The organism is Lysobacter sp. SCRH-1R (assembly GCF_057747855.1).
In genome coordinates this window covers 2,213,025-2,325,982 of the sequence record NZ_CM173227.1, presented here as the reverse complement: position 1 = coordinate 2,325,982, position 112,958 = coordinate 2,213,025, and the positions used below count along the sequence as shown (strand labels likewise).

At 68.3% G+C, this 112,958-nt stretch carries 107 protein-coding genes and 1 other RNA gene (2 of these 108 cut by a window edge); 72 read left to right on the top strand and 36 right to left on the bottom strand.

All coding sequences use genetic code 11. The annotated features are described in order from the left end of the window. A protein-coding gene (locus AC3ANK_RS10470) for a BON domain-containing protein (protein ID WP_484171102.1) crosses the window boundary here: on the top strand, positions 1-517 show its 3' end. It extends 788 nt beyond the left edge of the window; only the last 517 of its 1,305 coding nucleotides appear in the window; its start codon lies beyond the left edge, outside the window; the stop codon is at positions 515-517. 141 nt (positions 518-658) lie between these two features. Here the strand turns inward: AC3ANK_RS10470 and AC3ANK_RS10465 are convergent, their stop codons facing one another. Beyond that, positions 659-874, bottom strand: coding sequence for a hypothetical protein (locus tag AC3ANK_RS10465; protein ID WP_206860747.1), 216 nt, complete (start codon positions 872-874; stop codon positions 659-661). After that, entirely contained in the window at positions 871-2,193 is a 1,323-nt protein-coding gene (locus tag AC3ANK_RS10460) for a sigma 54-interacting transcriptional regulator (protein ID WP_206860746.1), read from the bottom strand. The genes AC3ANK_RS10465 and AC3ANK_RS10460 overlap by 4 nt, the downstream gene beginning before the upstream one ends. Positions 2,194-2,492: 299 nt before the next feature. On the opposite strand from AC3ANK_RS10460, the gene AC3ANK_RS10455 reads away from it, so the two are divergent. Further along, entirely contained in the window at positions 2,493-2,852 is a 360-nt protein-coding gene (locus AC3ANK_RS10455; RefSeq protein WP_206860745.1) for a hypothetical protein, read from the top strand. An 87-nt stretch (positions 2,853-2,939) separates the two neighbouring features. On the opposite strand, the gene AC3ANK_RS10450 is transcribed toward AC3ANK_RS10455, so the two are convergent. Both AC3ANK_RS10450 and AC3ANK_RS10445 read right to left on the bottom strand, forming a co-directional pair. Next, complete coding sequence (locus AC3ANK_RS10450; protein WP_484171101.1) at positions 2,940-3,593, bottom strand: DUF4142 domain-containing protein; 654 nt, start codon at positions 3,591-3,593, stop codon at positions 2,940-2,942. Positions 3,594-3,603: 10 nt separating this feature from the next. Then, positions 3,604-4,017, bottom strand: a complete 414-nt coding sequence (locus AC3ANK_RS10445; protein ID WP_206860743.1) for a CBS domain-containing protein — start codon at positions 4,015-4,017, stop codon at positions 3,604-3,606. 160 nt (positions 4,018-4,177) lie between these two features. Between AC3ANK_RS10445 and AC3ANK_RS10440 the strand changes: the two genes are divergently transcribed. Together AC3ANK_RS10440 and AC3ANK_RS10435 are read left to right on the top strand one after the other, a co-directional pair. After that, entirely contained in the window at positions 4,178-4,642 is a 465-nt protein-coding gene (locus tag AC3ANK_RS10440; RefSeq protein WP_484171100.1) for a helix-turn-helix transcriptional regulator, read from the top strand. A gap of 46 nt (positions 4,643-4,688) precedes the next feature. Further along, complete coding sequence (locus tag AC3ANK_RS10435; RefSeq protein ID WP_206860742.1) at positions 4,689-5,099, top strand: VOC family protein; 411 nt, start codon at positions 4,689-4,691, stop codon at positions 5,097-5,099. A gap of 36 nt (positions 5,100-5,135) precedes the next feature. Here the strand turns inward: AC3ANK_RS10435 and AC3ANK_RS10430 are convergent, their stop codons facing one another. Together AC3ANK_RS10430 and AC3ANK_RS10425 are read right to left on the bottom strand one after the other, a co-directional pair. Continuing rightward, positions 5,136-6,875, bottom strand: a complete 1,740-nt coding sequence (locus tag AC3ANK_RS10430; protein ID WP_484171099.1) for an ABC1 kinase family protein — start codon at positions 6,873-6,875, stop codon at positions 5,136-5,138. 190 nt (positions 6,876-7,065) lie between these two features. Then, the gene (locus AC3ANK_RS10425) at positions 7,066-7,545 is read right to left on the bottom strand and encodes an MgtC/SapB family protein (RefSeq protein ID WP_484171098.1); all 480 of its coding nucleotides are present in this window, start codon (positions 7,543-7,545) and stop codon (positions 7,066-7,068) included. 125 nt (positions 7,546-7,670) lie between these two features. Between AC3ANK_RS10425 and AC3ANK_RS10420 the strand changes: the two genes are divergently transcribed. Both AC3ANK_RS10420 and AC3ANK_RS10415 read left to right on the top strand, forming a co-directional pair. Next, positions 7,671-7,943 carry a GlsB/YeaQ/YmgE family stress response membrane protein gene (locus AC3ANK_RS10420; RefSeq protein ID WP_206860739.1) on the top strand — a complete coding sequence of 91 codons (273 nt, stop codon included), beginning with the start codon at positions 7,671-7,673 and terminating at the stop codon, positions 7,941-7,943. Between the two features lie 3 nt (positions 7,944-7,946). Further along, positions 7,947-8,288: a cupin domain-containing protein gene (locus AC3ANK_RS10415; protein WP_206860738.1), complete on the top strand. Its 342-nt coding sequence runs from the start codon at positions 7,947-7,949 to the stop codon at positions 8,286-8,288. A gap of 10 nt (positions 8,289-8,298) precedes the next feature. On the opposite strand, the gene AC3ANK_RS10410 is transcribed toward AC3ANK_RS10415, so the two are convergent. Further along, positions 8,299-8,922, bottom strand: coding sequence for a GIY-YIG nuclease family protein (locus AC3ANK_RS10410; RefSeq protein WP_484171097.1), 624 nt, complete (start codon positions 8,920-8,922; stop codon positions 8,299-8,301). Positions 8,923-9,010: 88 nt separating this feature from the next. Here AC3ANK_RS10410 and AC3ANK_RS10405 point away from each other — a divergent pair, with 88 nt between their 5' ends. Beyond that, complete coding sequence (locus tag AC3ANK_RS10405) at positions 9,011-10,129, top strand: DNA topoisomerase IB (protein ID WP_484171096.1); 1,119 nt, start codon at positions 9,011-9,013, stop codon at positions 10,127-10,129. A gap of 13 nt (positions 10,130-10,142) precedes the next feature. Here AC3ANK_RS10405 and AC3ANK_RS10400 read toward each other — a convergent pair whose 3' ends face one another. The 3 genes from AC3ANK_RS10400 to AC3ANK_RS10390 all read right to left on the bottom strand — a co-directional run bounded on the left by AC3ANK_RS10400 (position 10,143) and on the right by AC3ANK_RS10390 (position 11,441). Further along, positions 10,143-10,418 carry a hypothetical protein gene (locus AC3ANK_RS10400; protein WP_206860735.1) on the bottom strand — a complete coding sequence of 92 codons (276 nt, stop codon included), beginning with the start codon at positions 10,416-10,418 and terminating at the stop codon, positions 10,143-10,145. A 152-nt stretch (positions 10,419-10,570) separates the two neighbouring features. Further along, positions 10,571-10,924: a transfer-messenger RNA gene (gene ssrA, locus AC3ANK_RS10395) on the bottom strand. A 148-nt stretch (positions 10,925-11,072) separates the two neighbouring features. Next, positions 11,073-11,441 (bottom strand): hypothetical protein, encoded by a 369-nt coding sequence (locus AC3ANK_RS10390; protein WP_206860734.1) that lies wholly within the window; start codon positions 11,439-11,441, stop codon positions 11,073-11,075. Between the two features lie 480 nt (positions 11,442-11,921). Between AC3ANK_RS10390 and AC3ANK_RS10385 the strand changes: the two genes are divergently transcribed. After that, positions 11,922-14,114, top strand: a complete 2,193-nt coding sequence (locus tag AC3ANK_RS10385; RefSeq protein ID WP_484171095.1) for a CHASE domain-containing protein — start codon at positions 11,922-11,924, stop codon at positions 14,112-14,114. Between the two features lie 166 nt (positions 14,115-14,280). Here AC3ANK_RS10385 and smpB read toward each other — a convergent pair whose 3' ends face one another. Then, entirely contained in the window at positions 14,281-14,793 is a 513-nt protein-coding gene (smpB, locus tag AC3ANK_RS10380) for an SsrA-binding protein SmpB (protein ID WP_206860732.1), read from the bottom strand. Positions 14,794-14,856: 63 nt separating this feature from the next. Between smpB and AC3ANK_RS10375 the strand changes: the two genes are divergently transcribed. Together AC3ANK_RS10375 and AC3ANK_RS10370 are read left to right on the top strand one after the other, a co-directional pair. After that, positions 14,857-15,306, top strand: coding sequence for a type II toxin-antitoxin system RatA family toxin (locus AC3ANK_RS10375; protein ID WP_206860731.1), 450 nt, complete (start codon positions 14,857-14,859; stop codon positions 15,304-15,306). After that, positions 15,303-15,575 carry an RnfH family protein gene (locus AC3ANK_RS10370; protein WP_206860730.1) on the top strand — a complete coding sequence of 91 codons (273 nt, stop codon included), beginning with the start codon at positions 15,303-15,305 and terminating at the stop codon, positions 15,573-15,575. Before AC3ANK_RS10375 ends, AC3ANK_RS10370 begins: the two co-directional genes overlap by 4 nt. Positions 15,576-15,627: 52 nt before the next feature. On the opposite strand, the gene AC3ANK_RS10365 is transcribed toward AC3ANK_RS10370, so the two are convergent. After that, positions 15,628-16,032, bottom strand: coding sequence for an outer membrane protein assembly factor BamE (locus AC3ANK_RS10365; RefSeq protein ID WP_206860729.1), 405 nt, complete (start codon positions 16,030-16,032; stop codon positions 15,628-15,630). A gap of 148 nt (positions 16,033-16,180) precedes the next feature. On the opposite strand from AC3ANK_RS10365, the gene fur reads away from it, so the two are divergent. Further along, the gene (gene fur / locus AC3ANK_RS10360) at positions 16,181-16,582 is read left to right on the top strand and encodes a ferric iron uptake transcriptional regulator (protein ID WP_206860728.1); all 402 of its coding nucleotides are present in this window, start codon (positions 16,181-16,183) and stop codon (positions 16,580-16,582) included. A 117-nt stretch (positions 16,583-16,699) separates the two neighbouring features. Here fur and recN read toward each other — a convergent pair whose 3' ends face one another. Next, positions 16,700-18,367 carry a DNA repair protein RecN gene (recN, locus tag AC3ANK_RS10355; protein WP_206860727.1) on the bottom strand — a complete coding sequence of 556 codons (1,668 nt, stop codon included), beginning with the start codon at positions 18,365-18,367 and terminating at the stop codon, positions 16,700-16,702. 172 nt (positions 18,368-18,539) lie between these two features. Between recN and hrcA the strand changes: the two genes are divergently transcribed. The 5 genes from hrcA to AC3ANK_RS10330 all read left to right on the top strand — a co-directional run bounded on the left by hrcA (position 18,540) and on the right by AC3ANK_RS10330 (position 25,622). Then, positions 18,540-19,592 (top strand): heat-inducible transcriptional repressor HrcA, encoded by a 1,053-nt coding sequence (hrcA, locus tag AC3ANK_RS10350; protein ID WP_206860726.1) that lies wholly within the window; start codon positions 18,540-18,542, stop codon positions 19,590-19,592. Positions 19,593-19,787: 195 nt separating this feature from the next. Then, entirely contained in the window at positions 19,788-20,324 is a 537-nt protein-coding gene (gene grpE / locus AC3ANK_RS10345) for a nucleotide exchange factor GrpE (protein WP_206860725.1), read from the top strand. A gap of 122 nt (positions 20,325-20,446) precedes the next feature. Continuing rightward, the gene (dnaK, locus tag AC3ANK_RS10340; protein ID WP_484171094.1) at positions 20,447-22,369 is read left to right on the top strand and encodes a molecular chaperone DnaK; all 1,923 of its coding nucleotides are present in this window, start codon (positions 20,447-20,449) and stop codon (positions 22,367-22,369) included. Between the two features lie 138 nt (positions 22,370-22,507). After that, complete coding sequence (dnaJ, locus tag AC3ANK_RS10335; RefSeq protein WP_484171093.1) at positions 22,508-23,632, top strand: molecular chaperone DnaJ; 1,125 nt, start codon at positions 22,508-22,510, stop codon at positions 23,630-23,632. Between the two features lie 112 nt (positions 23,633-23,744). Then, positions 23,745-25,622, top strand: a complete 1,878-nt coding sequence (locus AC3ANK_RS10330) for a DUF3857 domain-containing transglutaminase family protein (RefSeq protein WP_484171092.1) — start codon at positions 23,745-23,747, stop codon at positions 25,620-25,622. 279 nt (positions 25,623-25,901) lie between these two features. On the opposite strand, the gene AC3ANK_RS10325 is transcribed toward AC3ANK_RS10330, so the two are convergent. After that, positions 25,902-26,291, bottom strand: coding sequence for a hypothetical protein (locus AC3ANK_RS10325; protein ID WP_484171091.1), 390 nt, complete (start codon positions 26,289-26,291; stop codon positions 25,902-25,904). 223 nt (positions 26,292-26,514) lie between these two features. On the opposite strand from AC3ANK_RS10325, the gene AC3ANK_RS10320 reads away from it, so the two are divergent. From AC3ANK_RS10320 to recJ, 7 genes are all read left to right on the top strand, one after another. Further along, a complete protein-coding gene (locus AC3ANK_RS10320; RefSeq protein ID WP_242525165.1) occupies positions 26,515-27,183 on the top strand; it encodes a 4-hydroxy-tetrahydrodipicolinate reductase in 669 nt (222 codons plus the stop codon). Positions 27,184-27,379: 196 nt separating this feature from the next. Continuing rightward, the gene (carA, locus tag AC3ANK_RS10315) at positions 27,380-28,504 is read left to right on the top strand and encodes a glutamine-hydrolyzing carbamoyl-phosphate synthase small subunit (protein ID WP_206860719.1); all 1,125 of its coding nucleotides are present in this window, start codon (positions 27,380-27,382) and stop codon (positions 28,502-28,504) included. Further along, positions 28,501-28,944, top strand: a complete 444-nt coding sequence (locus tag AC3ANK_RS10310; protein ID WP_206860718.1) for a DUF6973 domain-containing protein — start codon at positions 28,501-28,503, stop codon at positions 28,942-28,944. The genes carA and AC3ANK_RS10310 overlap by 4 nt, the downstream gene beginning before the upstream one ends. A gap of 8 nt (positions 28,945-28,952) precedes the next feature. Beyond that, positions 28,953-32,201 (top strand): carbamoyl-phosphate synthase large subunit, encoded by a 3,249-nt coding sequence (carB, locus tag AC3ANK_RS10305; protein WP_484171090.1) that lies wholly within the window; start codon positions 28,953-28,955, stop codon positions 32,199-32,201. Positions 32,202-32,412: 211 nt separating this feature from the next. After that, a complete protein-coding gene (gene greA / locus AC3ANK_RS10300; protein WP_206860716.1) occupies positions 32,413-32,889 on the top strand; it encodes a transcription elongation factor GreA in 477 nt (158 codons plus the stop codon). 13 nt (positions 32,890-32,902) lie between these two features. Beyond that, entirely contained in the window at positions 32,903-33,847 is a 945-nt protein-coding gene (locus tag AC3ANK_RS10295; protein ID WP_484171089.1) for a phosphoglycerate mutase, read from the top strand. Then, positions 33,844-35,571, top strand: coding sequence for a single-stranded-DNA-specific exonuclease RecJ (gene recJ, locus AC3ANK_RS10290; RefSeq protein ID WP_484171088.1), 1,728 nt, complete (start codon positions 33,844-33,846; stop codon positions 35,569-35,571). Before AC3ANK_RS10295 ends, recJ begins: the two co-directional genes overlap by 4 nt. On the opposite strand, the gene AC3ANK_RS10285 is transcribed toward recJ, so the two are convergent. Beyond that, on the bottom strand, positions 35,572-39,603 hold the full coding sequence (locus tag AC3ANK_RS10285; protein WP_484171087.1) for an ATP-binding protein: 4,032 nt from the start codon (positions 39,601-39,603) through the stop codon (positions 35,572-35,574). Between AC3ANK_RS10285 and AC3ANK_RS10280 the strand changes: the two genes are divergently transcribed. From AC3ANK_RS10280 to AC3ANK_RS10250, 7 genes are all read left to right on the top strand, one after another. Beyond that, complete coding sequence (locus AC3ANK_RS10280) at positions 39,571-40,197, top strand: response regulator (RefSeq protein WP_484171086.1); 627 nt, start codon at positions 39,571-39,573, stop codon at positions 40,195-40,197. The genes AC3ANK_RS10285 and AC3ANK_RS10280 overlap by 33 nt on opposite strands. A gap of 110 nt (positions 40,198-40,307) precedes the next feature. Next, positions 40,308-40,928: a response regulator gene (locus tag AC3ANK_RS10275; protein ID WP_484171085.1), complete on the top strand. Its 621-nt coding sequence runs from the start codon at positions 40,308-40,310 to the stop codon at positions 40,926-40,928. A 321-nt stretch (positions 40,929-41,249) separates the two neighbouring features. Further along, positions 41,250-41,888, top strand: a complete 639-nt coding sequence (locus tag AC3ANK_RS10270) for a YkvA family protein (RefSeq protein WP_206860711.1) — start codon at positions 41,250-41,252, stop codon at positions 41,886-41,888. A 135-nt stretch (positions 41,889-42,023) separates the two neighbouring features. Next, positions 42,024-43,152 (top strand): peptide chain release factor 2 gene (gene prfB, locus AC3ANK_RS10265; RefSeq protein WP_484171084.1). Its coding sequence is split into 2 segments (ribosomal slippage): positions 42,024-42,098 and positions 42,100-43,152, totalling 1,128 coding nucleotides; the frame shifts between segments, so codons are not numbered across the junction. 112 nt (positions 43,153-43,264) lie between these two features. Further along, positions 43,265-44,785: a lysine--tRNA ligase gene (gene lysS / locus AC3ANK_RS10260; RefSeq protein WP_206860709.1), complete on the top strand. Its 1,521-nt coding sequence runs from the start codon at positions 43,265-43,267 to the stop codon at positions 44,783-44,785. Between the two features lie 274 nt (positions 44,786-45,059). Further along, on the top strand, positions 45,060-46,118 hold the full coding sequence (gene rpfG, locus AC3ANK_RS10255; protein ID WP_206860708.1) for a cyclic di-GMP phosphodiesterase response regulator RpfG: 1,059 nt from the start codon (positions 45,060-45,062) through the stop codon (positions 46,116-46,118). A gap of 6 nt (positions 46,119-46,124) precedes the next feature. Next, entirely contained in the window at positions 46,125-48,314 is a 2,190-nt protein-coding gene (locus AC3ANK_RS10250; RefSeq protein WP_484171083.1) for an ATP-binding protein, read from the top strand. A 74-nt stretch (positions 48,315-48,388) separates the two neighbouring features. Here AC3ANK_RS10250 and AC3ANK_RS10245 read toward each other — a convergent pair whose 3' ends face one another. Together AC3ANK_RS10245 and AC3ANK_RS10240 are read right to left on the bottom strand one after the other, a co-directional pair. Continuing rightward, positions 48,389-49,264 (bottom strand): crotonase/enoyl-CoA hydratase family protein, encoded by an 876-nt coding sequence (locus tag AC3ANK_RS10245; RefSeq protein ID WP_206860706.1) that lies wholly within the window; start codon positions 49,262-49,264, stop codon positions 48,389-48,391. A 164-nt stretch (positions 49,265-49,428) separates the two neighbouring features. Next, positions 49,429-51,108 (bottom strand): long-chain fatty acid--CoA ligase, encoded by a 1,680-nt coding sequence (locus AC3ANK_RS10240; protein WP_206860705.1) that lies wholly within the window; start codon positions 51,106-51,108, stop codon positions 49,429-49,431. 205 nt (positions 51,109-51,313) lie between these two features. Here AC3ANK_RS10240 and AC3ANK_RS10235 point away from each other — a divergent pair, with 205 nt between their 5' ends. Then, complete coding sequence (locus AC3ANK_RS10235) at positions 51,314-51,754, top strand: Cif family virulence factor (protein WP_206860704.1); 441 nt, start codon at positions 51,314-51,316, stop codon at positions 51,752-51,754. Between the two features lie 136 nt (positions 51,755-51,890). On the opposite strand, the gene acnA is transcribed toward AC3ANK_RS10235, so the two are convergent. Next, a complete protein-coding gene (gene acnA / locus AC3ANK_RS10230) occupies positions 51,891-54,656 on the bottom strand; it encodes an aconitate hydratase AcnA (RefSeq protein WP_484171082.1) in 2,766 nt (921 codons plus the stop codon). A gap of 235 nt (positions 54,657-54,891) precedes the next feature. Here acnA and AC3ANK_RS10225 point away from each other — a divergent pair, with 235 nt between their 5' ends. Genes AC3ANK_RS10225 through acnB form a run of 3 tightly spaced genes read left to right on the top strand, consistent with a single transcriptional unit; the run spans position 54,892 to position 58,242 of the window. Continuing rightward, positions 54,892-55,137 carry an AbrB/MazE/SpoVT family DNA-binding domain-containing protein gene (locus AC3ANK_RS10225; RefSeq protein WP_158730873.1) on the top strand — a complete coding sequence of 82 codons (246 nt, stop codon included), beginning with the start codon at positions 54,892-54,894 and terminating at the stop codon, positions 55,135-55,137. A 4-nt stretch (positions 55,138-55,141) separates the two neighbouring features. After that, positions 55,142-55,606, top strand: coding sequence for a type II toxin-antitoxin system VapC family toxin (locus AC3ANK_RS10220; protein WP_484171081.1), 465 nt, complete (start codon positions 55,142-55,144; stop codon positions 55,604-55,606). A gap of 38 nt (positions 55,607-55,644) precedes the next feature. Then, positions 55,645-58,242, top strand: coding sequence for a bifunctional aconitate hydratase 2/2-methylisocitrate dehydratase (gene acnB / locus AC3ANK_RS10215; RefSeq protein ID WP_484171080.1), 2,598 nt, complete (start codon positions 55,645-55,647; stop codon positions 58,240-58,242). Positions 58,243-58,873: 631 nt separating this feature from the next. Here the strand turns inward: acnB and hflD are convergent. From hflD to AC3ANK_RS10195, 4 genes are read right to left on the bottom strand one after another with little or no spacing between them, the layout of a single operon-like run. Next, a complete protein-coding gene (hflD, locus tag AC3ANK_RS10210; RefSeq protein ID WP_206861593.1) occupies positions 58,874-59,476 on the bottom strand; it encodes a high frequency lysogenization protein HflD in 603 nt (200 codons plus the stop codon). Positions 59,477-59,490: 14 nt separating this feature from the next. Next, complete coding sequence (mnmA, locus tag AC3ANK_RS10205) at positions 59,491-60,612, bottom strand: tRNA 2-thiouridine(34) synthase MnmA (RefSeq protein ID WP_484171079.1); 1,122 nt, start codon at positions 60,610-60,612, stop codon at positions 59,491-59,493. Continuing rightward, positions 60,609-61,088, bottom strand: coding sequence for an NUDIX hydrolase (locus tag AC3ANK_RS10200; RefSeq protein ID WP_206860699.1), 480 nt, complete (start codon positions 61,086-61,088; stop codon positions 60,609-60,611). The genes mnmA and AC3ANK_RS10200 overlap by 4 nt, the downstream gene beginning before the upstream one ends. Next, positions 61,088-61,588 carry a hypothetical protein gene (locus tag AC3ANK_RS10195; RefSeq protein WP_425492522.1) on the bottom strand — a complete coding sequence of 167 codons (501 nt, stop codon included), beginning with the start codon at positions 61,586-61,588 and terminating at the stop codon, positions 61,088-61,090. The genes AC3ANK_RS10200 and AC3ANK_RS10195 overlap by 1 nt, the downstream gene beginning before the upstream one ends. Before the next feature lie 101 nt (positions 61,589-61,689). Between AC3ANK_RS10195 and clpS the strand changes: the two genes are divergently transcribed. Together clpS and clpA are read left to right on the top strand one after the other, a co-directional pair. Continuing rightward, positions 61,690-62,010 (top strand): ATP-dependent Clp protease adapter ClpS, encoded by a 321-nt coding sequence (clpS, locus tag AC3ANK_RS10190; RefSeq protein ID WP_115841517.1) that lies wholly within the window; start codon positions 61,690-61,692, stop codon positions 62,008-62,010. A 140-nt stretch (positions 62,011-62,150) separates the two neighbouring features. Beyond that, complete coding sequence (clpA, locus tag AC3ANK_RS10185) at positions 62,151-64,433, top strand: ATP-dependent Clp protease ATP-binding subunit ClpA (RefSeq protein WP_206860698.1); 2,283 nt, start codon at positions 62,151-62,153, stop codon at positions 64,431-64,433. Between the two features lie 70 nt (positions 64,434-64,503). Here the strand turns inward: clpA and infA are convergent, their stop codons facing one another. The 4 genes from infA to trxB all read right to left on the bottom strand — a co-directional run bounded on the left by infA (position 64,504) and on the right by trxB (position 67,810). Continuing rightward, the gene (gene infA, locus AC3ANK_RS10180; RefSeq protein WP_031372296.1) at positions 64,504-64,722 is read right to left on the bottom strand and encodes a translation initiation factor IF-1; all 219 of its coding nucleotides are present in this window, start codon (positions 64,720-64,722) and stop codon (positions 64,504-64,506) included. A 99-nt stretch (positions 64,723-64,821) separates the two neighbouring features. Continuing rightward, a complete protein-coding gene (aat, locus tag AC3ANK_RS10175; RefSeq protein ID WP_484171078.1) occupies positions 64,822-65,634 on the bottom strand; it encodes a leucyl/phenylalanyl-tRNA--protein transferase in 813 nt (270 codons plus the stop codon). Further along, entirely contained in the window at positions 65,631-66,797 is a 1,167-nt protein-coding gene (locus tag AC3ANK_RS10170; protein ID WP_484171077.1) for a GNAT family N-acetyltransferase, read from the bottom strand. Before AC3ANK_RS10170 ends, aat begins: the two co-directional genes overlap by 4 nt. A gap of 59 nt (positions 66,798-66,856) precedes the next feature. Then, a complete protein-coding gene (trxB, locus tag AC3ANK_RS10165) occupies positions 66,857-67,810 on the bottom strand; it encodes a thioredoxin-disulfide reductase (RefSeq protein ID WP_484171076.1) in 954 nt (317 codons plus the stop codon). A gap of 285 nt (positions 67,811-68,095) precedes the next feature. Here trxB and AC3ANK_RS10160 point away from each other — a divergent pair, with 285 nt between their 5' ends. From AC3ANK_RS10160 to AC3ANK_RS10110, 11 genes are all read left to right on the top strand, one after another. Continuing rightward, positions 68,096-69,166: an alanine dehydrogenase gene (locus tag AC3ANK_RS10160; RefSeq protein ID WP_206860694.1), complete on the top strand. Its 1,071-nt coding sequence runs from the start codon at positions 68,096-68,098 to the stop codon at positions 69,164-69,166. Positions 69,167-69,491: 325 nt separating this feature from the next. Continuing rightward, positions 69,492-71,852 (top strand): DNA translocase FtsK, encoded by a 2,361-nt coding sequence (locus AC3ANK_RS10155; RefSeq protein ID WP_484172867.1) that lies wholly within the window; start codon positions 69,492-69,494, stop codon positions 71,850-71,852. Positions 71,853-71,945: 93 nt separating this feature from the next. Then, a complete protein-coding gene (gene lolA / locus AC3ANK_RS10150; RefSeq protein WP_206860693.1) occupies positions 71,946-72,572 on the top strand; it encodes an outer membrane lipoprotein periplasmic chaperone LolA in 627 nt (208 codons plus the stop codon). A 99-nt stretch (positions 72,573-72,671) separates the two neighbouring features. Beyond that, positions 72,672-73,367 carry a hypothetical protein gene (locus AC3ANK_RS10145; RefSeq protein WP_484171075.1) on the top strand — a complete coding sequence of 232 codons (696 nt, stop codon included), beginning with the start codon at positions 72,672-72,674 and terminating at the stop codon, positions 73,365-73,367. Positions 73,368-73,739: 372 nt separating this feature from the next. Continuing rightward, a complete protein-coding gene (locus tag AC3ANK_RS10140) occupies positions 73,740-75,059 on the top strand; it encodes a replication-associated recombination protein A (protein ID WP_484172866.1) in 1,320 nt (439 codons plus the stop codon). Between the two features lie 434 nt (positions 75,060-75,493). After that, positions 75,494-76,801, top strand: coding sequence for a hypothetical protein (locus AC3ANK_RS10135; RefSeq protein ID WP_484171074.1), 1,308 nt, complete (start codon positions 75,494-75,496; stop codon positions 76,799-76,801). Between the two features lie 133 nt (positions 76,802-76,934). After that, positions 76,935-77,339, top strand: a complete 405-nt coding sequence (locus tag AC3ANK_RS10130; RefSeq protein ID WP_484171073.1) for a hypothetical protein — start codon at positions 76,935-76,937, stop codon at positions 77,337-77,339. Then, positions 77,336-78,037 (top strand): C39 family peptidase, encoded by a 702-nt coding sequence (locus tag AC3ANK_RS10125; RefSeq protein WP_206860689.1) that lies wholly within the window; start codon positions 77,336-77,338, stop codon positions 78,035-78,037. Before AC3ANK_RS10130 ends, AC3ANK_RS10125 begins: the two co-directional genes overlap by 4 nt. A gap of 14 nt (positions 78,038-78,051) precedes the next feature. Then, positions 78,052-78,576 carry a hypothetical protein gene (locus AC3ANK_RS10120; RefSeq protein ID WP_206860688.1) on the top strand — a complete coding sequence of 175 codons (525 nt, stop codon included), beginning with the start codon at positions 78,052-78,054 and terminating at the stop codon, positions 78,574-78,576. A gap of 80 nt (positions 78,577-78,656) precedes the next feature. Next, the gene (locus AC3ANK_RS10115) at positions 78,657-80,111 is read left to right on the top strand and encodes a transporter (protein WP_484171072.1); all 1,455 of its coding nucleotides are present in this window, start codon (positions 78,657-78,659) and stop codon (positions 80,109-80,111) included. A gap of 312 nt (positions 80,112-80,423) precedes the next feature. Beyond that, the gene (locus AC3ANK_RS10110) at positions 80,424-80,972 is read left to right on the top strand and encodes a DUF4136 domain-containing protein (RefSeq protein ID WP_206860687.1); all 549 of its coding nucleotides are present in this window, start codon (positions 80,424-80,426) and stop codon (positions 80,970-80,972) included. A gap of 69 nt (positions 80,973-81,041) precedes the next feature. Here AC3ANK_RS10110 and AC3ANK_RS10105 read toward each other — a convergent pair whose 3' ends face one another. Beyond that, entirely contained in the window at positions 81,042-81,854 is an 813-nt protein-coding gene (locus AC3ANK_RS10105) for a TIGR04325 family methyltransferase (protein WP_206860686.1), read from the bottom strand. Between the two features lie 91 nt (positions 81,855-81,945). Further along, positions 81,946-83,007, bottom strand: a complete 1,062-nt coding sequence (locus AC3ANK_RS10100; RefSeq protein ID WP_484171071.1) for a tetratricopeptide repeat protein — start codon at positions 83,005-83,007, stop codon at positions 81,946-81,948. Positions 83,008-83,161: 154 nt separating this feature from the next. On the opposite strand from AC3ANK_RS10100, the gene AC3ANK_RS10095 reads away from it, so the two are divergent. Continuing rightward, on the top strand, positions 83,162-83,428 hold the full coding sequence (locus AC3ANK_RS10095; RefSeq protein ID WP_206860684.1) for a DksA/TraR family C4-type zinc finger protein: 267 nt from the start codon (positions 83,162-83,164) through the stop codon (positions 83,426-83,428). Between the two features lie 83 nt (positions 83,429-83,511). Here the strand turns inward: AC3ANK_RS10095 and AC3ANK_RS10090 are convergent, their stop codons facing one another. From AC3ANK_RS10090 to AC3ANK_RS10080, 3 genes are all read right to left on the bottom strand, one after another. Beyond that, positions 83,512-85,182 (bottom strand): FAD-dependent oxidoreductase, encoded by a 1,671-nt coding sequence (locus AC3ANK_RS10090; RefSeq protein ID WP_484171070.1) that lies wholly within the window; start codon positions 85,180-85,182, stop codon positions 83,512-83,514. A 429-nt stretch (positions 85,183-85,611) separates the two neighbouring features. Next, a complete protein-coding gene (locus tag AC3ANK_RS10085; RefSeq protein WP_484171069.1) occupies positions 85,612-87,504 on the bottom strand; it encodes a M56 family metallopeptidase in 1,893 nt (630 codons plus the stop codon). Next, positions 87,497-87,913 carry a BlaI/MecI/CopY family transcriptional regulator gene (locus AC3ANK_RS10080; RefSeq protein ID WP_484171068.1) on the bottom strand — a complete coding sequence of 139 codons (417 nt, stop codon included), beginning with the start codon at positions 87,911-87,913 and terminating at the stop codon, positions 87,497-87,499. Before AC3ANK_RS10080 ends, AC3ANK_RS10085 begins: the two co-directional genes overlap by 8 nt. 148 nt (positions 87,914-88,061) lie before the next feature. Here AC3ANK_RS10080 and AC3ANK_RS10075 point away from each other — a divergent pair, with 148 nt between their 5' ends. From AC3ANK_RS10075 to AC3ANK_RS10010, 14 genes are all read left to right on the top strand, one after another. Next, positions 88,062-88,547, top strand: a complete 486-nt coding sequence (locus tag AC3ANK_RS10075) for a hypothetical protein (protein WP_206860680.1) — start codon at positions 88,062-88,064, stop codon at positions 88,545-88,547. A gap of 13 nt (positions 88,548-88,560) precedes the next feature. After that, on the top strand, positions 88,561-89,340 hold the full coding sequence (locus AC3ANK_RS10070) for a DNA alkylation repair protein (protein ID WP_484171067.1): 780 nt from the start codon (positions 88,561-88,563) through the stop codon (positions 89,338-89,340). Between the two features lie 75 nt (positions 89,341-89,415). After that, entirely contained in the window at positions 89,416-89,871 is a 456-nt protein-coding gene (gene azu / locus AC3ANK_RS10065; protein ID WP_206860678.1) for an azurin, read from the top strand. 143 nt (positions 89,872-90,014) lie between these two features. Then, positions 90,015-91,415, top strand: a complete 1,401-nt coding sequence (locus tag AC3ANK_RS10060) for a hypothetical protein (RefSeq protein WP_484171066.1) — start codon at positions 90,015-90,017, stop codon at positions 91,413-91,415. A 301-nt stretch (positions 91,416-91,716) separates the two neighbouring features. Then, positions 91,717-92,115, top strand: a complete 399-nt coding sequence (locus AC3ANK_RS10055; RefSeq protein WP_320415159.1) for a hypothetical protein — start codon at positions 91,717-91,719, stop codon at positions 92,113-92,115. A 12-nt stretch (positions 92,116-92,127) separates the two neighbouring features. Next, positions 92,128-92,754 (top strand): YidH family protein, encoded by a 627-nt coding sequence (locus AC3ANK_RS10050; protein WP_242525101.1) that lies wholly within the window; start codon positions 92,128-92,130, stop codon positions 92,752-92,754. A gap of 242 nt (positions 92,755-92,996) precedes the next feature. Further along, positions 92,997-94,502, top strand: coding sequence for an arylsulfatase (locus tag AC3ANK_RS10045; RefSeq protein ID WP_484171065.1), 1,506 nt, complete (start codon positions 92,997-92,999; stop codon positions 94,500-94,502). Between the two features lie 18 nt (positions 94,503-94,520). Next, positions 94,521-95,459, top strand: coding sequence for an HAD family hydrolase (locus AC3ANK_RS10040; protein ID WP_484171064.1), 939 nt, complete (start codon positions 94,521-94,523; stop codon positions 95,457-95,459). Then, entirely contained in the window at positions 95,456-96,382 is a 927-nt protein-coding gene (locus AC3ANK_RS10035) for a formylglycine-generating enzyme family protein (protein WP_206860673.1), read from the top strand. The genes AC3ANK_RS10040 and AC3ANK_RS10035 overlap by 4 nt, the downstream gene beginning before the upstream one ends. Positions 96,383-96,420: 38 nt before the next feature. Then, a complete protein-coding gene (locus AC3ANK_RS10030) occupies positions 96,421-96,792 on the top strand; it encodes a DUF1622 domain-containing protein (protein ID WP_484171063.1) in 372 nt (123 codons plus the stop codon). A 67-nt stretch (positions 96,793-96,859) separates the two neighbouring features. Beyond that, positions 96,860-97,201, top strand: coding sequence for a zinc ribbon domain-containing protein YjdM (locus AC3ANK_RS10025; protein ID WP_484171062.1), 342 nt, complete (start codon positions 96,860-96,862; stop codon positions 97,199-97,201). Between the two features lie 71 nt (positions 97,202-97,272). Next, positions 97,273-97,842, top strand: coding sequence for an NADPH-dependent FMN reductase (locus tag AC3ANK_RS10020; protein ID WP_206860670.1), 570 nt, complete (start codon positions 97,273-97,275; stop codon positions 97,840-97,842). A gap of 93 nt (positions 97,843-97,935) precedes the next feature. Next, complete coding sequence (locus tag AC3ANK_RS10015) at positions 97,936-98,547, top strand: HD domain-containing protein (RefSeq protein ID WP_484171061.1); 612 nt, start codon at positions 97,936-97,938, stop codon at positions 98,545-98,547. 80 nt (positions 98,548-98,627) lie between these two features. Continuing rightward, a complete protein-coding gene (locus AC3ANK_RS10010; RefSeq protein ID WP_206860668.1) occupies positions 98,628-99,104 on the top strand; it encodes a YbhB/YbcL family Raf kinase inhibitor-like protein in 477 nt (158 codons plus the stop codon). A 69-nt stretch (positions 99,105-99,173) separates the two neighbouring features. On the opposite strand, the gene AC3ANK_RS10005 is transcribed toward AC3ANK_RS10010, so the two are convergent. Beyond that, positions 99,174-99,932 carry an SDR family oxidoreductase gene (locus tag AC3ANK_RS10005; RefSeq protein WP_484171060.1) on the bottom strand — a complete coding sequence of 253 codons (759 nt, stop codon included), beginning with the start codon at positions 99,930-99,932 and terminating at the stop codon, positions 99,174-99,176. 138 nt (positions 99,933-100,070) lie between these two features. Then, on the bottom strand, positions 100,071-101,069 hold the full coding sequence (locus AC3ANK_RS10000; RefSeq protein WP_242525100.1) for an aldo/keto reductase: 999 nt from the start codon (positions 101,067-101,069) through the stop codon (positions 100,071-100,073). Positions 101,070-101,243: 174 nt separating this feature from the next. On the opposite strand from AC3ANK_RS10000, the gene AC3ANK_RS09995 reads away from it, so the two are divergent. The 3 genes from AC3ANK_RS09995 (at position 101,244) to AC3ANK_RS09985 (ending at position 102,933) form a co-directional block, all read left to right on the top strand. After that, positions 101,244-102,173, top strand: a complete 930-nt coding sequence (locus AC3ANK_RS09995; RefSeq protein WP_242525099.1) for an AraC family transcriptional regulator — start codon at positions 101,244-101,246, stop codon at positions 102,171-102,173. An 80-nt stretch (positions 102,174-102,253) separates the two neighbouring features. After that, positions 102,254-102,628 carry a DUF4019 domain-containing protein gene (locus AC3ANK_RS09990; protein WP_206860666.1) on the top strand — a complete coding sequence of 125 codons (375 nt, stop codon included), beginning with the start codon at positions 102,254-102,256 and terminating at the stop codon, positions 102,626-102,628. 95 nt (positions 102,629-102,723) lie between these two features. After that, a complete protein-coding gene (locus AC3ANK_RS09985; protein WP_206860665.1) occupies positions 102,724-102,933 on the top strand; it encodes a hypothetical protein in 210 nt (69 codons plus the stop codon). Here the strand turns inward: AC3ANK_RS09985 and AC3ANK_RS09980 are convergent. Both AC3ANK_RS09980 and AC3ANK_RS09975 read right to left on the bottom strand, forming a co-directional pair. Further along, positions 102,930-104,324, bottom strand: coding sequence for an MFS transporter (locus AC3ANK_RS09980; RefSeq protein WP_206861585.1), 1,395 nt, complete (start codon positions 104,322-104,324; stop codon positions 102,930-102,932). The genes AC3ANK_RS09985 and AC3ANK_RS09980 overlap by 4 nt on opposite strands. Before the next feature lie 35 nt (positions 104,325-104,359). Beyond that, positions 104,360-105,355 carry an NADP-dependent oxidoreductase gene (locus AC3ANK_RS09975; protein WP_484171059.1) on the bottom strand — a complete coding sequence of 332 codons (996 nt, stop codon included), beginning with the start codon at positions 105,353-105,355 and terminating at the stop codon, positions 104,360-104,362. A 62-nt stretch (positions 105,356-105,417) separates the two neighbouring features. Between AC3ANK_RS09975 and soxR the strand changes: the two genes are divergently transcribed. From soxR to AC3ANK_RS09945, 6 genes are all read left to right on the top strand, one after another. Continuing rightward, the gene (gene soxR, locus AC3ANK_RS09970; protein WP_484171058.1) at positions 105,418-105,873 is read left to right on the top strand and encodes a redox-sensitive transcriptional activator SoxR; all 456 of its coding nucleotides are present in this window, start codon (positions 105,418-105,420) and stop codon (positions 105,871-105,873) included. A gap of 147 nt (positions 105,874-106,020) precedes the next feature. Next, positions 106,021-107,214, top strand: a complete 1,194-nt coding sequence (locus AC3ANK_RS09965) for a glycosyltransferase (protein WP_206860662.1) — start codon at positions 106,021-106,023, stop codon at positions 107,212-107,214. Between the two features lie 64 nt (positions 107,215-107,278). Continuing rightward, positions 107,279-107,788 carry a DUF1993 domain-containing protein gene (locus AC3ANK_RS09960; protein WP_484171057.1) on the top strand — a complete coding sequence of 170 codons (510 nt, stop codon included), beginning with the start codon at positions 107,279-107,281 and terminating at the stop codon, positions 107,786-107,788. Further along, complete coding sequence (locus tag AC3ANK_RS09955) at positions 107,788-108,441, top strand: DUF998 domain-containing protein (RefSeq protein WP_484171056.1); 654 nt, start codon at positions 107,788-107,790, stop codon at positions 108,439-108,441. The genes AC3ANK_RS09960 and AC3ANK_RS09955 overlap by 1 nt, the downstream gene beginning before the upstream one ends. 53 nt (positions 108,442-108,494) lie before the next feature. After that, the gene (locus tag AC3ANK_RS09950; protein WP_484171055.1) at positions 108,495-109,235 is read left to right on the top strand and encodes a sulfurtransferase; all 741 of its coding nucleotides are present in this window, start codon (positions 108,495-108,497) and stop codon (positions 109,233-109,235) included. Between the two features lie 52 nt (positions 109,236-109,287). Beyond that, entirely contained in the window at positions 109,288-109,956 is a 669-nt protein-coding gene (locus AC3ANK_RS09945; protein WP_484171054.1) for a hypothetical protein, read from the top strand. A 171-nt stretch (positions 109,957-110,127) separates the two neighbouring features. On the opposite strand, the gene AC3ANK_RS09940 is transcribed toward AC3ANK_RS09945, so the two are convergent. Beyond that, positions 110,128-111,378, bottom strand: coding sequence for a TIGR03862 family flavoprotein (locus AC3ANK_RS09940; RefSeq protein WP_484171053.1), 1,251 nt, complete (start codon positions 111,376-111,378; stop codon positions 110,128-110,130). 280 nt (positions 111,379-111,658) lie between these two features. Between AC3ANK_RS09940 and AC3ANK_RS09935 the strand changes: the two genes are divergently transcribed. Continuing rightward, positions 111,659-112,958, top strand: partial view of a serine hydrolase gene (locus AC3ANK_RS09935; RefSeq protein ID WP_484171052.1) — the 5' portion only. It continues 302 nt past the right edge of the window; only the first 1,300 of its 1,602 coding nucleotides appear in the window; the start codon lies at positions 111,659-111,661; the stop codon falls past the right edge of the window.

Below are 112,958 nucleotides of genomic sequence, written 5' to 3'. Positions count from 1 at the left end.
TGGCTACGTGACCGGTTACGCCTCCGACACCGAAGGCGCGCAGTCCTTCGGCGCCGGCAGCCGTCATCGGGCGATGACCGGCATGTCGCAGCGCGGCCAGCAGGGGCGCAACTATCGCGGCATGGGCCCGCGTTCCTACACGCGTTCGGACGAACGCCTGCTGGAGGACATCAACGAGCGCCTGACCGAGGACGATTACCTCGACGCGACCGAGATCACCGTGCGCTGCGTCAATGGTGTGATCACGCTGGAAGGCACGGTCGCCGAGCGCTGGATGAAGCACCGCGCCGAAGACCTGGCCGATGCGAGCAGCGGCGTGAAGCAGGTCGAGAACCGCATCCAGGTGCAGTCGCAGCGTTCGGGCAGCGAACAGCAGCGCATGGGCGAATCGTCGACGACGCAGGGCCGCACCTCGGCTTCGTCGAAGCAGGGCGCCAGCAGCACCAGCGCGAGCGGCACGACCGGATCGTCCACCCGCGGCGGCGGCGACAACCAGGGTGCGTCGTCCCAGCACTGAGACGTGACGGTCACGCTGGGAATGCACGGAAAGGCCCGCGAATCGCGGGCCTTTCCATTGTGGAAGTCATTGGAGGAGTGAGAAGCGGGATGTCGGAAAGTGAACGGCGAGCGCCACCGGCCACTCCTCACTTCTCTCTCCTCACTCCTGCTTCTCCGGCTCCGTCACCAGGTCGCGGCAGCGCCGGCAGCCCGCCTCGGCGCGCTTGAGGTGTTCGCGCACGCGTTCCGGGTCCGCGCCGTGGTCCAGCATCGCCAGCGCCGTGGAGACGGCCATGGTGATCACGTTGAGTTCGTTGCGAAGGCCGTGCCGCCAGCGGCGTTCGGCCGCTTCGTCGAGCGGCGTGGTCGCGTTCACGCGTCCGCATCCCGCGCGCGCAGGCGCGCAAGCTGGTTGTGGATGGTGCGCACGCTCACGCCGAGCGCGCGCGCCGTGCGCGTGCGATCGTTGTCGAAGTAGGCGAGGGTGCGGCTGAGCATTTCGTGTTCGATCTCGGCGTACGTCATGCCGACGGTGAACGTCACCGAGCCCGGGTCCGCGTCGCTCGCGCGCATGCGTCGCGAATTCGGCCGCATCCGCACGATGCCGTCGTCGCTGCCAAGGAATGCGCGCTGCACCGCGCTGCGCAGCTCGCGCACGTTGCCCGGCCACGCATGGCGACGCAGGGTGCGGTCGGTGCCGTCGGCGAAACGTTTGTTGGTCGCATGGCGCACGTTGAGCAGGTCGAGGAAATGCTGCGCCAGCATCGGCACGTCCTCGCCCCGTTCGCGCAGGTTCGGCAGCGCGATGGTGAAATCGGCCAGCCGGTAATACAGGTCCTCGCGCAGCGTGCCGGCGTCGAGCGCGGCATGCGGATCGCGGTTGGTGGCCGCGACGATGCGCACGTCCACCGGGATGTTCTCGCTGCCGCCCACGCGTGTGACGGTGCCGGTTTCCAGCACGCGCAGCAGGTACACCTGCAACGCCATCGGCATCTCGGTGATCTCGTCCAGGAACAGCGTGCCGCCGTGCGCCTGTTCGAAGTAGCCGGCGTGGCGCGCATTGGCGCCGGTGAAGCTGCCGCGTTCGTGGCCGAACAGATGGCTGGCGAGCAGTTCCGGCGAGATCGCGCCCGCGTTCACCGCCACGAACGCGCCATGCCGGCCGCTGCGCGTGTGCACGGCGCGCGCGACGAGTTCCTTGCCGGTGCCGCTTTCGCCGGTGATCAGCACCGAAGCCTCGGAGGGCGCGACGCGTTCGATGTCCTCCATCACCTGCCGCATCGCCTCGCAGGCGCCGACCATCCCGAACCGCATCTGCGCGCTGCGCGAACGCGCGTACGCGGCGGCGGCCTGGGAGAGCAGGGCGTCGAACTGCTCCGGGCACAGCGGCTTCAGCAGGTAATCGTAGACGGGGCGCGACACGGCCTGGATCGCCGATTCCACCGACGGCTGGCCGGTGACGATCACCGCGTGGTCGTGTTCCGGGAGCGCCGGGTCGTCGAGCAGATCCATGCCGTTTCCGTCGGGCAGTTCCAGGTCGAGCAGCAGCAGATCGAGCGGCGGCAGGTGGCTGAACTGCCGCGACTGCTCGATGGAATGCGCCACGTAGGGCTGGAATCCGCGCAGGCGCGCGAAGTCGGCCGCGGACGCAGTGAAGTCGCGATCGTCATCGACGATCAACAAGGATGCCGGCACTGGAGATCTCCCTCTTGAGGCCGTCAGCCTATGCGCGTCGAAGTTAAGGCGCCTTGAAGAACGTTCAACGGCGAAGGAAACATCTTCACGCGAAGTGCGACGCCTTCACGCCGTGAAGGCGCGCAGCGGCGCACCTCGGTGTGCGTAGTGTCATGTTCGCGAAGATTTTTCACGCGTCCTTCGCGCGATGTCCCGTGGGACAGCAACATGGCATGCAAGTTGCTCATGCTTGTGATGTCGCACCGGTGAGGCCGGTTCCGACGCACCGCGCTGACCACAGACATTGCAGGGAGAGAGAGATGATGAACGCCAAGCTGTATTACGGGGAACATTCGACCGTGGTGGAAGCGGTGGATATCGACGAGGAGATCTCGTACTGGATGCGGCACTACCGCAATTACGTCCCGCGCTTCCGCAGCGAGGATTACCTGCCGGCGCTGAAACTCGGGCTGGACGCGTACCTGCGCGGCCACGGCCAGGACTTCGACGACATGGCCGACAACCTGCAGCTGTGCTACGTGCGGGTGCGCGGCAATTCGCGGCTGGACTGGAACGAGGCGCTGCCCGTTGCGATGGCCGCGTGGACGCGGCTGTCCGAGCGGCACGCGCCGCGTTCGTACGAACAGGAGCCGCGCTTCGGGTTCGCGACGATCCGCTGAAGGAGACGACGATACCGTCGTGTCGAATCATGCCGCACACGGAGGTGCGGCTGGAGTAATGCCCGCCCTTGCGGAATGACGAAGGCCTCAGCGCGGCGCCTTGCCCTCGAGCAACGCCCGCCCGCGCTCCAGGTGCATCGCCATGTGGTCGCGCGTGTTGTTGAGGAAATTGCGGACCGATTCGTCCTGCGCGGCGGGGATCAGCCGCGTGTCGAGCAGCGCCAACGCATCGACATGGCCCGCGACCATCGCTTCCAGCCAGGCGCGTTCGTACGCCGCGCCGGACTTCTCCGACAACGCATCGAGTTCCGCCTTGCCGCGGCCCACCAGTGCGTGCACTTCCGTCGTAATTTCCATGCCGATCGGCGGTTCGCCCGAAGCGATCGCGCGCAACGCCGCCAGGTTCTCGCTGTGCTCGCGGTGCAGCAGGTCGGCGTACTCGCGCACCGGCGCGTGCAACTTCTTTTCGCGCGCCTGTTCGGCGGCGGCGATCTCGTGCTCGTCCAGCGCGGCGACGAGCGCCAGCGACACGCCCTGCGATGGCGGCGGAGCGGGAGCGGGCGGTGGCCGGTCGGCGCTGGTGTGCGTGTCCGACGCCGTCGTGCCCGCGCCCGTCGCGTCGGTCGATGGCTGCTGCGACGCGGGCGGGGTCGTGTCCGCCGGCGTTGCCTGGTCGCGATGGCAGCCGGCGAACGCCACGGCCGCCATCGCGACGATCAGGAGCGGCGCGAAGGAGCGCATCGCGCGAACGTCAGTGAGGCGTCGCGACGCCCTTGACCAGCTCCTCGGTGGCGCCGTTGTCCGCGCCGTGCGCGAAGTCCGCCAGCGATACGAAGCCGACCAGCCGCTTGTCGCGGTTGATCACCGGGAGGCGGCGCACCTGCAGGTCGGCCATGTTGCGCGCGACGTCGTCGACGTCCTGGTCGTCGAAGCAGTAGCGGATGTCCTGCGTCATCACGTCGCGCACCGGCGTGTCGGCGTTGAGGCCGCGGGCGACGGCGCGGACGGCGATGTCGCGGTCGGTCACCATGCCGACCAGGCGATCGCCGTCGCCGACCGGCAGGCTGCCCACGTCCATGCGCTGCATCGTCTCGGCGGCTTCGCGGATGCTGCGGTTCGGCGCGGTCAGGAAGACGTCGGTGTTCATGATCTGCGCGACTTTCATGGGCGTGCTCCATTGCGGGGGTCGAAACCGGAACCTTCGCACCGGCGCGATTCGTCGCGCGTGAAGCCGCCGCACATTCGACGTGAATCCGCGACGGGCGGCCTCCCGCGAGCGGCTGCGCGCTTGAGCGTTCCCGCCGTCGCATGACAGGATCGCGCCGGTGAACGTTCCCGACGCCGACGACCTCCACCTTCGCGACCTCGCGCGCTTGCGCCGGGTGCGCGACCGCATGGACCGCGAGTACGCCAGGCCGCTCGACGTGGAAGCGCTCGCCCGTGGCGTGCACATGTCGGCCGGGCACCTGAGTCGGCAATTCAAGCTGGCCTTCGGCGAATCGCCCTACAGCTACCTGATGACGCGCCGCATCGAGCGCGCGATGGCGCTGCTGCGTCGCGGCGACATGAGCGTCACCCAGGTGTGTTTCGAAGTGGGCTGTTCCTCGCTGGGCACCTTCAGCACGCGCTTCGCCGAACTGGTCGGCATGCCGCCCAGCGCCTACCGTCGCCAACGGGGCGGGGCGGCCGACGGCATGCCTGCCTGCGTCGCCAGGCAGGTCACGCGACCGGTCCGGTCCGCACTGGTCAGGAATGAAGAAGCGCCCGCCGATGCGCCGGCCCTAGACTGAACGGGTGGACATTCCACCGCCTTCATCCAGTCAGGAGACCGACCCCATGGACCTCACCATCCACTCCACCTTCCTGCCGCACAACGATCCCGACGCGGCGCTGGGCTTCTATCGCGACACGCTCGGCTTCGAAGTGCGCAACGACGTCGATTACGGCGGGCTGCGCTGGATCACCGTCGGGCCGAAGGGCCAGCCGGAAACGAACATCGTGCTGACGCCGCCGGCGATCACGCCCGGCATCACCGAGCAGGAGCGGCGCACGCTCGTGGAGATGATGGCCAAGGGCACCTACGCGATGATCATCCTCGCCAGCCGCGACCTCGACGCCACCTTCGAGAAGGTGCAGGCGAGCGGGGCGGAGGTGATCCAGGAACCGACCGACCAGCCCTACGGCGTGCGCGATTGCGCGTTCCGCGATCCGGCCGGCAACCACGTGCGCATCAACCAGGTGCGCTGAGGGCGCAGGACACCCCGGTGTCGGGAACCCCGCCAATCACGTGCGCGGCCCGCGTTCCTCGCGCGGTCGCGCCTTGCGGTCGCGGAACAGCGCGCTGATCACCAGCGCCAGCCCCAGCGCCGTCGCGACCAGGAACAGCACCAGCGCCAGCCATTCGTAGCGGTTCGTCGTGCCCGGGCCGCTGCCGCGCAGCAGCATCGCCGAGGCGAGGATCAGCGCGGCGACCACCACGCCCGCGGCGATTCGGTTGGCGATCTTCTGCAGGTTCTCCATCAAACGCGATTCCTGCAGGCCGGTGATGCGCACCTGCAGGCGGTTCTCCGCGAGCAGCGACAGCGCCGCGGACAGCTTGCGCGGCGCGTCCTGCACCAGGCCCTGCAGTTCGACCGCTTCCACCGCGAGCGCGGGCATCGACAGCGAGCGCCTGATCTGCGCGGTGATCATCGTCGGCATGTGGCTCTCGATGACCTTCTGCACGTTCAATTGCGGCGCCAGCAGCCGGCACACGCCTTCCAGGTGCAGCAGCGTGCGGCCGAGCAGGCTGAGTTCGGGCGGCGTGCGCAAGCCGCACATCGCGCCGATGCGGGTGAGGTCGAGCATCAGCCGGCCTTCGGAATGGTCCTTCAATCCGGCATGCGCGGCGTAGCGCGCGATGAGCTGGCCGGATTCGCGCAGGTAGCGCTCCTCGTCGAAGGTTTCCAGCCGCGTGCCGAGCGCGATGACCTCGTCCGCCGCATCGTCGCCGCGGCCTTCCACCGCCGAGAACATCAGCTTCAGCAGACGCGTGCGCTGGCGCGGCGGCACGTGCACGACCATGCCAAGATCGATCACCGCGAGGCGGCCGTCGTCGGTGAGCAGCAGGTTGCCCGGATGCGGGTCGGCATGGATCTCGCCATGCACGAACATCTGGTCGAGGTAACCGCGCAGCAGCGATTCGCACAGTCCTTCCAGCGCGTCCGGCCGCACGCGCGAGAGGCCGTGGGCATCGAGCGGATCGCCGTTGACCAGGTCCATCACCAGCACGCGGGTGCGCGTGAGCGGCCACACCGGACGCGGGATCAGCAGGTCGGGGTATGCGGCCAGATGTTCGGAGAAGCGCTCCAGGTTCGCCGCTTCCAGCGTGTAGTCGAGCTCGCCCACCAGCGCCTTGCGGAACTCGTGCACCCAGTCGGAGAACCGCACGCGCTGGCCGAGCCCGGTGGTGTGGTCGACACCGGTGGCGATCGAATCGAGCACCGCGAGGTCCTGCCGCACTTCCTCCGCGACGCCGGGCCGCTGCACCTTCACCGCGACGGGACGACCGTCGAGCAACCGCGCGCGATGCACCTGCGCCAGCGAGGCCGAGCCCAGCGGCGAGGGATCGAACCACGCGAAAGTCTCGTCGATGGGGCGTTCGAGTGAGGTTTCCACCTGCGTGCGGATCGCATCGAATTCGACCGGCGTGACCTGGCTCTGCATGCGCGTGAGCGCGGCGAGGTACGCCGGCGGCACCAGGTCGGTGCGCGTGGACAGCGCTTGGCCGAGCTTGATGAAGGTGGGGCCCAGCGCTTCGAGGTCCTTCACGAACTGCTCTGGCCGCTGGTCGGCGACGTCGACCTCGCCGGCGACCGCGGTGGAGGAACGCAGGTCCAGCCCGGTGAACACGCCGGTGCCGCGATAGCGCATCAGGAACCGCAGGATGCGGCCGGTGCGCGCCAGGCCGTTGGCCTGCGTGCTGGTGGCATCGCGCGGCTTGGGAATCGCGGAGAGCGAGGGCGCGGGCAGGGCGTCTGGCATTCGATCGGGCTCCGTCGTGCGGGGGAATGCGGGTGTCGTTGCAACCCGCGTCCGCATGCCGCGGGTGGTGCGCTGCGTGCGCATGGAGCGTGCGTCGCGTCGCCGCGAACGGGCTCCAGCATAGGAGGACGGTGCTAAGGCTTCGTGAGCCCCGGCCGCCGCGCGCTTCACGCGCGGCGGCCGGCGTCAGTCACCCGCTCTTCGCGCCGGGATCGCCGTCGGACGGGATCCGCCGCTCCACCCACGCGATCAGCGTCAGCACGATCAGCGCCAGCACCGTCGCCAGCGTCGCGAGCAGGTGATAGCGGAAGCCGCACATCACGCCGATCACCGCGACCATCAGGATCGACGCCGCCGTGGTGATGCCCACCACCACCTGCGAACCGCGCCGCGCGAAGATCGTGCCAGCGCCGATGAACGACACGCCGGCGATGACGGCTTCGACCAGGCGCAGCGGATCCATCGTCAGGTGCTGCACGCTGTCGAGGCGGTGGTCGGTGATCACCAGCTGCCCCAACCCCACCAGCAGCGCCGCCGCGCCGCCAACCAGCATGTGCGTGCGGAACCCGGCCGGGCGGTTCTTCAACTCCCGCTCGAAGCCGACCGCGCCGCCCAGCAGCATCGCCAGCGCCGCGTCGCGCAGGACGAGCAGTTGCAGGGTCCAGTCCATCCACCCACGGTGGAAGCCGGGGCGTGTAGGCGCCGTCACGGACGGCCGGTGCGCTCCACACGCGCCGCTCACGACACCATTCCTACCATCCGCGGCACATCAGGACGGGAGCGGAGGACAGCACCATGGGCATCATCATCTGGTTGATCGTGGGTGGCATCGTCGGCTGGCTGGCCAGCCTCATCATGCGTCGCGATGCGCAGCAGGGCATCATCCTCAACATCGTCGTCGGCATCATCGGCGCCTTCATCGGCGGCTGGCTCGGCAGCATGCTGGGCATCGGCGGCGGCGACATCAACGACGGGAACTTCAGCATCGCCGGCCTCTTGCTGTCGCTGCTGGGCGCGGTGGTGCTGCTTGCCATCGTGAACCTGTTCACGCGCGGTCGCGCCCGCTGACGCATGAAGCACAAGCGGTTCCGCTTCGGAACCGGATTCCGCGTGGCCTTCGACGTGCGCAAGGTGCAGGCGGCCGAAATGGTCATCGCACCGGGCGATAGCGAAGGCGGTCCGGACAACCGGCATCGCGGCGCGGACCAGTGGCTGTACGTGGTATCGGGCACGGGGCTGGCGATCGTCGAAGGACGTCGCCAGCCCCTGAAAGCGGGCAGCCTGCTGGTGATCGAGCGCGGCGAGCGCCACGAGATCCGCAACACCGGGCGCACACGCCTGGCGACCGTCAATTTCTACTATCCGCCGGCATACGACCGGGACGAGGAGCCGTTGTCCGCAGGTCGCAAGTGAGGCGGGCCGATCAACGGGATCGTCGCGCGTACCACTGCGCGAGCGCGTCCGGCAGGTAATCGCCGACGTCGATATCGAGCGCGCGGTGCGCATCGAGCACGTCCAGCACCTGCTGGCGCAGCGCGTGCAGCATCTGCATGCGATCCAGATGCCCGGGTTCGCCTTCCACGCGATCGAGCACGGCCATCCCCCAGCCGAACAGCGCCGGCGCACGGGCCTGCATCTGCGCCTGGACCCAGCCGCGCAGCGGCGCGTGCACGGTGTGGCCGGTTTGGGCCAGGCCTTCGACCGCCTGGGCCAGCAGCGGATACGCGCCCCGGTACCACTCCGTCACCCCCGCCGCCTGCACGCGCACCGTGAGCGGCGCCGGCGCGCTGTGTTCATTGAGGCGATGGCCGAGTTCGAGTTCGAGTCGTCGTGCATCGCGCACCGTCTCGGTTTCCACCAGCAGGGCGCGGTCGAGGTCGAAGAACTCGAAGAAGCGCGGATGCAGCGCCTGCATGCGCTCCAGCGGCTGCCGCGAAAACCCCAGCTTGAGCAGGTCCTCGTACGCGCAGGGCAGCACGTAGAGGTGGCAGGCGCCTTCGCTGGCGCCGCGGGTGCGTTCGGGCTCGCTGGTGCGCAGGAAAGCCATGCGCCGATGATCGCCCATCGCGCGTGTACGCGCTCCGTCGCGTTCCGTCGCGACGCGATTTTGATGCGGCACTTCCGATGCTGGACGCATGGCACGTGCGCGCAAGATCCCGACGCCCCGGAACGGCAACGGCAACGGTGTTCCGAAGGACGAGGCGTGCATCGCCTCGGCGAGCGACGGCGGGCTGGTCTACGTGAGCGACGGCGAGCCGGGGCTGCGTCGCATGCGCTCGGGGCGCGGGTTCCGCTACATCGACCCCGAAGGCCGCACCGTGCGCGATGCGGACACGCTGGCGCGGATCCGCTCGCTGGCGATTCCGCCGGCCTATCGCGACGTGTGGATCTGCCGCCGCGCGAACGGCCACCTGCAGGCATGCGGTCGCGACGCGCGTGGACGCAAGCAGTACCGCTACCACCCGCGCTGGAAGGAAGTGCGCGACGCCCGCAAGTTCGATCGCATCGTCGCTTTCGCGGCCGCGCTGCCGCATCTGCGTCGCGCGTTGCGGCGCGACCTGGCGCGCGAAGGACTGGGGCGCGAGAAGGTGCTGGCGATCGTCGTCTCGGTACTGGCCGACACGCTGGTGCGCATCGGCAACTCCGAATACGCGCGCGGCAACCGCTCCTATGGCCTGACCACGCTGCGCAACCGCCACGTCGAATTCCTCCGCGGCGGTCGCGCGCACCTGCGTTTTCGCGGCAAGGGCGGACTGGAGCACGACATCGTCCTCGACGACGCGCGACTGACGAAGCTGATGCGCCGCTGCCAGCAATTGCCGGGGCAGATGCTGTTCCAGTACCTCGACGGCGACGGAACGCAGCAGCCGGTCGATTCGGGCATGGTCAACGATTACCTGCGCGACGCGATGGGCGCGGAGTTCACCGCCAAGGATTTCCGCACCTGGGGCGGGACGCTGGTGGCGATCCGCCTGCTCGCCGAACGCGAGGTGCCGCGCCGCGAGGACGGCGAGGTCAAGATCACCGCCATTCCCGCCGTGCGCAACGAAGTGATCAAGGAAGTCGCGCACCTGCTGGGCAACACCCCGGCGGTGTGCCGCAAGTCCTACATCGACCCGACCGTGTTCGAATGCTGGGAAGACGGGCGCCTGCAGCGTGCGGTGGCTGGTGCGCGTGGCGATCGCCAGTGGGAACAGGCGGCGCTGCGCCTGCTGCGGCGCAGTCGCAAGAGCGGGAAAGGCGGGAAGGGCTAGCAGCGGCAGGCGTTCACGCCGGCATGGTTTCCTGCGCGGACTCGGGCATCGCGATGGAACTGAGGTCGTAGCCGGTCAGGCGTGCGATCAGCTCGATGCCTTTCTGCGTCGGCTCCCAGCGCTCGTTCTCGAACACCGCCAGTCCCTGCATGGCCAGCCGCTGCATCGTCGGCGTTTCCATCAGCGCACGTTCCCAGCGGAACAACTGCGTCCGGTTCCGCAGCGCGAGCAGCGCGAAACGTTCGGTCTGGGTCAGCTCGGTGCCGGTGAGTCGACAGGCCTGGCGCATGGGCATACCGGAGGCGAAGTGGAACCCAGAATCCGCAACCGGCGTTTGCGGGCCTATCAGACGAGTCCGAAAGATGCGTGGTTGCCGCCGAAAGGATGGGAGCCCGCCAGCCGGAAACAAAAAGGCCCGCCGAAGCGGGCCTTTCAAGGTAATGGTGGAGGTGGGGGGAATTGAACCCCCGTCCGAAGGCACTCCATCCCCGGCACTACATGCTTAGCGCTCCGTTGGATCTCGCCCCCGGACAGCACGGCGCGCAAAGCGCATCCGAAGGCCAGCCTGTTTTGGGTTGACCGGGGGCTGACAGGCAACGGCCCCCGGCGATTCCGTGATAGTGACCCTACGCTGCGAGCACGGACACAAGCAGTTTCGGGGCTTAGGCCTTAAGCGGCCAGAGCGTAGTTGTCGTCGTTGGCAACTATGAGTTCGCAGCTGGATTTACGAGGAAAGCTACCCCCTCGGCATGCGCCAAGCGATTTCGCAACCCCCGTCGAAGCCAGTGCACCCCCGGGGACAGCTCGCGCTGACCCGACCAGTATAGGGGCGACGGTCGCGACCACAAGGGCCGCGCTGACGCGCGTTTGCGCACGTTCAAGCGGGGAGGCGCGTTCCGGCGTTTCCCGACGTTCCGGACGCCCGCTGCGACGGTGCCGCCGCTCAGGTGTCCTCGAGCAGCTGGATCAGCGCCCGCTGCTTCTTGCGCGGCAGCTTGCGGACCAGGCCGACCAGGCGCAGTTCTTCGGGGTTGTCGTACTTGCTGGGCTGCTCGCGCACGAGGTTCTTGCCCTCCATCGTGCCGCGGCCGGTGGAGATCCATTCGTAGCTGAGCCCCAGCTGCACCGCCATCGCGCGCAGGCGTTCGTTGGCGGGGATCGACAGCCCCAGCGACCATTTGCGGGCCGATTCGCGACTGACTTCGTAGTACTCGGCGACCGCGGCGGTGCGGCCCCGACCCTGCGCGATGCCGGCGTAATCCCAGACCTCGTGCAGGCGTTTGGCGAATTCCTTGTGCGGTGCTTTAGGCATTTCCCTACGCTCGAAACAGGAGAGTTCCGACACGCACATCAGGAGTGTGCGTCGTCGCAACTTATTGTTGCGCGGCCTGCAAGAAAAGCGCGCATTTATGGGTTGTTGAATGTGCCAACTGGCGGTGGTATCCAATGCCGCATGACTAACGAAATGGACGTCGCGGCCAATCCGGTCGAGCGATACGTAGAATGTTTCCCATCCTGTGGCGCGGCTGCGCAGGCAGCCGGCATCAGCACCGAAATGCTTCGGCGCATGCGCAAGCGCGGTTACGTCACCACGCGAAAACGTGCGTTGATCATGGCGCGCGCATGCAGTTTCCGTGTCGATGCTATCGAGCTGCTGGCGCTCTCGGGTGTGCGGCGTTCGCCACGGGGCCCGCGGACCTGACCGTGCATGTGATCGCCCACACGGTTTGCTCCGTGCCGTCAGGCTGAACGCGACAAAGTCTCGCCCCTGTATGCTTGGGGGATGAGCCCCGTGGCCGTTCGCGAAGACCGCACGCCCGACCTGTCCGAGCTGGCGCCACGCCGCGGCTACCTGCTGGCGTTGATCGTGCTGGTGGGCTCGCTGCTGCTGGTGTTCACGGCGTGGCATGCGGCGCGCGAACGCGAGTTGCGCGCGGCCGAAGCCGAGTTCATCAGCAAGACCGCCGAAGTCACCGAACTGCTGCGCCAGGGCATGACGAAGTACGAGCTGGTCGCGCGCGGCGGCGTGTCGATGTTCGCGTCGGTGACGCGACCGCGACCGTCGCCGATGCAGTGGCAGGCTTACGTCGACGGCATGGACCTGCAGCGGCGCTTCCCGGGCATGGTCGGACTGGGGTTCGGCGAGTTCGTGCCGGCCACGCGCCTGACCGACCTGCAGCTGGAATGGCGCGAGGCCGGCCACGGGCTGCTGCAGATCTGGCCGCGCGGGCAACGGCGCGACTACGGGCCGATCCTCTACCTGGAACCGAAGACGCCGGCGAACGTCGGCGCGATCGGCTTCGACATGTATTCCGAGCCGGTGCGCCACGCCGCGATGACCAAGGCGATGGAAACCGGGAACGCCACGCTGTCCGGGCCGGTGCACCTGATCCAGGACGGCTCGCTGCGCAGCACCGGGCTGCTGCTGTACCTGCCGGTCTATCGCGGCGGGGCGCGGCCGGCGACGCTCGCCAACCGGCGCGCCGAAATGCAGGGCTGGGTGTACGTGCCGGTGCGGATGGAAGGCTTCGTGCGCAACGCGCTGGGCCCGCTGCGCAACGACAACCAGTTCCGCGTGTACGACGTGTCGGCCGGCGAGCGCCTGCTGTACGCGACCTACGCGCCGAGCGACCGGCCGCCGCCGGCGTTCCGCCACAGCAGCACGTTCGAACTGTACGGCCGTCACTGGCGGGTGGATTTCGAATCGCCGCCGCTGGCGCAGGCTGCGCCGCGCCTGCTGGGGCTGCGCAACCTGCTCGCGCTGGGGCTGTTCTCGTCGCTGCTGCTGTACGCGGTGGCGTGGATGCTGGCGCGTACCGAGGCGCAGGCGTACCGCATCGCGGTACGCATGACCGAGGACTTCCGCCGCAGCGAGGCGCGTTTCCGCAGCGCGATGCGCTATTCCGCGATCGGCAAGGCGCTGCTGGACAGCGAGGGTCACATCGTCGAGGCCAATCCCGCGCTGGGGAACATCGTCGGACTGACGCCCGAGGCGCTGGTCGGCCGGCGTTTCGACGCGCTGTTCGAAAGCGACGAGCCGGAAATGATCGCCTACGGCCACGGCACCACGGACGCGCAGGGCGTGCATCGCGCGACGCGCCGCCTGCATCGCGAAGGCGGCGAGCCGCGACAGGCGCAGCTGACCTACGCGCCGGTGCCGGGAAACGTCGGTCAGGACATCGCCGGACTGGTGCAGGTGGAGGACGTCACCGAGCGCCTGCGGGCCGAGGCGCGCGTGCATGCGCTCAACCGGACGCTGGAGGCGAGGGTGGCCCTGCGCACCCGCGAATTGAGCCAGGCCAACCAGGAGTTGGAGGCCTTCGCATACTCTGTCTCACACGATCTGCGCGCGCCGTTGCGGGCGATCGACGGCTTCAGCCGCATCCTGATCGAGCGCCATTGCGCCGGCATGGACGAGAACGGTCGTGCGTACCTGGCGCGCGTGCGCCGCGCGGCGGCGCGCATGGGCGAGCTGATCGACGCGCTGCTCAAGATGTCGCGCGTGAGCCGCGGCGAGCTGCGCCTGGAACGCGTGGACCTGAGCCGGCTCGCCGGCGAGGTGATCGAGGAGTTGCGCGTGGGCGACCACCGGCGGCAGGTCGAGGTGGACATCCAGCCCGACCTGTTCGTGATCGGCGATGCGCCGCTGCTGCGCAACCTGCTCGGCAACCTGCTGGGCAATGCGTGGAAATTCACCCGCGACCGGCTCGACGCGCGCATCGAATTCGGCGCGGTGCCGACGGAGCAGGGGCTGGAGTACTTCGTTCGCGACAACGGCGCGGGTTTCTCGCAGACCTATGTCGACAAGCTGTTCCGCCCGTTCCAGCGCCTGCACCACAACGAGGATTTCGCCGGCCACGGCATCGGCCTGGCGTCGGTCAAGCGCATCGTCGAACGCCACGGCGGCAGCATCCGCGCGGAAGGCGAAGTGGGGAAGGGCGCGACGTTCTGGTTCACGCTGCCGCGCGAGAAGCTGGGCGAGTGATGGGCAGGCTTGTTGTAGGGCACAGACGACTCACGACATAGCGAAGCCGTACCACCCCCAAGTTGGGGGCGATTCGCGCCTCAGGCGCGAATGGGGGATGGAAGTGCGACGTGGGGCGCAAGATTCACATCGTGAATCTTGGGGATTTCCGGGCACCGCCCGGGAATCACGCGTCCTTGTTGTGACGCCGCATCACCCGCTGCTTCTCGCGTTGCCAGTCGCGCTCCTTGCTCGCTTCGCGCTTGTCGTGCGCCTGCTTGCCCTTGGCGAGCGCGACTTCGGCCTTGACCTTGTTGCCCTTCCAGTACAGCGCGGTCGGCACGATGGTGTAGCCGTCGCGCTGCACGCGGCCGATGAGGGTGTCGATCTCCGCGCGATGCAGCAACAGTTTGCGCGAGCGACGGTCGTCGGCGACCACGTGGGTCGAGGCCGAGATCAACGGCGTGATCTGCGAGCCGATCAGGAAGATCTCGTTGCGCAGGACCACCGCGTAGGCGTCGCCGATGTTGGCGCGGCCGGCACGGATCGCCTTCAGCTCCCAGCCCTGCAGGGACAGGCCGGCCTCGAACTTCTCTTCGAGGTGGTACTCGTGGCGGGCGCGCTTGTTCAGCGCGATGGTCCCGCCGCCGGCGCCCTTTCCCTTATCCTTGCCGGTCTTCTTGTTGGAATTCTTGGACATCGCGCCATTGTCCCCGAAAGCGGGGCCCGCGCGCGACACCAGCGCTTCGGGAACCGCCGCCGCATGCAGACCATCCGCCGTTCCGCCCTCGTCGAACACTCCGCCGCGCGCATGTACGCGCTGGTGAACGACGTGGCCGCCTATTCGCGCCGCTTCAGCTGGTGCGAGGCCTCCACGGTGCTGGAGGAGGGCAGCCAGGAGGACGGCACCGGGCGCATGGTGGCGCGGCTGGACATCGGTTTCGGCGCGCTGCGCACCTGGTTCGTCACGCAGAACACCACCCGCGCGCCGCACCACATCGACCTGAAGCTGGTCGACGGGCCATTCCAGAGCCTGGGCGGGCGCTGGGAATTCCACGCGCTGGACGAGTCGGCCTGCAAGGTGACGCTCACGCTGGAGTTCGAGCCGAAGGTGAAGCTGCTGGGCCCAGCGATGGCGGTGGGCTTCCAGAGCCTGGCCGACCGCATGGTCGACGACTTCGTGCGGGTGGCCGATCGCGGAGACGAGGCGTGAGGATCGAGGTCGTCCGCGCCTGGCCGCGGCGCTTCGACTCGGTCTGGCTGGAACTGCCCGCGGGCGCGACCGTGGCCGATGCGCTGTCGGCGGCGGGATGGCGGGACGAGCCCGAAACCGTCGGCTACGCCGTGTTCGGCGTGCGCGCCACGCGGGAGACCGAACTGCGCGAGGGCGATCGCCTGGAACTGCTGCGCCCGCTGGTGGCCGACCCGAAGGACGCCCGCCGGCGACGCGCCGAATCGACCAAAACAAAACCCCGGCCGTGAGCCGGGGTTTTCGTTCGTGCTTCCGTTCGCGGAACGGGGCGTTCGCGTAGGATCAGCGACCCTTCTTGCCCTTTTCCTTCGGCAGGTTGCGGCCGAACTGCTTGACCGTCTGGCGGGCCAGCTGTTCGTCCTGTTCGGGGAAGTAGTCGCCTTCCCACTTCACCAGGCTGTCGTTCTCGAACCACAGCGTGAGGTTCTTCTTCTCGGTGGTGCCGCGACGGTTGGTGCGCTGCGTGGCGGTGTAGTCCCAACGGTCGTGGTGGAACGGATCCTCCACCGACGGCGTGCCGAGCAGCAGCGTGACCTGCTGCTTGCTCATGCCGGTCTGCAACTGGTCGATGTTGGCCTTTTCCAGCAGGTTGCCCTGGTAGATCGGCTGCTTGTAGAGGATGCCGCAGCCGCTGGTGACCAAGGCAATGGAGAGGACCAGCAGGAGCTTGTGCGTGTGCTTCGGCATCGGTGTCTGCGACAGGCGGATAACGCCGCGATGATACACTGAAGGGCGTATCCACCAAGCGCGGAGTCGGGCGGACCAGCTTACCGGTCGGCCGTGTTCATCCGCCGTTCCGGCGCCCCCGGTCGCGCCGCTTCGTTGAGGGACCACCATGGAATCGCAAGACCTCCGCAAGGCCGGACTCAAGGTCACCCATCCGCGACTGCGGATCCTGGAACTGCTGGAGCAGGCCAAGCCCCGGCACATGACCGCCGAGGACATCTACCGCCACCTGCTCGAACACGGCGAGGACATCGGCCTTGCGACCGTGTACCGCGTGCTGACGCAGTTCGAGGCGGCGGGGCTGGTGCTCAAGCACAACTTCGAGGCCGGGCAGTCGGTGTACGAACTCGATCGCGGCCACCATCACGACCATATGGTCGACATCGACTCCGGCAAGATCATCGAGTTCGAGAGCCCGGAGATCGAAGAACTGCAGCGCAAGGTCGCGGCCAGGCACGGTTACGAGATCGAGGAGCACTCGCTGGTGCTCTATGTGCGGAAGAAGCGGTAAGAGCAGGGATTCGGCATCGGGGATTCGCAAGAGCGGCTCCCGCGAGCTTCCCGCGCCAAACAGAAAGCCCGCCGGATGGCGGGCTTTCTGTTTTTCCGAATCCCGGGTCCCGGCTCCTCACCCCACGTCGGCCAGCAACCGCTTCGCCGCCGCGCGCGCCTCGCGCGTGAGTTCCACGCCGCCGAGCATGCGCGCGAGCTCTTCCTCGCGTTCCTTCGCCTTCAGCAACTGCACCGCGCTCTGGGTGACGCCTTCGCTCTTGGCCTTGCTGACGCGGTAGTGCGCGTGGCCCTGCGCCGCGACCTGCGGCAGATGGGTCACGCAGAGGACCTGCCGGCTGGCGCCCAGGGCGCGCAGCTTCTGTCCGACGATCTCCGCCACGGCGCCACCGATGCCGGTGTCGACTTCGTCGAACACCATCGTTGCCACGGCATCCAGCCCCAGCGCAGCGACTTCGATCGCCAGCGAGATGCGCGAGAGTTCGCCGCCCGACGCCACCTTGCGCAGCGGACGCGCCGGCTGTCCGGGGTTGGCGGCGACCATGAATTCCACGCGCTCGGCGCCCTGCGGGTCGGGGCGTCCGGTGTCGAGCGGTTCCAGTTCGACATCGAACCGGCCGCCGCCCATGCCGAGTTCGCCGATCAGCGCGCTCGTGCTCGACGACAGATGCGCCGCCGCCTCGCGACGACGCGCGCTCAACACCTGCGCGACCTCGCGCCATGCGTGGCCGGCGGCGTCGATCTCGCCATCCAGCTTCGCCAGGCGCACGCCGGCGCCGCGCAGGGTGTCGAGTTCGGCGGCGATCGCGTCGCGCTGCGCGGCGAGCTGCTCGGGCGCGACGCGATGCTTGCGCGCCAGTTCGTGCAGGCGGCCCAGGCGGTGTTCGAGCGAGTCGAACGCGGCGGGATCGAGGTCCAGGTCGCTGCGCACGCGGTCGAGCAGGGCGAGCGCTTCGTCGATCTGGATCGTGGCGGCGTCGAGCATCGCATCGACTTCGCCCAGCCGCGGCTCGTGTTCGGCCACGCGGGCGAGGTCCGAACGCACGTGCTGCAGCGTGCGCGAAAGCGAGGGGCCGTCGTCGCCGCCGAGCTGCGCGAACGCGCCGTCGCAGGCGGCGATCAGCCCGGCGGCGTGCGCATGGCGGCGATGGTCGGCCTGCAGGCGGTCGATGGCGTCCGGCGAGAGGTCTTCGCGATCGAGTTCGGCGTGCTGGTGTTCCAGCCAGTCGATGCGGTCGGAGACGTCGCCCTGCGCGAGCAGCGTGTCGCGCTCGGCGAGCAGCGCGCTCCAGCGGGCGGCGGCGACTTCCACCGCGCGGCGTTCGGCCTCGGTGCGGCCGAAGGCGTCGAGCAGGGCGAGCTGGCTCGGGCGCGAGAGCAGGGCCTGGTGTTCGTGCTGGCCGTGGATTTCCACCAGCAGCGCCGCCAGTTCGCCGAGCTGGCCCAGCGTCACCGGCCGGCCGTTCACCCACGCGCGCGAACCGCCGTCGGCGCGGATCACGCGGCGGATCTGGCAGCTGTCGTCCTCGTCGAGTTCGTTCTCGCGCAGCCAGGCGGCGGCTTGCGGAACGTCGTCGAGGGCGAACTCGGCGACCAGCTCGGCGCGATCGGCGCCGTGGCGCACCACGCCGCTGTCGGCGCGCAGGCCGGAGATCAGGCCCAGCGCGTCGACCAGCAGCGACTTGCCCGCGCCGGTTTCGCCGGAGATGACGGTCAGGCCGGGACCGAAGGCCAGTTCGGCTTCGGTGACGACGGCGAATTGCTTGAGGGACAGGTGGACGAGCATCGGAGCGCGATTGTGCCCTGTGTGGGTTGCGGCTTGATAGCGGTGGGGCGTCTCACGGGTGGAGATCGCGACCGGGTTCCGTTCGTGCGCTGGTGGCCGCCTGTGGCTCGGGATGGCGGGCTCCGTAGCGTCCCGACTTGCGCCCCGTACCCAGCCGTCATATATCGCCGACATGAGCCGCAAACCCGCCGATCCCAGCCTCGACCCGCGCGCACGCCAGTTGCTGCGCACCCTGATCGGCCGCTACATCCGCAGCGGCGAGCCGATCGGGTCGCAGACGCTGGCCCGCCACGCGGGGCTGGACGTGAGTCCGGCGACGATCCGCAACATCCTGGCCGACCTGGAGGACGCAGGCCTGCTCAGCGCGCCGCATGCCTCCGCCGGAAGGGTGCCGACGCCGCAGGGTTACCGGCTGTTCGTCGATTCGTTGCTGCAGGTGCGCCCGCTGCCGGAGACCGACGTCGCGCGGCTGCGCGGCGAGCTGCCCGCCGGCTCCGGTACGCAGGCGCTGCTGGGCAGCGCGTCGGAGCTGCTGTCGGCGATGACCCATTTCGTCGGCGTGGTCAGCGTGCCGCGGCGCGAGCAGTTCGCGTTCCGGCGCATCGACTTCGTGCCGCTGGACGGCTCGCGCGTGCTGGCGATCCTGGTGTTCGCCGACAACGAGGTGCAGAACCGCATCGTCGCCACGCGGCGTCCGTTCGATAGCGGCGAACTGGAGCGTGTGGCGAACTATCTCAACGCGCATTTCGCCGGGCGCACCGTGGCCGACATCCGCGCCACGCTGGTTCGCGAGCTGCGCAGCGCGCAGGACGAGATGCAGCTGCTGCTGGCGCAATCGGTCGAGCTGGCCGAACAGGCGCTCGCGCCCGGCGGCGACGACATGGTGCTGGCGGGCCAGACCCGCCTGATGGGCGTGCAGGAACTGGCCGACCTGGACCGCCTGCGCGAGCTGTTCGAAGCCTTCTCGCGCAAGCGGGAGATCCTCCAGCTGCTCGAACGCACCGTGCAGGCGCCGGGCGTGCGCATCTTCATCGGCGAGGAAACCGGGCTGGCCCCGCTGGAGGGCATGTCGCTGGTGACCGCGCCCTACGTGGCGTCCGGCTCCGGCACGGTGCTGGGCGTGCTGGGCGTGATCGGGCCCACCCGCATGGCCTACGACCGGGTGATCCCCGTCGTGCAGGCCGCCGCCGATGCGCTCGGGGCGGCGCTGCATCCGGATCAGTAAACGCGCTGGAAACAGGCCGGTTCCCGGGCCGGGGCCGGCGGCTGGCCGGCGCCCGCCGCCGCATTCGTCTTCCATGTGCTGTCTTGAAACCCGTTGGGACGGCCCCATTGCTGGCCTGACGCGCCTTCGAGCGCGGTTGCAAGACCTTGAATTCCAGCAAGTTTGAGCGCCCCTGGCGCAGGGATGGAGCACCGCATGACCGCTAGCACACCTTCCGGCGAACCCAACCAGACCACCGGAGTGGCCCCCGACACCGAGACGCCCGACGCCGTCGCCACGCTGGCCGCGCAGCTCGAGGCCGTCCAGGCCGAGCTGACCCAGCTGCGCGAGGACTCGCTGCGCGAGCGCGCCGAACTCGAAAACCAGCGCAAGCGCATGACGCGCGACATCGACATGGCGCGCAGGTTCGCCAACGAGCGCCTGCTGTCCGAACTGCTGCCGGTGATCGACAGCCTGGAAGCCGGCCTGGCCGTGCAGGGCGACACCGCCGCCCATCTGCGCGAGGGCATGGAACTCACGCTGCGCCAGTTGTTGAAGGTGGCGTCCGACAACGGCCTGATCGCCGTCGATCCGGTGGGCCAGCCGTTCGACCCCGAGCGCCACCAGGCGATGAGCATGGTCGACGCCGCCGGCCACGCGCCCGGCGACGTGGTCCAGGTGTACCAGAAGGGCTGGGTGCTGAACGAACGCCTCCTGCGCCCGGCGCTGGTGGTCGTGGCCAAGCACGACTGACGCCTTGAAGCGGGGGCGCGAGCCCCCCAGATAACGCACATCGGCGGGACGCTCCGCCATACACCTTCAAGCATGGCGGCCCGCGCCGCCGCACAGTCAAAGCATCGAGAGGGAGCAACACCATGGGCAAGATCATCGGTATCGACCTGGGCACGACCAATTCGTGCGTGGCGATCATGGAAGGCGGCAAGCCGCGCGTCATCGAGAACGCGGAAGGCGATCGCACCACCCCGTCCATCGTCGCCTTCACCAAGGACGGCGAAGTCCTCGTCGGCGCCAGCGCCAAGCGCCAGGCCGTCACCAATCCGAAGAACACCTTCTTCGCCGTCAAGCGCCTCATCGGCCGCAAGTTCACCGACGCCGAAGTCCAGAAGGACATCGGCCTGGTCCCGTACAAGATCACCCAGCACGAGAACGGCGACGCGTGGGTCGAGACCTCCGAGGGCAAGAAGATGGCCCCGCAGCAGATCTCGGCCGAAGTGCTGGCCAAGATGAAGAAGACCGCCGAGGCCTACCTGGGCGAGACCGTCACCGAAGCCGTCATCACGGTGCCGGCCTACTTCAACGACAGCCAGCGCCAGGCGACCAAGGACGCCGGCAAGATCGCGGGCCTGGACGTCAAGCGCATCATCAACGAGCCGACCGCGGCCGCGCTGGCCTACGGCATGGACAAGAAGGGCGGCGACCGCAAGGTCGCGGTCTACGACCTCGGCGGCGGCACGTTCGACGTGTCGATCATCGAGATCGCGTCCGTCGACGGCGAAATGCAGGTGGAAGTGCTGTCCACCAACGGCGACACGTTCCTGGGCGGCGAAGACTTCGACAAGCGCGTCATCGATTACCTCGTCGAGGAATTCCAGAAGGACCAGGGCATCGACCTGCGCAAGGATCCGCTGGCCCTGCAGCGCCTGAAGGACGCCGCCGAGCGCGCCAAGATCGAACTGTCCAGCGCGCAGCAGACCGAAGTGAACCTGCCGTACGTGACGGCTGACGCCTCGGGTCCGAAGCACCTGAACATCAAGCTGACCCGCGCCAAGCTCGAGGCGCTGGTCGACGACCTGGTCAAGCGCACGATCGAACCGTGCCGCATCGCGCTGAATGACGCCGGCCTGCGCGCCAGCGAGATCAGCGAGGTGATCCTGGTCGGCGGCCAGACCCGCATGCCGAAGGTGCAGTCGGCCGTGGCCGAGTTCTTCGGCAAGGAGCCGCGCAAGGACGTCAACCCGGACGAAGCCGTGGCACTGGGCGCCGCGATCCAGGGCGGCGTGCTGGCCGGCGACGTCAAGGACGTCCTGCTGCTCGACGTGACCCCGCTGTCGCTGGGCATCGAGACCCTGGGCGGCGTGTTCACCAAGATCATCGAGAAGAACACCACCATCCCGACCAAGGCCTCGCAGGTGTTCTCCACCGCCGAGGACAACCAGTCGGCCGTGACCGTGCACGTGCTGCAGGGTGAGCGCGAGCAGGCCCGCTACAACAAGTCGTTGGCCCGCTTCGACCTGACCGGTATCGAGCCGGCGCCGCGCGGCATGCCGCAGGTGGAGGTGTCCTTCGACATCGACGCCAACGGCATCCTGCACGTGTCGGCCAAGGACAAGAAGACCAACAAGGAACAGAAGGTCGAGATCAAGGCCGGTTCGGGCCTGTCCGAGGAAGAGATCGCGAAGATGGTCTCCGACGCCGAAGCCCACCGCGAGGAAGACCAGAAGTTCCACGAGCTGGTGCAGGCCCGCAACCACGCCGACGCGCTGATCCACACCGCGCGCAGCGCCATCAAGGACAACGGCGACAAGGTGGCCGGCGACGTCATCGGTCGTACCGAAGGCGCGATCGCCGAACTCGAAACCGCGATGCGCGGCGACGACAAGGGCCAGATCGAGGCCAAGTCCAAGGCGCTGGAAGAGGCCGCGCAGTCGCTGTTCGCGGCGGCGTCGGCCGCTGGCCAGCCGGGCGGTCCGGACGCCGGTGCAGGCCCGTCGGGCGGCGCGAAGTCCGACGACGTGGTCGACGCCGAGTTCACCGAAGTCAAGGACGACAAGAAGTAAGACGGGAATAGGGAACCGGGAATTGGGAATCGTGAGGCGTCATCGCTTTCACTCTCCCAATTCCCGTTCTTGTGTCCGTAGGCTGCAGGGCCATCGCTTCGAACCATTCTCCATTCCCAATTCCCGATTTCCGGCTCCATGAGCAAACGCGACTACTACGAAGTGCTGGGCGTGGCCCGCGATGCCAGCGAAGAAGACCTGAAGAAGGCCTATCGCCGCTGCGCGATGAAGTTCCATCCGGACCGCAATCCCGGCGACGCCGCCGCGGAAGCTTCGTTCAAGGAGTGCAAGGAAGCCTACGAAGTCCTGTCCGACGGCAACCGCCGTCGCGCCTACGACCAGCACGGCCATGCCGCCTTCGAGCACGGCATGGGCGCCGGTGGCGCCGGTGCGGGCTACGCCGACATGGGCGACATCTTCGGCGACATCTTCGGGAACATCTTTGGCGCCGGAGCCGCGCGCGGACCGCGTCGCGGCGCCGACATCGGCTACGTGATGGAGCTGTCGCTCGAAGAGGCCGTGTTCGGCGCCGAGAAGACGATCGAAATCCCGACCCTCGACGAATGCGAGACCTGCGACGGCTCGGGTTCGGCCGACGGCAAGACCGAAACCTGCCAGACCTGCCATGGCCGCGGCCAGGTGCGTTTCCAGCGCGGCATCTTCTCGATGCAGCAGGCCTGCCCGCATTGCGGCGGTCGCGGCAAGACGATCCCGAACCCCTGCGCCGACTGCAACGGCCAAGGTCGTGTCGAACGCACCAAGACGCTGCAGGTGAAGATTCCCGCCGGCGTCGACAACGGCGATCGCATCCGCCTGGCGGGCGAGGGCGAAGCCGGTCCGGCCGGTTCGCCGCCGGGCGATCTGTACGTGGACGTGCGCGTGCGCGAGCACGAGATCTTCCAGCGCGACGGCGACGACCTGCATTGCGAAGTGCCGGTGCGCATCGCGCAGGCTGCGCTCGGCGACACCATCCGCGTGCCGACGCTGGACGGCGACGTCGAACTGCGAATTCCCGCCGAAAGCCAGACCGGCAAGCTGTTCCGCCTGCGCGACCGCGGTGTGAAGTCCGTCCGCAGCCGCAAGCCCGGCGACCTGTACTGCCGCATCGTCGTGGAAACCCCGGTGAACCTCACGCCGGAGCAGCGCGAACTGCTGGAGAAGTTCGAAGCCACCTTCGTCGGCGAAGGCGCCCGCCGCCATTCGCCGCGCGCCTCGACCTTCCTGGACGGCGTGAAGGGCTTCTGGGACCGGATGACGTCCTGAGCAACGCTACGGCAGGTCCGGCACGCGGGTGGGAAGTTCGCCCCGCTGCCGGGCGCCGGAGCCTGCGCTAGCATTCCCCGGACGGCGACGGATTCGCCGGATAAGGGGAACCATGTTGAAACATGCAAGTGCGCTGGCCCTCGCGGCTGCGTGGCAGTTCGCGTGCGCGCCGGCCTCCGCGGCGCAGGCGATCCAGCCTGAAGGCGAGCGTTCGGCGCAGATCGAGCGCCTCGACGTCGCCTACGTCATCCAGCCGGACGGCTCGTACACCGAGACGCGCGAGCAGACCATCAAGGTGCTCAAGTCCGATGCGCTGGAATACGTCAAGGATTCCTCCATCGGCTACAGCACCAGCATCCAGAAGGTCGAGGTGCTGGAGGCCTACACGCTCAAGCCCGACGGCCGCCGCGTGCCGGTGCCCAAATCCAACTACCAGGTGCAGACCAACGGCGGACACGGCGAAGGCGCGCCGGTGTTCTCCGATCGCACGTCGATGACGGTGGTGTTCCCCGAGCTGGCCGTCGGCGACACCACGGTGTTCAAGTACCGCCTGACCGGCTCGCAGCCGATGTTCGACGGCCAGTTCTCGGAAGTCGAAACGTTCCCGCGCGAAACCTACTACGGCCAGGTCGATCTGCGCTTCGACGCGCCGGCGCAGCTGCCCGTGAAGTCCGAGGCATGGCGGATGGAGCGCGTCCGCGATGAAGTGGTGGGCGATCGCCGCCTGAGCCACTGGCGCTTCCAGAACCGCCAGCCGCTGTTGCCCGACCAGTCGGCTTCCGCGTTCCGCTTCGAGGACCAGCCGGGCCTGGTGTATTCGACCTTCGCCGGCTATGGCGACATCGCGCTCGCCTACGGCGCGCGGGCGAAGCCGAAGGCGGCGGTCACGCCGCGCATCCGCAAGCTGGCGGACGAGATCGCCGGCACCCGCAAGGAGCCGCGCGACATCGCGAAGGCGATGTACGAATGGGTCTCGACCCAGATCACCTATGCGGGCAACTGCATCGGGCTGGGCGCGGTGGTGCCGCACGATCTGGACTTCGTCCTCGACAACAGGATGGGCGACTGCAAGGACCATGCGACCCTGCTGCAGGCGCTGCTGACGGCGAAGGGCATTCCGGCGACGCAGGCGCTGATCAACTCCAGCAGTCTGTACGACCTGCCGCGCACGCCGGCGGTGGCGATGGTCAACCACGTCATCACCTACCTCCCCGAGTGGGACCTGTACCTGGATGCGACCGCCAAGGGCATTCCCTTCGGCATGCTGCCGTACCCGGACATGGGCAAGCCGGTCTTCCGCGTGGAGGGCTATCGCGAGGGAACCACCACGCCGGCGATGGTTCCGGGCAGCGGGCGCCAGACCGTGAAGACGCGACTCAAGGTCGGCGCGGACGGCTCGATCGAAGGACAGGCCGACGTCGAACTGCAGGGCATGTACGCGGTGACCACGCGCGCGGCGTTCCGCGGCTCCACCACGGACCAGGCCACGCAGGGCGTGAAGCGCTACTTCCAGCAGATGGGGCAGGACGGGACCGGCAGCGTGCGCATGGACGATCCGGAACCGCTGGAAGACCGTTACGCCTACCAGGTGAACTTCAGTGTCGGCCAGCTGATGCCGGTGCCGGGTGCGATCGCGCTGACGCCGATCTTCCCGACCGAAGCGCCGGTGATGCGTTTCGCCGCACAGGCGAACCTGGAAGTCGACGAGGCCAGACCGAGCGCCTGCGCCAGCGGCTTCTCGCAGGAAGAGTACGAGATCGAGTTCGCCAAGCCCGTGCAGCTGATCGCGGTGCCGCCGGACGTCGATCTCAAGGGCAGTGCGTTCAGCTACCGGGCCACCTACAAGCGCGACGGCAACACGCTGCGCGTCACGCGCGTGCTCGACGACCGCACGCCCGGCCCGCTGTGCGAGCCCGGCTACAACCGCGACTACCGGGACTTCATGCAGAAGGTGCTGACGAACCTGCGCGCGCAGGTGGTCTACCAGTAACCGGCGGAAGAGGCTCGGTCAAAAAAAGCCGCGGGCGTTCCGCGGCTTTTTTTTTCGCTCATCAGCGCTGTCGGCAGGGGGCCTTACTCCGCCGAAGACCTGCGGGCGCGGAACATCAGCCACAGCAGCACGCCCGCCACGATCCGCCCGGCGCGGATCAGCGTTCCGGTGGACTGACCCCAGTGGTCCACCAGGCGAGCAGCTTGAATCGACGTTGAAGCGGGTCAGCACGAACGAGCCGGCGCCGAGCACGGCCGGCCACAGGTCGATGGAAGACGTTCATTGCGATGCCCCGGCGTCGGGCCGGCGGACGCCGAAGATGCGGTCCTCCTCGTACAGGTCCCGGAGTTCGGAGCGCGCGAGGCGGAGGGTGTTCTGCGTGTCCCACTTCACGTCCGCCAGGTCGCCGCGCAGGTCGTTGTTCGCGCCCGACGGTGCCGGCCAGGCGCTGCTGTCGGTGACGACGGAGATGCTGCCGTCGGTCACGGCGACCACCTTCATCAGGCCGTACGCGCGGTTCCCGCCATCGAACTCGGCGAAGTGCGACAGCTCGCTGGCGTAGAGGTCGCCCACTTTGGGCGCGGCGAGCAGTTCGGCGTCCTTCCTGCCCGAACAGCCCGCGGCGACGAGCAGTAGCAGCAATGCGATGCTTCGAAACAACGTCTTCATGCGTGCGTGGTCCCCGGACCGGCATGGCGCCGCCGATTGCGGCGCTGCGATGCTAGGAAGCACGTTGGCGTCGAAACATAGGAAGGTTCCGAATCGCCGTCGCGCTGCGAAACGGTCGTGGCGGCACGAAACGCTTGTCGCCGCGAAGTGGCCGCTTCAGACTGCGCGCATGAGCGACCACACCGCGCAGACCCGCATCCTCGTCCACGGTGCCTCCGGCCGCATGGGGCAGGCGCTGCTTCGCCTGGCCACGGAGCGCGACGACGTCGTCGTCGTCGCGGCCGTGCAGCGTTCACAACCGGCGCAGCGGGTGGTGGAGGGCGTGGCGCATTTCGCCGCGTCCGAACTGCATGGCGCGCCCGCGTTCGACGTCGCCATCGATTTCAGCCTGCCGGAGGGCTTCGATCCCATCCTCGCGCTGTGCGAGGAGCGCGGCGCCGCACTGGTGTCGGGCACGACGGGACTGGAAGCGCCGCAGCGCGCCGCGCTGGACGCCGCGGCGCAGCGCATCCCGCTGCTGTGGGCGGCGAATTTCAGCCTGGGCGTGGCGATCCTGGGCGAACTGGTCGAACGTGCCGCGCAGGCGCTGCCGGGCTGGGATTGCGACATCGTCGAGTCGCACCACGTGCACAAGAAGGACGCGCCCTCCGGCACCGCGCTGGCGCTGGGCGCGAACGCGGAGCAGGGTGGGGCGACGCCGCGCTATGCCTCGCTGCGCGCCGGCGACATCGTCGGCGAGCACCTGGTGCAGTTCACCGCGCCGGGCGAGCGGATCGAGCTGGTCCACCGCGCCACCAATCGCGACATCTTCGCCCGCGGCGCGCTCCACGCCGCCGCGAAGCTGGCCGGCCGCGCGCCCGGCCGTTATCGCCTGCGCGATCTGCTCGCCTGAACGAGGCGGGCCGGATCGCACGATCCGGGCACATGACGCTGGCGTTACGAGCCCCGGCCCGCTAGAATTCCGGCTCGCCTGAACCCCTTCCGTCGGACCGGTCCCGCACCGCGTCCGCGCTTTGCTGCAACCCGGTTTTTCTACGGCGTACGCGCACGGAACGGCTCAGCACCCCCCGGCAGCCAAGGCGATCCCCGTGACCCAACCCGCAATCCTCGCGCTCGAAGACGGCACCCTCTTCGAGGGCGTTTCCGTAGGCGCGCCCGGCCTTTCGGTCGGCGAAGTCGTATTCAACACGGCCATCACCGGCTACCAGGAAATCGTCACCGACCCGTCCTACGCCCGCCAGCTGGTGACCCTGACGTACCCGCACATCGGCAACACCGGCTGCACCGACCAGGACGACGAGGCCGCTCGCTGCTTCGCCTCGGGCCTGATCGTGCGCAACGTGCCGCGCCGTCCCAGCAACTGGCGCAGCCAGGTCTCGCTGCCGGAATGGCTCGCCGCCCGCGGCATCGTCGCCATTTCCGACATCGACACCCGCAAGCTCACGCGCATCCTGCGCGAGAAGGGCGCGCAGAACGGCGCGCTGATGGCCGGCGAGATCGATGTCGACAAGGCCTTCGAGGCCGCGCGCAAGTTCCCGGGCCTGAAGGGCATGGATCTGGCGAAGGAAGTCAGCGTCCGCGAGCCCTACGAGTGGAGCGAGGGACAGCTCGACCTGGACCGCAACGAATTCGTGCGCGCGGAGCCGAAGTTCCACGTCGTCGCCTACGACTACGGCGTGAAGTTCAACATCCTGCGCATGCTCGCCGAACGCGGCTGCAAGCTCACCGTCGTTCCGGCGCAGACGCCGGCCTCGGAGGTCTTCAAGCTCAAGCCCGATGGGGTGTTCCTGTCCAACGGCCCGGGCGATCCGGCGCCGTGCGATTACGCGATCGCGGCGATCAAGGAGTTCATCAAGGCGAAGATCCCGACCTTCGGCATCTGCCTGGGCCACCAGCTGCTGGCGCTCGCCGCTGGCGCGCGGACGGTGAAGATGGGCCACGGCCACCACGGCGCGAACCATCCGGTGCAGGACCTCGACACCGGCCGGGTGATGATCACTTCGCAGAACCACGGTTTCGCCGTCGATGAAGCGACGCTGCCGGCGAACGTGCGGGTGATCCATCGCTCGCTGTTCGACGGAACCAACCAGGGCATCGAGCTGACGGACGCGCCGGCGTTCTCCTTCCAGGGACATCCGGAAGCGAGTCCCGGCCCGCGCGACGTGGCGCCGCTGTTCGATCGCTTCGTCGCGATGATGCAGCAGGCCAAGTGAGCCCGGCCGCCACCAAGCCCGCCCGCAAGCGCCACTGGCGCAGGTTGTTCGTTGTTGCGGTCGTGCTGGGCGCCTACCCGGCGTTCGTGATGGTGGCCACGTACTCGCAGTTCTTCGCCGCCGGATTGCCCGGCGGTCGCAACGGCCCGGCCGATGCGTACCGCCACTCGCTCGCCAGCGCCATCGTCGCCTACACGCTGTCCCCGCGCTGCGTGGACATCGTGACGAAAGTGATGGAGCGCGACGGGCAGGGCAACGCGGCGCGTGCGATGGATGCGCACAACAACCGGCTCGGCGCGCGCATCGGCGCGGCCGCCGACAGCTGGACCGCCATGCAGCAGGCCGTGCTTGCTGCCGTGAACGAAGGCGCGATCGACGCCCGATCGCCCGACCAGATCACCTGGCTCGCGCCCGACGCGTGGCAGGAACGACTTTACTGAGGACCCCCATGCCCAAGCGCACCGACATCAAAACCGTCCTGATCATCGGCGCCGGCCCGATCGTGATCGGCCAGGCCTGCGAGTTCGACTACTCCGGCGCGCAGGCGTGCAAGGCGCTGCGCGACGAGGGCTACCGCGTGGTGCTGGTCAACAGCAACCCGGCCACGATCATGACCGACCCGAACATGGCCGACGCCGTGTACATCGAGCCGATCAACTGGCAGACGGTCGAGAAGATCATCGCGAAGGAAAAGCCCGACGCGCTGTTGCCGACGATGGGCGGCCAGACCGCGCTCAACTGCGCGCTGGACCTTGCCGACAACGGCGTGCTGGAGAAGTACAACGTCGAGCTGATCGGCGCCTCGCGCGAAGCCATCCGCATGGCCGAGGACCGCGAGCTGTTCCGCGTCGCGATGGCCGAGATCGGACTGGAATGCCCGAAAGCCGAAGTCGCCCGCAACTTCGAGCAGGCGATCGAGATCCAGGCGAAGGTCGGCTACCCGACCATCATCCGCCCCTCGTTCACCCTCGGCGGCACCGGCGGCGGCATCGCCTACAACAAGGAAGAGTTCGAGGAGATCGCCAAGCGCGGCCTGGAACTCTCGCCCGTGCATGAAATCCTCGTCGAGGAATCGGTGCTGGGCTGGAAGGAATTCGAGATGGAAGTGGTCCGCGACAAGGCGGACAACTGCATCATCGTCTGCTCGATCGAGAACTTCGACGCAATGGGCGTGCACACCGGCGACTCGATCACCGTCGCGCCGGCGCAGACGCTCACCGACAAGGAATACCAGCGCCTGCGCGATGCCTCCATCGCCGTGCTGCGCAAGATCGGCGTGGACACCGGCGGCTCGAACGTGCAGTTCGGCATCAACGCCAAGAACGGCCGTGTCGTCGTCATCGAAATGAACCCGCGCGTGTCGCGCTCCTCGGCGCTGGCGTCGAAGGCGACGGGCTTCCCCATCGCGAAGGTCGCCGCGAAGCTCGCGGTGGGCTACACGCTGGACGAGCTGAAGAACGAGATCACCGGCGGCCTCACGCCGGCGTCGTTCGAGCCGAGCATCGACTACGTCGTCACCAAGATCCCGCGCTTCGCGTTCGAGAAGTTCCCGCAGGCCGACGCGCGCCTGACCACGCAGATGAAGTCCGTCGGCGAGGTCATGGCGATGGGCCGTACCTTCCAGGAATCGCTGCAGAAGGCGCTGCGCGGTCTGGAAACCGGCAAGGTCGGCCTCGACCCCACGGGCCTTGATCTGGGCAGCGAAGAGGATCTGACGAAGCTGCGTCGCGAACTCAAGGAGCCGGGTCCGGAGCGCATGTTCCACATCGGCGACGCGTTCCGCGCCGGCATGAGCGTGGAAGACGTGCACGCGCTGTCGTTCGTCGACCCGTGGTTCCTCGACCAGATCGAGGAACTCATCGCCGCCGAACAGGATGTCGCCGCGGCCGGCCTGTCGTCGCTCGACAAGACGCGCATGCGCGAACTCAAGCGCATGGGCTTCTCGGATGCGCGCATCGCGCAGCTGACCGGCACCGACGAGACCGCCGTGCGCACGCTGCGCCGCGCGTTCGGCGTGCGTCCGGTGTACAAGCGCGTGGACTCGTGCGCGGCGGAGTTCGCCACGACCACCGCGTACATGTACTCGACCTATGAAGACGAGTGCGAAGCCGAGCCGACCAACCACAATAAGATCATCGTGCTCGGCGGCGGTCCGAACCGCATCGGCCAGGGCATCGAGTTCGACTACTGCTGCGTGCACGCGGCGCTGGCGCTGCGCGAGGACGGGTTCGAGACCATCATGGTCAACTGCAACCCGGAAACCGTTTCGACCGACTACGACACCTCCGATCGCCTGTACTTCGAGCCGCTGACGCTGGAAGACGTGCTGGAAATCTGCGACCTGGAGAAGCCCAAAGGCGTGATCGTGCAGTACGGCGGCCAGACGCCGCTGAAGCTGGCGCGCGCGCTGGAAGCCAACGGCGTGCCGATCATCGGCACCTCGCCGGACAGCATCGACCTGGCGGAAGACCGCGAGCGCTTCCAGAAGCTGGTGCAGGACCTGGGCCTGGCGCAGCCGCTGAACCGCACGGCCCGCAATCCGGAGGAAGCCATCGTGCTCGCCTCGCAGATCGGCTACCCGCTGGTCGTGCGCCCGAGCTACGTGCTCGGCGGCCGCGCGATGGAAATCGTCCACGCCGACGCCGACCTGCATCGCTACATGCGCGATGCGGTGAAGGTGTCCAACGACTCGCCGGTGCTGCTGGACCGCTTCCTCGACAACGCGGTGGAAGTCGACGTCGACGTCATCGCCGACAAGGACGGCAACGTGCTGGTGGGCGGCGTGATGGAGCACATCGAGGAAGCCGGCGTGCACTCGGGCGACTCCTCGTGCTCGCTGCCGCCGTATTCGCTGAGCGCGGCCGTGCAGGACAAGCTGCGCGGGCAGGTCGTCGCGCTCGCCAAGTCGCTGAAGGTCGTGGGCCTGATGAACACGCAGTTCGCGATCACCTTCGACGACGAGGGCCGCGAAACCATCTACCTGATCGAAGTGAACCCGCGTGCCTCGCGCACCGTGCCGTTCGTGTCGAAGGCCACCGGCATGGCGCTGGCGAAGATCGCCGCGCGCTGCATGGTCGGCAAGACGCTGGCCGAGCAGGGCGCCGTGAAGGAAATCGTGCCGGAGTACTACTCGGTCAAGGAAGCGATCTTCCCGTTCGCCAAGTTCCAGGGCGTCGATCCGATCCTCGGGCCGGAAATGCGCTCGACGGGCGAAGTGATGGGCGTCGACCGCAACTTCGGCGCCGCGATGGCGCGCGCGCAGGAAGCCGGCGGCATCAAGGCGCTGCCGGAAGGCGGGAAGGTGTTCGTGTCGGTGCGCGATCCGGACAAGAAGCGAGTGCTGCCGGTCGCGCAGGACCTGGTCAAGCGCGGCTACACGCTGGTCGCCACCGAAGGCACGCACCAGTTCCTCACCGGACAGGGCCTGGCCTGCGAGCGCATCAACAAGGTCACCGAAGGCCGTCCGCACATCGTCGACCTCATCAAGAATGGCGAGATCGCCTACATCGTGAACACGACCGAGGGCCGCCAGGCGATCAACGACTCGTTCTCGATCCGCCGCGAGGCGCTGCAGCATCGCGTGACGTACTCGACCACGGTGTCGGGCGCGCGCGCGCTGGTGAACTCGCTCGACTACCGCGGCACCGGCCCGGTGTGGTCGCTGCAGGAGCTGCACGCGGAAGTGCAGGGCGCGTAAGTCGCATCCACGCACTGGCAGCCCGGGTAAGCGCAGCACACCCGGGTTGGCCGCCGCGGTGACGCAATCCCGGGTGCGGCCTTCGGCCTTCTCCGGGCTACACGAGCGCATCCTGCGGCGCCGGGTGGGTTCACCCCGGCGCCCATCTGAGACAGAATCCGCCTAACGGAACCGCCGGGCTCCCGCGCCCGGCGCACAGGAAGAACAAGCAATGCGAGCACCCCTTACCCTTCAGGGCGCGCAGCGTCTGCGCGCCGAGCTGGAAGAATTGAAGTCGGTCAAGCGCCCGGCGGTGATCAATGCGATCGCCGAAGCGCGCGCGCACGGCGACCTCAAGGAAAACGCCGAGTACCACGCCGCCCGCGAACAACAGGGCTTCATCGAAGGCCGTATCAAGCAGCTCGAGGCCGAGCTGTCGCACGCGCAGGTCATCGACGTGTCCTCGCTCAACGCCGGCTCGCGCGTGGTCTTCGGCGCGACGGTCGATCTGGCCGACACCGAGACCGACGAGGAAAAGCGTTACCAGATCGTCGGCGACCTCGAAGCGGACATCAAACAGGGCCTGATCGCGATTTCCTCGCCGGTGGCGCGCGCGCTGATCGGCAAGCACGAAGGCGACACGATCACCATCGACGCCCCGGGCGGCACCCGCGAGTACGAGATCGTCGGCGTCAGCTACGCCGGCTGATTCGCGCCCGTCGATGATCACGCTGCTGCTGCCGCCGCGCGAACGCTTCGGTGGCCAGCGCCTGTCCGCATCGACGGGGCGCGCGCTCGCGCGCGGCGATCGCGGCGACCGCAATGGCGACGCGCTGTCGAACATCCTCGACGTGCTCCCACGCGGCTGGCCCGTGGCGGCGGCCGCGCGCCAGCGCGACGCGGGCGATGCCGTGGGATCCGCGTGGCTCCGCGCGGATCCCGCCTACGTGCGGCCCGACATCAACGGCGCGCGCCTGCTGTCGTACGGGCAGGCGCTGGGCCTGACCGCGCGGGACGCCGCCGCGCTCCTCAAACCGCTCAAGCCGCTGTTCGGCGACGCCGGCTGCCCGATCGACGCGCCGGTGCCGTCGCGCTGGTACCTGCGGTTGCCGGCCGGCGCGAAGCTGCCGGCCTTCACCGCGCCCGAGCAGGCGCTCGGCGCCGATCTGTTCGACGAACTGCCGCAAGGCCCCGAAGGCCGCCGCTGGCGCGCGCTCCTCAGCGAGGCGCAGATCGTGCTGCACAATCATCCGCTCAATGCGCAGCGCGCCGCGACCGGACTGGCGCCGGTGAATTCGCTGTGGTTCTGGGGCGCCGGTGCGCTGCCCGATCGCGTGCAGTCGTACTACGCGCGCATCGCCAGCGACGACGAAACCCTCACCGCGCTGGCCGTGCTGGCCGGCGTGAACGTCGCGCCGAAACCCGACGCCTGGAATGGCCGCGTCGAAGCGGGGAGCGACCTGTTCGACCTGCGCGACGCGCGCGACCTCGCGTTGCTCGAACGCGACTGGTTCGCGCCGCTGCTTGAAGCAGTCGCCGACGGCGCGCTGAAACAGCTGCGGTTCGAGTTCGACGACGGCGCGCGTTACGACCTCGCGCGGTCGCAGCGCTGGCGTTTCTGGCGCCGTCCGCTGCCGTCGTTCGTCAACGCCATGGCCGCCGGATGAAGCCCGTCGCGCGATTGCGTCGGCGCGAGTGCGTCGATCCGGGCCAATGGCCCGATTCGATGCCCGCGCTGCTGCGCCGCCTGTATGCCGCGCGCGGCGCGACCTCGCTGGAGCTCGCGCAGCCGCGACTCGCACACCTGCACCCGCCGGAACTGCTGGGCGGCCTGGACGCGGCGACGACGCTGCTCGCGCGCGCCATCGATGACGACCGCCACATCGTCGTCGTCGGCGATTTCGACTGCGACGGCGCCACCGCCTGTGCGGTCGGCGTGCGCGGGCTGCGCATGCTCGGTGCGCGACGCGTGTCGCATGCGGTGCCCAACCGCATCGTGCATGGTTACGGTCTCTCCCCGGCGCTGGTGGAGGAACTCGCTGCGCTGCAACCGGACCTGCTGGTCACGGTCGACCACGGCATCGCCTGCCACGCCGGCATCGCCGCGGCGAAGGCGCGCGGCTGGCAGGTGCTGGTCACCGATCACCATCTGCCCGGCGAACATCTGCCCCCGGCCGATGCCATCGTCGATCCGAACCTGCGCGGCGACGCATTCCCGAGCAAGTGTCTGGCCGGCGTCGGCGTGATGTTCTACGTGCTGCTCGCGCTGCGCAGGCACCTGCGCGAGCGCGGTGCGTTCGCCGGCAGGGAACCCGACCTGCAGGTGTTGCTGGACCTCGTCGCCGTCGGCACCGTCGCCGACGTGGTGCCACTGGATGCGAACAACCGCGCGCTCGTCGCCGCCGGCCTGCGGCGGATCCGCGCGGGGCAGGGCTGTGCCGGATTGCGTGCGCTGATCGAAGTCTCGCAGCGCGATGCCGCGCGGCTCACCGCGACCGACATCGGCTACGCCGTCGGCCCGCGCCTCAATGCGGCGGGACGGCTGGAAGACATGGCGCTCGGCATCGAATGCCTGCTCACCGACGACCTCGCACGCGCGCGAGACATCGCCGCCACGCTCAACGAGATCAACAGCGAGCGCCGGGCCGTGCAGCAGCAGATGACCGACGACGCCGAGCGCGCGCTCGCACGCGTGGCGATGAACGATGCGGCGGTGCCGGCGGCGATCTGCCTGTTCGATGCGGAATGGCATCCGGGCGTCGTGGGCCTGGTCGCGTCGAAGATGAAGGAACGGCTGCACCGGCCGGTCATCGCGTTCGCACCGGCCGAGCCGGGCAGCGATGCCCTGCGTGGCTCGGCGCGTTCGATCCCCGGCTTCCACATCCGCGACGCGCTCGCCGACGTGCACGCACGCCATCCGCAGCTGATCGAACGCTTCGGCGGCCACGCGATGGCGGCGGGGTTGTCGCTGCGTGCGAACCAGTTCGCCGCGTTCGCGCAGGCGTTCGGCGACTGTGCCGCCGCGCTGCTGACGCCCGAACTGCTGCAGGCGGAGCTGCTCAGCGACGGAGAACTGCACGCCGACGAGTTCTGCCGCGCCAGCGCCGAAGCGTTGCGCGATGGCGGTCCGTGGGGGCAGGGCTTCGCCGAGCCGCAATTCGATGGCGAGTTCGACGTGCTCGGCTGGCGCGTCGTTGGCGAGCGGCATCTGAAACTCGAACTCGGCCTGGCCGGACGCCGGCTCAACGCGATCGAGTTCGGCGGCTGGGGCGGACTGGCGCCACCGCCGCGCGTGCGCATCGCGTTCCGCCTGGAAGCCGACGATTACCGCGGCAGCGAGGCCGTGCAACTGGTCGTCGTGCACCGCGAAGCGGTGGCTGAAGTCGCGTGATCACGGCGACGTCGACGATTCGTCGGCGTCGGCCTTGTGCGTGGTCACGAACTGCCCGAGTTCGAACAGCGTGCCGTCGACGCGCCGGAGCAGCCGCGCGATTTCATCCGGGGATACCAGCGTCCCCGCTTCCGCGGTGCGCGTGGCGACGCGCAGGTCGGCCGCGAGGTTGCGATAGCCGAACGTTCCCAGCGCGCCGGTGATGCGATGCAGCGCGCGGCCCATGCGCACCGCGTCGCCGTCTTCCTCGGAACGCCGCAGGTCGGCGAGGTCGTCGGGCAGGTTCGCAAGCAGGTCCTCGGCGACCAGCCGGACGGTTTCCCGCGAGCCGAAGCTCCGCGTCAGCATCGCCAGGTCGAGCGGTTCCAGCGCGGGTTCGGTGGACTGCGACGGGCTGGCCCTATCCAGCACGTCGTCGTGCGGCGAATCGGTTGCCGCGGGCGATGCGGTGTCGGGTGGCCGGGTGGTCATGGTGTCGTCGGGGGGTAGCCAGAGCTCCAGCTGTTTCATCATTTCGTCCAGGCCGATCGGCTTGCGCAGATGGCCGTCCATGCCGGCTTCGCGGCAGCGCGCCTCGTCTTCCGACATCACGCCCGCGCTCAGGGCGAGGATCGGCAGGCGCTTTCGTCCTTCGGCCGCTTCGCCGGTGCGGATCGCACGCGCGAGCTCGAAGCCGTTCATGCCCGGCATCTGCAGGTCGGTGATGAGCAGGTCGAAACGGTCTTCGGCCAGCGCCGCGAGCGCCTGCTCGCCGCTGGACACCACGCGGCAGCGATAGCCCAGTTCGTCGAGCTGGCGCTGCACGAGCAGCTGGTTGGTCGAATGATCCTCGGCAACGAGGATGTGCCCGGCGTGCGAGGCCTTAGGCGCCGTGGGGGCGGTCGTGCGCGGAACCGCATCGTCCAGCGCCAGCACGCAGGCGCGACGCACGTGCGTGGGTAGCAGCGGCTCGGTCACGATCGCGGTGCGCGGCACATCGGGGCCGTCGGCCAGCAGCGGCACGAAGCGCGTGGATGCGCCGGCGGACGGCGGTTCGTCGGAAAGCAGCAGATCCGCGCGCGTGGCATCGGATACGACCTCGGTGCCGAACGATCGCAGGATGGCCTCCAGCGAATCCGCGACATCGTGATCGCGACTGCGCACGACCACGCTGCGCCCCGCCAGCGCCGGATCGACGGTGCTGCCCGGCGCGATCGGCGTGGCGAGCACCAGCCACACTCGCGTGCCCGTCCCGGGCGTGCTTTCCATGTCCAGCGTGGCCCGCATCAGTTCGGCCAGCCGCCGGCAGATCGCCAGGCCCAGGCCGCTGCCGCCGTAGGTTCGCGACGTGCTCGTCTGCGCCTGGGTGAAGGCATGGAAGAGCTTGGCCTGTTCGGCGGGCGCGATCCCGATGCCCGAGTCGGTCACGGCCATGCACCAGGTCTGCGTCTGGTCGGTCGCTTCGAGTACCTGCAACGAAACGGCCACGTACCCGCTGCCGGTGAACTTGATCGCATTGCTGAGCAGGTTGAGCAGGATCTGGCGAAGCCGCGTCGGATCGGCGACCACCAGTGCCGCCAGCGCCGGATCGATGTGGCAGGCGCAGCGCAGGTTCTTGCGCCGGCACAGGTCCAGCACCAGCTCGATCGAATTGGACAGCAGCACACGCAGGTCGGTTTCGACCGGCTCCAGTTCCAGGCGACCGGCTTCGATGCGCGACAGGTCGAGCACGTCGTCCAGGATCGTGCGCAATGCCATCGCGTAGTCCTGCACCAGGCCGATGAGATGGCGCTGGTCGTCGTTGATGTCGCTGCGCGAGAGGATCTCGATGATGCCGGCGATGCCGGCCATCGGCGTGCGGATCTCGTGGCTCATCGCGGCGAGGAAGTTCGCGCGCGCGGTGGCGGCGGTTTCAGCCGATGTCCTTGCAGCCTCCAGCGCTTCGGATTGACGATGCGACGCGGTCACGTCGACCCAGTATCCGCTCCAGTGCACCAGACCATCGTCGCGGCGATGCGCGACCGCGCTCACGCGGATCCAGCGTTCCGGCGCGGGCGAGATCGTGCGGAAATCCATCTCGATGGGGGTCAGCTCCGCGGTCGATGTCTCGAGCGCAAGGCGCAATCGCTCGCGATCATGCTCGTCTATGCAGCCCTCGACTCCCGGCTGCGGCCTGGAAACGAGTTCGTCGTGGTCCAGTCCGAACAATGCGCGCGTGTTGCCTGCGACGAAGGGCAGGGCGTAGTTGCCTTGCGGATCGCGCGTGATCCTGAAGATCACGCCGGGCAGGTTGCGCGTGAGATCGCGCATCAGGCTGTCGCTCTTCTCGCGACGGCGGATTTCCGTGCGCGTGCGCAGGTAGGCGAAGGCGAGCACCGCCACCAGCAAGGCGGCAAGGCCGCCACCGATCGCGACCGTGCGCCATTTCACGCCACTGGAAACCTGCACTTCCAGCCAGCCCGAGCGGATGCGTTGCCGTTCTTCAGGGGTCAGTGCACCGAGCATGCGGTTGATCAGGGGCACCAGCGGCTGGTACTCGCCACGCACGCCGAACACCAGGTCTTCGTCGAATCCGGCGGGCGCCGCGAGGCGGAGCGTCGGGTACTCGCCGCGCCGGAGCGGGCGGTCCGCCGACATCATGTCACCCACGTACGCATCCGCGTCGCCCCGTTCCACCGCCCGCAATCCCTCGGAGATGCTGGTCACCGGCATGATCACGGCGCCGGGTATCTCGGCCTTGACCCTGGCGGCACGAGCGGGCCCCACGAGGGTGATGCGCTTGCCGTCCAGGTCATCCAGTCCGCTGATCGCGTGCGAGCTGGCGCGCATGACGATCACGACGCTGACCCGCGTGAACGCCGAGGTGCGCACCCAATCGGAACCGACCGGCGCGCTTGCCGGTATCGGGACGAGATCGACCTGGCCACGAGCCATCATGCCGCGCAGGTCTTCGATGTAACCCGAGGATACCCGTCCCAGCTTGAGTCCCAGCCGCGCTTGCATCATCTGCAGGTATTCGGCGGCGATTCCGCTGATGCGCCCGTCGGCGTCGGTGAAACTGACCGGCTCCCAATCGTGTGCGTACCCGATGCGCGGCGGCGGAATGCGTTCGAGCCAGAGTTCCTCGTCGCGCGTGAGCGGCACGCCTCCCGCGCGCGGGATCGGCGAGGACGAAGCGCCGAGCCACCGGCGCTCGTAAGCCGCACGTTGCTGCGGCGTGATGCGGGCGAGCGCCTTGTCGATCGCGCTCGCCAGCGGTTTGCGGTCGTCCGGAACGGCGAAGTGCAAGGTATCCGACGGCAGGTCGACCGGTGCGAGCACCGCCAGGGCCGGCCACGTGCCGGTCGCCAGTGCGGTTCGCACGACGTACGGATTGCCGATGAAGACGTCGGCATCGCCCTTCGTTATCGCGTCGAATGCCTCCCCGATGGCGGTTGTCGCGATGATCCGCGCATCGGGAAATTGCGCTCGCACCGCGCGTTCCACCGCTGCGCCGCGATTGACCACGATGCGCGCCGACGCGAAGCGGTCGGGTGCGAGCAGATCGTTGCGGCTGGCCAGGCCCACCGCCACTGGAACGGCCTCGATGTACGAAGTCGTGAACACCAGGCAGGGCGTGCGCTCCGGCACCAGCGAGACGTTCATCAGCACGTCGACTTCGCGACGGCAACCGCCCTTGAAGGCTTCGTCCCACGAGGGATACGGGCGCACCGCGATGCGCACGCCGAGCTGGCGCGCGACATCGTCGAGGTAGGCGGGGCCGAGACCGCTGAGCGTTGCGTTCTCGTAACGTTCGAACGGCGGCCAGCCGCCGGCATACGTGGCGACGGTGATCGTCGGATGCGCGCGCAGCCATTCGCGCTCCTCGCCGGTGAGTTCGATCGTCGCCGCGTGCGCGAGCGCCGCCACGAAAAACAGCAGCAGGCATGCGAAACGACGGAACCTCATGCACGGTGCATGCACGAAGGTACGGGGATATCCTATCCGCCGAAAGCAACCTCTTCTGGCGGGCGATCCTGTATGAACCTGCGCGTGTTTCTGGCCGACGATCATCCGGTCGTCCTTCGCGGTGCGAGGGCGATCCTGGAAGCCAGTGGAATCGCCGTGGTGGGAGAAGCCCGCTCCAGCGACGAACTGCTGGCCGCCCTCGAAAACACGCCGTGCGACGTCGTGGTCACCGATTTCGCCATGCCCAACAGCGCCTCGCCCGATGGCGCGGAGATGATTCGGCAGCTGCGCGAACGCCATCCGCTGCTGCCGATCGTCGTGATGACGATGATCGGGAACGTGGGCATCCTGGACTCGCTGCTGCGCGCGGCGGTGCTGGGCGTGGTGGAGAAGACCGAGGACATGGAAATCCTCCCGATGGCCGTGAAGTCGGCGGCCAACCGTCGCGTGTTCATCTCGCCCGGCCTGCGACGGCAGCTGGACGCCATTGGCAAGCGGCGCGGACGCGGCACGTTAAGCGCGCGTGAAGCCGAGATCATCCGCCTGCTGGCGTCGGGATTGACGGTAACAGAGATCGCCCAGCAGTTGGACCGCAGCCTGAAGACCATCAGTCGGCAGAAGATCGATGCCATGCGCAAGCTCGGGCTGGAGAACGAGGCCGAGCTGTATGCGTACGCGCGGGAGAACGGCCTGGCCTGAAAGCCTGGCCTGAAGCGGCCGGCCCCCGAGGCGAAGATCCGGATCAGTCCGATGGTCCGGCCGGCCGCCCGGGCGCACACTGCCGCGACCATCGCAGGAGCAGCCGGACCATGCAGACACGTGTCGTAATCGCGGACGATCACCTGCCGGTGCTCGCGTCCGTCAGTGCGACGGTCGCGGGCACGGGAGCCACGGTGGTCGCCCGCGCGCGTTCGCCCGACGAGTTGTTCGCCGCACTCCACGAGCTTCCCTGCGATCTGCTGGTGTGCGATTACGCGATGCCGGTCGACGCGCAGGTCGATGGCATCGAGATGATTCATCGCGTCCGGACGCAGTGGCCGGGATTGCCCGTGATCATGCTGACCACGATGTCGAACGGCGTGCTGCTGCGCGCACTGCTCGCCGAGGGCGTGCGCGGCCTGATCGACAAGGCGGCGCCGTCGCTGGAACTGCACGCCGCGCTCCAGGCGGTCTCGCAGGGCGAGGTCGTCGTGAGTCCCGGCTTCACCGAAGCGATGGACCAGTACGCCGGCCACATGGACGACCCGGTGCTCGGTCGCGAGATCGCGCAGATGGTCGAACGCGGCCGATCGCCCGAAGACATCGCCGCGCTGCTGCGCATTCCGCTCTCGTTCGTCGAGCGGCACGCGAAGGCAACCGGAGACGGAACGTTCCGGCATCCGGATGTCGGCTTCGCGCCGCGCACCGGATCGCGCGCGCCGCGTTCCTGATCCGTCGAGCCCAACTCATCCCATGACACCGCGCCGCCGCGCACGGAACGCGCGAAAGTCGACGGAAGCAGTGCGAATGGCACGAAGGCTTTCATGGGGAACGCGGATGGGCGGCGCATGTGTGCGGGCGAGTGCTTAGGCTATCGGGCCGGGCGGCAGCTTCCGACCAGACGAATCTGAGGGAAGTCGCGGTCGGCGGTTTCGTTCAGCGCCGGCCGCCGGGAGCAGGCGGACGGGCCTCTGGTTGTCCCGGCTTGACGCCGCCAGAACATCTCCGCACCTAGGCTGAACGGCCCTTCCCCTGCTCCGGGAGTCCGTGCCATGCCGTTGACGATCAACATCGACCTTTCGGACGAGGACCTGCAGCATTTCGCCGGCGTGGTCGAAGCCGCGCGCAAGGAAGCCTCGGACAAGAGCAACGCCCAGGTCGTGGAAGCCGCCACCCAGCTGGCGCTCAAGGCCGGGCAGAGCAATCCGCCGCAATTCGTGAAGGACCGCCTGCTGACGCTGGACTCGCTGATCGCGATGTTGCGCGACGAAGCCTGGGCGATGTCGGACGCGGATTCGGCGAACGTGCGTTCCGCGCTGGCGTACTTCGTGTCGGCCGGAGACGCGATCCCCGACAACGTGCCGGTGCTGGGCTTCATCGACGACGCGATCATGATCGAATTGTGCGCGCGCGAGCTGCGGCACGAACTCGAGGCCTACGACGACTTCTGCGAATTCCGCCAGCGCGAGGCCGAGCGGCGCAAGCTCGACCCGGCCGGAGTGGGGCGGGCGGACTGGCTGGAATCCCGCCGCGAGGAACTGCAGGACCGGATGCACCGCCGGCGCAACCGCGATTTCCGTGGCGGCTTCGGCAGCGGGTTCGGTACGGGCTTTGGCGGAAGCAGCAGCTACGGGCCGGTGCGGCGGTATTCCGATACCGGCTGGCGACCGGGACCGTTCCGGTTCCGCTGAGCGCCGGATTCCGGCGGACGTAGGGCAGGTGGGTGCTCACCGATCGGGCGCACGGCTCCGCGCGGCCCACGGACCGCGTTTGTCGGAGCCGTGTTTGTTAGAATCGGCGGTTCACCATCGCGATTCGAATCGGACATGATCGAGCTCAATCCCGTCCGCCAGCGCATCGCCGACCTGACCGGTCGGCTGGATGCGCTCAGGGGGTATCTTTGACTACGACCGCAAGGTCGAACGTCTGGAAGAAGTAAACCGCGAACTGGAAAGCCCGGACGTCTGGAACGATGCCGACCGCGCCCAGTCGCTTGGCCGTGAGCGTTCCTCGCTCGACAAGGTGGTCGGCGGCATCCGCGACCTCACCGATGGCCTCAATGGCGCGGGCGAACTGCTCGAACTGGCCGAGATGGAGAACGACGAAGGCACCGCGCAGGCCGTGGTCGACGACGTCGAACGCTATGCGAAGGACGTCGAGAAGCTCGAGTTCCAGCGCATGTTCTCCGGCAAGATGGATGCGGCCAACGCGTTCGTCGACATCCAGGCCGGCGCCGGCGGCACCGAGGCGCAGGACTGGGCTGAAATCCTGCTGCGCATGTACCTGCGCTGGGCCGAATCGCGCGGCTGGAAGGCCGAGCTGATGGAGGTCAGCGGCGGCGACGTGGCCGGCATCAAGTCGGCGACCTTCCGCGTGGAAGGCGATTTCGCCTACGGCTGGCTCAAGACCGAAACCGGCGTGCACCGCCTGGTGCGCAAGTCGCCGTTCGATTCGGACAACCGCCGGCACACCAGTTTCACCTCGGTGTTCGTGTCGCCCGAAGTCGACGACAAGATCGACATCGAGATCAATCCTGCGGACCTGAAGACCGATGTCTACCGGTCCTCCGGCGCCGGCGGCCAGCACGTGAACAAGACCGAGTCCGCCGTGCGCATCACGCACGTGCCGAGCGGGATCGTGGTCGCGTGCCAGACCGAACGCAGCCAGCACGCCAACCGCGACCGTGCGATGAAGATGCTCGCGGCCAAGCTGTACGAGTTGGAAATCCAGAAGCGCAACGCCGAGCGCGACGCGGTGGAGGCCACCAAGTCCGATATCGGCTGGGGCAGCCAGATCCGCAACTACGTGCTCGACCAGAGCCGCATCAAGGACCTGCGCACCGGCATCGAACGCAGCGACACGCAGAAGGTGCTCGACGGCGACCTGGACGAATTCGTCGAGGCCAGCCTGAAATCCGGCCTGGAAGCCGGTTCGAAACGCGCCGACGCCCTTTGATGCAGGGCGGGTGGGGAGGAGCGGGAAGTGAGAGGATGAGCCTCTCCGGCACGCCTTCCCCGGCTCGCCCGGCCCAATTCCCACTTCTCGAAACCCACGACTGCTCCAGCCCATGACCGACCAGACCCCGACCGCCCAGACGCCCGCCGACGAGAACTTCCTGATCGCCGAGCGTCGCGCCAAACTCGCGGCGCTGCGCGGTGAGGGCATCGCGTTCCCGAACGACTTCCGCCGTGCCGATTACGCCGGCGACCTGCAGGCGCAGTTCGCCGATGCAGAGGTGTGGAACGCCGAAGCGCTGGAAGCCAAGGGCCAGCGCGTCGCGATCGCCGGCCGCATCCTGCTCAAGCGGGTGATGGGCAAGGCCAGCTTCGTGCAGATCCAGGACGAGTCCGGGCGCATCCAGCTGTTCCTCCAGTCGAACGTGCTCGGCGACACCTACGAGGCCTTCAAGGGGTGGGACGTCGGCGACATCGTGGGCGCCGAGGGCGTGCTCACGCGTACCAGGACCGGCGAGCTGTCGGTGAAGACCGATGCGCTGCGCCTGCTGACCAAGTCGCTGCGCCCGCTGCCGGACAAGTTCCACGGACTGGCCGACGTCGAGCAGCGCTACCGCCAGCGTTACGTCGACCTGATCGTGACGCCCGAGGCACGCGAGGTCTTCGTCAAGCGCAGCAAGATCATCCGCGCGATGCGCGCATGGCTGGACGGTCGCCGCTTCCTCGAAGTGGAAACGCCGATGATGCATTACATCCCCGGCGGCGCCGCGGCCAAGCCCTTCGTCACGCATCACAACGCCCTGGATCTCGAGCTGTTCCTGCGCGTGGCACCGGAGCTGTACCTCAAGCGCCTGGTGGTCGGCGGCCTGGAACGCGTCTACGAGATCAACCGCAACTTCCGCAACGAAGGCGTGTCGACGCGCCACAACCCGGAATTCACCATGCTCGAGCTGTACGAGGCCTACGCCACGTACAACGAGATCATGGATCTGACCGAAGGCCTGATCCGCGACGTCGCGGTGCAGGTGCTCGGCACCACGCAGATGCACTGGGACGGCGCCGACATCGACCTGGGCCCGGCGTTCCGCCGCTGGCGCCTGGACGAGGCGGTGCGTCACTACAACCCGGAAATCTCCGTCGCCGACTGCACCGACCGAGCCGCGCTCGTGCGCCATTGCGAACGGCTGAAGGTGCCGGTGAAGGCCGGTTACGGCTGGGGCAAGCTGCTGCTGGAGATCTTCGAGAAGACCGCCGAGCACCAGCTGGTGCAGCCGACCTTCATCACCCATTACCCGGTCGAGGTCTCGCCGCTGGCGCGCGAGAGCGACAACGAAAAGGGCATCACCGACCGCTTCGAGCTGTTCGTCAACGGCAAGGAGCTGGCGAACGGGTTCTCCGAGCTGAACGACCCCGAGGACCAGGCCGAGCGCTTCCGCGCGCAGGTCGCGGCGAAGGAGGGCGGCGACGACGAGGCGATGCACTTCGACGCCGACTACATCCGCGCCCTGGAAGTCGGCCTGCCGCCGACCGGCGGCCTGGGCATCGGCATCGACCGCCTGGTGATGCTGATGACCGGTTCGGCCTCGATCCGCGACGTGCTGCTGTTCCCGTACATGCGGCCCGAGGCCAGCTGACGCCGTTGCCGACCGGATAGCGGCGCGTCGATGTCGTCATCCCGGCGAAGGCCGGGATCCAAGCCCACAACGTGTCGGGCAGCGCGGCCGGCGATGTCGGCCGCGCCCGGAGCGCAGGCCCTGCGTCCCGCAGTGAAGCCCAGCTAAAGCCTACGCCAGGGTCAGCCGATTCCCATATCAAGCCGGGTCGGTTCCCGGCTGCGGGCGCCGCCGGCCCGGGGTATGCTCCCCTCATCGGCCACCACAGGGGGTGGCGGCTCTACGGAACCCCGATGTGAACGTCGTCATCGTCGATGACCAAACCTCCGCGCGCACGATGCTGCGCCACATCATCGAGGACATTTCGTCCGAGCTGCATGTGTCCGATTTCGGCGACCCCGAAGCCGCGCTGGGCTGGTGCGAATCCAACCAGCCCGACCTGCTGCTGCTCGACTACCGGATGCCGGCGCTGGACGGGCTGGAATTCGCCCGCCGCTTCCGCCGTCTCCCGCTGCACCGCGACATCCCGATCATCCTGGTGACCGTGGTCGGCGACGAGCCGATCCGGCAGGCCGCGCTGGAAGCGGGCGTCATCGACTTTCTCGTCAAGCCGGTGCGCCCGCGCGAACTGCGGGCCCGTTGCCGCAACCTGTTGCAACTCCGCCAGCAGTCCGAGAACGTGAAGCAGCGGGCGCTGTCCCTGGAACAGCGCCTGCTGTCGAGCATGCACGAGGTCGAGGAGCGCGAGCGCGAAACCCTCTCGCGTCTCGCCCGCGCCATCGAATACCGCGACGCCGGCACCAGCGCGTACCTGGAACGCATGGCGCACGTCGCCGGGCTGATCGCCGAGCAGCTGGGCATGTTCGAGGACGAAGTCCGCGTCATCGAAATGGCCGCGCCGCTGCACGACATCGGCAAGATCGCCATTCCCGACGCCGTCCTGATGAAGGCCGGCCCCCTGTCGGAAGACGAGACCGCGGTGATGCGCCGGCATCCGCGCATCGGCTATGAACTGCTCAGCGGCAGCCAGAACCGTTTCATCCAGGCCGGCGCGCTCATCGCGCTGCGCCATCACGAACGCTACGACGGCAGTGGTTATCCGGATGGCCTGCGCGGGGAGGAAATCCCGTTGGAAGCCAGGATCGTCGCGGTTGCCGACGTATTCGACGCGCTGATCTCGCCCCGCCCGTACAAGAAGGCATGGGACGTGGACGCGGCGCTGGGTTATCTCTACGCGCAGCGCGGTCGCCTGTTCGACCCCCGCTGCGTCGACGCGCTGATCCGCAGCCGCGAGCGGCTGGAGGACATCTGCAACCGGTTCTCGACGGTGTCCGCGCGCCCCGGCCTGGAGTGAGCCGCGATGTTGAGCGTCCTGCACCGCATGGTGCGCAACGTGCAGAGGGAACTTTCGCGGCGGCCCGACAGCGAACACGGGCAGGCCTTCGTACGCCTTGCGGTGCTCTCCGTCGTGCTGGCCTACATGCTCGTCCGCGGCGCCACCGGCGCGCTCCCGTCGAAGGAGTACGTCAACGTTCTGAAGATGGTCGAGACGGGTTTCGCGGTCGGTGTGTTCCTGATCGCGTGGATCCTCTGGCGCCCCGGTAAATCGCACCTGCGGCGCATCATCGGGATGATCTCCGATTACGGCCTGATGGCCGCGGCGATGATCCACATCGGCGAGCCGCTCGCATGGGTCTACGTGATCCTGATGTGGGTCACCATCGGCAACGGCCTGCGTTTCGGCAACGGCTACCTGTACGGCGCGGTGGCGATGGCGTTCGCCAGTTTCGGTTCGGTGGTGACGTTCAACGAATACTGGCTGTCGAACCGCGTGCTCGGCATCGGCCTGCTGCTCGGGCTCGTTGCCATCCCGCTGTATCTCTCCGGCCTGCTGCGGGCGCTGACCACGGCCACCGACGAGGCGCGGCGCGCCAACGAAGCCAAGAGTCGTTTCCTGGCCAACATGAGCCACGAGTTCCGCACGCCGCTCAACGGTTTGGCGGGCATGTCCGAACTGCTGGCGACCACGAAGCTCGACAACGAGCAGCGCGAGTGCCTGAGCACGATCCAGGCGTCCACGCGCAGCCTGTTGTCGCTGGTCGAGGACGTGCTGGACATCTCGGCGATCGAGGCCGGCAAGCTCAAGCTCGACCGCGTCGATTTCACCCCGCGCGAGCTGATGGACAGCATCAGCCTGATCCTGCAGCCGCAGTCGCGCGCCAAGCAGCTGAAGTACGAGGTCGCCATCGCCCGCGACGTGCCCGAGGTCCTTCGCGGGGACGTGGGCCACGTGCGGCAGATCCTGATCAATCTCGCCGGTAACGCGGTGAAGTTCACCGACCAGGGCTCGGTCCGCGTGGACGTGGCCGTGCTCGATCCCACCGCCGAGCGCGTGCGCCTGCGTTTCACGGTGACCGACACCGGCATCGGCGTTCCCGCGGCGATGCGCCAGCGCCTGTTCAAGCCGTTCGAGCAGGCTGACGTCAGCCTCGCGCGCCGCTACGGCGGCACCGGCCTGGGCACGACGATCGCCAAGGGGCTCGCCGAAGGCATGGGCGGAAGCATCGGCTACGAACCCATGGAGGGCGGCGGAAGCCGGTTCTGGGTCGAGTTGCCGTTCGAGCGCGCGGAGATCGAGTCGCAGCCCGATGACACGTTCGCGCCGGAGCAGGGCCCTGCCGGAACGGCGCCCAACGTCATCGCGTTCTCCGATCCGTTCCTGCGCCATCGCGCCCGCGTGCGCAGCCTGTCGATCATCGTCGCCGACGACCACATCGCCAACCGCATGGTGCTGCAGCGGCTGCTGCAGAAGGCGGGGCACCGCGTGGTGTGCGTCGAAGGCGGCGAGGAAGTGCTCAACGCGCTGGCGACGTCGGACTACGACGCGGTGATCACCGACCTGCACATGCCCGACGTCAGCGGTCTGGACCTGTTGCGGCAACTGCGCGTCATGGAAGCCGGCAGTGGGCGACGTACGCCCGTGCTGATCCTGAGCGCCGACGTCACCACCGGATCGATCCAGGCCTGCGAGCAGGCCGGCGCGCGCGCTTTCCTGTCCAAGCCGGTTTCGACCACGCGGCTGCTCGACACGCTGGCCGACATCGCGGCGAACCAGCGCGTCGCCACGACCGTGGTCGCGCCGCCGCGCGGGGAAGCCACCGCACTCGCCAGCGACAGCCATTTCGATCCGTCCGTGCTGGACGAGCTGGGCGCGCTCGGCATGGGCGCGGGGTTCGAGCGTGAGTTCATCGCGCAGTGCCTGGTGGACGCGGACAAGTGCCTGCAACAGCTCGAAGCCTGCGCGCAGCGCGCCGACTGGGAACGCACGCGCGACCAGGCGCACGCGCTCAAGGGTGTCGCCAGCAACCTGGGCCTGATCAAGCTGGCCGCGATCAGCGGCGAGTTGATGCGCCTTCCGGACTGGCAGCTGGCGCGGGACTGGTCATCGCACCTGTCGCGCCTGCGCGAACGGCTGGCGCAGGGCAGGGCGGCGCTCGAAGCCCGCGAACGGCAGCGTGCCGCGCGCGGTGAAAGCGAGCGCTCCCCCTGATCCCGGGCCGCAGGTCCGGCCCGTTCGTCCCCGTGGTGCCGTAGTCGTGCTGAGGTTCGTGCCCCGGACCGCCGTCACGCGGCGGCTTCGGTTCCGGAACGACGCTCCTGCGCCCGTACGATGCGTTCCATCGTCCGCAGCGCCTTCTCGCCCAGCGCCAGCGCGGTGTCGACCCAGACTTCGGTGATCCCCATCAGTTCGTCGTAACCGACCGGCTGGCCGATGCCGCGCACGGCGTTCATCGCCAGATGCGCGTGCGGGGCGCGTTGCTGGCGGCGGATCACGTCGTTGACCGCGGCCTCGCCTTCGCCCTTGGGCACCAGGAGGTCGACCACGCCCATGCGATGCCATTCCTCGCTCGGCGCGATCGTGCCTTCCAGGATCAGCCGTTCGGCGAGTTGCGGCGAAACGCGCTTGCACAGGAACGAGTACGCGCCCATGCCCGGGAAGAGGCCGAACAGCACCTCCGGCAGGCCCATCTCGACGCCTTGCTCCGCGACGATGGTATGGCACGACAGTGCGAGCTCCAGGCCGCCGCCCAGCGCATCGCCCTGCACCAGCGCGACGGTGCGCACGTCGCCGCCCAGGCCGGTGTGGAAGTGATGCACGCCGTCCACGCAGCGGCGCGCGTAGGCGAGCAGGTGTTCGCGATCGTTCGCGCGGATCAGTTGCGAGAACAGCGCGAGATCGCCGCCGAGATTGAACGCGTGCGGCGCGGAAGAGGCGAGTACGACGTGGCGAAGACGTCCGCTCTGGCGCTGGTTGTCGCGCAGCGTGATCGAATTGAGGAAGCTCCACATGTCGTCCATGAGTTCCGTGCGGAAGCACGGACGCGCGCCCTGTGCATGGTCGTTGTGCATGTACATCCAGTGGGTGTCGCCCGCGGGGTCGGATTCGACGCGCAGGGTCGGGTAGGCGCGCGTGCGGTGCAGTTTCTCGATCATGCTCATGTTGCGGTCCTCGGCACTGGCCGCCCGCAGGCAGGGAGTGGGCAGCGAGCGGCAGGGGGTGTTGCCCACCCGCGCGATGCTACACCGCGACCTCTGGACAAAAGAGAAAGCCCCTCCGCGCGGGAGGGGCTTTCATGAAGCGTCCGACAAACGGGCAGGCGAGGTCAGTGGGGAGCAGGGGCGTCCCGCAGTTCGCGACGCAGGATCTTGCCCACGTTGGTCTTTGGAAGCTCGGTGCGGAACTCGACGTACCGGGGATGCTTGTAGCCGGTGAGGTTCTCGCGCGCGTGGGCCTTGACCTGCTCGGCGGTCAGCGATGGATCCTTGCGCACGATGACCACCTTGACCGCCTCGCCGGACTTCTCGTCCGGCACGCCGACGGCGGCGACTTCGAGCACGCCCGGCATCATTGCGATCACGTCCTCGACCTCGTTCGGGTACACGTTGAAGCCCGACACCAGGATCATGTCCTTCTTGCGGTCGACGATGTAGAAGAAGCCCTTCTCGTCCATGCGCGCCATGTCGCCGGTGTGCAGCCAGCCGTCGTCGTCGATGGCCGCGGCGGTTTCCTCGGGGCGTTTCCAGTAGCCTTTCATGACCTGCGGGCCGCGGATGCACAGCTCGCCCACCTGGCCCTGCGGCAGCGCGTTGCCGTTCTCGTCCTTGACGCAGGCATCGGTGGAGGAGATCGGCAGGCCGATGGAGCCGTTGTAGTCGGCCAGGTCCATCGGATTGATGCACGCCGCCGGGGCCGATTCGGTCAGACCGTAGGCTTCCACCAGGGTCACGCCGGTGACCTGTTTCCAGCGCTCGGCGACCGAACGCTGCACGGCCATGCCGCCACCGAGCGTCAGGTGCAGCCCGGAGAAATCCACGTCGCTGAAGCCCGGCGTGTTGAGCAGCCCGTTGAACAGCGTGTTGACGCCGGTGATCGCGGTAAAGCGCACGCCCTTGAGCTCCTTGACGAAGCCCTTCATGTCGCGCGGGTTGGTGATCATGTGGTTCAGCCCACCGAACTTCATGAACACCAGGCCGTTCGCCGTGAGCGCGAAGATGTGGTACAGCGGCAGCGCGGTGATGATGATCTCCTCGCCGTACTTCACGTTGGTGCCGACCCACGCCGCGGCCTGCTGCATGTTGGCGACCATGTTGCGGTGGGTGAGCATCGCGCCCTTCGCCACGCCCGTGGTGCCGCCGGTGTACTGCAGGAAGGCGATGTCGGACGACTCGATGTCGACTTCCGGCAGCGAGTGCCGGCTGCCCCGCGCGAGCGCGTCGCGGAAACGGATCGCGCCCGGCAGGTCGTACTCGGGCACCATCTTCTTGATGTACTTCAGGACGAAGTTGACGATCGCGCCCTTCGGGAAGCCGAGCATGTCGCCCAGGCCGGTGGTGATGACCTGCTTGACCTGCGTGTCGCCGATCACTTCCTGCACGGTGTGCGCGAAGTTGTCGAGCACCAGGATCACGCTCGCGCCCGAATCCACCAGCTGGTGCTTCAACTCGCGCGCGGTGTACATCGGATTGGTGTTGACCACCGTCAGCCCCGCGCGCAGCACGCCGAACGTGGCGATCGGGTACTGCAGGCAGTTGGGCATCATGATCGCGACGCGATCGCCCTTCTTCAGTTTCAGCTCGCCCAGCAGGTACGCGGCGAACTGCGCGCTGAGCTGGTCGATTTCGGCATAGCTGAGGGTCTTGCCGAGATTGGCGAAGGCCGGGCGGTCGCGGTAATTCTGGATGGCGCTTTCCAGCACGGCGACGACGGACGGGAACTCGTCCACGTCGATCTCCGCCGGAACCCGCTCGGGGTACTGTGCCAGCCACGGACGTTCGAAACTCATCGCGATCCCCTCTCCATCGCCGTTATCGGGGCCAGTGTTCCGGCCTGCAGTTCCGTCGGTCGCATTCCATGGATGCTCCACCGTACGGTGTCCGGACGATTGGAGCATAGGCTCCGGAGGACTGGCAAGGCGCGCTGCGGCGCGTCTCCGGCGCGCAGGTCCGTGGCAGGATGTCGCGCTGATGCATCGTCAGGGAGTGGTTGCAATGGGGAAGGGGAAAGGTTTCGTCGTCGTCGCGGCGGCCTGCCTTGCGTTCGCGCTGGCGGCCTGCGGGCGGAGCGCGCCGGAGGAGCGCCTGCGCGAAACGATGGGCGAGCTGCAGGCGGCGATCGAGAAGAAGGATGCCTCCGCGCTGGAAGGCGTGCTGGCGGAGGACTTCGTCGGCCCCGGCTCGCTCGATCGCGCCGGCGCGCGGCGCATGGCGCAGATGATGTTCCTGCGCCATGGCACGGTCGGTGCGAACGTCGGGCCGGTGGCCATCGAACTGCAGGACGAACATGCGACGGCACGCTTCAGCGTCGCGTTGACCGGGGGTTCCGGGCAGTTGCTGCCGGATGCCGCGCGGCTGTACGACGTGACGACCGGATGGCGCGAAGTCGATGGGGAATGGCGGATGACGAGCGTGGCGTGGGAGGGGCGGTTGTAGCGCTTTCAGGGCGGGCGAGGGCTGCTCATTCGTGCGACCTGTTGGTCGCGATCTCCGCCGACCCTCACCCAAGCCCCTCCCCCGGAGGAAGAGGGGCTTGGTGGGCCCTCTCTGAAGGAGAGGGACCAAACACGCATCAAAGCGCCTTCTTCGCCGCCAGCTGCCGCAGCACGTAATGCAGGATGCCGCCGTGGCGGAAGTATTCGACTTCCTTCGGCGTCAGCAGCATGACCTTCACTTCGAACGACACCGTGCTGCCGTCCTTGCGCGTGGCGGTCACCGTCGCACGCTTGGATTCGCCATCCTGCAGGCCCGTGACGCTGAAGGTTTCCGAGCCGTCCAGCCCCAGCGCCTGCGCGTTCTCGCCTTCCTTGAACAGCAGCGGCAGCACGCCCATGCCGACCAGGTTGGAACGGTGGATGCGCTCGAAGCTCTCCGCGATCACCGCCTTCACGCCCAGCAGGTTGGTGCCCTTGGCCGCCCAGTCGCGCGAGGAACCCGTGCCGTATTCCTTGCCCGCCAGCACCACCAGCGGGACGCCGTCGGCCTTGTACTTCATCGCCGCATCAAAGATGGACAGCTTCTCCGGCGCGGCATCCCCCTTGCCGAAGTAGAGCGTGTTGCCGCCTTCCTCGCCGCCGAACATCAGGTTCTTGATGCGGATGTTGGCGAACGTGCCGCGGACCATCACATCGTCGTTGCCGCGACGGCTGCCGTAGCTGTTGAAGTCCGCCGGCTGCACGCCGCGTTCGATCAGGAACCGCCCCGCCGGCGAATCCTTCTTGATGTTGCCCGCCGGCGAGATGTGGTCGGTGGTGATCGAATCGCCGAACAACCCCAGCACGCGTGCGCCAAAGATGTCGTCGATCGAACCGACCTGCATGCCCATGCCGTCGAAGTACGGTGGGTTCTTGATGTAGGTCGACGATGCGTCCCACGCGAACGACTCGCCTTCCGGCGAAGCGATCGTGTTCCAGCGCGTGTCGCCCTTGAACACGTCGGCGTAGTTCTGCGCGAACAGCTCCGGCCCGACGGTCGCGGCGATGACGTCGCCGATTTCCTTGTTGCTCGGCCAGATGTCGCGCAGGAACACGTCCTGGCCGTCGGCGCCCTTGCCCAGCGGTTCGCGGCTCAGGTCGATGTCGACCGTGCCGGCGATCGCGTACGCCACCACCAGCGGCGGCGAGGCGAGGTAGTTCATCTTCACTTCCGGATGTACGCGGCCTTCGAAGTTGCGGTTGCCCGACAGCACCGACGCGACGACCAGGTCGCCCGCGGCGATGCCGGCGCTGACTTCCGTCGGCAGCGGACCGGAGTTGCCGATGCACGTGGTGCAGCCGTAGCCGACGACGAAGAAGCCGAGCTTCTCCAGGTCGTCGAGGACGCCGGCCTTGCGCAGGTAATCGGTGACCACGAGCGAGCCCGGGCCGAGCGAGGTCTTCACCCACGGCTTGGCCTTCAGCCCGAGCTTCGCCGCGTTGCGCGCGAGCAGGCCCGCGCCGAGCATCACCGCCGGGTTCGAGGTGTTCGTGCACGAGGTGATCGCGGCGATGACCACCGCGCCGTCCTTCAGGCGCACGTTCTCGCCGTTGATGACGACGTCGGAGATGCCCTTGTGCAGCGATTCGTTGCCGACCGCCGCACCGCCGCCTTCGGCCACGAAGTTGGACACATCGTTGGAACGCTTGTCGCGGTTGACGGTGAGCGGGCCGAGGTTGTCGCGGTAGTTCTGCTTCACGTCGACCAGCAGCACGCGATCCTGCGGACGCTTCGGGCCGGCGAGCGAGGGCTTCACGTCGCCCAGGTCGAGTTCCAGCGTGGTGGAGTAGGTGGCTTCCGGCGCGCCGGGTTCGTGCCACAGGCCCTGCGCCTTCGCATAGGACTCGACCAGCGCGATGTGCTCCTCGCTGCGGCCGGACAGGCGCAGGTAGTTCAGCGATTCGGCGTCGATCGGGAAGATGCCGCAGGTCGCGCCGTACTCGGGCGCCATGTTGGCGATGGTCGCGCGATCGGCCAGCGGCAGGTGCTGCAGGCCGTCGCCGAAGAACTCGACGAACTTCCCGACCACGCCGAGCTTGCGCAGCATCTGCGTGACGGTGAGGACGAGGTCGGTCGCGGTCGTGCCTTCCGGCAGCGCGCCGGTGAGCTTGAAGCCGACCACCTGCGGAATCAGCATCGACGAAGGCTGGCCGAGCATCGCCGCCTCGGCCTCGATGCCGCCGACGCCCCAGCCCAGCACGCCGATGCCGTTGATCATCGTCGTGTGGCTGTCGGTGCCGAAGACGGTGTCGGGGAAGGCGAGCTTCTCGCCTTCGACCTCGCGTTCGACCACCACGCGCGCCAGGTTCTCCAGGTTCACCTGGTGGACGATGCCGGTGTTCGGCGGCACCACCTTGAAGTTGTCGAACGCCTTCTGGCCCCAGCGCAGGAAGCTGTAGCGCTCCATGTTGCGCTGGAATTCGATCTTGCCGTTGAGGTCCAGCGCGTCGGGCGTGCCGAACACGTCGACCTGCACGGAGTGGTCGATCACCAGTTCGGACGGGATCAAAGGATTGATCTGGCGCGGATTGCCGCCGAGCTTCGTCACCGCATCGCGCATCGCCGCCAGGTCGACCACGCAGGGCACGCCGGTGAAGTCCTGGAGTACCACGCGCGCGGGCATGAAGGCGATCTCGGTATCCGGCTCGGCCTTGCAGTCCCACTTCGCGACCGCCTCGATGTGCTCGGGCCCGACCGTCACGCCGCCGTCCTCATGGCGCAACAGGTTCTCCAGCAGGATCTTCATGGAATAGGGCAGGCGGCCGATATCGAACCGTTCGCCCAATGCCGGCAGGCTGAAATAGGTGAGCGAACGTCCGCCGACGTCGAGCGTGCGGCGGGTCTGGAAGGAGTCTTGGGACACGGGGGCCTCCTGGCGGCTGGGCTGAATGGCGAGTCTGGCTCGGAGAGGGGACAAGACCCGGTCGATTATCCGCTGCGCGCGTTAACACGCCGACCGGACGATGGTCTTACACCCTGAACAGGGCTCCTATTGTGCGCTTGCCCTGCCATGCTGAATTGAGTATGGGCGGGAAGGTATGTATCATTCATGCATACCGAAGCTGTCGGTACCCCACCATCAAGCCGGGAGGTCGACCGTGGAAGCCATCGTGGCCGAGCGTGGCCAGATCACGCTGCCCAAGGCCGTGCGCGACGCACTGGGCCTGACCAAGGGCACCCATCTGAAGGTGGAACTGGAAGGCGGGCGCATCATCCTGCGCAAGAACGTCGACGACGCGATTTCGCGTGCCCGCGGCCGTTTCAAGCTGCCCGAAGGCGTGACCACCGACGACATCATGCGCGAACTGCGCGGGCGCGCCCCGGGCGATCCGGTGGACGTCTGACGCGATGACCACCGCGGCCAGCAACACCATCGCGATCGACACGTCCGTCCTGATCGACCTGCTCGGCGAAGACGTCGGCATGGCCGACGCCGCGGAGCAGTGCGTCCGCGACGCGCTGGCGCAGGGACCGGTCGTGCTGTGCGACGTGGTGGTCAGCGAGATCACCGCCGGCCTCGGCCACGGTACCGACATCATGGATGTCGTCGAGGAGATGGGGATGCGCTACCTGCCCGTGGAGCGCCGCTCGGCGATCCGCGCAGGCGAGATGCAGCGCCGCTTCAACCAGCGCCGCGCCGCGGGGCAGGGCGGCCAGCTCTCGCCGCGAACCGTCCCTGACTTCATCGTCGGCGCCCATGCGCTGCTGCAGTGCGCCGGCCTGATCACCCGCGATGCCGGGTTTTTCCGCGACTACTTCAAGGGCCTGAAGATCATCGTGCCCAAGACGTTGGCGGGCACGCCGGCCGCTTGAACCAAACACTCGAACTGACGCTTTTCCTGGAGAGAACCATGTTGGAAGCCTACCGCCACCACGTTGCCGAGCGCGCCGCGCTGGGCATCCCGCCGCTGCCGCTCACCGCGCAGCAGACCGCCGACGTCATCGAACTGTTGAAGAACCCGCCGGCGGGCGAGGAAAGCTTCCTGCTCGACCTCATCACCAACCGCGTCCCGGCCGGTGTAGACGATGCCGCCAAGGTGAAGGCGTCCTATCTCGCCGCCGTCGCCTTCGGCACCGAGAAGAACGCGCTGATCTCCCGTGCGCGCGCCACCGAGCTGCTGGGCACGATGCTCGGCGGCTACAACATCCACCCGCTGGTGGAGCTGCTGGACGACGCCGAAGTCGGCACCGTCGCCGCCAATGCGCTCAAGCACACGCTGCTGATGTTCGACGCCTTCCACGACGTGCAGGAACGCGCCGAGAAGGGCAACGCCAACGCGAAGGCCGTGCTGCAGAGCTGGGCGGACGCCGAATGGTTCACCAGCCGACCGGAAGTCCCGGCGTCGATGACCATCACCGTGTTCAAGGTGACCGGCGAGACCAACACCGACGACCTGTCGCCGGCGCCCGACGCCACCACGCGCCCGGATATCCCGCTGCACGCGCTGGCGATGCTGAAGAACAAGCGCGACGGCATCGAGCCGGAAGAAGACGGCAAGCGCGGCCCGGTTGCCTTCATCGAATCGCTGAAGGCCAAGGGCCACCTCGTTGCTTACGTCGGCGACGTCGTCGGCACGGGCTCCAGCCGCAAGTCCGCCACCAACTCGGTGCTGTGGTTCACCGGCGAGGACATCCCGTACATCCCGAACAAGCGCTTCGGCGGCGTGTGCCTGGGCTCGAAGATCGCGCCGATCTTCTACAACACCATGGAAGACGCCGGCGCGCTGCCGATCGAACTCGACGTGTCGCAGATGCACATGGGCGACGTGGTCGAACTGCGTCCGTACGAAGGCAAGGCGCTGAAGGACGGCAAGGTGATCGCCGAGTTTTCGGTGAAGTCCGACGTGCTGTTCGATGAGGTCCGCGCCGGCGGCCGCATCCCGCTCATCGTCGGCCGCGGCCTGACCGCCAAGGCGCGCGAAGCGCTGGGCCTGGCGCCGTCGACGCTGTTCCGCCTGCCGCAGAACCCGGCCGACACCGGCAAGGGCTACTCGCTGGCGCAGAAGATGGTCGGTCGCGCCTGCGGCCTGCCCGAAGTTAACGGTACGCAGCAAGGCATCCGCCCGGGCACCTACTGCGAGCCAAAGATGACCTCGGTCGGTTCGCAGGACACCACCGGCCCGATGACCCGCGACGAGCTGAAGGACCTGGCGTGCCTGGGCTTCTCGGCCGACCTGGTCATGCAGTCGTTCTGCCACACCGCCGCTTACCCGAAGCCGGTGGACGTCAAGACGCACCACGAGCTGCCGGCCTTCATCAGCAACCGTGGTGGCATCGCGCTGCGCCCGGGCGACGGCGTGATCCACAGCTGGCTCAACCGCATGCTGCTGCCCGACACCGTCGGCACCGGCGGCGACTCGCACACGCGCTTCCCGGTGGGTATCTCGTTCCCGGCCGGCTCGGGCCTGGTCGCCTTCGCGGCGGCCACCGGCGTCATGCCGCTGGACATGCCCGAATCGGTGCTGGTGCGCTTCAAGGGTGAAATGCAGCCGGGCGTCACGCTGCGCGACCTGGTCAACGCGATCCCGCTGGCCGCGATCAAGCAGGGCCTGCTCACCGTCGCCAAGCAGGGCAAGAAGAACATCTTCTCCGGCCGCATCCTGGAGATCGAAGGCCTGCCGCACCTGAAGGTCGAACAGGCATTCGAGCTGTCCGACGCCTCGGCCGAACGTTCGGCCGCCGGCTGCACGGTGAAGCTCGACAAGGAGCCGATCGTCGAATACCTCACCAGCAACATCACGCTGCTGAAGTGGATGATCGCCGAGGGCTACGCCGATCCGCGCTCGATCGCCCGCCGCATCAAGGCGATGGAAGCGTGGCTGGCCAACCCGCAGCTGCTGGAAGGCGACGCCGATGCCGAGTACGCCGCGGTCATCGAGATCGACCTGAACCAGATCGTGGAGCCCATCCTGGCCTGCCCGAACGACCCGGACGACGTGAAGACGCTGTCAGACGTCGCCGGCGCGAAGATCGACGAAGTGTTCATCGGTTCGTGCATGACCAACATCGGCCACTTCCGCGCCGCCGCGAAGCTGCTGGAAGGCAAGCGCGACATCCCGACGCGCTTGTGGGTCGCCCCGCCGACCAAGATGGACGCCTCCGAGCTGACGAAGGAAGGCCACTACGGCACCTTCGGCACGGCCGGCGCGCGCATGGAAATGCCAGGCTGCTCGCTGTGCATGGGCAACCAGGCGCAGGCGCGCGAGGGGGCGACGGTGTTCTCCACCTCGACCCGCAACTTCCCGAACCGCCTGGGCCGCAACACCAACGTGTACCTGGGTTCGGCCGAACTGGCCGCCATCTGCTCGCGCCTGGGCCGCATCCCGACGCGCGAGGAATACATGGCCGACATCGGCGTGATCAACGCGAAGGGCGCGGAGATCTACCGCTACATGAACTTCGACCAGATCGAGGATTACCGCCAGGTAGCGGAGACGGTCGCGGCCTGATCGGCGCTGGCGTCATGGAGTAAAGAGAACCCCGGCTTCGGCCGGGGTTTTCGTTTTGGACGCTGCGTTGCGAGATCCATGCGGTTATTCGCACCGACCTCCACACCTCAACCCGTCATCCCGGCGAGGGCCGGGATCCAGGCTGACAGCGAGCGGGCACCCCCATCTGCGGCGAACCCACCTCGCCGTCAATCCAGCGAAAGCGGGAACCCACTTGCTTCTGGTTTCCAAAAGAGAAGCAGCGAAGCAGCAGCGTTGTGCGGCAACGGCTGTCCGCCATCCCCCAACCCCGGTGGAGAGGGGCTAAACCTGCCCGCCATCCCAAACCTCGAACAATTCGCGCCCTTTGGCCGCCTTCGCGAATCAACTGCGTGACAACAGTCAAGGACTCGCGTCCTGTGCCGCTATTTCATATGCGGCACGCAGGGGGAAGCGACAATGAAGACGGACAAGCCAGCCCGGTCGGACCGGGTGGAGCAGGCGATGCGCTGGACGATACTCGCGGCATTGGGGGCCGCGGTCTGGTGGGCGGTGGCGGCAGGCCCCATCGCGGGCTGATCGAGGACGAGCGGGACGCTGCAGCGGACGCTGGCGGAACGATCGCCGCCGGGCGCCGCACGTTGGCGGAAACTCAGCCTTCCAGATGGTCGCGCACCGCGGCCAGCAGGTCGCGGCGACGCAGCAGGAAATCCCACAGGCTGCCGCCGCACTGGCGCCACAGCACGGCCGAACGCACGGCCGCGAGCAGGATCGCGCGCACTTCCGACACCACCGACGCCTGCCCGAGGTAATGCGGGTTGCCCTGCACGAGCACGCGCGGGCGCAGGTGGCTGAGCGTTTCGGCGTAGAGCGAACCCAGCGCCGCCATCACGTCCGGATGCGTGCTGCCCATCCGCTCGGCGTTGCCGGCCTGCGCGCGGATGCCCGACTGCACGCGGCGGCCCATGTCGTCGTCGCGAACGAACCGGCGTTCCAGCTGCATCACCGCCAGCACCAGGCGCGGCAGCTGCTCGTCGCGCTGCGAATTGCCGAAGTAGTCGCGCAGCAGCGTCAGGCCTGGGCGCAGCGCCTCGACGTCGCCGTAGACGGCCGTGGGCGAGGGCGCATCGATGCGGAACACCGAATCCATGGCGGTGGCGAGGATGGCCGCGTTGGCCTGTCCGGTGTCCGCGACGCGTCGCACCTGGGCCAGCGCCTGCACGAGGCCGGCGAGGGCGAGGACGCGCGTGGACATCGACGTGTTCTGGGTCATGCAGCTCGAGCCTTCAATCGTTCTTCCAGGGGCGCGTCCGTGGCGGCGATCACCGCGCCGCCCAGGCAGACCTCGCCGTCGTAAAGCACCAGGGACTGTCCCGGCGTCACCGCCCGCTGCGCGCGTGCGAAGCGCACGGCCAGCGTGCCGTCATCGCGCACTTCGACCTCGCAGGCTTCGTCGGCCTGCCGGTAGCGCGTCTGCGCGGTGCATTCCAAGCGCGACGCCGGCGGGCTTCCCGCGATCCAGTGTGCCGCTTCCGACCACAGCGCCTGCGAACGCAGCCATGGGCTGTCGGCGCCCTGGTCGACATACAGCACGTTCTGCGCGACGTCCTTGCCGACCACGTACCACGGGGCGGCCTCGAAGCCGCGCACGCCGCCGATGTTCAGGCCTTCACGCTGGCCCAGCGTGAAATAGAACACGCCGGGATGGCGACCGATGACGTGGCCGTCGGGCGTGCGCATCTCGCCTTCGCGCGCGGGCAGGTAGCGACCGAGGAACTCGCGGAAGTCGCGCTCGCCGATGAAGCAGATGCCGGTGGAATCCTTCTTCGCCGCGGTCGGCAGGCCGGCGTCGAGCGCCATCTGCCGCACGTCGCGCTTGAGCAGCCCGCCGAGCGGGAATTTCGTCGCCGCCAGTTGCGCCTGCCCGAGCTGGTGCAGGAAATAGCTCTGGTCCTTGCTGCGATCGACCGCGCGCAGCAGGAGGTGGCGATCGCCGTCGTGTTCGACGCGCGCGTAATGGCCGGTCGCGATGAACTCCGCGCCGAGCGCGCGCGCCGCGTCGAGGAAATATTTGAACTTGATCTCGCGGTTGCACAGCACGTCGGGGTTCGGCGTGCGGCCGGCCGCGTATTCGGCGAGGAAGTGCTCGAACACGCCCTTCCAGTATTCGCCGGAGAAATCGCGGAAGTGGATCGGGATGCCGAGGCGTCCGCTGGCGGCCACCGCGTCGCGACGATCGTCTTCCGCGCGGCAATCGCCGCTCCCGTCATCGGCCCAGTTCTGCATGAACAACCCGGCGATCGGCTCGCCCTCGCCGCGCAGGCGCAACGCCGCGACGGAGGAATCGACCCCTCCGGACATGCCGACGATGGTGCGCGGTGTGACGTTCATGCCAGGTGCTGGGTGATTTCCAGTGGATGGCGGCGACCGCCGAGGAAGTCGGCGGCGGCGCGCCACACCAGCGGGCTGCGATGGCGCGATTGCGCGGCCTGCAGTTCGCTGGGCGTCATCCACACCGCGCGCACGATGCCTTCGTCCAGCGGGCGCGCGGGATCGTGCGCGACCGGTTCGGCGGCGAAGGCGAAGCGCAGGTAATGACGGCCGCCGCTGCCGTCGGGATTCACCGGCGCCTTCCACTGGTACGCGCCGACGAAGGCGGTCAGGCGCACGTCCCAGCCGGTTTCCTCGCGTGTCTCGCGCAGCGCCGCCTCGATCAGCGTCTCGTCCGGCTCCAGGTGCCCGGCCGGCTGGTTGAGGACCAGCTTCCCTCCGACGGTCTCCTCGACCATCAGCAGGCGCCCGCCATCGACCACGATCGTGGCGACGGTGACATCGGGCTGCCAGAACCGGCCTTGGCGGTAGGTCATCAGAATTCGTCCTTGCCGGTGAGTTCCAGTTCCATCTGGTCGGCGGTGCGCAGGACGAAGTCGATCGCGTCGTCGAGCTGGCCCTGGCTCGCATCGGCCGCCAGCTTCACCACGAACACCGCGGTGTCGCCATGCTTGACCCACCCGCCGAGTTTGCTCGACTGACTGTCCTCGAGCAGGCGGTTGGCGACGGCCACCGGGAACTCGCTGCCCTCGCTGGCGCGATACGCCGGCGCCCAGACCTCGCGCACCTTCATGTCGCCGAAGCTCTCCACGGCGGAGATCACGAACGCCAGCTGCGAGCGGCCGTTGTCCATGTCGAAGCCCAGCTTGTAGTCGCCGTCGGCGTCGATCTCGTACTTGTACTTCAGGCTGTCGAGCTGCCGCGCGATGTCCGGATCGGCGGAACGGACCGTTTCACGCATGGACGTGTCGTCGGCGAGCGCCGGCATCGAGGCCGACAGCGACACCAGGGCGACGGCGAGAGCGTGAAGTCGCATGTGCGTTCCTCGTACGTGATCGAAGGCGGGAAACAGGCATTGTGCCGGCCGCCGGGCTCGGGCGTCCACGACCCGCCGGACCTGCGGCCTATAATCCCGCCATGGCCAAACAGACCGAACACGAGCACCAGCATGGCGTCCTGGTGGAGACGGGCAAGCCCGAAATCGCGCGTCCACCGCTGTATTCCGTCCTGCTGCTGAACGACGACTACACGCCGATGGACTTCGTGGTGGAGGTCCTGATGCGCTTTTTCGCGATGAACGCCGAGAAGGCCACCCAGATCATGCTGCACGTACATACCCGCGGCCGTGGCGTCTGCGGCGTTTTCACCCGCGAGGTCGCAGAATCGAAAGTGGCGCAGGTGAACGAATTTTCAAGACTCAACCAACATCCCTTGCTGTGCACGATGGAAAAGGCCTAAAAGTGCTCCTCAGTACGTCCTGAGCGATAAGGGCGGAACGCCGGTCCCGGACCGGGTCCACCCGAGGTCTTGCGAGCATGGAATTCCCCATGCCCGTCCCCATCTAGGACGGCAGTAGCTTTCCGGAGGCTTACGCCACCATGTTCAGCAAGGATCTCGAATACAGCATCGGCCAGTGCTACAAGCGCGCCCGCGAGGCGCGTCACGAGTACATGACGGTCGAACACCTGCTGCTGGCGCTGCTCGACAACCCCTCGGCCGAAAGCGTGCTCAAGGCGTGCGGGGTCGACTTCCAGCGCCTGCGCACCGACCTGGAGCAGGCCATCGCCACCTCGGTGTCGGTGCTGCCCGAGGACGTCGATCGCGACACCCAGCCGACCCTCGGTTTCCAGCGCGTGCTGCAGCGCGCGGTCTACCACGTGCAGTCCAGCGGCAAGAAGGAAGTGACCGGCGCGAACGTGCTGGTGGCGATCTTCGGCGAGAAGGACAGCCACGCGGTCTACTTCCTCAACCAGCAGGACGTCGCCCGCCTGGACGTCGTCAACTACATCTCCCACGGCATCGCCAAACACGGCGGCCAGGAGCCGGCGCGTTCGCAGGAGGACGGCGAATCCCCGTCCGGCGAAGGCGGCGAGGGCGAGGGCAAGGGCGACGCGCTGGCGGAGTTCGCGGTGAACCTCAACCAGCTCGCGCGCGACGGCAAGATCGACCCGCTGGTCGGTCGCGCCGACGAAGTGGAGCGCACCATCCAGGTGCTGTGCCGCCGCCGCAAGAACAACCCGCTCTACGTCGGCGAGGCCGGCGTGGGCAAGACCGCCATCGCCGAAGGCCTGGCCAAGCGCATCGTCGACGGCGACGTGCCCGAGGTGCTGGCCGACGCGACGATCTACGCGCTCGACCTGGGCGCCCTGGTCGCCGGCACCAAATACCGCGGCGACTTCGAGAAGCGCCTGAAGGCCGTGCTGACGCAGCTGAAGAAGCTGCCCGAGGCCGTGCTCTTCATCGACGAGATCCACACCATCATCGGTGCGGGCTCGGCCAGCGGCGGCACGATGGACGCCTCCAACCTGATCAAGCCGGCGCTCGCCTCGGGCGAACTGCGCTGCATCGGCTCGACCACGTTCCAGGAATACCGCGGCATCTTCGAGAAGGACCGTGCCTTGGCGCGTCGCTTCCAGAAGATCGACATCGTCGAGCCGACGGTGGGCGAGGCCTACGAGATCCTGCAGGGCCTCAAGCCCAAGTACGAGGCGCACCACGGCGTGACTTACGCCGACGACGCGCTGCAGGCCGCCGTGGACCTGTCGGTGAAGCACATCGGCGACCGCCTGCTCCCCGACAAGGCCATCGACGTCATCGACGAGGCCGGCGCTCGCCAGCGCCTGCTCGCGGACGACGTGCGCAAGTCGCTGATCGACGTCGAGGAGATCGAGACGATCGTCGCGAAGATGGCGCGCATTCCGACCAAGCAGGTGTCCGCCTCCGACAAGGACGTGCTCAAGAACCTCGAGCGCAACCTGAAGATGGTGATCTTCGGCCAGGATCCGGCGATCGACACGCTGACCTCGGCGATCAAGCTCGCCCGCTCGGGCCTGGGCAATCCGGACAAGCCGATCGGCAACTTCCTCTTCGCCGGCCCGACCGGCGTGGGCAAGACCGAGGTGACCAAGCAGCTCGCGCTGCAGCTGGGCATCGAACTGGTCCGCTTCGACATGTCCGAATACATGGAGCCGCATTCGGTCAGCCGCCTGATCGGCGCGCCTCCGGGTTACGTCGGCTTCGACCAGGGCGGCCTGCTGACGGAGAAGATCGTCAAGACCCCGCACTGCGTGCTGCTGCTGGACGAGGTCGAGAAGGCCCATCCGGACATCTTCAACATCCTGTTGCAGGTCATGGACCGGGGCGTCCTCACCGACACCAACGGCCGCGAGGCGAACTTCAAGAACGTGATCCTGGTGATGACGACCAACGCCGGTGCCGCGCAGGCCTCGCGCCGTTCGATCGGCTTCACCAAGCAGGACCACTCGACCGACGCGATGGAAGTGATCCGCCGCAGCTTCAGTCCCGAATTCCGCAACCGCCTGGACGCGGTCGTGCAGTTCCAGCCGCTGGGCTTCGAGCACATCCTGCGCGTGGTGGACAAGTTCCTGATCGAGCTGGAGACCCAGCTCCACGAGAAGGACGTCGCCCTGTCGGCCACCCCGACCGCCCGCGACTGGCTGGCACAGCACGGCTTCGACCCGCTGATGGGTGCCCGTCCGATGGCGCGCGTGATCCAGGAGAAGATCAAGCGTCCGCTGGCCGACGAGCTGCTGTTCGGCAAGCTGGTCAACGGCGGCAAGGTCACCATCGACGTGAAGGACGACGAGCTGGTCGTCACCACGCAGGCGGAACCGGAGAAGCTGCTCCCGGCGACGGTCTGACCTCCGCGCCGGTCCGCGGAAACGAAAAAGGCGGCCAAGGCCGCCTTTTTTATTCAATCACTTGCCGCGATTACTTCATGCGGTAGGTAATGCGACCCTTGGTCAGGTCGTACGGGGTCATTTCGACCTTCACCTTGTCGCCGGTCAGGATGCGGATGTAGTTCTTGCGCATGCGGCCGGAGATGTGGGCAATGATCTCGTGCCCGTTTTCGAGGCGCACCCGGAACATGGTGTTCGGAAGGGTTTCCGCCACCGTGCCCTCGAATTCGATCACGTCGTCTTTTGCCATGTGGTTCCTGGTATGTGTGTCGTGGCGCCGGTTCCGGAAGCGGAGCGGCAACGAAGCCCCGCATTTTGCCATGCCGGTGGCGTCGGTGCAAAAAATCGGTTAAGGATCGTCGATCGCCGTTCCGGACGGCTTCACGTCCGACCGGCTCCCATCCGCCCGGCTCCCATCCGCAAAGTTCGCGTCGGCCAGCCGGGCTGCCGGCCAGCCGCCCACGCGGGCCGACCACGCGCCCACGATACCGGGCCTGGCAGTCAGTTCGGCGACCGCCGCGCTGAACCGCGGCCGGGGCCAGCTCCGGGCCCCCAGGCTCATCAGGTGGTCGTTCTCGACCTGCGCGTCGATCAAAGGGAAGCCCCAGTCGCGTAGATGGAGGGCGAGCGCGGCGAGGGCGACCTTCGAACCGCCCGAGACGGCGCTGAACATGCTCTCGCCGAAGAACATGCGGCCGATCGCCACGCCGTAGATCCCGCCGACCAGCCGCGCGCCGTCGAAGACCTCGAACGAATGCGCGTGACCGAGCTCATGCATGCGCTGGTAGGCGGCGCGCATCTCGCGGGTGATCCACGTGCCGCGCTGGCCCGGGCGGGGCGTCTCGGCGCAGGCCTGGACCACCTGCGCGAAGGCCGTGTCGGCACGCACCTCCCAGATCGAACGCCGCAGGCCGCGGCGGAACTTCGAGCCCAGCCGCACGCCGTCGGTGGCGAACACCGTGCGCGGGTCGGGGCTCCACCACAGGATCGGCTGGCCCTGCGAATACCAGGGGAAGATGCCGTGCCGGTAGGCGTTGAGCAGCCGCGTCGGGCTCAGGTCGCCGCCCACGGCGAGCAGTCCGTCGGGTTGGCGCAGCGCCTGCTCGACCGGCGGGAACGGCGCGTCGGGCTCGGGCGGGAGCAGGGCGGGCAGGGTGCTCACGCCGGCGATGATGACGCATCGCCACCGCCGGCTCCGCCTTCGCTCGACTTGAACGGCGAATGCGCGGCGAGCGTGCGGGCGTAGGCACGGATCGACTCGGCCTCCTGCGCGCACCAGTCGCGCAGCGCGTCGCGGAACTGCGGGTGGGCGATCCAGTGCCGGCTGCGCACGAAGGTCGGCAGGAAGCCGCGCGCGAGCTTGTGTTCGCCCTGCGCGCCGGGTTCGAAGCGGGTCAGGCCCTCGCGCAGGCAGTATTCGATGCCCTGGTAGTAGCAGGTTTCGAAATGCAGGCCGGGCACGGTTTCCATCGCGCCCCAATAGCGGCCGTACAGCGTGTCGCCGCCACGCAGGCACAGCGCGCCGGCGATCGGCGCGTCGTCGCGCATCGCCAGCATGATCACCAGCGATTCCGGCATCGCGCGCGCGAGGTGCTGCAGGAACTCCAGGGTGATCGCCGGATGGTTGCCGTACTCGGCGAAGGTCTGCAGGTAGAAGTCGTGCATCGCGGAGAGGTCCTCCGCCGTCGCCTGCGTGCCGTCGGCCACGCGGAACGTGATGCCCGCACGCGCGACCTTCGCGCGTTCCTGGCGGATGTTCTTTCGATGCTTGTGGTCGAAGGCGGCGAGGTAGTCGTCGAAACCGCGCCAGCCGCGATCGTTGCGCCAGTGGTACTGGACGTCCAGGCGCTGCAGCCAGTCGTCGTCGAAATCGGCGTCCTCCTCCGGCGTGTGGAAGTTGACGTGCGCCGACGACAGTTCGTTGCCCGCGCCCAGCCCGGCCATCACCTGCACGAGCATGCCCCGCCGTTCCGGCGTGTTCGCCAGCAGCCGCGGCCCGGTGACGGGCGAGTAGGGCACGGCGCAGAGCCACTTGGGAAAGTAATCGAGCCCGGTGCGCGCATACGCGTGCGCCCAGGCGTGGTCGAACACGAACTCGCCGTGCGAGTTGTCCTTCAGGTACGCAGGTGCGGCGGCGATGAGGTCATCGCCGTCCCAGAGCGTCAGGTGTTGCGGTCGCCAGCCCCAGCGTTCGCGCAGGCAGCCGTGCTGTTCGAGCCCGAGCAGGAAGGCATGCGCGACGAACGGATTGCGGCCGTCGTGCAACGCATCCCATTGCGAGGCCGGGACTTTCGCCAGCGAATCGAGGATGCGTGCTTCGTGCATTTTTCATCGGACGCGGAGCAGAAACGGGCCGCCTGCTGCTCCGTGTCGAAAACCCTTCTTCAGCCTTCCTTGTCCAGGAACTTCTCGGCATCCAGCGCCGCCATGCAGCCGAAGCCCGCCGAAGTGATCGCCTGGCGATACACCTGGTCGGCGACGTCGCCCGCGGCGAACACGCCCGGCACCGAGGTCTGCGTCGCGTTGCCGTCGAGACCGGTCCTGATGACCAGATAGCCGTTCTTCATCTCCAACTGGCCTTCGAACAGCGAGGTGTTCGGCGTGTGCCCGATGGCGACGAACAGGCCGTGGATCGGGATTTCCTTCGTCGAGCCATCCTGCACCGACTTCACCCGCACGCCGGTCACGCCCGCGTCGTTGCCGAGCACTTCGTCGACCTGGTGATGCCACACCGGTTCGATCTTGCCGGCCTGGATCTTCGCGAACAGCTTGTCCTGCATGATCTTCTCGGCGCGCAGCGTGTCGCGGCGGTGCACGAGGTAGACCTTGCGCGCGATGTTCGACAGGTACAGCGCTTCCTCGACCGCGGTGTTGCCGCCGCCGATCACCGCCACGTCCTGCTCCTTGTAGAAGAAGCCGTCGCAGGTCGCGCACGCGGACACGCCGCGGCCCTTGAACAGCTCTTCCGACGGCAGGCCCAGGTACTTCGCCGTCGCGCCGGTGGCGATGATCAGCGCGTCGCAGGTGTACTCGCCGCTGTCGCCGACCAGGCGGTACGGGCGCGAGGACAGGTCCGCCGTGTGGATGTGGTCGAACACGACTTCGGTATCGAAACGCTCCGCATGCGACTGCATGCGCGCCATCAGGTCCGGGCCCATCAGGCCGTGCGCGTCGCCGGGCCAGTTGTCGACTTCGGTCGTCGTCATCAGCTGGCCGCCCATCTGCAGGCCGGTGATCACCAGCGGCTTCAGGTTGGCGCGCGCGGCGTAGACGGCGGCCGTCCAGCCGGCCGGGCCGGAGCCGAGGATGATGACTTTGGAGTGCTTCGATGGGCTCATGGGTATAATTGCGTGCTGTGTGAAGTGCGCTGCGCGCGGTGGGTTCCGCCATACGCAGGCGTGTGCAACGGAACGTAGGAGTCATAGCTTGGCGGCGCGGTCCCCCTAACACAAGGCACTGAACCGGCTCTGTCGCGCGACGCAATGTTGCACTGCGCCGTGAGGCCGCCGGGGCGACGGACGACAATAGGCACGCGCGCCGCCGATGCGGCGTTTTTTTCGTCACCACATCCCCCCAACGGCCGCGCACAACGCGCGGCCTTTCAACGATCGAAGGTAAGAGACATGCGGATCGGCGTTCCCAAGGAAACCAAGACCCTCGAAGGGCGCGTCGCGCTCGTTCCGGCCGCGGCCGGCGACCTGGTCAAGCGCGGCCACGAGGTCTGGATCGAGAAGGATGCCGGCATCAAGTCGGGCTTCAAGGACGAGCAGTACACCCAGCTCGGCGTGAAGATCGCCCCCGATGCCGCCGCGCTCTACGAGAAGGGCGAGCTGATCGTGAAGGTGAAGGAGCCGATCGCCGGCGACCTGGCGCACCTGCGGAAGGATCACCTGCTGTTCTGCTACCTGCACCTGGCCGCCGAGCCGAAGCTCACGCGCCAGCTGCTCGACATCGGCCTGACCGGCGTTGCGTTCGAAACCGTCGAGCTGCCCAACGGCGACCTGCCGCTGCTGGCGCCGATGTCGGTCATCGCCGGCAAGATCGCCGTGCAGGTCGGCACGCACCTGCTGCACCAGCCCGAAGGCGGCAAGGGCAAGCTGCTCGGCGGCCTGCCGTCGACCGAGCGCGGCAAGGTCGTGGTGTTCGGCGCGGGCAAGGCCGGCAGCGCGTCGGCGCAGCTGGCCGCGGCCGGCGGCTCGAATGTGGTGGTGTTCGAAATGCGCCAGGACCGCATGGAAGAAATGATGCGCCTGGGCAACAACGTCACCGCGCTGTACCCGTACGCGGACGTCGTGGCGCGTGAAGTCGCCTCGGCCGACCTCGTCGTCGGCGCCGTGCTGGTGACCGGCGCGCGCGCGCCGCACGTGATGACCCGCGAGATGCTCAAGGGCATGCAGGACGGCAGCGTGCTGGTCGACATCTCGATCGACCAGGGCGGCTGCTTCGAGACCTCGCGTCCGACCACGTGGAAGGAGCCGACCTACGTGGAAGAGGGCGTCACCCACTTCTGCGTGACCAACATGCCGGGCGCCGTGCCGCAGACCAGCTCGCAGGCGATCTGCGCGGCGATCCTGCCGTGGGTCAACAAGCTCGCCTCGGGCAGCGACTGGCGCAACAACCAGGCGCTGGTGCGCGGCATCAACGTCGAGGGCGGCAAGATCGTCCACCCGGCGCTGCAGGACATGAAGGTCTAAGCAGGCGTTCGCAACGACATGCGGGGAGCGCCGGGCGACTGGCGCTCCCCGTTTTTGTTGGTGTTGCGTCGAACGCGGGAACTCGCCACCCGGCGAAGGCCTGGATCCACGCCCGTAACGCTGAACCCTCGCGGTGCGTTGTGGTTTGGCGGGCAGGGGAGCTGGGATAGGCTGTCGGCCTGGATCCCGGCCGTCGCCGGAATGACGGACCCGGAAGTCCGGCGCATCGGCGGGATGCCGGTCCCGGGGCAAAAGTTCGCCTGACTGGCCCGCTTCTGTCGTATATTCAATAACTAACGAACTCCTGTTGAGGCAGTACATCACGGTGGCGCAAGCGTCCGCAGCCAGTCGAAAGAAGCTCAAGGCCGAGAAGTTGCCGCCGTCGCCGCGACGGCAGCGGCTGGTGCGCGACATCGCGCTGATCCTGATCGCGCCGCTGCTGCTGTACCTGCTGGCGAGCCTGGTAACGTTCTCGCCGCAGGATCCGGGCTGGTCGCATTCGGGCAGCGTGACCGCGCCGCTGCACAACGTCGGCGGTCGCGTCGGCGCGTGGACGGCCGACGTCCTGCTGTACCTGTGCGGCTACGTGGCGTTCCTGCTTCCGATCATGCTCGGCGCGATCGCATGGATCGCGCTGTTCGGCATGGACAGCGATGGCGACGGCGACGCGGACTTCGGCCCTGCGCTGCGATTGGTCGGCATCGTCGGCTTTCTCGTGGCGGCCACGGGCCTGCTCGAACTGCGCGTCGGCCACGCCGAAGCGTTCTCCGCCCGCGCGGGCGGCATCCTCGGCCAGCTGGTCGGCAAGTCGCTCTACAGCGGCTTCGGCCCGGTCGGCGGCAATCTGTTCCTGCTCGCGCTGTTGCTGGTGTCGGTGACGCTGGCGACCGGATTGTCATGGTTCGCGGTGATGGACAAGATCGGACAGTGGGTGCTGGCGTTCGGACCGACCGCCACCACGCTGTTCCGCAAGGGCGAGAAGCAGGCCACGCAGTGGCAGCAGACACGCGCGCTGCGCGAGGAGCGCGAGGAAGCGCGCAAGGTCGACACCGAACTGCGCGCCAAGCGTGCGCCGGTGAAGATCGAACCGCCGCCGCCGGCTGCCGCCGTCGTGGAGAAGAGCGAACGCGCCAAGCGCGAGACGCAGATTCCGCTGTTCCACACCGGCGACGGCTCGGACATCCCGCCGCTGGCGCTGCTCGACGACCCCAAGCCGCAGCCCAAGGGCTACGACGAACAGACGCTGGAAACCCTCTCGCGCCAGATCGAATTCAAGCTCAAGGACTTCCGCATCGACGCGCAGGTCGTCGGCGCGTACCCGGGCCCGGTCATCACGCGGTTCGAGATCGAGCCCGCGCCGGGCGTGAAGGTCAGCCAGATCTCCTCGCTCGACAAGGACATCGCGCGCGGCCTGTCGGTCAAGTCGGTGCGCGTGGTCGACGTGATCCCGGGCAAGTCGGTGATCGGCCTGGAAACGCCGAACACCTCGCGCGAGATGATTTTCCTGTCCGAACTGCTGCGTTCGAAGGAATACGACAAGTCGGTCAGCCCGCTCACGCTGGCGCTGGGCAAGGACATCGCCGGCCGTCCGACCGTCGCCGACCTGGCGCGCATGCCGCACCTGCTGGTCGCCGGCACCACCGGTTCGGGCAAGTCCGTCGCGATCAACGCGATGGTGCTGTCGCTGCTGTACAAGGCCTCCGCGAAGGATCTGCGGATGCTGATGATCGACCCGAAGATGCTGGAGCTCTCGGTCTACCAGGGGATCCCGCACCTGCTGGCGCCGGTCGTCACCGACATGAAGGAAGCGGCCAACGGCCTGCGCTGGTGCGTGGCCGAGATGGAGCGCCGCTACAAGCTGATGTCGGCCGTCGGCGTGCGAAACCTCGCCGGCTTCAACAAGAAGGTGAAGGACGCCATCGACGCCGGGCAGCCGATGATGGACCCGCTGTTCAAGCCCAACGCCGAACTCGGCGAGACGCCGCGCCCGCTCGAGACGCTGCCGTTCATCGTCATCTTCATCGACGAATTCGCCGACATGATGATGATCGTCGGCAAGAAGGTCGAAGAGCTGATCGCGCGCCTGGCGCAGAAGGCGCGCGCGGCCGGCATCCACCTGATCCTGGCCACGCAGCGCCCGTCGGTGGACGTCATCACCGGCCTGATCAAGGCGAACATCCCCACGCGCATCGCGTTCCAGGTGTCGAGCAAGATCGACTCGCGCACCATCCTCGACCAGTCCGGCGCGGAAACGCTGCTCGGCCACGGCGACATGCTCTACCTGCCGCCGGGCACGGCGATGCCGGAGCGCGTGCACGGTGCGTTCGTGTCGGACGAGGAAGTGCACCGCGTCGTCGAACACCTCAAGCAGGTCGGCGGCGGCCCGGATTACATCGAAGGCGTGCTGGACGAAGTGCAGACCATGGGCGACGGCGTGGTGGTCGGCGCGACCGGCCTGCCGGAAACCGGCGGCGGGGGTGGCGACGAGTCCGATCCGCTGTACGACGAGGCCGTGCGCATCGTCACCGAGACCCGCCGCGCATCGATCTCCGGCGTGCAGCGTCGCCTGAAGATCGGCTACAACCGCGCCGCGCGCCTGATCGAGGCGATGGAAGCCGCCGGCGTCGTAACCCCGCCGGAGCACAACGGCGACCGCTCGGTGCTGGCGCCGCCGCCGCCGAAATGAACCGTGCCGCGGCACCATGCCGCGGCGTGCAGGCCTGTTCAGACAACCGCCGGCACACTCGCCGGCAACACGTGAAACCCCGGAGTTTTTCGCATGCGTGCAGTTCGTTTCATCGGCGCCGCCCTGGCGCTCGCGTTGGCCTCGACTACGGCCTTCGCCGGTGCGCGCGACGACCTCAACGCGTTCACCAAGGGCCTGAAGGGGCTCAGCGGTGAGTTCAGCCAGCAGGTCTTCGACCCGCAGGGCAAGCTGAAGGAAACCTCGACCGGCACGCTGGCACTGTCGGCGCCGCGCCTGTTCCGCTGGCAGTACGTGAAGCCGTACCCGCAGCTGATCGTCGCCGACGGCAAGAAGGTGTGGGTGTTCGATCCGGACCTGCAGCAGGCCACGGTGCGCCCGCAGGGTGTGGAAGAGCAGAACAGTCCCCTCGCCGCGTTGATCGATCCGGCCAAGCTCGACGCGCAGTTCGTGGTGAAGGAGCTGGGCATGGACAAGGGCCTGGAATGGCTCGCGCTCGCGCCGAAGGACGAATCGCAGGCGGCGTTCCGCAGCGCGCGCCTGGGCTTCGGCCAGAGCGGACTGGCGAAGATGCAGGTGGTCGACAACCTCGGCCAGCGCACCGAAATCGACTTCACCGGCTGGAAGCGCAACCCGGCCTTCGCGGCGGACACGTTCCGCTACACGCCGCCCAAGGGTGTGGACGTGATCGGCGGCGAGTAAGCCGTACACCTCGCCATCGCGAATCGAAAGGCCTGCTTCGGCAGGCCTTTTCGTTTGGGAAAGCGCAGGGGCCGGATCCGCCGGCCGCCGGAGCGTCGCGTGACCTGCCGTCCTTCGCTGCTTCTGATCGGCCTGTGCCTGGCCACGCCACCGGCGCTTTCGAACGAGCCGCTGCCCACGCCGCCGCCAACGGGGGGCGCGCTCGTGTCGTCGCCGATGCCGCGCACGATGGACCGCGCGGCGCTGGAGAAGGCGATCGCCGGAACGGTGGTGGCCGCATTGTCGGAACGCTTCGGCGGACGCGCGATCGAGGCCCGGTTCGACGATCTGCAGGAGCAGTCGATCGACGGGCGGCAACGCGCGATCCGTGGCGAAGGCGGCATGCGCTTCGCGGGCGAGACGGGCTGGATCGGCTTCCGTTTCGCGAGCCGGTACGACGAGTTTCTAGGGCAGGCGGGTTGGCCGGAACTGGAGATCGGCGTCGGCGGCGACGGCCGCCTGATCCCGAACGACAGTGTGGCGCTGCGGCAGCTGGAGGATCGCATGGCGGCGTTGCTGCAGGACGAAGTGGGCACCACGACGGTGCGCATGCAGCTCGATCGCGTGGACACGACCGAGATGGCCGGCCATTACCTCGGCATGGAGGCCCGCGGCCTCGCCGATTTCGGCCTCGACGGCAGCAGCGAGGTGCGCATCCATGCGCTGTACGACCGGCGCGATGGGGCGTGGTTGCAGCTGGATTACCAGTTGGGGCCGGAAACGGCGCAGACGGCCTCGCTCGCTCCGTCTCCGTGAGCGACTGTAAAGCCCCTCTTCCGACGGGAGAGGCGTTGGGGTGAGGGGCACGTAGAGACAGCAGAAACCCGCAGCGCAGTGAAGCGCCGCAAGGACGAGCCGTGCCCCTCCGTTCCCCCTCATCCGCCCCTCGGGCACCTTCTCCGAGGGGAGAAGGAAAAACGCAGTGCACAGCATTCCTGCCTGCCTCCGTTGCCCTCATCGCCCTTCGGGCACCTTCTCCCGAAGGAAGAAGGGCAAAGGCGAGGCAACGCCCCCGTTTCGCCCACCTTGCTATCGTGTGCGCATCTCTCCCCGAGACCGCACGTGGCCCGCCGTACCGTTTCCTCATCCTCGCTGACCGACGACCTGCTCCACGTCGACAACCGCGGCATGCAGCCGCTCGCCGAGCGCATGCGTCCGCGCACGCTCGACGAGATGGTCGGGCAGAAGCGCCTGCTGTCGCCGCGTTCGGCGTTGCGTCGGGCGATCGAGTCCGGCCGGGTGCATTCGATGATCCTGTGGGGCCCGCCGGGCTGCGGCAAGACCACGCTCGCGTTGCTGCTGGCCAAATATGCCGACGCGGATTTCCGCGCGATTTCCGCCGTGCTTTCCGGCCTGCCCGAAGTGCGGCAGGTGCTCGCCGAAGCCGCGCAACGCTTCGCCGAAGGTCACCGCACCGTGCTGTTCGTCGACGAGGTGCACCGCTTCAACAAGGCGCAGCAGGACGCCTTCCTGCCGCACATCGAGCGCGGCACGATCCTGTTCGTCGGCGCGACCACCGAGAACCCGTCGTTCGAACTCAACTCCGCATTGCTCTCGCGCTGCCGCGTGCACGTGATGGAAGCGGTGTCGGCCGACGACATCCGCATCGCGCTGCGGCAGGCGCTGGACGATGAAGAGCGCGGCCTCGGCGGACGCGGATTGCAGGTCGACGATGCGCTTCTGGGCGAGATCGCGCAGGCCGCCGACGGCGACGTGCGTCGCGCCCTGACGCTGCTGGAAATCGCCGCCGAACTGGCCGAAGGCGAGGGTGGCGAGATCACAGCTGCCACGCTCGCGCAGGTGCTCGCCGATCGCACGCGCCGCTTCGACAAGGGCGGCGAACAGTTCTACGACCAGATCTCGGCGCTGCACAAATCCGTGCGCAGTTCGAACCCGGACGCCGCGCTGTACTGGTTCGCGCGCATGCTCGACGGCGGCTGCGATCGCGCGTACCTTGCGCGACGCCTCACGCGCATGGCGGTGGAGGACATCGGCCTGGCCGATCCGCGCGCGATGCCGATGGCGCTGGAAGCGTGGGATACCTACGAACGCCTCGGCAGTCCGGAAGGCGAACTCGCGCTCGCGCAGGTCGTGGTGTACCTGGCGACCACCGCGAAATCGAACGCGGTGTACGCCGCGTACAACGCCGCGCGCGCCGACGTCCAGCAGTATGGAACGCAGGACGTCCCGCTGCACCTGCGCAACGCGCCGACGAAGCTGATGAAGCAGCTCGGCTATTCGAAGGGCTACCAGTACGACCACGACGTCGACGGCGGCATCGCGCTCGACCAGACCGGTTTCCCCGACGCGATGGGCGAGCGCGTGTACTACGCGCCGGTCGAACGCGGACTGGAGATCAAGCTCAAGGAGAAGCTCGACCGCCTGCGCGCGCAGCGCAACGCCGCACGCCGTGACGGGGATGTGAGCGGAGGCGACGGACGAACCTGAGTGTTTTCCGGGCGTTGCCGCCCCGTAACGCCGGTCGCCCTCGAACTTCCCGATGTAAATGCCTGAGCGGAAAAGGGCGTGTTGCCGCTGAAGTGTCGCGGTAATGTCCCGCGTTTCGCTGCTGATACGTGCGGCTGAATCCCGCCGGATGCGTGCATCGCACCGTCGCATCAATGCCTTGCGTCGCACATCGCGGTCCGATGCATGGCAATGGCCGCAAGGCGCATTTCAGTTTTGCAACGAGCGGGGCCGCTTCGCGATGGTGCGCGCGCACCGCAGGCGCGATGCGCGCTCCGTTCAGGACGATTAATCCGCCGGATCAACGCGTTGCCGCGCCTGAACGACGGTTGGCACCGGGCATGCGTGTAGTTCCTTGCGTCGTTTACCGGTGCCTCCCCCGGGCGCCAGCCGACGTCACGTAAAGGAGAACAACAATGCGCATTCGTACCAGCTTGATGGCAACAGCGGTGCTCATCGGCCTTGGTCTCGGCGGCCAGGCGATGGCACAACAAACCAACGGCAACGGCGGCGAGGGCGACGACATCCTCGCCAACGTCAACGTCCCGATCGATGCATCCGACAACAGCACCGGCGACAACCGCGGCAACGATGGCGACGCCACGGCCGACGCGGGCTCCGCCGCGGCGCACAGCGGTGGCACCGCCACCAACACCTACACCGACTCCAGCACGTTCAGCTCGACCTCCAGCACGATCGTCGCATCGACCCTGCTCGAAGGCGCCGTGTATGACGTGCGCACCTATGGCATCGGCAACGTCGCGACCAACAACGGCAACGCCAATGGCGGTTCCGGTGGTTCCGGCGGCGATGGCTATGGCGGCGACGGTTACGGCGGCGACGGCAACGGCGGCGCTGGCGGCAATGGCGGCGACGGTGGCTCGGGCGGCGATGGCGGCTCCGGCGGCTCCGCGGTGAACGGCAGCGCGACCTCCGGCGACGCGACCGTCGGCGACGCGACGATCGGCGATGCGACCGCGGCACGCGGCGGACGCGGCGGCGATGTCTACGACATCCGCAGCGGCCGTGGCGGCGACACCGACAACGACAGCGGCGATGCCGGCGGCGCAAGCGTGGCCGCGTCCGGTTCGCTGGCGGGCGGCAGCGACGGTGGTGGTGGCGGCGGCGCCGGCGGCAACGACGGCGGCGGCGGTGGCGGCGGCAACGATGCCGGCAACGACGGCACCGGCGGCGCGGGCGGTGCGGGCGGAACGGGCACCGGCGGCGCAGGCGGTGCGGGCGGCGCGCCCAGCTCGACCTCCACCGCGACCGCAGGCGCGGGCACCGGCACGTCCGGCGCGACCGCGGGCGACGGCGGTGCCAGCGGCACCGTGACCGCCAGTGCGGGCGGCGGCGGCGCGGGTGGTTCGGCCACCAACGGCGATGCCAGCAATGGCAGCGCGGACGCGAGCGCGAGCAACGGCTCGGCCACTGCCGGTGACGGCGCGGTGGCGGCGGCCGGCGCGACCGGCGGCGACGGCGGCGCGGGCGGCACCGGCAACGGTGGCGTAGGCAACGGCGGCGTCGGCAACGGCGCAACCGGCGGCACCGGCGGCGCGGGCGGCAGCAACATGGTCGATGCGGGCACATTCGATATGTCCTCGACCATGACCGGCACCGCCAGCGGCGCAGCGGGCATCACGGTGGCCGCGCAGAACAGCGGCTTCTCCTCGCTGATCCAGCAGGGCATCACCGTCCAGGCCAACCTGACCGTAGGCCCGTAAGCGCCTTCCCCTCGACGCATCGGAGCCCCCGCTCCGCTGCGTCACCGGATGCGCATCGCATTCCCGCCGGCGTCCGCGCCGGCGGGACTCCCGCGATGGCGCAGGGAGGAAGCGAAGGGCAAGGAGCATGACGATGCAACGCAATCGTTCCATCGCATTGGGCGGTCTGGCAGGCGTGGCGATGTGGATCGTCGCCGGTGTGGCCTGGGCGCAGGAAATTCCCGAGCCCACGGCAACCCAGCCCCTCGTCATCGACGAGGCGGACGCACCCGACGCCGCGTTCGGCGCCGCGGTCGATCCGTCCGCGCTTGCCGACCTGCGCGGCGGCGAAGCCCAACTCGTCGACAACGACATCCTCGTCAACGGCCGCGTCGAGGACGCGATCGCCGACGACGTGCTGACCGGCAGCAACTCCGTCGCGGGCGGTTCGTTCGCCAGCGCCAGCGGCATTTCCACGGTCATCCAGAACACCGGCGCGAACGTGCTGATCCAGAACGCGATGATCGTGAACGTGAAGTTCGCGGACGCGGGCCCATGAGCCTGCGTACATTCCGGCGCCGTGCGTGGATCGCGGCTTCGGCGTGGATCCTGGTTTCCGGCCTCGTGCAGGCCGGGACGGTGGACGTGCGCGCGCCACCGAACGGCAGCTACACGCTGCGCGTCACGAGCCTCAAGGAAGCGCGCTTCAAGACCACCGTGCGGCAGCAGTACGACTTCAGCTGCGGCTCGGCCGCGACCGCGACGCTGCTGACCTACCAGTACGGCCATCCGGTCACCGAGGCCGAAGTGTTCATGCGCATGTACGAAACCGGCGACCAGGCGAAGATCCGCCAGCGCGGGTTCTCGCTGCTGGACATGCGCCGCTACCTGCGTTCGCTGGGCTTCGAGGCCGACGGCTTCGAACAGCCGCTCGACAAGCTCGTCGCCGAGGGCCTGCCGGCGATCGTGCTGCTCAACGATCGCGGCTACCGCCACTTCGTGGTGGTGAAGGGCTTCCGCAACGATCGCGTGCTGCTGGGCGACCCCGCACGCGGCACGCGCGCGATGCCGCGTTCGCGTTTCGAGAAACTGTGGGACAACCGCATCCTGTTCGTGGTGCACAACCGCCGCGACCGGGCGCAGTTCAACATGGCGCGCGACTGGCGCACGGCGCCTCCCGCGCCGCTGGATGCGGGCATCGCCCGCGACAGCCTCTACAACATCGTGACGCCCCGGCGCGGCCCGGGCGACATCTGACGGAGGGTCGGACGATGACATCGCCCTCGCTGCATCACAGGCGGATCGAACGGGTTCGGCTCAAGTACGTTTTCATCGCGATGCTGGCGTGGTGCGCGCCGGCGTTCGCGGCGCCACCGGCGGAGGTGCTGGGGCCGGAATGGGTCGCCATCGACCCCGCGCGCCTGGACGACATGCGCGGCGGCTTCATGACCGACGGCGGCATGGCGCTGTCGTTCGGCATCGAGCGCGCGGTGTTCGTCAACGGCGAACTGATGGCGACCACGCGCGTGCAGATTCCCGACGTGGGCCGCATGACCACCGCGCAGGCGCGCGAGCTGCAGCGCTTCAACGACGGCGTGGTGGTGCAGGTCGGCGGAGGCAACACGTTCCAGCCGGGCGGGTTGCCGGGCGGCGTGGTGATCCAGAACACGCTCGACGGACAGGACATCCGCGCGCTGACCACGGTGAACGTCGGCGTCGACACGCTGCAGGCGTTCCAGGACCTGAACACCCAGTCCACGCTGCACAACGCGATGGTGACCGCGACCGCTCCCTGACCGCGCGGTTGCGCCCTGATTTCGTGTCGGACCGCGTTCTATCGGAAGGAAGCCGGCCGACCGCACCAGAAGGACGACGCATGAGAAGGACGCCGCAGTTGCCCCGCCGCCTGATGCTCGCCCCGTGCCTGTGGCTCGCCGCCGCCGCGACGGCCCATGCGCAGGACCAGTGGCAGGGACTGGAGCCGGCCCGTCCGGCTGCGCAGCCTCAGGTGGGCGGGGCGCCTCCGGCCGCGACGCAGGTCGCGCCGGCAGCGCCCGTCGCGGAGGGGCGTTCGCTCGACGATCTGCAGCGCGAGATCAACGCGCAGACGCGCCGGCTCGAGGAACTGCGCGATTCGCTCGCGCAGCAGGAACAGGCGGTGGCGAACCTGCAACGCGCGCTCGACGAGGAACGCCTGGACGCCGAACGCGGCGCCGGTGCCGCACCGGGTACGGTGCTGCCGACGCTCGCGCAGCAGGCGCCCGCCGCCGTGCAGCCCGCGCCGCCCGCGCAGCGCCAGGCGCAACAGGCGCCCGCGCAGCAACAACCGCAGCAGGGGCGAAAGCCGGTCGGGCAGGCGCCGGAATCGGCGATGCGCCCGCCGGAAGTCGCGCAGATCTTCGACCAGCCCGGCGTGCTCACGCCGGCCGGCCAGTTCATCCTCGAACCCTCGCTGCAATACGGCTATTCGGCGAACGATCGCGTGGCGCTGGTCGGTTACACGGTGATCCCGGCCATCCTGATCGGCCTCATCGACGTGCGCCAGGTGAAGACCACCTCCGGCGTCGGCACGATCACCGGGCGCATGGGCATCGGCGGCCGATTCGAGATCGAGGCGAAGGTGCCGTATGTCTACCTCAACGGCGACACCGTCAGCCGCGAGATCTTCACCGGCTCGGCGCAGGACCGCGTGTTCAACGCCAGCGGCCACGGCATGGGCGACATCGAGGCGACCGCGCGCTACCAGCTCAATCGCGGCGGCCCGGACAAGGCGTTCTATATCGGCTGGCTGCGCTACAAGAGCCGCACCGGCAAGGACCTGTTCGAAGTCACCACCGACTGCGTGCAGCGCTGCGTGCAGAACGCCACCGGCACCGGGCTTCCGCTGGAACTGCCGACCGGCACCGGCTTCGAAGCGATCCAGCCGGGCGTGACCTGGCTGTATCCGTCCGATCCGGTCGTGTTCTTCGGCACCTTCAGCTATCTGTACAACTTCGAACGCAGCAACGTCTCGCGCACCGTGCTCGGGCGCGAACAGGAATTCCTCGGCGACGTGCAGGCCGGCGACATCTGGGGCTTCAATCTCGGCATGGGCCTGGCGCTCAACGAGAAGGCGTCGATCAGCCTGGGCTACGACACCAGCCTGGTCGGCAAGACCAAGCAGAACGGCCGCGAAAGCCCGGGTTCGGTGCGCGTCACGCTCGGCACGCTGCTGCTGGGCGGCACGTACCGCTTCAGCGATCGCTGGTCGCTCAACGTCGCACTCGGCGTCGGCGTGACGCGCGATACGCCGGACATGACGTTGACGGCGCGGGTGCCGATTTCGTTCTGACGTTCGCTTCTTCGCCGCGCAGGCCTTGCCATCGAAGTGATCCGTCATCCCGGCGCAGCCGGGATCCAGGCTGTCACCGTGCCAGGATCGCGTGCATCGGCAAGAACGATGCGCGGTCGACCTGGACCGCTCTTCGCCTGGATGACGGAGCGGTGTGCATCGCGCGGGATCCTTCGAGCGGCTTCACGCCTGTTTCACGGCCGCAAGTTCTATGTCCGCACCACGGCGAGCGCATCCGCACCGGCGGACGCGCGCCCGCACGTTCCCGCGACATCGGCTCTTTCCTTCGTCACCCGCACACGGAGAAGGCTCATGAAACCACTCGTTTTCGGCGCGATCCTGCTGGTCGCGCTGGCCGGCTGCGCCAGTACGCCGACGGTGCACACCGACTACGATCCGGCCGCGCAGTTCGCCGGCTATCGCACCTACACGTGGCTGAAGAAACCCGAAGGACGGTCGCCGCTGGTCGAACAGCGCGTGGTCGCGGCCATCGACGCGAAGCTCGCCGCGCAGGGCTGGCGGCAGACCACCGGCACCGATGCGGACGTCGGCATCGCCGCGCACGTCGCCACGCAGCAGCAACAGACGCTGGACACCTTCTACAGCGGCCCGGCCTGGGGCGGCTACGGATGGGGGCGCTGGGGCGGGGCGGGCATGGGATCGGCGACGACCACCGTGCGCAATTACGAAGTCGGGACGCTCGTCGTCGACATGTTCGACATGAAGACGCGGCAGGCGATCTGGCGCGGTACCGCGTCGGGCACCGTGCCCGATTCGCCGGAAGGCGTGAACGCCAAGGCGCAGGCCGGCGTGGACAAGATGTTCGCGGCGTTCCCGCCGGGGAGCGCGCCGCCGAAGTGAACCGCCGCGACGCAAGCGCGTAACGCGGAAGGCCGGCAATCGCCGGCCTTCCTGTTTCGAACGCGCCGTTCAGGCCCGCCGGAAATAGAACCCGGCGTAGTGATCCAGCGTGCAGTCCGGTTCGAACGGCACGCGCAGGTGGCGTTCCTTCGATTGCCACTGGTCTTCCAGCGCATACCCCAGCGACTGCATTTCCGCGATGAACTGCGGCTTGGACATCACGCGATACGGCAGCACCGCCTTGCCGATGTTCTGCAACGTCACGTAGCCGCGCTTGGGATGCACGGGCGTGAGGTTCACCAGCACGTGCGTGGGCGGCGAGGACAGCCGGCCGAGCAGCTCGGGCAGCGTGTAGTCCAGGTATTGCAGGGCGCCGCAGGTGATCAGCACGTCGTGTTCGTTCGCGCACTCCGGCGTGTCGGCGAAATGCAGCAGCCTTTCCGGATCGTTGTCGACCGCCCAGCTGCGGCCGGCGTCCATCACCGAGGGCACGTCGTGAACGCGCCATTCCATCGTGCCCGGATAGTCCAGATAGCGGCGGAACCCGTAGTACGTCACGCCGATGTGGCCGCCCAGGTCGAAGATGCGGTGCCGTCCCTGCGCGAGCAGGCGCGACAGCCAGTGCACCATCGGATAGTCGCTCACGCGGATGCTGCGATGCCGGTCCATGTACATGCCCGTGGTCGAAGACTGGTCGTACGTGGTCGGCAGCGACGGCGCGGCGGCCAGCGCCTGCGCGCGCGAATCGTAGGCGCCGTAGTACGCGTTGCCGCCGTGGTAGGGGCGGTTGAACAGTCGTCGGTACAGCGGACGGGCGATCAGGCGTATTCCGGGCAGTTCGGCACTTTCGATGGCGATGCGGACCAGGTTGCGTCGGGCCATCAGCGTTTCGTGTCGCACGGGGTTCCCCTTCCGATCGTCTCGTCTCCCGGGAAACAACGCGATGCGCGGGAAAAAGGGGACGCGTCGCGCATCAGCGGGCGCGCAGGGCATCCAGGCGCTCGCTGTAGGCCGCGTGGGTGTCGCCGTTGCTGAGTGCCTGCGCGCGGGCGAGCGAGCGGATCGCCAGCCCGGTCTTGCCGGCCTTGAGGTAGGCGTTGGCGAGCGCGGAATGGAAGCGGTGCTCCTGCGGTCGCAGGTCCACCGCGCGGCGGTAGAAGCGCGTCGCGCGCGCCAGGTCGCCGGCGTTCTCGGCGGTCAGCGCCTGCACGAAGGCGTGGAAGGGATCGTTGCGTTCGAGCTTCGCCAGGCGCTTGCGGTATTCGGCCTCCAGCGCGCGATCGCCCGTGCGCGCGGCGAGCCCGGCCAGGTTGAATAGCGCGTTGGTGTTGTCCGGGTCGAGCGCCAGCGCCTGGCGATAGTCGTTCCGGCCGGTTTCCGGATCGCCGCCGCGCGTGTGCACGACGCCGGCATTGCTCCAGTAGCCGGCGTAGGCGGGATCGAGACCGATCGCGATGTCCAGCAGCGACGACGCCGCGGGGTAATCGCCGGCGGCGAGGCGTTCGACCGCGAGGTTGTTGTAGTAATGCGCGATGAGGCGCGTGGTGGTGATCGGCTTCGGGCGATCGCGCTGGATGATCTGGTCGCCGGCCACGTCCACCGTGTAGCGCCGCGAGCCCACGCGCACGCTGGCGTTGACGTGGTTGCTCAGGTACAGCGTGCCGTCGGCCTGGCGGAAACCGAGGATCTGTTCGATTTCCTGCGGCGTCGCTTCCAGCCCCGCTTCCTTGGCCAGCGCGAGGAAGAGCAGGGTGAAGGTGAGGCAGTTCGCCGTGCGCGCCTCGTACGCCTGCGCCACGGTGAGGTTCGCCGTTTCCACGTAGGTCATGCCCAGGCCTTCGGACGCGAACATGAAGACGCCGAGGCGTTCCAGGCGCTCGTGCGGTGTGGGGTCGTCGTACAGCACTTCGCGATGCAGCCGCTCGCGTAGTGCCGTGGGCATCGCCATGACTTCGCCCGTGGACACCGGCTGGGCGAACGCGCCCGCGGCCTGCCAGGCCAGCGCGAAAACCACGGCGGCGAGCGTGCCGCGCATCGACGAACGCTCCGTGCGGTCCCGCGGGCCGCGCCAGGGGCTGCGCGGAGTGTAGTCCCGCGCACCGCAAGCGCGCGTGGACGCCGTGCGCGGGAAGTTCAGCCCGCCGGCGCTATGCTTCGGACGGAGTCACGCAATCACGCAGGAGAACGACATGGCCACCGGTTGGGCAGGCGACGGCGCGGTCCAGGACCAGATCGACGCGACCGTGAAGGACGCCATCAAGCGCGCGCGCAGCAAGCTCCCGCAGGGCCCGGGACTGACGCATTGCGAGGAGTGCGGCGTCGAGATCCCGCAGGCCCGCCGCGACGCGGTGCCCGGCGTGCGCCTGTGCATCGCGTGCCAGGAAGCCCTCGATCGCGAGGAGGCCGGTTTCAGCGGATACAACCGGCGCGGGAGCAAGGATTCGCAGTTGCGGTGACGACGCGGGAGCGAGCGGAGAGGAACGGGGAACCAGCGCCGGCCTCTGCTCGTTTCTGGTTCCTCCAGACTCGTTCCTGGCGCTCAGATGCCCAGCAACGGCGTCGCCTGCTCCAGTCGCGCGCGCAGCTGCTCCGCAAGGCGCAGGCTCAGCGCGATGATCGTGAACGTCGGGAACGCCCAGCTGCCGGTGGGGAACACCGAGCTTCCGGCGATGTGCAGATTGTCCACGCCGTGCACCTGGCAGTGGCGATCGACCACGCCTTCGCGCGCGTCGTCCGCCATGCGCGTGGTGCCCATGTGGTGCGAGGTGCCGAACACCTGCGGCACGCCGCCGTTTTCCCCGATCCATGATTCGGGCTGGAAGCGCCCGTTGCACGCGCGCGCGAGCTGCTCGCCGAACAGCGTCGCCGCGGTGCGGTAGGTGTGCCGGTCGAGTTCGGTCAGGCGCCAGTCGACGCTCACCTTGCGCAGCCCGAGCGCGTCGCGTTCCCCGCCCAGGGTGATGCGGCTGTCGTGGTTGGGCACCTGTTCGAAATAGCCGATGAGGTCCACGCGTTCGGTGCGCACGGCGGGCTTGCGCGTGAGCTTGCGGCCCATGGCCTTGGCGATATCGGCGGCATTGAGCCCGGCCCGCAGCGTCAGCGCACGCAGGTCCTCCGCCGGCGGCATGGCGTTGGCGATGTAATCCGGCTCGCCGTTGCGGCGACCGCACACGCGCGCCTTGATGGCCCAGTTCTCGTGCCGCCGACGCGCACGGATCGCCGCGCGCAGGTCGCGCAGCGCCTGCAGTCCTTCGGGGACCGGTTCCTCGAACGCGAACGGCCGTACGCGCCCGCTGAGGATGCGATGCCGGCGCTGCGCTTCGTCCGACAGGCAGATTTCCGGATGCGCCTGCGGCCGGCCCTTGGGCACGTTGCGGTCGTACGGACGCATGAGCACGCGCGGGTCCGGACTGAACAACGTGCCGAGCTTGCCGCTGGGATGGTCCATGAAATAACGGCCGACCAGGTCGTGCGCGTTGCCCAGGCCCTCCGCGGCGGTCGAATTCGACGACAGCAGCAGCCGCGCGTTCTCGATGCCGCCGCACGCGAGCACGTAATGCCGCGCACGCACCGTGCCCTGGCGGCCATCGAGCGTGCCGATGCGCGCCTGCCGCACCGCCTGCGCCGATTCCACCGCGTCCAGTTCGATCAGGTTCGCGTGCAGCAGCACGGTGATGTTGCGCGCGCGCTCGAACACGTCGTGGTATGCGTGCCCGAAGATCATCGGGCTGGAGGCGAAGGTCTTGTGCACCAGCGCATCGCCTTCGAATTCCAGCGGTTGCCGCGAGGACGGAGTGAGGAAGGTGTCCTCGCCGAAGTCGTGCTGTTCGAGACCGCAGAAGGTGCGCGCCTTGCGGTAATGCGGTTCGAGATCGGCGAACCCGATCGGCCAGCCGCTGTGCGGCACCCAGTCGCGCGGCGCGAGGTTCGCCAGCGGAATGCAGCCGCGTCCCCAGTAATTGCAGGTGCCCCCGAACGCGCGCAGCCGCGAGGCGCCCGGATCGAACGGCGGCTCGCCGACCGAGTGGCCTTCCAGCAGCGCCTGGTAGCGCTCGTCGGCGGTGAGGCCACCGCTCTCGACCACGCACACCGTCGCTTGCGTGTCGAGGAACGCCCAGGCGATCGCCAGCCCGGCCGCACCGGCACCGACGATGCAGATGTCCGCCTCGATGTCCGCCGGCGCCGACGCCTTTCTGTAATCGAAGATCAAATGCGCTGCCCCTTGAAACGTTCATGCACCGGTCGTGCGTGCGCACGCCGGGCCACCGTTCCGAGTGAACGCAGGCAAGGGCGGAAAGGGGACAGGTGGGAAGGTTGAGGCAGGCCGCTTACGCGGCACTGCCGCGCGTGGCCTGCCGAAAGCACGGCCATGGAGGGCCGGGCAGGGCGATGCGGAGGCGGTCGCGTTTCGCCATGGGTGGCGACGAAGTGTTACTCGAAGGCGGTGCAAAGCGGCGTTGCCGCGCGGGTCGCCTGCGCTGGTACTCCCGCTACTGCTTGCAGGGGAGGGGTGACGTGCACAGCGCGGAAGCATCGAAGCAAGGCATCGGCCGCATCGATGCACCGCATGTCCCGACCCTCACCCCAACCCCTCTCCCGGAGGGAGAGGGTTCATCCTCAAACCATCAACCCGACCGCCTCACAGCGCCGACAACGGCCGCGCCAACCCCCGCTTGACCGCACTGTCCAGCAACGCATGCGTCTTGCGTTCGGCTTCGCCGATGATCTTCTCCTGTTCCTTGCCGAGCGCATCCATCTGCCGGCCAAGCGCATCCATCGGCTTGCTCGCCTCGTCCATCTGGCGGCCCAGCGCTTCCATCGGCGCGGTGTTCGCCGCAAGGCTCGCGGACTGCCGTTCGATCACGCGCCCCTGCTCGTCCATCTGCCGGCCGAGTTCGTCCATCTGCCGCGCCAGATCGTCGATGGTGGCCTGAAGCCGCGCGCGGTCCTCGCCGTCGACGCCCGCGAGCTTTCCGGCGATCTCCGCCTGCCGTTCCGCCAGCGCGCTCTGCTGATCGGCCAGCCGCTCCATGCGCCGCGACGACGCATCGATCTCCGCGTGGTCCTCGGCCTTCTCCGACAACTGCTCCATCTGCGCGCCAAGCGCTTCCATCCTGCGGCCGTGCGCTTCCATCTGGTCGCCGAGCACCCGCATCTGTTCGCCGATGCGATCGCTGTCGCGCCATGCATCGCGCACCTTCGCCATGGTGTCGGCATCGGACACGACGTACGCCTGGCCGCCACGACGGAACCACACGAAGTCCTGGTTCGCCAGGCTGCGGCGGGCGCGTTCGATCTCGGGCAGGTCGTCGGTGGAACCGGACAGGCGGATGCCGTCGCGATCCTTGCTGATCAGCGCGTAGGCATCGTCGTCGCCACGCGCGACGCGCACGGAACGCTTCGCGGCCGGCGATGGCGCAGTGGCCGGCGTGGCATGCACGTTCGCGGCGGGCGTCGCGCGGCTGGCCGCGTCGGCCCTGGCCTGCGCGATGGCCGCCGGTGCGGGCTTCGCGTCCTGGCCGATGTGGGCGTGCGCGTAGAACGCGACGCAGGCGATCGCCATGCCGACCAGCGGCAGCGCGACGCCGCCGCGCACGGGGCGCGTACCGGGACGGACGAGTTGTTCGATGCGGGACATCAGATGGCCTCCATGGGCGGCTTGCGCGAGGGTGGGCGTGGACGGGGCGGCGGCGTGGCCGCACGACCACTCCGCCAGTTCGGACAGCGCGAGCGCGAGGCGGCGTGGCTGCCCGGTGGCCTCGGCGGCGAGGCGGTCGGCGATGTGTTCGCGTTCGTCGCGGATGCGGCGCGACAGCCACCACGTCACGGGGTGGTAGAACAGCAGCGCCTCGACGAGGTTCTGCAACAGGTTGACGAGGTAATCGTGGCGACGGATGTGCGCCAGCTCGTGCGCGAGCAATGCTTCGATCAGCTCCGCCGGCATGCGCGTGACCAGTCCCGCCGGCAGCAGCACGACCGGCCGCCACCAGCCCGCCGATACCGGCGAGGCGAGCGACTCGACCAGGCGCAACGCGACCATGCGCCGCAGGCCGAAACGCTGCGCGAGCGCATCGAGCCGCGCCTGCCATTCGCGCTGCGCCGGCCCCTGCGGCATGGCGCGCAGGCGTTCGATCCACACCAGCCCCAGGCCCATGCGCAGCGACAACGCGCCGGCGCCCGCCGCCCACGCCAGCACGATCTCAGGAAGCGCCGCGTCGATGCGCGAAGTCCAGTCGGGTGCCACGCCGGGGACGATCGCCGCAAGGCCGCTGCCGCGCACGAAGATCGCGGTCGGGATCGCGACGTCCGCCGCGCCCGACGCCTGCACCAGCGCGACCGCGACGGAAATCGCCGGCACCAGCGCGCACAGCAGCAACGCGAAGCACGCCACCGCGTATCGCGCCTGCGGCCGGGCATCGCGCAACAGATGCAACGCGAACGCGGCGAGCAACCCGATCAGCGCGCCCTGCCAGAGAAAGTGGAGCAGGGCGCGGCCCAGCACCGGGACCGCTTCGATCAGAAGATCATTCATCGCGATGCTCCCTGTCATCGTCCGTCAAGCCGTCGCTCTTCAGCACCTGGCGGATTTCCTCGCGTTCGCGCTCGGTGACGTGCTCGTTCAACGCGGCCATCACCAGCGCCTTGCCGGAGCCGGAGAACGCCTTCTGGATCAGCTCGCGCAACAGGTTGGTCTGCAGCGCGTCCTGCGCGTGCGCGGCGGCGTAGACGTGCGAGCGCTGGCTCTCGTCGCGCGTGAGCAGGCCCTTGCCGTGCATGACCTGCAGGATCCGCAGGACGGTCGCGTAGGTGACGTCCGGGCGTTCGGCGAGCCGCGCCTGGTGCACGTCCTTCACCGTCGACGGGCCCAGGCGCCAGATCACGCGGAGCAGGTCGAGCTCGGCGGCGGTGGGCTTGGGCGGTTTGGCGGTCCTGCGGGTCATGGCGTCGTTCGATGGGTGCGTGGCGGCATGCTGATCCAACTAGAACGGTTTGTCTAGACCATTTTGTCTATGACGAAAGTCATGGGCGACGGACCCGTCCCGCCACTACGATGTGCCGGCCGCGCCAGGCGCCACCGGGAGCATCGCGATGTCCTCCGTCCGTCCGCACGCACCGCGCATCCTCTGGATTTCCGTCGTGATCGGCGGACTGCTGGTCGCCCTGGGCGACTTCATCTTCGCCACGACGCTCTGGTTCTCGTGGGACGCGGAAGGTTTAAAGCGCGTCTTCCAGACCATCGCCGTGGGCGTGCTGGGGCAGGCGAGTTACGCCGGCGGCATGCAGTCGGCTGCGCTCGGCGCGGTGCTGCACGTGCTGATGGCGATCGCCTTCGTCGCGATCTACACGCTCGTCGCGCGCCGGCATCCGTCGCTGCTGGCGCGGCCGGTCGTGCTCGGCCTGCTGTACGGCGTGGTGCTCTATGTGGTCATGAACTTCGTCGTGATGCCGCTTTCGCGCGTGGGGCGTTCGCCGTCGTTCGCGCATCCGGACTGGATCTCCTACAGCATCCTCGCGCACATGCTGTTCGGCGTGATCTGCGTGGTGTTCGCGCGGATGGCGCTGCGGCGCGGCTGAGCGGACCACGTCCGTGGCGACGGCCGCGCGCAGACGCACGAAGCCCGCCGGCAGCGACCTGTCGCCGCAGGCGCGCACGGAACACGCGCTCGCGTGGCTGCGCGAGCATGCCTCCGCGCAGCATCGCGACGGCATGGCGCGTTTCGCGATTCCGGCCGACCGCGCGTTCGGCGTGCCGATGAAGGACATCCAGTCGTTGGCGAAGCAGTTGGGTCGCGATCACGGCCTCGCCGCCGCGCTATGGGACACCGATGTCTACGAGGCACGCATGCTCGCCGCCCATGTCGAGGAGCCCGGGCGCGTCACCGCGCAGCAGATGGACCGCTGGTGCCGCGATTTCGACAACTGGGCCGTGTGCGACACGCTGTGCTTCGCGTTGTTCGATCGCACGCCGCATGCGTGGCGCAAGGTCGAGCAGTGGTCGTCGCGGAAGGGCGAATTCCAGAAGCGCGCCGCCTTCGCGCTGCTCGCCACGCTCGCGCTGCACGACCGGCTCGAAGACGAAGCCTTGTATGCGCAAGGTCTGGCGCTGATCGAACGCGAGGCCTTCGACGATCGCAACTTCGTGAAGAAGGGCGTGAACTGGGCCTTGCGTGCGATCGGCATGCGCGAGTCGTGGCGTGCCGCAGCCGTCGCACTGGCGAAACGCCTTGCCGCGGCGGAACACGCCGGCGCGCGATGGATCGGCAAGGATGCCTTGCGCGAGTTCGCCAAGCGCGGGCCCAAGGCGCACGGGACGAAGCGTACGCCAGCGAAGAAGGCGCCGAAGCGAATCCGCAGCAGCGCGGATTGATCCGGATCAAGGGCGCGCGCGCACGTGCTTCCTAGACTTGGCGGCGACGCAATCCTGCGCATTCCAGGGGTTCCCATGAAAACCGCACTGCTGCTGGCCGGCCTCGCGCTGGCCGGCCTGACGTCCCACGCATTCGCCGCAGGCAACTGCACGGTGAAGATCAACTCGGACGACGCGATGAAGTACGACATCAAGACCGCGACGGTCTCGGCGTCGTGCCCGACGATCACCATCGAACTCGCCCATGTCGGCAAGCTGCCGGTGACCGCGATGGGCCACAACGTCGTCGTATCGCAGACGGTGCTGTACGACGCCATCGCACGCGATGGCCTGAAGGCGGGCGCGAGTGCCAACTACGTGGCGAAGAACGACTCGCGGGTGATCGCAGCGACCCCACTGATCGGCGGCGGCCAGAGCACGAAGGCGACGTTCGCCGGTTCGCGCCTGAAGCCCGGCGGGGACTACGCGTTCTATTGCACGTTCCCCGGACACGCGACGCTGATGCGCGGGAAGCTCATCGTCGTGAAGTAATGCGTTCGCGTTCACGCGAATAGCCGGGGACTATCGAATACATCCAATCAAACGATTTCATCTCGGGCGAATGCCCGACTAGCCTCGCGGCGGGGCGCGCATGTGCGTCCTGCAGCCGTCATCCCAGTCAAAGGAGAATGACCATGAGGCAGCCCAGGCAACCCAGGCTGAAATCGTTGTGGGTGGTGTGCGTTACGGCGTTGGGCCTTTCCGGCCTGGCGCTCGCGGCCGATCCGCCACCGAGCAGCTACATGCCGGTGGTGATCACCGAAACCTTCCAGGCCATCAAGTCGCGGATGGAAGGCGCCAAGCGCGGCGTGATGCAGCGACACAGAAGTCTGCTCGAACAGCGGTACGACCTGTCGAACCGCCCCGTCGCGGGATTGACGATGACGCGCGGAAAACCCGTGCAGGGCGGCGTGCGCGCACGGTTGCCTTCCGGCGTCACATGGGAGGAACTGGGGACCATGACGCCGGAGCAGATCCGCGAACGCAATGCGTTCCCGATCGGCTTCCTGCCGTTGCCGCATCCGAACCATCCCGAAGGCGGCATGCTGTTCCCGCAGTTCCAGATCGACGAACTCAAGCGGCTGGAGCAGCGCGACCTGACGCGGTTCGATCTCGACTTCGATCTCCCCGACCACTTCGTGCCGGAATTCCCCGCGCCGATCTTCCTCACCACGCGGCCGGACCTGGGCGACGTGTCGAAGGGCAAGGTCGTCAACATCAACAACTACTTCGAACTGTTCAACGGCATCCTCAATCCGAAACAGCTGGAAGGACTGCGCCTGCTGGTCACCCTGTTCCCGCAGCAACAGTTCAACCAGACCGAGGACCGCCGCTCCGCGTTGCCCAGTCGCGGCGTGGCGTGCCTGGATTGCCACAGCAACGGCCACACCTCGGCGGCCACGCACCTGGTGGGCGACATCCGGCCGCAGCAGTTCCGTCATCGCATCGACACGCCGAAGCTGCGTGGCGTGAACATCCAGCGGCTGTTCGGTTCGCAGCGTGCGTTGAAGTCGGTCGAGGATTTCACCGAGTTCGAGCAGCGCGCCGCGTACTTCGACGGCGATCCGGTGATCGCGACGAAGAAGGGCATCAACATCCTCGATCGCGGCCACCAGGTGCACGCGATGGGCGAGTTCCAGGCGTTGCTGGATTTCCCGCCGGCGCCGAAGCTCGACATCTTCGGCAGGCTCGATCCGGCGAAGGCGACCGACCAGGAGAAGCGCGGCGAGGCGCTGTTCTTCGGCAAGGCGCAGTGTTCGTCCTGCCATTCGCCGCCGTACTACACCGACAACACCATGCATAACCTGCAGGTGGAACGCTTCTTCCGGCCGCAGATGATCAACGGGCGCTTCGCCAGCGCGGACGGGCCGATCAAGACCTTCCCGCTGCGCGGCATCAAGGACTCGCCGCCGTACCTGCACGACGGTCGCCTGCTCACGCTGGAGGACAGCGTGGAATTCTTCAACATCGTGTTGCAGACGAAGCTGGAGAAACAGGAGAAGGAAGACCTGGTGGCGTTCCTGCGCGTGCTCTGAGCGCACGCCGGACGCCGGGAACAGCCGCGGCGCCGTGACGGGCGGCGCCGTGTCTTCTCGCCGCGCGTCGCACGCGTTGATGCGCTCGTCACGACCTTTTCACCCGGTGGACACGATCATCCGGTACGCCACCGGGCGTTGTCCCGCGTGGCGGCCGACGACCCGCGGGAGCGATCCGGTGCGCGATGCGCCGGTGTGGAAGTGCTCCCCGCGCATTCCGCACGTGCGGAGTCGATGCGGATAGTGTTTTCCCGGCTGTTCCGATGCAAGCATGCAGGAGGAGCGGGTTTTGGAAGGGCTCGTGAACGACCTGGTGCGTTTCTACGACGACCTGATCGGCCGCACGCAGGGCCCGATGTCGTTCCGCTTCTTCCTGCAACCGTCCATGGCGTTGCTGATGGCGCTGCGCGACGGCGTCAAGGATGCGAAGAGCGGACGCCCGCCGTACTTCTGGAACATCGTCAACGATCCGTCCGCGCGTCGCGCGTCGATCCACGAGGGCGTGAAGGCCACCGCACGCATCCTGCTGCTGGGCCTGGTGATGGAAATCATCTACCAGTACAGGGTGCTCGGCACCTTCCACGTGCTCGAGGCGATCAACGTCATCGTCGCCTTGTGCTTCCTTCCCTACCTGCTGCTGCGCGGGCCGATCAACCGGCTGGTGCGCTGGTGGCTCGCGCGTGCGCATCGCGCGACCTGACTGGAGACGCGCATGAGCCCGGAAACCCACGAAGCGCCCGTGCGGCCCGACCGGCTCCCGGAAGCGCCATTGCCGCCGATTCCCGACGTCGGCCTGCTGGATTCGGACATCGCATCCGTCGAGCTTTCGCAGCACCGCACGAAGCTGTCGACGCACCGCACGGGGCTTTCGGAACATCGCACCTCGCTTTCCGAATACCGCACCGACCTGTCCACCAACCGCACCGAGATGTCGATGCGGCGCACCGGCATGTCGTTCCAGCGCACGCGCATGAGCGCCGAGCGCACGCTGATGTCGGTGATCCGAACGGCGCTGTCGCTGATCGGCTTCGGCTTCACGATCTTCCAGGTGTTCACCAAGGCGCGCGACGCCGGGATGCTGCGCATGAACATGGCCGCGCCGAGCAACTTCGGCATGGCGCTGGTCGCGCTCGGCGTCGTGCTGCTGATCGCCGGCATCGTCTATCACGTCAGCTTCATGCGCGGACTGCGCGCCACGCGCAAGGCCATGGTCGAGGCGGGGCTGGTGCATGGCGAGAGCGGCTATCCGCTGTCGTACACGCTGCTCACCGCGATCATCCTGCTGATGATCGGCGTGTTCGCGATCGTCAGCATGGTGTTCGACGTGGCGCGCGGCTGACGCTCGCGCGCGATTGAAACCCGCCGTTGCGGAAGCTTTCGCAGGATCACCCCGCAGGTATTCCCCCAGGCAAGGCAAGGAGACGCGTCATGGCACAGGCGAAGAAGGCCGCCCGTCCGGCCAAGGTGGCCAAATCCGCACCGCCGTCGCAGCGGTCCGACAAAGGCGCCGCGAGCGGGAGAGCACCGCAGAAGAGAGCAACACCCTCGCGCAAGGGCGGGGGAGAAAGGCCGAACATTCTGGTGATCTGGGGTGACGACATCGGAATCGCCAACCTGAGTTGCTACACGCACGGACTCATGGGTTACCAGACGCCCAACATCGACCGTATCGCCAACGAAGGCATGCGCTTCACCGATTCGTACGGCGAGCAGAGCTGCACCGCCGGCCGTTCCTCCTTCATCACCGGCCAGAGCGTGCATCGCACCGGCCTGTCGAAGGTAGGCATTCCCGGCGCGCCGCAGGGCATGACCGACTCCATCGTCACCATCGCGTCGCTGCTGAAGGATCGCGGCTACGCCACCGGCCAGTTCGGCAAAAACCACCTGGGCGATCTGAACAAGCATCTGCCTACGGTGCACGGCTTCGATGAGTTCTTCGGCAACCTCTACCACCTCAATGCGGAAGAAGAGCCGGAGATGTACGGCTATCCGAAGGACCCGCGGTACCGCGAGCAGTTCGGCCCGCGCGGCGTGATCCACAGCTGGGCGACGGACAAGGACGATACGACCACGCATCCGCGCTGGGGACGCGTCGGCAAGCAGAAGATCGAGGACACCGGCCCGCTCAACGTGAAGCGCATGGAAACCTGCGACGACGAGTTCGTGGAGGCCGCGAGCGATTTCATCCGCCGTCAGGACAAGGCGGGCAAGCCGTTCTTCGTGTGGCTCAACACCACGCACATGCATTTCATCACGCACACCAAGCCCGAAAGCCTGGGGCAGGCCGGCGAACACCAGTCGCCGTACCACGACACGATGATCGACCACGACAGGAACGTCGGGCAGATGCTCGACCTGCTCGATGAACTGGGCCTGGCCGAGGACACCATCGTCATCTACTCCACGGACAACGGCCCTCACATGAACAGCTGGCCGGATGCGGGCATGACGCCGTTCCGCAGCGAGAAGAACACCAACTGGGAAGGCGCGTTCCGCATTCCGGAGCTGATCCGCTGGCCCGGCCGCATCCCGGCCGGCGTGGTGAGCAACGAGATCATTCAGCACCATGACTGGCTGCCGACACTGCTCGCCGCAGCCGGCGACAGCGATTGCGTCGACCGACTGAAGAAAGGCGCCACCGTCAACGGGCGCAAGTACAAGAACCACATCGACGGCTACAACCTGCTTCCATACCTGACGGGCGAGGAAAACAAGTCGCCCCGCAAGTGGTTCTTCTACTTCAGCGACGACGGCGACGTGCTCGGCATACGCTGGATGAACTGGAAGATGGTCTTCATGGAACAGCGCTGCCAGGGCACGTTGCAGGTCTGGGCCGAGCCGTTCACGCCGCTGCGCGTGCCCAAGATCTTCAACCTGCGCATGGATCCGTACGAGCGCGCCGACATCACGTCCAACGTGTACTGGGACTGGATGCTGCACAACGCGTTCTGGATCTACGGGGCGCAGGCCGCGGCGGCGCAGTTCCTGTCGACGTTCAAGGAATTCCCGCCGGCGCAGGCGCCAGGTGCGTTCGATCTCAGCCAGGCCGAGCAGAAGATGGGCGAGCTCAACAGCAAGTCCGGCTGAGGCATCCGCGTGGAGCCGTTGCCCTCCTGGAACGACGGCGCGGCGAAGTCGGGGATCCTCGACTTCGTTGCGCGCGTGTGCGCGCAATGCGGGCCGGACTTCGTCGCGAAGGAAGAGCGGATCGCGGTCTTCGACAACGACGGCACGCTGTGGTGCGAGTACCCGCTGCAGGTGCAGGTGTTCTTCGCGCTGGCCGAGGTGAAACGGCTCACGAAACAGGATCCGTCGCTGCTGCGGAAGCCCGCGTTCAAGGCGATGGTCGACGGCGACGTGAAGACGTTGATGTCGTTGCCGAAGAAGGACGTCTTCGAGCCGGCGTTCGCCACGCATGCGGGGATGACGGTGGAGGAGTTCCACGCCAATGCGTGGCGATGGCTGCGCCAGGCCGAGCATCCCAAGCTGCGGCGACCGTTCCTGCGCAACGCCTACACGCCGCAGCGCGAACTGCTGGACCATCTGCGCGCGAACGGCTTCAAGACGTACATCGTCACCGGCGGCGGCGTGGAGTTCGTGCGCGTGGTGGCCGAGCAGCTTTACGGCATTCCGCCCGAGCAGGTCGTCGGCTCCAGCACGAAGATGAAACTGGAGGAGTCCGGTGGCGGCATGGTGCTGCGGAAACTGCCAGAACTGGGCAGCTTCGACGACAGGGACGAGAAAGTCGTCAATATCGCGCTGCACATCGGCCGTCGGCCGGTGTTCGCGTTCGGCAATTCCGATGGCGACCTGGCGATGATCCGGTATACGCTCGGCGGCGATGGACCGCGCATGGCGTGGTACCTGCACCACGACGACGCGACGCGCGAGTTCGCCTACGACCGCGATTTCAGGCTCAGCGCGTTGCGCGAAGGCCTGGACCGCGCGGCGGAACTGGGCATCGGCGTGGTCAGCATGCAGCGCGACTGGAACCGCGTGTTCGCCGACGACGGCGATGCGCCCGCAACGGGAGGCGGCGTTTGAGCACGACGTACGACAACATGGTCCGCATCGATGGCGGTGCGTTCACGATGGGATCGGACCACCACTATCCGGAAGAGCGGCCGGCGCACAAGGTGCGGGTGGACGGCTTCTGGATCGATCGCCACGCGGTGACCAATCGCGATTTCGCGCGTTTCGTCGAGGCCACCGGGCACGTCACGCAGGCGGAGCGGCCGGCGGATCCGGCGGACTATCCGGATGCGGACCCCACGATGCTGGCGCCGGCGTCGGTGGTGTTCGTGCCGCCGCCGGGGCGCGTGGACCTGGGCAACCATTTCCACTGGTGGCAGTACATTCCCGGCGCCGACTGGCGGCATCCGCGCGGGCCGGAGAGTTCGCTCGCGGGACTGGAGGACCATCCCGTCGTGCACGTCGCCTACGCCGACGCGCTCGCGTACGCGCAGTGGATCGGCAAGGAACTGCCGACCGAGGCGGAATGGGAGTTCGCGGCGAAGGGTGGACGCGAGGGCAGCGAGTTCGCCTGGGGCGACGAGCTGGTCCCCGGCGGCCGGCACATGGCCAACACCTGGCAGGGCGAGTTCCCGTGGGAACTGCGGCCCGAGGACGGCTATGCCTGGACCGCGCCGGTGGGTTCGTTCGATCCCAACGGCTACGGCCTGTACGACATGATCGGGAACGTGTGGGAATGGACCTCCGACTGGTACCAGGACCACGGCCGCGTCCAGCAGCACGCCTGCTGCACGCGCGAGAACCCGCGCGGCGGCGAACGCGAGGCGAGCCTGGACCCGCGCGATCCGGCACGCGTGCCGCGTCGCGTGACCAAGGGCGGCTCGCACCTGTGCGCGCCGAACTACTGCCGCCGCTACCGTCCCGCCGCGCGCATGGCGCAACCGGTGGACACCTCGACGTGCCACGTCGGCTTCCGCCTGGTGGTGCGCGGCTGAGCTGACCGGAACCGCCGCGACCGGCGGCAGGAGGGCGCATGGAGTACTGGCTGATCGCCATATCCGAACCGGTCATCCTGGCGATCGATTTCGTCGCGCTGGCGGTGATCGTCGTTGGCACGCTGATCGCGCTGAAGGACGGCCTCGTGCTGCTGGTGTCGCAGCACGAGATGCACCGTCAGGAGCGCCGCCACCTGTGGATGCGCTACTCGCACTGGCTGGTGGCCGGGCTCACGTTCCAGCTGGCGGCCGACATCGTCGAATCCTCGATCACGCCCGACTGGGATGGCATCGGGCGGCTCGCCGCGGTCGCGGTGATCCGCACCTTCCTCAACTATTTCCTGGAGCGCGACGTGGCCGAGATCCGGGCGCTGGAACAGGGCGGCGAACCCGGGAAACCTGCGCCTTGACGCGCGTCGCCGCGCCGGAGCGCCGCCCCTGTCGCGTACACTGCGCACCCCCACGCAGGAGCCTTCCATGCCCACGTCGCCCGCCTGTCCGCAATGCACCCTGGCCAACACCTACGTGGATGGCACGAATTTCGTCTGCGCCGACTGCGGCTTCGAATGGCCGGTCGAAGGCGGTGGCGATGAAGCCTCGGGCGTCGTCGTGCGCGACAGCAACGGCAACGTGCTGGCCAACGGCGACACGGTGGTGGTGATCAAGGACCTGAAGGTGAAGGGTTCCTCGATCCCGCTCAAGCAGGGCACGGTGATCCGCAACATCCGCCTGGTCGAGGACGATGCCGAGCACATCGAAGGCAACTCGGAGAAGATCAAGGGCCTGGTGCTGAAGACGATCTTCCTGCGCAAGGCCTGACCGGCCGCGCCATCACCGCGCGTTTGCGCGGCCGGCGCGACAGTGGGCGCTTCCGCAGCCGGGAGCGTCCCATGAGCCAGTACCGCATCGCGTTTCTCGTCGGCAGCCTGCGCCGCGAATCGATCAACCGCCAGCTCGCGAACGCGCTGCAGAAGATGGCGCCGTCCTCGTTCGCCTTCCACGAGTGCCGCATCGACGACCTGCCGCTGTACAACCAGGACGACGACGGCCACCAGGCCGCGCCGGTGAAGCGGCTCAAGCAGGAGATCCGCGACGCCGACGGCCTGCTGTTCGTCACGCCCGAATACAACCGCTCGGTGCCGGGCGTGCTGAAGAACGCGATCGACCATGCCTCGCGGCCGTACGGCGACAGCGCGTGGCAGGGCAAGCCGGCCGGCGTGATCGGCGCGTCGATCGGCGCGGTGGGCACCGCGCTGTCGCAGCAGCACCTGCGCAACATGCTGGCGTACCTGGACGTGCCGACGATGGGGCAACCGGAGGCGTTCATCCACGTCAAGGAAGGCTTCTTCGACGAGGCGGGGAATGTCGCGTCGGAAGGCAGCCGGAAGTTCCTGCAGGGGTGGGTGGACAAGTGGGCGCAGTGGATCCGGTTGCACGTGGATGCGATGCGCGCGCCTTGACCCCGGGAGCGTGGATTCCCGGGGATGAGGGATCGCGCGGGACGCCGCGTCGCGGTCGCGCGACAATGCCGCGACGCTTCCGCCACGCCGCCCATGACCCTGACGCTCCCTTTCGATCTTCCCGACGAACAGCGCAGCGCGCTCGAGGCCGCCTACGCCACGCCGCCGCGCGCGTACCACAACTTCGAACACGTGCGCGAAGTGCTGCGCCGCTACGTCGAAGCCGCGCACGGGCCCGGATGGACGCAGCCGAACGAGGTCGCGCTGGCGGTGCTCTACCACGACGCGATCTACGAAGCGGGGCGCAAGGACAACGAAACGCGTTCGGCGCAGCTGGCCGCCGAACACGTGGCCCGCTGGATGCCCGATCGCGGCATCGACGTGCCCCGCGTGACGGAACTCATCGAACTCACCGCGCGGCACGGCGTGCTCGAGCCCAACGACGTCGACGAGGAAGCGGCGCTGTTCCTGGACTGCGACATGGCGATCCTCGGTGCGGAAGCGCCGGTGTTCGACGCCTACGACCGGGGCATCGCCGCCGAATACCGTGCCGTCGTGCCGGGCTGGCTGTTCCGCATCAACCGCAAGCGTTTCCTGAAGTCGCTGCTGGGACGCGAGCGGATCTATCTCTCACCGTTCTTCCACCAGCGGCTCGACGCGCAGGCGCGCAACAACCTGCGCCGCGCGGTGACGTCCAAACGCTGAAGGCCCGTCACGGGCGCGCAATCGCGACGTGCCTAGAATCCGGGGCCTGTCCCACGTTCCCGTCGGATCAGGAGCCCGCCATGGCCTTCCAGATCAGTTCCCCGGCCTTCGACCACGAAGGGAAGATCCCCACGCGATTCACCTGCGAAGGGCAGGACATCTCGCCCGAACTGCGCTGGTCCGGCGCACCCGAGGGCACGCGCAGCCTGGCGCTGATCGTGGAGGACCCGGACGCGCCCGACCCGGCCGCGCCCAAGCGCGTGTTCGTGCATTGGGTGCTGTACAACCTGCCGGCCGACTCGACCGGCGTCGGCGAGGCGATCGCGAGCGACCGCCTGCCATATGGAACGAAAGCCGGCCAGAACGGCTGGCAGCGCGCGGGTTACGGCGGTCCGTGTCCGCCGATCGGGCGGCACCGCTATTTCTTCCGGCTGTACGCGCTGGACGTCGAACTGCCGGACCTCGGCGACGTCGACAAGCTGCGCCTGCGCGAGGCGATGGAAGGACACGTGCTTGCCGAGACGTCGATGATCGGTACGTACCAGAAGGGCGAGTGACCGGGCCGGTGCTTGCGGGCCGTGTCGTCGCGCCCCCCTCCCGCGCACGGGAGAGGGGCGGCGTATGCCTCAGTACGGCTGCGCCGTCGGGCGGACCACCAGTTCGTTGACGTCGACGTCGGCCGGCTGGCCGATCGCGAAGGCGATCGCGCTCGCGATGGCATCGGCCGGCAGCAGCTCCTTGCGGAAGACCTCGTCCACCTCGCGCTTCATCGCCGGATCGGAAATCGTGCCGGTGAGCTCCGATTCCACCGCGCCCGGCGCGATGGTGGTCACGCGCAGGAACGGCGATTCCTGGCGCAGTCCTTCCGACAACGCGTGCACGGCGAACTTCGTCGCGCAGTAGACGGCGGCGGTCGCGAACACATGGCGCCCGGCGACGGACGACACGTTGACGATCTGCCCCGCGCCGCGCTCGTTCATCGACGGCAGCACCGCGCCGATGCCGTACAGCACGCCCTTCACGTTGACGTCGACCATGCGGTCCCATTCGTCGATCTTGAGATCGGCCATGCGCGAGAGCGGCATCACGCCAGCGTTGTTGACCAGCACGTCGACGCGGCCGAAGCGCGCGATCGTCGCCTGGATGAAGCCTTCGACCTGGTCGCGCCGGGTCACGTCGAGCGCGTGCACGAGCACCTCGCCGCCGTGGTCGCGGATGCGTGCGGCGATGGCGTCGAGCCGGTCGGTGCGACGCGCGCCGAGCGCGAGGATCGCGCCGTGCTGCGCGAGCCGGAGCGCGGTGGCTTCGCCGATGCCGCTGCTGGCGCCGGTGATCGCGACGACCTTGCCGGCGATGTCGAGGGAAAGCGAATCCTGCTTGGACATGGGGTTTCTCCGTGTTCGGGATGCAGTCGCCCGTCGGCGGCCGGCGTGCGGCCGCGCGGGGGCAGGTGGGAAAGAAGAGCGTGAGGCGGGAGGAGGAGCGCGTTCGCCCACTCCTCACTCCCCGACCTCACTTCTCAGTCAGGCATTGACGGACGACATGTGCGCCGCCGGATACCGCGTGCCGGCCACTTCGTGCGTGGCGAGGACTTCGTCCAGCCGACGCTGTTCGGCGAGCGTCAGATCGATGCGCGCGGCACCGGCGTTTTCGTCGAGTCGCGGGATCCGGCGCGTGCCCGGGATCGGCACGATGTCCGGACCGCGATGCAGCAGCCACGCCAGCGCCAGCTGCGCGGGCGTGCAGTCGCGTTCGCGGGCGAGTTCGGTCACGGCCTGCACCAGGCGCTGGTTCTGGTCGATGTTGCCGTCCTGGAAACGCGGGTTCTGGCGACGCCAGTCGCTGTCGGACAGCTCGCTGGCGTTCTGGATCGCACCGGTGAGGAAGCCGCGGCCCAGCGGGCTGTAGGCGACGAAACCGATGCCCAGTTCGCGGCAGGCGAGCAGCGCGTCGTTCTCGACATCGCGCGTCCACAGCGAGTACTCGCTCTGCAACGCGGCGACGGGATGCACGGCGGCGGCGCGGCGCACGGTCGCGCCGGACGCTTCCGACAGGCCGAGGTGACGCACCTTGCCGGCTTCGACCAGGCGGGCCATCGCGCCGACGGTCTCCTCGATCGGCACCTTCGGATCGACGCGGTGCTGGTAGTACAGGTCGATGTGGTCCACGCCCAGGCGCTTCAGGCTGGCGTCGCAGGCGGCGGCGACGTATTCGGGCGAACCGTCGATGCCGAGGAAATCGCCGTTCGGCGCGCGCACGTTGCCGAACTTGGTCGCGAGCACGACCTCGTCGCGGCGCGTGCGCAGCACCTTGGCGAGCAGCTCCTCGTTGCGCCCCACGCCGTACATGTCGGCGGTGTCGAGGAAATTCACGCCGATGTCCAACGCGTGGTTCAGCACGGCGAGGTTGTCGGCCTCGTCGCTGGGGCCGTAGAAATCCGACATGCCCATGCAGCCCAGGCCGATGGCGGATACGACCAGGCCCTGGCGGCCCAGCGTGCGACGGGGGAAGGGAACGTTCATGCGGGGTCTCCTGCGTGGCGTGGGAACGTGGACACATGCTGCGCCCGGCCCCCGCGGCGGCGTTAGCACGATGCTCTGCGATCCTTGCCCGATCCTCCGGCGATGCGCGCCACGTCCTTGGCGGGCGCCACCGGCGGCGCATAATCGCCCCGTGCCATCGCAAGGCGGAAACCCATGAACGCGAATGCTTCCAACGTCATCGCCGCGCCCCACGGAATGGAGGCCCAGCAGGCCGAGCTCGCCGACCGGATTGCCCGAAACATCCCCGGCGACGGCCTGCACGATTCCGCCGTCCCCGGCCTGGGCCTGATCCGCGCCAGCGAGCCCTCGCAGCCGCTGCCCAGCGTCTACCACCCCAGCCTGTGCGTGGTGGTGCAGGGCAGCAAGCGGGCGTTGCTGGGCGAGGAGGTCTTCCACTACGACGCGCTCAATTACCTGGTCGTGTCGATGTCGCTGCCGATCACCGGGCAGATCCTCGAAGCCACGCCGCAGGCGCCGTACCTGTGCCTGCGCATCGACATCGACACCGCGCTGGTCAACGAACTGCTGCGGCAGATTCCGGCCGGCCGCACGTCGCAGCGCGCCGGGCGCGCGTTGTTCGTCGGGCGGACCAGCCCCACGCTGCTCGACGCCGTGCTGCGCCTGGTGCGCCTGCTCGACACGCCGGACGAAGCCGCGGTGCTCGCCCCGCTGGCGATGCGCGAGATCCATTACCGCGTGCTCACCGGCGAACTCGGCGACCGCCTGCGCGAACTGTGCGACGTCGAAGGTCCGTCGCAGCGCGTCGCACGCGCCATCGACCTGATCAAGCAGCGCTACCAGGAGCCGCTGCGCATCGAGCAGCTCGCCGCCGCCGCGCACATGAGCGCGTCCTCGCTGCACGAGCGCTTCAAGGCCGCCACCGCGATGACGCCGCTGCAGTACCAGAAGCAGCTGCGCCTGCAGGAAGCGCGGCGTCTGATGCTGGTCGACGGCATGGAAGCCGCCGCCGCGAGCCATCGCGTCGGTTACGAAAGCCCGTCGCAGTTCAGCCGCGAATACCGCCGCCTGTTCGGTGCGCCGCCGCGACGCGAGGTGATGGCGATGCGCGCCCCGATCGCCTGACCGAGGCCCGGCGCCGGCCGGTTGCGCAAATAGGATTGCTCCGATGGAGCAAAGTCGGCACGTCGGGAACCATGCACGGCATGAACATTTCCCACGATGCCGTTCCCCACGTGGCGGCCCTGGTCAGGGCCGCGTTCCGCCTGCTTGAAGAAATCGACCAGGGCCGGATGCTCGACATCTGGGAACGCGCCTCCGAGAGCGCGCGCCGGCTGGTCCCGCCGCAGGAAGTCGCCGACGCCATCGGCCCGTTCCGCGAAGGGCAGGGCGCGCTGGTGTCGCGCCACTGGGTGGGCGCGCGTCGCGACCCCGCGGCACCGCAGTACCTGCGCCTGACGTTCGAGTCCGCGTTCGCCGCATGGGCCGGCGAGGAAATGGTCACGCTGGAGCAGGAAGCCGACGGCATCTGGCGCCTGGCCGGATACGCCGTCCTTCCCGCTGAAGCGGCAGCGGCCTGATCCATTCCTGCCAACCAGGTCCTGGCGACGCGCTGCGCGCGCCGCTAACCTGTCGCCGGGGAATTCGGCGCCGCGCATGCGGCAGGGGCGCAGCGATGTCGTTGATCGTGGAATTGCTGGAATTCGCGGGGCAGGTCGTGCAGAGCTGGCGCATGGCGGTCGCGCTCGCGCTCACCGCGATCGCCGCGTGGCTGATCGTCGACTACGGCCCGCAGAACGCCGTGGGCACCACGGTGGCGGTCGTCGTGGCGATCGCGGGCGTCGTCGCCGGCTGGCGCTGGGCGCGCGCCGCGGAGCAGGACTAGTCCTCCGGCCGCACGCGCGAGGCCAGCACCGCGCCGAGCAGCGCGATCGCCGCGGAAATCGCGAAGCCGGCGAGGTACGCCATCGACGGCGCACGCGTGAGCAGCGCGGCGAACACCGAACCACCGATCGCCAGCACCGTCGCGGTGGACAGCGCATCGCACAGGTGCAGCGCGGAGGAGTTCACGCCCTGGCGGTTCGGCGGCGAGAGTTCCAGCGTGAGCACCGACAGCGTCGGGAACAGCGCGCCCATGCCGAGGCCGGCGGCGATCCAGCCGACGATGCCCACCGCCACCGGCACCGAGGGCGATACCGCGCAGGCCACGCCCGCGATGCCGAGCGCGATCATCGACATGCCGATGCGCAACAGCCGAGGCGGCGTGAACGGCTGCGACGGCCGGCTGCGATACCACGAGCCGAACGACCAGCCGAGCGCGCCGAGCGTGAGCGCCGCGCCGGCCATCGTTGGCGAGAGGCCGCGTTCGCGCGAGAGCAGCAGCGGGATGAACACTTCGGTGCCGAAGAACGCGCCCGATGCGATGCCGCGCATCATCACCACCGTCGGCAAACCGCGCGCCGCACGCAGCGTGCCGCGCGGCAACAGGTGCCACGCGCAGACCAGCAGCCCGATCGCGGCGATCGCCAGCATCGCCACGCCGCCACCGTGATGCAGCTGGCCGGCGTAGTGCAGCGCGAGCGCGCTCAGCGCCGCGCCGACCGCCCATGCGAGACGATGCGGCGGCAGGCCGTCGTCCTCGTGCGCCGTGCCGTCCGCGGCGCCCAGCCCGCGCAGCGCGGGCAGCACGCACGCGGCGGCGGCCACCGCCAGCAACGGCACCGACAGGAACGCCCAGCGCCAGCCGAGGTGTTCGACCAGTGCGCCGGCGATGGTCGGCCCGACCACCGCGGGCACGACCCACGCGGCGGCGAACGACGCGAAGATGCGCGGATGCATCGACGGTGGATACACGCGTCCGACCGCCACGTACAGCGCCACCGACATCAGCCCGCCGCCGAATCCCTGCACGATGCGGCCGAGCAGCAGCACCGCCATGGACGGCGCCAGGCCCGCGATCAGCAGTCCCAGCGAGAACCACACGATGCCGTGCCGCAGCGGCGGCGCCGGCCCGCGCCGGTCGGCCCAGCGTCCGCACGCGACCATGCCCACGACCGAGGACGCGAGCGTGCCGCCGAAGGCCAGCGCATACAGCGGCAGGCCGTCCAGCGCCTGCGCGACGGTCGGCATCGCGGTGGCGACCGCGAGCGCCTCGAACGCGTACAGCGCGACCAGCACGACCGCGCCGATGGTCGTGGCGCGATACGGCCGGGCGAAGAGGCTTACCGGCGCCGGTGCGGGCGGCGGCGCGTCTTCGATCGATGCGGCATCGGTCAGCGGCGTCGGCGCGGCGTCGTCCTGGCGTCCTTCCGTCACAGTGCGAATCCCTTTTCCTCGTAGACCATCAGCACGACCTTGCCACGACCGTGGCCGTTTTCCACGTCGCGATGCGCCACCGCCGCGTAGGCGAGGGGATAGATGTCGCGCACGTGCACGCGCAGGCGCCCGGCGTCGTGCAGTTCGACCAGCGATTGCAGGCGTTCCCGGCTGCGCTGGCTGCGGATCGCCTGCACGCCCAGGCGCTGCACGTCCTCGAAGTCCACCAGCGTGCCGATGCGCGAAGGTTCGATGCCCAGTTCGATCGAGGCATCCAGCGCGCCGCGCCCGCTGCCGTCCAGCGCGGCATGCACGCCTTCCGGCGCGAGCGCACGCACGCGTTCGGCCAGGCCCGCGCCGTACAGCACGGGCTCGGCGCCGAGCGAGCGCAGGTAGTCGTGGTTCTCGCGGCTGGCGGTGCCGATCACGCGCGCGCCGCGCAATCGCGCCAGTTGCACCGCGATGGTGCCGACGCCGCCCGCGGCGCCGTGCACCAGCACGGTATCGCCGGCGCGGATCGCCAGCGCCTGCACCGCCGTGTGCGCGGTCTGACCCGACGCCGACAACGCGCCGGCCACGGCCCACGACATCATCACCGGCTTCAGCACGACCTGTTCGACGGAGACGACGACGGCTTCGGCGTACGCGTTCGCGCTGGTCCAGCCAAGCACTTCGTCGCCGGCGATCAGCGACACGACGCCGTCGCCGACCGCATCGACCACGCCGGCGAATTCGTTGCCGAGCTGGCGCGGGAACGGCGCGACGCCGATGCCGCGCTGCGCGAACCAGCCGCTGCGCGTGGCGCAATCGGCCGGCTGCACGCCGGCCGCGCGCACGCGCACGCGGATTTCGCCGGGACCGGGCGAGGGCAGCGGGCGTTCGCCCAGGCGCAGGACGTCGGGTGGGCCGTATTCGTCGAACACCACCGCCTGCATCGTCGACACGGGCGCCGACCGGGCGACGTAACCGTCGCGCGCGTTGCGGGTATCCATGGATTGACTCGGAAGGAAGACGGGCGTGAGGATAGAACCTCAAGTTAAGTTGAGGTCAAGCCATGCGCTGCGAGGAACTCACCGTCGGCGACGTCGCCCAGCGCAGCGGCGTCGCCGTTTCGACGCTGCATTTCTACGAGGCCAAGGGCCTGATCCACAGCCAGCGCACGGCCGGCAACCAGCGCCGATACGGGCGCGACATGCTGCGGCGGATCGCGATCATCCGCGCGGGCCAGCGCGTGGGCATGCCGCTGGCGACGATCCGCGACGCACTGGCGAGCCTGCCCGAAGCGCGCACGCCCACGCGCCGCGACTGGTCGCGCCTGTCCAGCGCATGGCGTGAGGAACTGGACGCCCGCATCCGCGAGCTGATCCGCATGCGCGACACGCTCGACGATTGCATCGGCTGCGGCTGCCTGTCGCTGGACCGCTGCCGCCTGGCGAATCCCCGCGATGTGCTGGGCGAGCAGGGAGCGGGGGCGCGGCGCTGGGAGGACGGCGACGCGGAAGGACCCTAGGGCGAGATACGAGAAACGAGAGAGGGTGAGCGCCTGCTTTCACTCGTTTCCCGTTCCTCCCACTCGTTCCTGGCCCTGTGACGTTCCTGTAACAAACCTTCGCTGCAATCCCCCAAACCGGCCCACGCGCCGGGACGGGTGCACGCGATGAACCTGCTGATGCTGTCGGACGTGTATTTCCCCCGGGTGAACGGGGTCTCGACCTCGATCCGCACCTTCGCCCGTTCGCTGGCGCGGATGGGCCACGCGGTCACCATCGTCGCGCCGGACTACGGCGAAGGCAGCGGCCAGGACCCGCACGACGGGCAGGGCGAGTTCGAGGTGATCCGCGTGCCGGCACGGGTGATCTTCTTCGATCCCGAGGACCGCCTGATGCGCGCCGGCGCCGCGCGCCGATTGCGACGGCAGCTCGCCGGCCGCGAGTGGGACGTCATCCACATCCACACGCCGTTCCGCGCGCATTCGATGGGCGTGCAGCTCGCGCGCGAACTCGGCGTGCCGACGGTGGAGACCTACCACACCTACTTCGAGGAATACGTCGGTCATTACCTGCCATGGCTGCCGACCGCGCTGGGCCGCTTCGTCGCGCGCACCGCGTCGCGGATGCTGTGCCGTGGCGTGGACCACCTGATCGTGCCCAGCGGGCAGATGGTCGACGTGCTGCGCCGCTACGGCATCGCCACGCCGCACACCGTGCTGCCGACCGGCATCGATCTTTCCGAATTCCAGGGCGGCGACGGCGCGCGTTTCCGCGAAGCGCACGGCGTCGCGCCGGACCGCCCGGCGCTGGTCACCGTCAGCCGGCTGTCGCTGGAGAAGAACATCGCCTTCCTGCTGCGCGTGGTGCGCGGGCTCACGACGGAATTCCCGGAACTGGTGTTCCTCATCGCCGGCGAAGGCCCGGACGAAGCGCGGCTGCGCAAGCTCGCCGGCGAGCTCGGCATCGGGGCGAACGTGCGCTTCTTCGGCAACCTCGATCGGCGGACCACGCTGCTGGATGCGTACCGGGCAGGCGACGCGTTCGTGTTCGCCTCACCGACCGAAACGCAGGGGCTGGTGCTGATCGAGGCGATGGCGCTGGGCGTGCCGATCGTCTCCACCGCGGTGATGGGGACGGCGATGGTGCTGCGCGACACGCAAAGCGCGCTGATCGCACCGGAGGACGTGGACGCCTTCGCCGCGCAGGTCGCGCAGCTGCTGCGTTCGCCCGAATTGCGCGCGCGGTTGTCGGCGGCCGGTCCCAACGACGCGCGGCGTTGGAGTTCGCAGACGCTGACGCGCCAGATCGAAGCGCTGTACGAATCGCTGGCGCGGGAACGCGACGCGCTCGCGCCGGGCTGAGGGCGTGACGGACGGGATGTCCGCCCGTGTACCATCGCCGCATCCCCAACCCCGGAAGAAACGCATGTCCCTGTCCCTGCACGAAACCAGCGTGCCCGTGTTCCGTCACATGCTCGGCGCGCTCGAAGGCCTGCTGGCCAAGGCCGAGGCGCACGCGAAGGCGCAGGGATACGACCCCGAGGTGCTGCTGCACGCGCGCCTGTTCCCCGACATGTTCCCGCTCGTGCGGCAGGTGCAGATCGCCTGCGATTTCGCCAAGAGCGTCAGCGCACGACTGGCCGACGTCGAAGTGCCGGCGATGCCCGACGAGGAGCGCACCTTCGAGGAGCTGCGCCAGCGCATCGCGACGACGCTGGCGTTCGTCGAAGGCCTCGATGCGCTGCTGTTCGAAGGCGCCGGCGAGCGCGAGATCGTCCTGCGTCCCGGCACGCCGAAGGAGCGCCGCTTCGACGGCCGCGGCTACCTGCTGCAGTACGGGCTGCCGCAGTTCTTCTTCCACGTGACCACCGCCTATGCGCTGCTGCGCCACAACGGCGTTCCGGTCGGCAAGCTGGACTACATGGGAGCGCGCTGATGTCCGAGGTTCCGGCCGTCGTGGAGTCGCGCCTGACCGCGCAACGCACGCGCGCGGTCGGAACCTGGGCGCTGGCCGGGGTGATCGTCTTCGCGACGGTCGCCACCGCCGTCCAGTTCCTGCGCACGGACCTGGACTTCGTGCGCGCCACCTTGAGTTTTTACCTGCTGGGCCCGTCCGGGCTATGGCTGCAACTGGCGTACCTGGGTCTCGCGCTGAGCCTGGGCCTGATCGGCGCCGGCTACTACGGTGCCGCCACGCGCGCGGGCCGCAGTCGCGCGGCGTTGTGCCTGTTCCTCGTCGGCGCCATCGGCGTGGCCGTCACGGCATGGGCCGAGACCGACCGGGGCGGCGCGGCGGCACTGACGATGGCCGCGAAGATCCATGCGATCTCCGCCCCGCTGGCGTTCCTCGGTACCACGGTCGGGATGCTGGTGCAGAGCTGGGCCCTGCGCCGCGATCCGCGCTGGCGGCGGCACTTCGCGCTGGCCTTCGGACTGGCGGTGTTCTGCTTCGTCGCGCTGTGGCTGCATGCGCTCTGGCGCGACCTGCCGCGCGGGCTGAGCCAGAAGGCGGTGATCGCCGCGATCGTCGCGTGGCTGGTGCTGGCCGCGCACTGGCTGCGGCGCACGCCCGTCAACGAGCCATACTGATCAAGCACTTGCGGAGCGAACTTCAAGTACCGCGCGCACCTTACAATAGGCGGATGCTCAACATCGCCGCCTACCACTTCGTTTCCATCGACCGTCCCGCCGAACTGGCGGAGACCCTGCACGAGCGCGCCGACGCCGCCGGCCTGCGCGGCACGATCCTGGTGGCGGGCGAGGGCATCAACCTGTTCCTGGCAGGACGCGACGAGGCGATCCACGGCTTCCTCGATGCCCTGCGCGAAGACGCGCGTTTCGCCGACCTGCTGGTCAAATTCAGCCACAGCCGGGGCCAGCCGTTCGGCCGGCTGAAGACCAAGGTGAAGCCGGAGATCATCAGCTTCCGTCGCGACAACGCCTCGCCGTTGTCCGATGGCCGCGCGCCGATGGTGGATCCGCAGACCCTGGCGCGCTGGCTCGATCGCGGCAGCGACGACGAAGGTCGGCCGGTGGTGATGCTGGACACGCGCAATCGCGAGGAGTTCGGCTACGGAACCTTCACGGGCGCGTTGACCCTGCCCATCGACAATTTCACCGACCTGCCCGAGGCGCTGGAGCCGCACCGCGAAGCGTTGAGTCGGTCCACCGTGGTGAGCTTCTGCACCGGCGGCATCCGTTGCGAGAAGGCCGCGCTGTGGATGCACGCGGAGGGAATGCACAACGTGCTGCAGCTCGATGGCGGCATCCTGGGGTACTTTGAGCAGGTTGGCGGTCGCCATTACGATGGCCGCTGTTTCGTGTTCGACGGGCGCGTCGCGCTCGACCCACAACTGCAACCGCTCGTGGACGACGCCGCCTGATCGCGGCACGGAATCCCCCACCGGATCCACGAGCCGCAAGGAGCCCCGATCTGTGAGCAAGGCGATGACGAATTCCGGCGTGACGTGGACGGCCCCGCGCATGGCGGCGGTACTGCTGGTGGCGGGCCTGTCGGCGTGCGAGCCCAGCCAGCCGGTGAACACCGCGCCGCCGGAGGCGATCACCGCACCGGCGCCGGCCGCCAACCCGCAACCGGACGTCAACGCCAAGCCGGTCGAACGCGCCGCGCCGCCGATGATCAAGCCGGTCGCACTGGGCGAGTTCGACCCGGGCAACCCGGTTGCGACGGCGGTCACCGGCAAGCTGTCGCTGGAAGACACCGTGATCAAGGGCGAGAACGGCGCCAGCTTCACCACCGAGCGCGTCGCCCTGGTGACCGGCGGCGATCAGTATTCGCCGGGCAGCACGTATGCGCAGGCGATGATCGTCGACGCCTCGCAGCCGATCGAACTGCGCCGCGTGCTGGAGGAAACCCCGCCCACGCAGTCGCCTGCGAACGCGCTGTGCGGCGGCAACCGCACCGGCTTCATCGCGCTGGCGAAGGTGGAGGACACCACCGGCGAGACGCTCAAGCTCATCGGCCTGAAGGGCACGGACCTTCCGGCCGCGACCGCCAATGGCGTCGAATTGTGTGCGAGCACGCAGTATTTCCCGATTGCCGGCGGCGGCGAGGGCGAGGGGAAGAAGGTCGCCAATCGCTGAGGGGTGTGCTTGTCGGGATGCGGATGCTTGAGCCCCTCTCCCTCCAGCGACCGAAGGGAGTGCAGAGCTGAGAGGGGGGGGTGAGGATCGGGGCGCGCGATGCGGTGATGCGGCCGATCCCCACGCAATGCGCTCAAGGTCGCCTCTGCGTTCGTCGGCGCTGTTACCTGCTCAGCCGCGCCCCGCCAACCAAGCCACCGCCCCACGCCCCGCCCGAACCCCACTCGCATAACACGCCGTCAGCAGATACCCGCCGGTCGGCGCTTCCCAGTCGAGCATCTCGCCCGCGCAGAACACGCCGGGCATCGTGCGCAGCATCAGCGTGTCGGCATCCAGCGCTTCCAGGCGCACGCCGCCGGCGCTGCTGATCGCCTCGGCGATCGGCCGGGCGCGCAGCAGCCGCAGCGGCAGGCGCTTGATCGTGCGCGACAGCAGTTGCATATCGTGCATCGCGTCCTTCGGCAGCACCTCGTACAGCAGCGCGGCTTTCACGCCGATGATGCCCGCATGCCGACGCAGATGTTCGGTGAGGCTCCGGCCGCCGCGCGGCTTGTCGAGATCGGCGCGCAGGCGATGCAGTTCGCGACCCGGCGCAAGATCCAGCTCCAGCGTGACCTCGCCGCGCGCCGCGATCGCATCGCGCAGCATCGCCGAAAGCGCATAGACCAGGCTGCCCTCGATGCCGGTCTGCGTGACCACGCATTCGCCCTGCAGCTCGTGCGCGGTCCCCGCGTCGTCGTGCCAATGCGCGACCACCGGCTTCAACGGCGCACCGGCGTGACGGCTGGCGAAGTGTTCGCTCCAGCCGATGTCGAAGCCGCAGTTCGACGGCTGCAGCGGCGCGACATCGACTCCACGCGATTGCAAGGCCGACACCCACGCGCCATCGGAACCGAGCTCCGGCCAGCTGCCGCCACCGAGCGCCAGCACCGTCGCATCCGCGCTCACGATCGTCTCGCCCTCGGGCGTCGCGAAACGCAGCGCGCCGTCCTCGCGCCATCCGAGCCAGCGGTGCTGCACGTGGAAGCGCACGCCGTCCTCGCGCAGGCGCCGCACCCAGCCGCGCAGCAGCGGCGCGGCCTTGCGATCGGTCGGGAAGACGCGGCCCGACGTGCCGATGTAGGTGTCGATGCCGAACCCGCGCGCCCATTCGCGCAGCGCGTCCGCATCGAAATCGTCGAGCCAGGCGCCGACCTCGCGTGCGCGTGCGCCGTAGCGCTGGTCGAACGCCGGGCGCGGTTCGCCATGGGTGAGGTTGAGCCCGCCCTTGCCGGCGATCAGGAACTTGCGCCCGACCGAGCCCTTCGCCTCGAACAGGTCCACCTCGACGCCGGCCGCGCGCGCGACCTCGGCGGCCATCAGTCCGGCGGGGCCGCCGCCGACGATGGCCAGGCGCGTGTGGAGCTGCGGGGGAGTGGGCATGCGCGGGTGGGGTGGAGAGGGGGCGACATTATGCGGCGGTGGGGTTTTCCGGGCGCTGCGATTCATCCAAACCCGCAGCGCGGTGTGCAGGAAGGTCTGGTTTCCCGTCGCTTCGTTGCCCCTCACTCCAACTCCCCCTCAGCTCTGCACTCCCTTCGGTCGCCGCTGGTAGAGGGGCTTCCACGCCCTGAGGGCGGGCAGGTTCCGGCAACTTCAGTGCAATCCCCGGCCCGGCAAAGCAGGTATCTTCGAGCGCTCCACCACAGGAACCGCTCCGCCCATGCATCGCCGCACCGTTCCCGCCGCCCTGACGCTCCTCCTCGCGGCGGGCGCCGCGCACGCCGACGACGCCGCACTGCCGCCGCAACTGCAGGACTTCGACGCCTACGTCGAGGGCGTGCGTAAGCAGTTCGACGTCCCGGGCATCGCGGTGGCGATCGTGAAGGACGGGCAGGTCGTGCTCGAACGCGGCTTCGGCGTGCGTGAGATGGGCAAGCCGGCGCCGGTCGATCCGAAGACGCTGTTCGCCATCGCCTCCAACACCAAGGCGTTCACCGCGGCCTCGCTGTCGATCCTCGCCGACGACGGAAAGCTGAGCCTGGACGACCGCGTGATCGACCACCTGCCGTGGTTCCGCATGTCCGACGCCTACGTCACCCGGGAAATGCGCGTGCGCGACCTGCTCGCGCACCGCAGCGGTCTGGGGCTGGGTGCCGGCGACCTGCTGTACTGGCCGGGCACGGACTACACCACGGAGGACGTCGCGCGCCGCCTGAAGGACGTGCCGCTCACCGGCAGCTTCCGTGGACAGTACGCCTACGACAACATCCTGTACGGCGTGGCGCAGCTGGTGATAGAGCAGGCCGGCGGCATGAGCTACGCGCAGTTCCTGCAGCAGCGCATCTTCGCGCCGCTGGGCATGCGCGACACGCGTTTCAATTCCGATGCGCTGCGTCCGCGCGACAACGTCGCCACCGGCCACGCGAAGGCCGATTTCAAGGACCTGCAACCGGCGCCGCGCATGTCGTGGCACAACGTGTCCGGCGCCGGCGGGATCTATTCGAGCGTGCACGACATGAGCCGCTGGATGAACATGCAGCTCGCCGGCGGCACGTACACCGATGCGAAGGGCACGCAGCAGCAGTTGTTCAGCCAGAAGCGCCAGGACGAGATGTGGTCGGTGATCACGCCGATCGCGATTCCGAAGCCCGCCGTGCCGGAACTCGAAGCGGCGAAGCCGAATTTCCTCGGCTACGGCGAAGGCTGGCAGCTGTCGGATTACCGCGGTCGCAAGCTCGTCTCGCACACCGGCGGCTGGCCGGGCATGGTCTCGCGCGTGACGCTGGTCCCGCAACAGAAGCTGGGCGTGATCGTGCTGACCAATGCCGAGGTCGGCGGCGCGTTCAACGCGGTGACGATGCGCGCGCTCGACGCCTACCTCGATGCGCCGCGCACCGACTGGACCGCCGCCTACGCCGCCGCGCTGGCGAAGTCGAAGGACAAAGCCGCCGAGGACTGGCGCAAGCACGTCGAGGCGCGCGCCGCCGATGCGCCGCCGTCGCGTCCGTTGTCGGCGTACG

Bases quoted from the DNA above. Each gene is read 5' to 3' on its own strand.
- AC3ANK_RS10270 (WP_206860711.1), top strand. From the start codon at position 41,250: ATGCCGTTGACGATCAACATCGACCTTTCGGACGAGGACCTGCAGCAT.
- AC3ANK_RS09965 (WP_206860662.1), top strand. From the start codon at position 106,021: ATGAACCTGCTGATGCTGTCGGACGTGTATTTCCCCCGGGTGAACGGG.
- hrcA (WP_206860726.1), top strand. From the start codon at position 18,540: ATGAGCCGCAAACCCGCCGATCCCAGCCTCGACCCGCGCGCACGCCAG.
- AC3ANK_RS10160 (WP_206860694.1), top strand. From the start codon at position 68,096: ATGCGGATCGGCGTTCCCAAGGAAACCAAGACCCTCGAAGGGCGCGTC.
- AC3ANK_RS10295 (WP_484171089.1), top strand. From the start codon at position 32,903: ATGATCACGCTGCTGCTGCCGCCGCGCGAACGCTTCGGTGGCCAGCGC.
- AC3ANK_RS10280 (WP_484171086.1), top strand. From the start codon at position 39,571: ATGAACCTGCGCGTGTTTCTGGCCGACGATCATCCGGTCGTCCTTCGC.
- AC3ANK_RS10220 (WP_484171081.1), top strand. From the start codon at position 55,142: ATGACCACCGCGGCCAGCAACACCATCGCGATCGACACGTCCGTCCTG.
- AC3ANK_RS10400 (WP_206860735.1), bottom strand. From the start codon at position 10,418: ATGCGCCAGGCCTGTCGACTCACCGGCACCGAGCTGACCCAGACCGAA.
- AC3ANK_RS10455 (WP_206860745.1), top strand. From the start codon at position 2,493: ATGATGAACGCCAAGCTGTATTACGGGGAACATTCGACCGTGGTGGAA.
- AC3ANK_RS09975 (WP_484171059.1), bottom strand. From the start codon at position 105,355: ATGGATACCCGCAACGCGCGCGACGGTTACGTCGCCCGGTCGGCGCCC.
- AC3ANK_RS10410 (WP_484171097.1), bottom strand. From the start codon at position 8,922: ATGGCTTTCCTGCGCACCAGCGAGCCCGAACGCACCCGCGGCGCCAGC.
- AC3ANK_RS10325 (WP_484171091.1), bottom strand. From the start codon at position 26,291: ATGAAGACGTTGTTTCGAAGCATCGCATTGCTGCTACTGCTCGTCGCC.
- AC3ANK_RS10200 (WP_206860699.1), bottom strand. From the start codon at position 61,088: ATGACCTACCGCCAAGGCCGGTTCTGGCAGCCCGATGTCACCGTCGCC.
- AC3ANK_RS10110 (WP_206860687.1), top strand. From the start codon at position 80,424: ATGAAACCACTCGTTTTCGGCGCGATCCTGCTGGTCGCGCTGGCCGGC.
- AC3ANK_RS10405 (WP_484171096.1), top strand. From the start codon at position 9,011: ATGGCACGTGCGCGCAAGATCCCGACGCCCCGGAACGGCAACGGCAAC.
- soxR (WP_484171058.1), top strand. From the start codon at position 105,418: ATGCGCTGCGAGGAACTCACCGTCGGCGACGTCGCCCAGCGCAGCGGC.
- AC3ANK_RS10415 (WP_206860738.1), top strand. From the start codon at position 7,947: ATGAAGCACAAGCGGTTCCGCTTCGGAACCGGATTCCGCGTGGCCTTC.
- dnaK (WP_484171094.1), top strand. From the start codon at position 20,447: ATGGGCAAGATCATCGGTATCGACCTGGGCACGACCAATTCGTGCGTG.
- AC3ANK_RS10425 (WP_484171098.1), bottom strand. From the start codon at position 7,545: ATGGACTGGACCCTGCAACTGCTCGTCCTGCGCGACGCGGCGCTGGCG.
- AC3ANK_RS10195 (WP_425492522.1), bottom strand. From the start codon at position 61,588: ATGCGACTTCACGCTCTCGCCGTCGCCCTGGTGTCGCTGTCGGCCTCG.
- AC3ANK_RS10365 (WP_206860729.1), bottom strand. From the start codon at position 16,032: ATGCCGAAGCACACGCACAAGCTCCTGCTGGTCCTCTCCATTGCCTTG.
- AC3ANK_RS10450 (WP_484171101.1), bottom strand. From the start codon at position 3,593: ATGCGCTCCTTCGCGCCGCTCCTGATCGTCGCGATGGCGGCCGTGGCG.
- AC3ANK_RS10275 (WP_484171085.1), top strand. From the start codon at position 40,308: ATGCAGACACGTGTCGTAATCGCGGACGATCACCTGCCGGTGCTCGCG.
- AC3ANK_RS10125 (WP_206860689.1), top strand. From the start codon at position 77,336: ATGAGCCTGCGTACATTCCGGCGCCGTGCGTGGATCGCGGCTTCGGCG.
- dnaJ (WP_484171093.1), top strand. From the start codon at position 22,508: ATGAGCAAACGCGACTACTACGAAGTGCTGGGCGTGGCCCGCGATGCC.
- AC3ANK_RS10390 (WP_206860734.1), bottom strand. From the start codon at position 11,441: ATGCCTAAAGCACCGCACAAGGAATTCGCCAAACGCCTGCACGAGGTC.
- AC3ANK_RS10445 (WP_206860743.1), bottom strand. From the start codon at position 4,017: ATGAAAGTCGCGCAGATCATGAACACCGACGTCTTCCTGACCGCGCCG.
- fur (WP_206860728.1), top strand. From the start codon at position 16,181: ATGGAATCGCAAGACCTCCGCAAGGCCGGACTCAAGGTCACCCATCCG.
- AC3ANK_RS10015 (WP_484171061.1), top strand. From the start codon at position 97,936: ATGACCCTGACGCTCCCTTTCGATCTTCCCGACGAACAGCGCAGCGCG.
- AC3ANK_RS10005 (WP_484171060.1), bottom strand. From the start codon at position 99,932: ATGTCCAAGCAGGATTCGCTTTCCCTCGACATCGCCGGCAAGGTCGTC.
- AC3ANK_RS10135 (WP_484171074.1), top strand. From the start codon at position 75,494: ATGCGCATTCGTACCAGCTTGATGGCAACAGCGGTGCTCATCGGCCTT.
- AC3ANK_RS10095 (WP_206860684.1), top strand. From the start codon at position 83,162: ATGGCCACCGGTTGGGCAGGCGACGGCGCGGTCCAGGACCAGATCGAC.
- AC3ANK_RS09940 (WP_484171053.1), bottom strand. From the start codon at position 111,378: ATGCCCACTCCCCCGCAGCTCCACACGCGCCTGGCCATCGTCGGCGGC.
- AC3ANK_RS10105 (WP_206860686.1), bottom strand. From the start codon at position 81,854: ATGGCCCGACGCAACCTGGTCCGCATCGCCATCGAAAGTGCCGAACTG.
- AC3ANK_RS10430 (WP_484171099.1), bottom strand. From the start codon at position 6,875: ATGCCAGACGCCCTGCCCGCGCCCTCGCTCTCCGCGATTCCCAAGCCG.
- recN (WP_206860727.1), bottom strand. From the start codon at position 18,367: ATGCTCGTCCACCTGTCCCTCAAGCAATTCGCCGTCGTCACCGAAGCC.
- AC3ANK_RS10050 (WP_242525101.1), top strand. From the start codon at position 92,128: ATGAGCCCGGAAACCCACGAAGCGCCCGTGCGGCCCGACCGGCTCCCG.
- hflD (WP_206861593.1), bottom strand. From the start codon at position 59,476: ATGTCCACGCGCGTCCTCGCCCTCGCCGGCCTCGTGCAGGCGCTGGCC.
- AC3ANK_RS10420 (WP_206860739.1), top strand. From the start codon at position 7,671: ATGGGCATCATCATCTGGTTGATCGTGGGTGGCATCGTCGGCTGGCTG.
- AC3ANK_RS09995 (WP_242525099.1), top strand. From the start codon at position 101,244: ATGAACGCGAATGCTTCCAACGTCATCGCCGCGCCCCACGGAATGGAG.
- AC3ANK_RS10240 (WP_206860705.1), bottom strand. From the start codon at position 51,108: ATGAGTTTCGAACGTCCGTGGCTGGCACAGTACCCCGAGCGGGTTCCG.
- AC3ANK_RS10245 (WP_206860706.1), bottom strand. From the start codon at position 49,264: ATGAGCATGATCGAGAAACTGCACCGCACGCGCGCCTACCCGACCCTG.
- lolA (WP_206860693.1), top strand. From the start codon at position 71,946: ATGCGTGCAGTTCGTTTCATCGGCGCCGCCCTGGCGCTCGCGTTGGCC.
- AC3ANK_RS10320 (WP_242525165.1), top strand. From the start codon at position 26,515: ATGGGGCAGGCGCTGCTTCGCCTGGCCACGGAGCGCGACGACGTCGTC.
- AC3ANK_RS10140 (WP_484172866.1), top strand. From the start codon at position 73,740: ATGCAGCCGCTCGCCGAGCGCATGCGTCCGCGCACGCTCGACGAGATG.
- trxB (WP_484171076.1), bottom strand. From the start codon at position 67,810: ATGAGCCCATCGAAGCACTCCAAAGTCATCATCCTCGGCTCCGGCCCG.
- mnmA (WP_484171079.1), bottom strand. From the start codon at position 60,612: ATGAACGTCACACCGCGCACCATCGTCGGCATGTCCGGAGGGGTCGAT.
- carB (WP_484171090.1), top strand. From the start codon at position 28,953: ATGCCCAAGCGCACCGACATCAAAACCGTCCTGATCATCGGCGCCGGC.
- AC3ANK_RS10085 (WP_484171069.1), bottom strand. From the start codon at position 87,504: ATGAATGATCTTCTGATCGAAGCGGTCCCGGTGCTGGGCCGCGCCCTG.
- AC3ANK_RS10250 (WP_484171083.1), top strand. From the start codon at position 46,125: ATGTTGAGCGTCCTGCACCGCATGGTGCGCAACGTGCAGAGGGAACTT.
- AC3ANK_RS10030 (WP_484171063.1), top strand. From the start codon at position 96,421: ATGGAGTACTGGCTGATCGCCATATCCGAACCGGTCATCCTGGCGATC.
- smpB (WP_206860732.1), bottom strand. From the start codon at position 14,793: ATGTCCAAGAATTCCAACAAGAAGACCGGCAAGGATAAGGGAAAGGGC.
- AC3ANK_RS10060 (WP_484171066.1), top strand. From the start codon at position 90,015: ATGAGGCAGCCCAGGCAACCCAGGCTGAAATCGTTGTGGGTGGTGTGC.
- clpA (WP_206860698.1), top strand. From the start codon at position 62,151: ATGTTCAGCAAGGATCTCGAATACAGCATCGGCCAGTGCTACAAGCGC.
- AC3ANK_RS10120 (WP_206860688.1), top strand. From the start codon at position 78,052: ATGACATCGCCCTCGCTGCATCACAGGCGGATCGAACGGGTTCGGCTC.
- AC3ANK_RS10285 (WP_484171087.1), bottom strand. From the start codon at position 39,603: ATGATCGTCGGCCAGAAACACGCGCAGGTTCATACAGGATCGCCCGCC.
- AC3ANK_RS09960 (WP_484171057.1), top strand. From the start codon at position 107,279: ATGTCCCTGTCCCTGCACGAAACCAGCGTGCCCGTGTTCCGTCACATG.
- infA (WP_031372296.1), bottom strand. From the start codon at position 64,722: ATGGCAAAAGACGACGTGATCGAATTCGAGGGCACGGTGGCGGAAACC.
- lysS (WP_206860709.1), top strand. From the start codon at position 43,265: ATGACCGACCAGACCCCGACCGCCCAGACGCCCGCCGACGAGAACTTC.
- AC3ANK_RS10080 (WP_484171068.1), bottom strand. From the start codon at position 87,913: ATGACCCGCAGGACCGCCAAACCGCCCAAGCCCACCGCCGCCGAGCTC.
- acnB (WP_484171080.1), top strand. From the start codon at position 55,645: ATGTTGGAAGCCTACCGCCACCACGTTGCCGAGCGCGCCGCGCTGGGC.
- AC3ANK_RS09955 (WP_484171056.1), top strand. From the start codon at position 107,788: ATGTCCGAGGTTCCGGCCGTCGTGGAGTCGCGCCTGACCGCGCAACGC.
- AC3ANK_RS10075 (WP_206860680.1), top strand. From the start codon at position 88,062: ATGTCCTCCGTCCGTCCGCACGCACCGCGCATCCTCTGGATTTCCGTC.
- AC3ANK_RS10000 (WP_242525100.1), bottom strand. From the start codon at position 101,069: ATGAACGTTCCCTTCCCCCGTCGCACGCTGGGCCGCCAGGGCCTGGTC.
- greA (WP_206860716.1), top strand. From the start codon at position 32,413: ATGCGAGCACCCCTTACCCTTCAGGGCGCGCAGCGTCTGCGCGCCGAG.
- AC3ANK_RS10025 (WP_484171062.1), top strand. From the start codon at position 96,860: ATGCCCACGTCGCCCGCCTGTCCGCAATGCACCCTGGCCAACACCTAC.
- AC3ANK_RS10170 (WP_484171077.1), bottom strand. From the start codon at position 66,797: ATGCACGAAGCACGCATCCTCGATTCGCTGGCGAAAGTCCCGGCCTCG.
- AC3ANK_RS10235 (WP_206860704.1), top strand. From the start codon at position 51,314: ATGGGGAAGGGGAAAGGTTTCGTCGTCGTCGCGGCGGCCTGCCTTGCG.
- AC3ANK_RS10020 (WP_206860670.1), top strand. From the start codon at position 97,273: ATGAGCCAGTACCGCATCGCGTTTCTCGTCGGCAGCCTGCGCCGCGAA.
- AC3ANK_RS10330 (WP_484171092.1), top strand. From the start codon at position 23,745: ATGTTGAAACATGCAAGTGCGCTGGCCCTCGCGGCTGCGTGGCAGTTC.
- grpE (WP_206860725.1), top strand. From the start codon at position 19,788: ATGACCGCTAGCACACCTTCCGGCGAACCCAACCAGACCACCGGAGTG.
- clpS (WP_115841517.1), top strand. From the start codon at position 61,690: ATGGCCAAACAGACCGAACACGAGCACCAGCATGGCGTCCTGGTGGAG.
- AC3ANK_RS10435 (WP_206860742.1), top strand. From the start codon at position 4,689: ATGGACCTCACCATCCACTCCACCTTCCTGCCGCACAACGATCCCGAC.
- AC3ANK_RS09950 (WP_484171055.1), top strand. From the start codon at position 108,495: ATGCTCAACATCGCCGCCTACCACTTCGTTTCCATCGACCGTCCCGCC.
- AC3ANK_RS10115 (WP_484171072.1), top strand. From the start codon at position 78,657: ATGAGAAGGACGCCGCAGTTGCCCCGCCGCCTGATGCTCGCCCCGTGC.
- azu (WP_206860678.1), top strand. From the start codon at position 89,416: ATGAAAACCGCACTGCTGCTGGCCGGCCTCGCGCTGGCCGGCCTGACG.
- AC3ANK_RS10130 (WP_484171073.1), top strand. From the start codon at position 76,935: ATGCAACGCAATCGTTCCATCGCATTGGGCGGTCTGGCAGGCGTGGCG.
- AC3ANK_RS09985 (WP_206860665.1), top strand. From the start codon at position 102,724: ATGTCGTTGATCGTGGAATTGCTGGAATTCGCGGGGCAGGTCGTGCAG.
- AC3ANK_RS10010 (WP_206860668.1), top strand. From the start codon at position 98,628: ATGGCCTTCCAGATCAGTTCCCCGGCCTTCGACCACGAAGGGAAGATC.
- AC3ANK_RS09990 (WP_206860666.1), top strand. From the start codon at position 102,254: ATGAACATTTCCCACGATGCCGTTCCCCACGTGGCGGCCCTGGTCAGG.
- AC3ANK_RS10375 (WP_206860731.1), top strand. From the start codon at position 14,857: ATGCAGACCATCCGCCGTTCCGCCCTCGTCGAACACTCCGCCGCGCGC.
- recJ (WP_484171088.1), top strand. From the start codon at position 33,844: ATGAAGCCCGTCGCGCGATTGCGTCGGCGCGAGTGCGTCGATCCGGGC.
- AC3ANK_RS10100 (WP_484171071.1), bottom strand. From the start codon at position 83,007: ATGCGCGGCACGCTCGCCGCCGTGGTTTTCGCGCTGGCCTGGCAGGCC.